112 protein-coding genes, 2 tRNA genes and 2 riboswitches (1 of these 116 only partly in view) are annotated in these 114,330 nt (G+C 59.2%); of the genes, 44 read left to right on the forward strand and 70 right to left on the reverse strand.

Features of this window, described 5'->3' with window-relative positions; translation table 11 throughout:
• The coding region (locus NH195_RS03515; RefSeq protein ID WP_155846031.1) for a transposase at positions 1-616 on the forward strand (616 nt) is incomplete at its 5' end.
• A 307-nt stretch (positions 617-923) separates the two neighbouring features.
• Here the strand turns inward: NH195_RS03515 and NH195_RS03520 are convergent.
• From NH195_RS03520 to NH195_RS03530, 3 genes are all read right to left on the reverse strand, one after another.
• Positions 924-2,750, reverse strand: a complete 1,827-nt coding sequence (locus tag NH195_RS03520) for a DUF4365 domain-containing protein (RefSeq protein ID WP_081423773.1) — start codon at positions 2,748-2,750, stop codon at positions 924-926.
• A gap of 258 nt (positions 2,751-3,008) precedes the next feature.
• Positions 3,009-3,512, reverse strand: coding sequence for a hypothetical protein (locus NH195_RS21070; protein WP_155846067.1), 504 nt, complete (start codon positions 3,510-3,512; stop codon positions 3,009-3,011).
• Between the two features lie 358 nt (positions 3,513-3,870).
• Complete coding sequence (locus NH195_RS03530; RefSeq protein WP_066703580.1) at positions 3,871-4,293, reverse strand: helix-turn-helix domain-containing protein; 423 nt, start codon at positions 4,291-4,293, stop codon at positions 3,871-3,873.
• A 142-nt stretch (positions 4,294-4,435) separates the two neighbouring features.
• On the opposite strand from NH195_RS03530, the gene NH195_RS03535 reads away from it, so the two are divergent.
• From NH195_RS03535 to NH195_RS03540, 3 genes are read left to right on the forward strand one after another with little or no spacing between them, the layout of a single operon-like run.
• On the forward strand, positions 4,436-4,675 hold the full coding sequence (locus NH195_RS03535) for a hypothetical protein (RefSeq protein WP_066703202.1): 240 nt from the start codon (positions 4,436-4,438) through the stop codon (positions 4,673-4,675).
• A gap of 16 nt (positions 4,676-4,691) precedes the next feature.
• On the forward strand, positions 4,692-4,865 hold the full coding sequence (locus NH195_RS21075; protein ID WP_155846068.1) for a hypothetical protein: 174 nt from the start codon (positions 4,692-4,694) through the stop codon (positions 4,863-4,865).
• A complete protein-coding gene (locus tag NH195_RS03540; protein ID WP_155846069.1) occupies positions 4,850-5,980 on the forward strand; it encodes a site-specific integrase in 1,131 nt (376 codons plus the stop codon). The genes NH195_RS21075 and NH195_RS03540 overlap by 16 nt, the downstream gene beginning before the upstream one ends.
• Positions 5,981-5,984: 4 nt before the next feature.
• Here NH195_RS03540 and NH195_RS03545 read toward each other — a convergent pair.
• Positions 5,985-6,060, reverse strand: a tRNA-Lys gene (locus tag NH195_RS03545).
• A gap of 114 nt (positions 6,061-6,174) precedes the next feature.
• Between NH195_RS03545 and dapF the strand changes: the two genes are divergently transcribed.
• The 6 genes from dapF (at position 6,175) to NH195_RS03575 (ending at position 11,977) form a co-directional block, all read left to right on the forward strand.
• Positions 6,175-7,011 (forward strand): diaminopimelate epimerase, encoded by an 837-nt coding sequence (dapF, locus tag NH195_RS03550; RefSeq protein ID WP_066703208.1) that lies wholly within the window; start codon positions 6,175-6,177, stop codon positions 7,009-7,011.
• Complete coding sequence (gene mtaB, locus NH195_RS03555; protein WP_066703211.1) at positions 7,011-8,270, forward strand: tRNA (N(6)-L-threonylcarbamoyladenosine(37)-C(2))-methylthiotransferase MtaB; 1,260 nt, start codon at positions 7,011-7,013, stop codon at positions 8,268-8,270. The genes dapF and mtaB overlap by 1 nt, the downstream gene beginning before the upstream one ends.
• Positions 8,267-8,971 carry a glutathione S-transferase gene (locus tag NH195_RS03560; RefSeq protein WP_081423774.1) on the forward strand — a complete coding sequence of 235 codons (705 nt, stop codon included), beginning with the start codon at positions 8,267-8,269 and terminating at the stop codon, positions 8,969-8,971. Before mtaB ends, NH195_RS03560 begins: the two co-directional genes overlap by 4 nt.
• 188 nt (positions 8,972-9,159) lie before the next feature.
• The gene (petA, locus tag NH195_RS03565; RefSeq protein ID WP_066703584.1) at positions 9,160-9,723 is read left to right on the forward strand and encodes a ubiquinol-cytochrome c reductase iron-sulfur subunit; all 564 of its coding nucleotides are present in this window, start codon (positions 9,160-9,162) and stop codon (positions 9,721-9,723) included.
• Between the two features lie 11 nt (positions 9,724-9,734).
• Positions 9,735-11,141: a cytochrome b gene (locus tag NH195_RS03570; protein ID WP_066703214.1), complete on the forward strand. Its 1,407-nt coding sequence runs from the start codon at positions 9,735-9,737 to the stop codon at positions 11,139-11,141.
• Positions 11,142-11,158: 17 nt separating this feature from the next.
• The gene (locus NH195_RS03575) at positions 11,159-11,977 is read left to right on the forward strand and encodes a cytochrome c1 (RefSeq protein ID WP_066703217.1); all 819 of its coding nucleotides are present in this window, start codon (positions 11,159-11,161) and stop codon (positions 11,975-11,977) included.
• Positions 11,978-12,024: 47 nt separating this feature from the next.
• On the opposite strand, the gene NH195_RS03580 is transcribed toward NH195_RS03575, so the two are convergent.
• Genes NH195_RS03580 through thiB form a run of 3 tightly spaced genes read right to left on the reverse strand, consistent with a single transcriptional unit; the run spans position 12,025 to position 15,207 of the window.
• Positions 12,025-12,720, reverse strand: a complete 696-nt coding sequence (locus NH195_RS03580) for a thiamine ABC transporter ATP-binding protein (protein ID WP_066703220.1) — start codon at positions 12,718-12,720, stop codon at positions 12,025-12,027.
• A complete protein-coding gene (locus NH195_RS03585) occupies positions 12,713-14,257 on the reverse strand; it encodes a thiamine/thiamine pyrophosphate ABC transporter permease ThiP (protein ID WP_066703223.1) in 1,545 nt (514 codons plus the stop codon). Before NH195_RS03585 ends, NH195_RS03580 begins: the two co-directional genes overlap by 8 nt.
• Positions 14,233-15,207, reverse strand: a complete 975-nt coding sequence (gene thiB / locus NH195_RS03590) for a thiamine ABC transporter substrate binding subunit (RefSeq protein WP_066703226.1) — start codon at positions 15,205-15,207, stop codon at positions 14,233-14,235. The genes NH195_RS03585 and thiB overlap by 25 nt, the downstream gene beginning before the upstream one ends.
• A gap of 48 nt (positions 15,208-15,255) precedes the next feature.
• A riboswitch (TPP riboswitch) is annotated at positions 15,256-15,361 on the reverse strand.
• A gap of 90 nt (positions 15,362-15,451) precedes the next feature.
• Here thiB and aroC point away from each other — a divergent pair.
• Positions 15,452-16,552 carry a chorismate synthase gene (gene aroC, locus NH195_RS03595; protein WP_066703229.1) on the forward strand — a complete coding sequence of 367 codons (1,101 nt, stop codon included), beginning with the start codon at positions 15,452-15,454 and terminating at the stop codon, positions 16,550-16,552.
• Entirely contained in the window at positions 16,545-17,498 is a 954-nt protein-coding gene (locus NH195_RS03600) for an AEC family transporter (RefSeq protein ID WP_066703232.1), read from the forward strand. The genes aroC and NH195_RS03600 overlap by 8 nt, the downstream gene beginning before the upstream one ends.
• A 78-nt stretch (positions 17,499-17,576) precedes the next feature.
• Here NH195_RS03600 and NH195_RS03605 read toward each other — a convergent pair whose 3' ends face one another.
• On the reverse strand, positions 17,577-17,864 hold the full coding sequence (locus NH195_RS03605) for an HU family DNA-binding protein (RefSeq protein ID WP_066703235.1): 288 nt from the start codon (positions 17,862-17,864) through the stop codon (positions 17,577-17,579).
• Between the two features lie 135 nt (positions 17,865-17,999).
• Positions 18,000-19,460: an AMP nucleosidase gene (locus NH195_RS03610; RefSeq protein ID WP_155846070.1), complete on the reverse strand. Its 1,461-nt coding sequence runs from the start codon at positions 19,458-19,460 to the stop codon at positions 18,000-18,002.
• 111 nt (positions 19,461-19,571) lie between these two features.
• Between NH195_RS03610 and NH195_RS03615 the strand changes: the two genes are divergently transcribed.
• The gene (locus tag NH195_RS03615; protein ID WP_066703241.1) at positions 19,572-20,438 is read left to right on the forward strand and encodes an SDR family oxidoreductase; all 867 of its coding nucleotides are present in this window, start codon (positions 19,572-19,574) and stop codon (positions 20,436-20,438) included.
• On the opposite strand, the gene NH195_RS03620 is transcribed toward NH195_RS03615, so the two are convergent.
• The 6 genes from NH195_RS03620 to NH195_RS03645 form a co-directional block, all read right to left on the reverse strand.
• Positions 20,432-21,619 (reverse strand): MFS transporter, encoded by a 1,188-nt coding sequence (locus tag NH195_RS03620; protein WP_066703243.1) that lies wholly within the window; start codon positions 21,617-21,619, stop codon positions 20,432-20,434. The two genes, NH195_RS03615 and NH195_RS03620, sit on opposite strands and share 7 nt — an antisense overlap.
• Positions 21,620-21,731: 112 nt before the next feature.
• Positions 21,732-23,660: a 1-deoxy-D-xylulose-5-phosphate synthase gene (dxs, locus tag NH195_RS03625; RefSeq protein ID WP_066703246.1), complete on the reverse strand. Its 1,929-nt coding sequence runs from the start codon at positions 23,658-23,660 to the stop codon at positions 21,732-21,734.
• Positions 23,661-23,674: 14 nt separating this feature from the next.
• A complete protein-coding gene (locus tag NH195_RS03630) occupies positions 23,675-24,541 on the reverse strand; it encodes a polyprenyl synthetase family protein (RefSeq protein ID WP_081423775.1) in 867 nt (288 codons plus the stop codon).
• Positions 24,541-24,783, reverse strand: coding sequence for an exodeoxyribonuclease VII small subunit (locus NH195_RS03635; protein ID WP_066703249.1), 243 nt, complete (start codon positions 24,781-24,783; stop codon positions 24,541-24,543). The genes NH195_RS03630 and NH195_RS03635 overlap by 1 nt, the downstream gene beginning before the upstream one ends.
• Positions 24,784-24,854: 71 nt before the next feature.
• Positions 24,855-25,553 carry a response regulator gene (locus tag NH195_RS03640; RefSeq protein WP_066703252.1) on the reverse strand — a complete coding sequence of 233 codons (699 nt, stop codon included), beginning with the start codon at positions 25,551-25,553 and terminating at the stop codon, positions 24,855-24,857.
• A 1-nt stretch (position 25,554) separates the two neighbouring features.
• A complete protein-coding gene (locus tag NH195_RS03645; RefSeq protein ID WP_066703255.1) occupies positions 25,555-26,067 on the reverse strand; it encodes a MarR family winged helix-turn-helix transcriptional regulator in 513 nt (170 codons plus the stop codon).
• A 167-nt stretch (positions 26,068-26,234) separates the two neighbouring features.
• On the opposite strand from NH195_RS03645, the gene NH195_RS03650 reads away from it, so the two are divergent.
• Positions 26,235-27,104: a branched-chain amino acid aminotransferase gene (locus NH195_RS03650; RefSeq protein ID WP_066703257.1), complete on the forward strand. Its 870-nt coding sequence runs from the start codon at positions 26,235-26,237 to the stop codon at positions 27,102-27,104.
• A 93-nt stretch (positions 27,105-27,197) separates the two neighbouring features.
• Positions 27,198-27,698, forward strand: a complete 501-nt coding sequence (locus NH195_RS03655) for a hypothetical protein (protein ID WP_066703259.1) — start codon at positions 27,198-27,200, stop codon at positions 27,696-27,698.
• 10 nt (positions 27,699-27,708) lie between these two features.
• Here NH195_RS03655 and NH195_RS03660 read toward each other — a convergent pair whose 3' ends face one another.
• The 6 genes from NH195_RS03660 to NH195_RS03685 all read right to left on the reverse strand — a co-directional run bounded on the left by NH195_RS03660 (position 27,709) and on the right by NH195_RS03685 (position 37,356).
• A complete protein-coding gene (locus NH195_RS03660) occupies positions 27,709-28,626 on the reverse strand; it encodes a DMT family transporter (RefSeq protein ID WP_066703262.1) in 918 nt (305 codons plus the stop codon).
• 36 nt (positions 28,627-28,662) lie between these two features.
• A complete protein-coding gene (queG, locus tag NH195_RS03665; RefSeq protein ID WP_066703265.1) occupies positions 28,663-29,703 on the reverse strand; it encodes a tRNA epoxyqueuosine(34) reductase QueG in 1,041 nt (346 codons plus the stop codon).
• An 87-nt stretch (positions 29,704-29,790) separates the two neighbouring features.
• Positions 29,791-30,456, reverse strand: a complete 666-nt coding sequence (fzlA, locus tag NH195_RS03670; protein WP_066703267.1) for an FtsZ-binding protein FzlA — start codon at positions 30,454-30,456, stop codon at positions 29,791-29,793.
• Positions 30,457-30,505: 49 nt separating this feature from the next.
• On the reverse strand, positions 30,506-31,177 hold the full coding sequence (gene mtgA / locus NH195_RS03675; protein WP_420795651.1) for a monofunctional biosynthetic peptidoglycan transglycosylase: 672 nt from the start codon (positions 31,175-31,177) through the stop codon (positions 30,506-30,508).
• Between the two features lie 151 nt (positions 31,178-31,328).
• A complete protein-coding gene (gene gltB / locus NH195_RS03680; RefSeq protein WP_066703272.1) occupies positions 31,329-35,864 on the reverse strand; it encodes a glutamate synthase large subunit in 4,536 nt (1,511 codons plus the stop codon).
• A 58-nt stretch (positions 35,865-35,922) separates the two neighbouring features.
• On the reverse strand, positions 35,923-37,356 hold the full coding sequence (locus NH195_RS03685; protein WP_066703274.1) for an NAD(P)-dependent oxidoreductase: 1,434 nt from the start codon (positions 37,354-37,356) through the stop codon (positions 35,923-35,925).
• 229 nt (positions 37,357-37,585) lie between these two features.
• Between NH195_RS03685 and NH195_RS03690 the strand changes: the two genes are divergently transcribed.
• Positions 37,586-38,389: an undecaprenyl-diphosphate phosphatase gene (locus NH195_RS03690; protein WP_066703277.1), complete on the forward strand. Its 804-nt coding sequence runs from the start codon at positions 37,586-37,588 to the stop codon at positions 38,387-38,389.
• Positions 38,390-38,440: 51 nt separating this feature from the next.
• On the opposite strand, the gene NH195_RS03695 is transcribed toward NH195_RS03690, so the two are convergent.
• Positions 38,441-39,427 (reverse strand): complex I NDUFA9 subunit family protein, encoded by a 987-nt coding sequence (locus tag NH195_RS03695; RefSeq protein ID WP_066703591.1) that lies wholly within the window; start codon positions 39,425-39,427, stop codon positions 38,441-38,443.
• A gap of 147 nt (positions 39,428-39,574) precedes the next feature.
• On the opposite strand from NH195_RS03695, the gene NH195_RS03700 reads away from it, so the two are divergent.
• Positions 39,575-39,661, forward strand: a tRNA-Leu gene (locus NH195_RS03700).
• Positions 39,662-39,819: 158 nt separating this feature from the next.
• On the opposite strand, the gene rfbA is transcribed toward NH195_RS03700, so the two are convergent.
• The 8 genes from rfbA to nrdH form a co-directional block, all read right to left on the reverse strand.
• Positions 39,820-40,695 (reverse strand): glucose-1-phosphate thymidylyltransferase RfbA, encoded by an 876-nt coding sequence (gene rfbA / locus NH195_RS03705; RefSeq protein WP_066703284.1) that lies wholly within the window; start codon positions 40,693-40,695, stop codon positions 39,820-39,822.
• Positions 40,692-41,543, reverse strand: a complete 852-nt coding sequence (gene rfbD, locus NH195_RS03710) for a dTDP-4-dehydrorhamnose reductase (protein WP_066703287.1) — start codon at positions 41,541-41,543, stop codon at positions 40,692-40,694. Before rfbD ends, rfbA begins: the two co-directional genes overlap by 4 nt.
• Positions 41,540-42,589: a dTDP-glucose 4,6-dehydratase gene (gene rfbB / locus NH195_RS03715; RefSeq protein ID WP_066703290.1), complete on the reverse strand. Its 1,050-nt coding sequence runs from the start codon at positions 42,587-42,589 to the stop codon at positions 41,540-41,542. Before rfbB ends, rfbD begins: the two co-directional genes overlap by 4 nt.
• A complete protein-coding gene (rfbC, locus tag NH195_RS03720) occupies positions 42,586-43,146 on the reverse strand; it encodes a dTDP-4-dehydrorhamnose 3,5-epimerase (protein WP_066703293.1) in 561 nt (186 codons plus the stop codon). Before rfbC ends, rfbB begins: the two co-directional genes overlap by 4 nt.
• Positions 43,147-43,315: 169 nt before the next feature.
• Positions 43,316-44,287 (reverse strand): class 1b ribonucleoside-diphosphate reductase subunit beta, encoded by a 972-nt coding sequence (gene nrdF / locus NH195_RS03725; protein ID WP_066703296.1) that lies wholly within the window; start codon positions 44,285-44,287, stop codon positions 43,316-43,318.
• 10 nt (positions 44,288-44,297) lie between these two features.
• Positions 44,298-46,421, reverse strand: coding sequence for a class 1b ribonucleoside-diphosphate reductase subunit alpha (gene nrdE, locus NH195_RS03730; RefSeq protein ID WP_066703303.1), 2,124 nt, complete (start codon positions 46,419-46,421; stop codon positions 44,298-44,300).
• Positions 46,403-46,858 (reverse strand): class Ib ribonucleoside-diphosphate reductase assembly flavoprotein NrdI, encoded by a 456-nt coding sequence (nrdI, locus tag NH195_RS03735; RefSeq protein WP_066703306.1) that lies wholly within the window; start codon positions 46,856-46,858, stop codon positions 46,403-46,405. Before nrdI ends, nrdE begins: the two co-directional genes overlap by 19 nt.
• Before the next feature lie 4 nt (positions 46,859-46,862).
• Complete coding sequence (gene nrdH, locus NH195_RS03740; RefSeq protein WP_066703309.1) at positions 46,863-47,084, reverse strand: glutaredoxin-like protein NrdH; 222 nt, start codon at positions 47,082-47,084, stop codon at positions 46,863-46,865.
• Positions 47,085-47,161: 77 nt separating this feature from the next.
• Positions 47,162-47,352, reverse strand: a riboswitch (cobalamin riboswitch).
• Positions 47,353-47,501: 149 nt separating this feature from the next.
• Here nrdH and NH195_RS03745 point away from each other — a divergent pair.
• The 7 genes from NH195_RS03745 (at position 47,502) to NH195_RS03775 (ending at position 52,300) form a co-directional block, all read left to right on the forward strand.
• A complete protein-coding gene (locus NH195_RS03745) occupies positions 47,502-48,113 on the forward strand; it encodes a ribonuclease D (protein WP_066703314.1) in 612 nt (203 codons plus the stop codon).
• A 22-nt stretch (positions 48,114-48,135) separates the two neighbouring features.
• On the forward strand, positions 48,136-49,098 hold the full coding sequence (locus NH195_RS03750) for a KpsF/GutQ family sugar-phosphate isomerase (protein WP_066703316.1): 963 nt from the start codon (positions 48,136-48,138) through the stop codon (positions 49,096-49,098).
• A gap of 9 nt (positions 49,099-49,107) precedes the next feature.
• A complete protein-coding gene (locus tag NH195_RS03755; RefSeq protein WP_066703319.1) occupies positions 49,108-49,707 on the forward strand; it encodes an LPS export ABC transporter periplasmic protein LptC in 600 nt (199 codons plus the stop codon).
• A 17-nt stretch (positions 49,708-49,724) separates the two neighbouring features.
• Positions 49,725-50,243, forward strand: coding sequence for a lipopolysaccharide transport periplasmic protein LptA (gene lptA / locus NH195_RS03760; RefSeq protein WP_238379685.1), 519 nt, complete (start codon positions 49,725-49,727; stop codon positions 50,241-50,243).
• Positions 50,240-50,971 (forward strand): LPS export ABC transporter ATP-binding protein, encoded by a 732-nt coding sequence (lptB, locus tag NH195_RS03765; protein ID WP_066703323.1) that lies wholly within the window; start codon positions 50,240-50,242, stop codon positions 50,969-50,971. The genes lptA and lptB overlap by 4 nt, the downstream gene beginning before the upstream one ends.
• A gap of 246 nt (positions 50,972-51,217) precedes the next feature.
• Positions 51,218-51,793, forward strand: a complete 576-nt coding sequence (gene hpf / locus NH195_RS03770; protein ID WP_066703326.1) for a ribosome hibernation-promoting factor, HPF/YfiA family — start codon at positions 51,218-51,220, stop codon at positions 51,791-51,793.
• A 42-nt stretch (positions 51,794-51,835) separates the two neighbouring features.
• Entirely contained in the window at positions 51,836-52,300 is a 465-nt protein-coding gene (locus NH195_RS03775; RefSeq protein ID WP_066703328.1) for a PTS sugar transporter subunit IIA, read from the forward strand.
• Positions 52,301-52,314: 14 nt separating this feature from the next.
• Here NH195_RS03775 and NH195_RS03780 read toward each other — a convergent pair whose 3' ends face one another.
• The 8 genes from NH195_RS03780 to cysQ all read right to left on the reverse strand — a co-directional run bounded on the left by NH195_RS03780 (position 52,315) and on the right by cysQ (position 61,411).
• Positions 52,315-53,739, reverse strand: coding sequence for a sulfotransferase family protein (locus tag NH195_RS03780; protein WP_066703331.1), 1,425 nt, complete (start codon positions 53,737-53,739; stop codon positions 52,315-52,317).
• Between the two features lie 18 nt (positions 53,740-53,757).
• Positions 53,758-55,455 (reverse strand): DUF5927 domain-containing protein, encoded by a 1,698-nt coding sequence (locus NH195_RS03785; RefSeq protein WP_066703334.1) that lies wholly within the window; start codon positions 55,453-55,455, stop codon positions 53,758-53,760.
• Positions 55,452-56,438 (reverse strand): glycosyltransferase family 2 protein, encoded by a 987-nt coding sequence (locus tag NH195_RS03790; RefSeq protein WP_066703336.1) that lies wholly within the window; start codon positions 56,436-56,438, stop codon positions 55,452-55,454. The genes NH195_RS03785 and NH195_RS03790 overlap by 4 nt, the downstream gene beginning before the upstream one ends.
• 165 nt (positions 56,439-56,603) lie before the next feature.
• Complete coding sequence (locus NH195_RS03795) at positions 56,604-57,530, reverse strand: glycosyltransferase family 2 protein (RefSeq protein WP_238379686.1); 927 nt, start codon at positions 57,528-57,530, stop codon at positions 56,604-56,606.
• A gap of 186 nt (positions 57,531-57,716) precedes the next feature.
• Positions 57,717-58,703, reverse strand: coding sequence for a UDP-glucose 4-epimerase GalE (gene galE, locus NH195_RS03800; RefSeq protein WP_066703342.1), 987 nt, complete (start codon positions 58,701-58,703; stop codon positions 57,717-57,719).
• 9 nt (positions 58,704-58,712) lie between these two features.
• Positions 58,713-59,609 (reverse strand): UTP--glucose-1-phosphate uridylyltransferase, encoded by an 897-nt coding sequence (locus NH195_RS03805; protein ID WP_066703344.1) that lies wholly within the window; start codon positions 59,607-59,609, stop codon positions 58,713-58,715.
• Between the two features lie 203 nt (positions 59,610-59,812).
• The gene (locus NH195_RS03810; RefSeq protein ID WP_066703346.1) at positions 59,813-60,613 is read right to left on the reverse strand and encodes a 3-deoxy-manno-octulosonate cytidylyltransferase; all 801 of its coding nucleotides are present in this window, start codon (positions 60,611-60,613) and stop codon (positions 59,813-59,815) included.
• Positions 60,614-61,411 carry a 3'(2'),5'-bisphosphate nucleotidase CysQ gene (cysQ, locus tag NH195_RS03815; protein ID WP_066703348.1) on the reverse strand — a complete coding sequence of 266 codons (798 nt, stop codon included), beginning with the start codon at positions 61,409-61,411 and terminating at the stop codon, positions 60,614-60,616.
• A 129-nt stretch (positions 61,412-61,540) separates the two neighbouring features.
• Here cysQ and NH195_RS03820 point away from each other — a divergent pair, with 129 nt between their 5' ends.
• Complete coding sequence (locus NH195_RS03820) at positions 61,541-62,356, forward strand: ABC transporter permease (protein ID WP_066703597.1); 816 nt, start codon at positions 61,541-61,543, stop codon at positions 62,354-62,356.
• A 6-nt stretch (positions 62,357-62,362) separates the two neighbouring features.
• Here the strand turns inward: NH195_RS03820 and NH195_RS03825 are convergent, their stop codons facing one another.
• A complete protein-coding gene (locus tag NH195_RS03825) occupies positions 62,363-62,941 on the reverse strand; it encodes an alpha-ketoglutarate-dependent dioxygenase AlkB family protein (RefSeq protein ID WP_238379687.1) in 579 nt (192 codons plus the stop codon).
• Positions 62,942-63,197: 256 nt separating this feature from the next.
• Here NH195_RS03825 and dnaK point away from each other — a divergent pair, with 256 nt between their 5' ends.
• The 3 genes from dnaK (at position 63,198) to radC (ending at position 67,200) form a co-directional block, all read left to right on the forward strand.
• The gene (gene dnaK, locus NH195_RS03830) at positions 63,198-65,123 is read left to right on the forward strand and encodes a molecular chaperone DnaK (RefSeq protein ID WP_066703352.1); all 1,926 of its coding nucleotides are present in this window, start codon (positions 63,198-63,200) and stop codon (positions 65,121-65,123) included.
• 73 nt (positions 65,124-65,196) lie between these two features.
• On the forward strand, positions 65,197-66,351 hold the full coding sequence (gene dnaJ, locus NH195_RS03835) for a molecular chaperone DnaJ (RefSeq protein ID WP_066703354.1): 1,155 nt from the start codon (positions 65,197-65,199) through the stop codon (positions 66,349-66,351).
• 117 nt (positions 66,352-66,468) lie between these two features.
• Positions 66,469-67,200 carry a RadC family protein gene (radC, locus tag NH195_RS03840; RefSeq protein ID WP_238379688.1) on the forward strand — a complete coding sequence of 244 codons (732 nt, stop codon included), beginning with the start codon at positions 66,469-66,471 and terminating at the stop codon, positions 67,198-67,200.
• On the opposite strand, the gene NH195_RS03845 is transcribed toward radC, so the two are convergent.
• Both NH195_RS03845 and secA read right to left on the reverse strand, forming a co-directional pair.
• The gene (locus NH195_RS03845; RefSeq protein WP_066703358.1) at positions 67,191-68,756 is read right to left on the reverse strand and encodes a phosphate ABC transporter substrate-binding/OmpA family protein; all 1,566 of its coding nucleotides are present in this window, start codon (positions 68,754-68,756) and stop codon (positions 67,191-67,193) included. The two genes, radC and NH195_RS03845, sit on opposite strands and share 10 nt — an antisense overlap.
• Before the next feature lie 116 nt (positions 68,757-68,872).
• A complete protein-coding gene (gene secA / locus NH195_RS03850) occupies positions 68,873-71,575 on the reverse strand; it encodes a preprotein translocase subunit SecA (protein ID WP_066703360.1) in 2,703 nt (900 codons plus the stop codon).
• A 180-nt stretch (positions 71,576-71,755) separates the two neighbouring features.
• Here secA and NH195_RS03855 point away from each other — a divergent pair, with 180 nt between their 5' ends.
• From NH195_RS03855 to NH195_RS21515, 4 genes are all read left to right on the forward strand, one after another.
• Entirely contained in the window at positions 71,756-72,598 is an 843-nt protein-coding gene (locus tag NH195_RS03855; RefSeq protein WP_096806135.1) for a peptidylprolyl isomerase, read from the forward strand.
• A 24-nt stretch (positions 72,599-72,622) separates the two neighbouring features.
• Complete coding sequence (argJ, locus tag NH195_RS03860; RefSeq protein WP_066703364.1) at positions 72,623-73,870, forward strand: bifunctional glutamate N-acetyltransferase/amino-acid acetyltransferase ArgJ; 1,248 nt, start codon at positions 72,623-72,625, stop codon at positions 73,868-73,870.
• A complete protein-coding gene (mutT, locus tag NH195_RS03865; RefSeq protein ID WP_066703367.1) occupies positions 73,867-74,265 on the forward strand; it encodes an 8-oxo-dGTP diphosphatase MutT in 399 nt (132 codons plus the stop codon). The genes argJ and mutT overlap by 4 nt, the downstream gene beginning before the upstream one ends.
• Before the next feature lie 154 nt (positions 74,266-74,419).
• On the forward strand, positions 74,420-74,560 hold the full coding sequence (locus NH195_RS21515) for a hypothetical protein (protein ID WP_096806137.1): 141 nt from the start codon (positions 74,420-74,422) through the stop codon (positions 74,558-74,560).
• Between the two features lie 84 nt (positions 74,561-74,644).
• Here NH195_RS21515 and infB read toward each other — a convergent pair whose 3' ends face one another.
• From infB to pip, 5 genes are all read right to left on the reverse strand, one after another.
• Positions 74,645-77,173, reverse strand: coding sequence for a translation initiation factor IF-2 (infB, locus tag NH195_RS03870; protein WP_066703370.1), 2,529 nt, complete (start codon positions 77,171-77,173; stop codon positions 74,645-74,647).
• A complete protein-coding gene (locus tag NH195_RS03875; protein ID WP_066703373.1) occupies positions 77,170-77,802 on the reverse strand; it encodes an RNA-binding protein in 633 nt (210 codons plus the stop codon). The genes infB and NH195_RS03875 overlap by 4 nt, the downstream gene beginning before the upstream one ends.
• Before the next feature lie 28 nt (positions 77,803-77,830).
• Positions 77,831-79,441, reverse strand: coding sequence for a transcription termination factor NusA (gene nusA, locus NH195_RS03880; RefSeq protein WP_066703376.1), 1,611 nt, complete (start codon positions 79,439-79,441; stop codon positions 77,831-77,833).
• Positions 79,442-79,454: 13 nt separating this feature from the next.
• Positions 79,455-80,042, reverse strand: coding sequence for a ribosome maturation factor RimP (gene rimP, locus NH195_RS03885; protein WP_066703379.1), 588 nt, complete (start codon positions 80,040-80,042; stop codon positions 79,455-79,457).
• Between the two features lie 179 nt (positions 80,043-80,221).
• Positions 80,222-81,190 carry a prolyl aminopeptidase gene (gene pip / locus NH195_RS03890; RefSeq protein WP_066703382.1) on the reverse strand — a complete coding sequence of 323 codons (969 nt, stop codon included), beginning with the start codon at positions 81,188-81,190 and terminating at the stop codon, positions 80,222-80,224.
• 69 nt (positions 81,191-81,259) lie between these two features.
• Here pip and ubiG point away from each other — a divergent pair, with 69 nt between their 5' ends.
• On the forward strand, positions 81,260-81,994 hold the full coding sequence (gene ubiG, locus NH195_RS03895; RefSeq protein ID WP_066703602.1) for a bifunctional 2-polyprenyl-6-hydroxyphenol methylase/3-demethylubiquinol 3-O-methyltransferase UbiG: 735 nt from the start codon (positions 81,260-81,262) through the stop codon (positions 81,992-81,994).
• A 3-nt stretch (positions 81,995-81,997) separates the two neighbouring features.
• On the opposite strand, the gene NH195_RS03900 is transcribed toward ubiG, so the two are convergent.
• Genes NH195_RS03900 through NH195_RS03920 form a run of 5 tightly spaced genes read right to left on the reverse strand, consistent with a single transcriptional unit; the run spans position 81,998 to position 85,080 of the window.
• The gene (locus NH195_RS03900; RefSeq protein ID WP_066703385.1) at positions 81,998-82,795 is read right to left on the reverse strand and encodes a GNAT family N-acetyltransferase; all 798 of its coding nucleotides are present in this window, start codon (positions 82,793-82,795) and stop codon (positions 81,998-82,000) included.
• A complete protein-coding gene (locus tag NH195_RS03905) occupies positions 82,782-83,234 on the reverse strand; it encodes a MarR family winged helix-turn-helix transcriptional regulator (RefSeq protein ID WP_066703388.1) in 453 nt (150 codons plus the stop codon). The genes NH195_RS03900 and NH195_RS03905 overlap by 14 nt, the downstream gene beginning before the upstream one ends.
• Complete coding sequence (locus tag NH195_RS03910) at positions 83,231-84,067, reverse strand: carbon-nitrogen hydrolase family protein (protein ID WP_420795652.1); 837 nt, start codon at positions 84,065-84,067, stop codon at positions 83,231-83,233. The genes NH195_RS03905 and NH195_RS03910 overlap by 4 nt, the downstream gene beginning before the upstream one ends.
• A 3-nt stretch (positions 84,068-84,070) precedes the next feature.
• The gene (grxC, locus tag NH195_RS03915) at positions 84,071-84,328 is read right to left on the reverse strand and encodes a glutaredoxin 3 (RefSeq protein ID WP_066703391.1); all 258 of its coding nucleotides are present in this window, start codon (positions 84,326-84,328) and stop codon (positions 84,071-84,073) included.
• A gap of 38 nt (positions 84,329-84,366) precedes the next feature.
• Positions 84,367-85,080: a ComF family protein gene (locus NH195_RS03920; RefSeq protein ID WP_066703394.1), complete on the reverse strand. Its 714-nt coding sequence runs from the start codon at positions 85,078-85,080 to the stop codon at positions 84,367-84,369.
• 54 nt (positions 85,081-85,134) lie between these two features.
• Here NH195_RS03920 and NH195_RS03925 point away from each other — a divergent pair, with 54 nt between their 5' ends.
• Positions 85,135-85,959, forward strand: a complete 825-nt coding sequence (locus tag NH195_RS03925; RefSeq protein ID WP_066703397.1) for a methyltransferase domain-containing protein — start codon at positions 85,135-85,137, stop codon at positions 85,957-85,959.
• A gap of 58 nt (positions 85,960-86,017) precedes the next feature.
• On the forward strand, positions 86,018-87,103 hold the full coding sequence (gene hemH / locus NH195_RS03930) for a ferrochelatase (protein ID WP_238379689.1): 1,086 nt from the start codon (positions 86,018-86,020) through the stop codon (positions 87,101-87,103).
• A gap of 81 nt (positions 87,104-87,184) precedes the next feature.
• Here the strand turns inward: hemH and NH195_RS03935 are convergent, their stop codons facing one another.
• On the reverse strand, positions 87,185-87,370 hold the full coding sequence (locus NH195_RS03935) for a hypothetical protein (protein ID WP_066703401.1): 186 nt from the start codon (positions 87,368-87,370) through the stop codon (positions 87,185-87,187).
• Positions 87,371-87,493: 123 nt separating this feature from the next.
• Positions 87,494-88,087 (reverse strand): L,D-transpeptidase, encoded by a 594-nt coding sequence (locus NH195_RS03940; RefSeq protein ID WP_066703404.1) that lies wholly within the window; start codon positions 88,085-88,087, stop codon positions 87,494-87,496.
• A gap of 205 nt (positions 88,088-88,292) precedes the next feature.
• Between NH195_RS03940 and dalA the strand changes: the two genes are divergently transcribed.
• Positions 88,293-88,829 carry a divisome-associated lipoprotein DalA gene (gene dalA / locus NH195_RS03945; RefSeq protein ID WP_066703407.1) on the forward strand — a complete coding sequence of 179 codons (537 nt, stop codon included), beginning with the start codon at positions 88,293-88,295 and terminating at the stop codon, positions 88,827-88,829.
• A 17-nt stretch (positions 88,830-88,846) separates the two neighbouring features.
• Here the strand turns inward: dalA and NH195_RS03950 are convergent, their stop codons facing one another.
• The 5 genes from NH195_RS03950 to hslO all read right to left on the reverse strand — a co-directional run bounded on the left by NH195_RS03950 (position 88,847) and on the right by hslO (position 93,373).
• A complete protein-coding gene (locus NH195_RS03950) occupies positions 88,847-89,347 on the reverse strand; it encodes a L,D-transpeptidase family protein (protein WP_066703610.1) in 501 nt (166 codons plus the stop codon).
• Between the two features lie 73 nt (positions 89,348-89,420).
• Entirely contained in the window at positions 89,421-90,635 is a 1,215-nt protein-coding gene (locus NH195_RS03955) for a class I SAM-dependent RNA methyltransferase (RefSeq protein ID WP_066703410.1), read from the reverse strand.
• Positions 90,635-91,786 (reverse strand): CCA tRNA nucleotidyltransferase, encoded by a 1,152-nt coding sequence (locus NH195_RS03960; RefSeq protein WP_066703413.1) that lies wholly within the window; start codon positions 91,784-91,786, stop codon positions 90,635-90,637. Before NH195_RS03960 ends, NH195_RS03955 begins: the two co-directional genes overlap by 1 nt.
• Positions 91,783-92,388 (reverse strand): CoA pyrophosphatase, encoded by a 606-nt coding sequence (locus tag NH195_RS03965; RefSeq protein ID WP_066703416.1) that lies wholly within the window; start codon positions 92,386-92,388, stop codon positions 91,783-91,785. The genes NH195_RS03960 and NH195_RS03965 overlap by 4 nt, the downstream gene beginning before the upstream one ends.
• Positions 92,372-93,373, reverse strand: coding sequence for an Hsp33 family molecular chaperone HslO (gene hslO / locus NH195_RS03970; protein ID WP_066703419.1), 1,002 nt, complete (start codon positions 93,371-93,373; stop codon positions 92,372-92,374). Before hslO ends, NH195_RS03965 begins: the two co-directional genes overlap by 17 nt.
• 79 nt (positions 93,374-93,452) lie before the next feature.
• Between hslO and NH195_RS03975 the strand changes: the two genes are divergently transcribed.
• Positions 93,453-93,884 (forward strand): NUDIX hydrolase, encoded by a 432-nt coding sequence (locus NH195_RS03975; protein ID WP_066703422.1) that lies wholly within the window; start codon positions 93,453-93,455, stop codon positions 93,882-93,884.
• On the opposite strand, the gene NH195_RS03980 is transcribed toward NH195_RS03975, so the two are convergent.
• Positions 93,869-95,092: a PP2C family protein-serine/threonine phosphatase gene (locus tag NH195_RS03980; protein WP_066703430.1), complete on the reverse strand. Its 1,224-nt coding sequence runs from the start codon at positions 95,090-95,092 to the stop codon at positions 93,869-93,871. The genes NH195_RS03975 and NH195_RS03980 overlap by 16 nt on opposite strands.
• A gap of 208 nt (positions 95,093-95,300) precedes the next feature.
• Between NH195_RS03980 and NH195_RS03985 the strand changes: the two genes are divergently transcribed.
• A complete protein-coding gene (locus tag NH195_RS03985) occupies positions 95,301-95,621 on the forward strand; it encodes an Hpt domain-containing protein (RefSeq protein WP_066703432.1) in 321 nt (106 codons plus the stop codon).
• 8 nt (positions 95,622-95,629) lie between these two features.
• On the opposite strand, the gene ilvA is transcribed toward NH195_RS03985, so the two are convergent.
• Positions 95,630-96,880, reverse strand: coding sequence for a threonine ammonia-lyase IlvA (ilvA, locus tag NH195_RS03990; RefSeq protein WP_066703434.1), 1,251 nt, complete (start codon positions 96,878-96,880; stop codon positions 95,630-95,632).
• Complete coding sequence (locus NH195_RS03995) at positions 96,873-97,625, reverse strand: hypothetical protein (RefSeq protein ID WP_066703436.1); 753 nt, start codon at positions 97,623-97,625, stop codon at positions 96,873-96,875. The genes ilvA and NH195_RS03995 overlap by 8 nt, the downstream gene beginning before the upstream one ends.
• Before the next feature lie 136 nt (positions 97,626-97,761).
• On the opposite strand from NH195_RS03995, the gene NH195_RS04000 reads away from it, so the two are divergent.
• Entirely contained in the window at positions 97,762-98,985 is a 1,224-nt protein-coding gene (locus NH195_RS04000) for an argininosuccinate synthase (RefSeq protein WP_066703439.1), read from the forward strand.
• A 113-nt stretch (positions 98,986-99,098) separates the two neighbouring features.
• Here NH195_RS04000 and NH195_RS04005 read toward each other — a convergent pair whose 3' ends face one another.
• Together NH195_RS04005 and NH195_RS04010 are read right to left on the reverse strand one after the other, a co-directional pair.
• A complete protein-coding gene (locus NH195_RS04005) occupies positions 99,099-99,971 on the reverse strand; it encodes a ribokinase (RefSeq protein ID WP_066703442.1) in 873 nt (290 codons plus the stop codon).
• Between the two features lie 27 nt (positions 99,972-99,998).
• A complete protein-coding gene (locus NH195_RS04010; RefSeq protein ID WP_066703445.1) occupies positions 99,999-102,263 on the reverse strand; it encodes an NADP-dependent malic enzyme in 2,265 nt (754 codons plus the stop codon).
• A 165-nt stretch (positions 102,264-102,428) separates the two neighbouring features.
• On the opposite strand from NH195_RS04010, the gene mutS reads away from it, so the two are divergent.
• Positions 102,429-105,050 carry a DNA mismatch repair protein MutS gene (gene mutS / locus NH195_RS04015; protein ID WP_066703448.1) on the forward strand — a complete coding sequence of 874 codons (2,622 nt, stop codon included), beginning with the start codon at positions 102,429-102,431 and terminating at the stop codon, positions 105,048-105,050.
• Positions 105,051-105,120: 70 nt separating this feature from the next.
• On the opposite strand, the gene NH195_RS04020 is transcribed toward mutS, so the two are convergent.
• Both NH195_RS04020 and hrcA read right to left on the reverse strand, forming a co-directional pair.
• Positions 105,121-105,675, reverse strand: coding sequence for a nucleotide exchange factor GrpE (locus tag NH195_RS04020; protein WP_420795654.1), 555 nt, complete (start codon positions 105,673-105,675; stop codon positions 105,121-105,123).
• Positions 105,676-105,707: 32 nt separating this feature from the next.
• Positions 105,708-106,772, reverse strand: a complete 1,065-nt coding sequence (gene hrcA, locus NH195_RS04025; protein ID WP_066703452.1) for a heat-inducible transcriptional repressor HrcA — start codon at positions 106,770-106,772, stop codon at positions 105,708-105,710.
• A 121-nt stretch (positions 106,773-106,893) separates the two neighbouring features.
• Here hrcA and rph point away from each other — a divergent pair, with 121 nt between their 5' ends.
• Genes rph through hemW form a run of 4 tightly spaced genes read left to right on the forward strand, consistent with a single transcriptional unit; the run spans position 106,894 to position 109,767 of the window.
• The gene (gene rph / locus NH195_RS04030) at positions 106,894-107,607 is read left to right on the forward strand and encodes a ribonuclease PH (protein ID WP_066703455.1); all 714 of its coding nucleotides are present in this window, start codon (positions 106,894-106,896) and stop codon (positions 107,605-107,607) included.
• Entirely contained in the window at positions 107,607-108,227 is a 621-nt protein-coding gene (rdgB, locus tag NH195_RS04035; protein ID WP_081423777.1) for an RdgB/HAM1 family non-canonical purine NTP pyrophosphatase, read from the forward strand. The genes rph and rdgB overlap by 1 nt, the downstream gene beginning before the upstream one ends.
• Positions 108,224-108,607, forward strand: a complete 384-nt coding sequence (locus tag NH195_RS04040; protein ID WP_066703461.1) for a RidA family protein — start codon at positions 108,224-108,226, stop codon at positions 108,605-108,607. The genes rdgB and NH195_RS04040 overlap by 4 nt, the downstream gene beginning before the upstream one ends.
• A gap of 2 nt (positions 108,608-108,609) precedes the next feature.
• Positions 108,610-109,767, forward strand: a complete 1,158-nt coding sequence (gene hemW, locus NH195_RS04045; RefSeq protein ID WP_066703463.1) for a radical SAM family heme chaperone HemW — start codon at positions 108,610-108,612, stop codon at positions 109,765-109,767.
• Here the strand turns inward: hemW and NH195_RS04050 are convergent.
• The 5 genes in view from NH195_RS04050 to mnmE are tightly spaced (at most 16 nt apart) and all read right to left on the reverse strand, a layout consistent with a single transcriptional unit that may run on beyond the window.
• Positions 109,764-110,672, reverse strand: a complete 909-nt coding sequence (locus tag NH195_RS04050) for a ParB/RepB/Spo0J family partition protein (RefSeq protein WP_066703465.1) — start codon at positions 110,670-110,672, stop codon at positions 109,764-109,766. The genes hemW and NH195_RS04050 overlap by 4 nt on opposite strands.
• A 3-nt stretch (positions 110,673-110,675) precedes the next feature.
• Complete coding sequence (locus NH195_RS04055; RefSeq protein WP_066703467.1) at positions 110,676-111,476, reverse strand: ParA family protein; 801 nt, start codon at positions 111,474-111,476, stop codon at positions 110,676-110,678.
• A complete protein-coding gene (rsmG, locus tag NH195_RS04060; RefSeq protein WP_066703471.1) occupies positions 111,469-112,086 on the reverse strand; it encodes a 16S rRNA (guanine(527)-N(7))-methyltransferase RsmG in 618 nt (205 codons plus the stop codon). Before rsmG ends, NH195_RS04055 begins: the two co-directional genes overlap by 8 nt.
• The gene (mnmG, locus tag NH195_RS04065; protein ID WP_081423781.1) at positions 112,086-113,954 is read right to left on the reverse strand and encodes a tRNA uridine-5-carboxymethylaminomethyl(34) synthesis enzyme MnmG; all 1,869 of its coding nucleotides are present in this window, start codon (positions 113,952-113,954) and stop codon (positions 112,086-112,088) included. The genes rsmG and mnmG overlap by 1 nt, the downstream gene beginning before the upstream one ends.
• A 16-nt stretch (positions 113,955-113,970) precedes the next feature.
• Positions 113,971-114,330: the end of a tRNA uridine-5-carboxymethylaminomethyl(34) synthesis GTPase MnmE gene (mnmE, locus tag NH195_RS04070; RefSeq protein ID WP_066703477.1), read on the reverse strand. It continues 936 nt past the right edge of the window; the window shows 360 of its 1,296 coding nt (coding positions 937-1,296); its start codon lies beyond the right edge, outside the window — the gene reads right to left on this strand; it ends in the stop codon at positions 113,971-113,973.

Below are 114,330 nucleotides of genomic sequence, written 5' to 3' on the forward strand. Positions count from 1 at the left end.
TACCCGTGTCAAAGACCGGTTCGATCTGCACCCCGAGCGTTTGATCGCAGACACAGCTTATGGATCAGGCCCAATGCTGGGTTGGCTGGTTGAGCGTGAGATTGCGCCGCATATTCCCGTCATCGACAAGGCGGGGCGCAGCGACGGCACTTGGTCACGCGCGGAGTTCGAATGGGACGCGGAGAATGATCAGTATATCTGCCCCGAAGGTCACGAACTGAAGCAGTTCCGGCGAAACTACTCCGACCCGAACCGAGGTCCGACCGGCAAAGGCACAGCCCGCTATCGAGCTTTGAAGGAGGTTTGCCAAACCTGTCCATCGAAACCAACTTGCTGCCCGAATGCAGAAGCCCGCAAAATCACCCGCGAAGAACACGAAGACGCCCGCCAAGTTGCCCGTGATATCGCCAAAACCCACCAATACGATATCTCGATGAAGCTCCGAAAGAAGGTCGAGATGCTCTTCGCGCATCTCAAACGAATTCTTGGCCTGAACCGGCTCAGGTTACGTGGACCCTGCGGCGCAAATGACGAATTCCTCCTCGCCGCAACCGCCCAAAACCTCCGTAAACTGGCCAAGATCTTTCCTGCGCCGCAGCAACCGCGAAAAGCCTGAAAAGAAAGGCGCTCACGCCCATTCGGGAACCGCAAATTCTGCGCTCGCAAACATCAGTTTTTCAACAGAATCGGCGGGAAGCGGAAGTTCGCTGCGGGTGCACAATCCTTGGCTAGGATTATGAAAAGCTGCCATTCACAGCCAATGTGAACAGAATATCAATGCTGCGCCCGTAATTGGGGGCGGCAATGTGCAAGAAGCGAACTTTGTAGAGCCGGTGGACGGCCCGAAGCCAAATGTAGTCGCTGCGCGCACTAAATAGAAATTCAACGCGGTTTCTGCCATAGTATAGGTGGAATTCGTCCCATTACTCGCCTGGAACGTCATGCACCGAGTCGTAGTTATTTTCGCCAACGAGCCTCTTGGTAACGCTTTGTAGCTTATTGGAAGGCCTCATTTCATATAGCATGTTTGCCAACTGATCGAAGTGATCCAACCCATCCTGAGGGAGGTTAGCGTTTTCAATATTCTTTCGGAACAAGGCATAAACCTCATACCCATTTCGCCATATTGCGCTTGAAAATGTTCCAAGAATAAGTTGGGAATCATTGGTCTTAAGCGCAAAGCTCATTGCGTCCGCCCAAAGGTTAGTGTCGTCATCGCACAAGAATGCTTCCAGCAGCGCAGCGCCCAAGGCGTGTGCGTACTCTTCAGCTTCCAGTGCTTGATCTATGACGCTAAACCAAGTCGCCCGATCATTAAGGATTGCGGTGCCCGCCATATCGTTTCGTTGGTAAAATTCACGCAACCAAGAACTCAACCAAGCCTTGGTAAGGGCTTCCGCCGCGTTCATTTCGTCAGGTGCCTGTGCGCCAACGTTCTCGAACATTCTCTCAGCAGCTATGAAGTCGCCGGAGTACAGCAAAGCGTCTCCAGCGCAGATGCCAACCTGAGGGTTAGGTAATAAATCGTAAGATGCACTGTAGATCACTGCCGCCGACTTGAAGTGCCGACGCCAGAAGCAACAAGAACCCAGTTCATTTAAGAAATAAGGTCTTTGAAGGTAGGTCTCGTTAAGTTTTCTGGCTTTGTTATAGTTGCTCACGGCCTTCCCGAAGTCACCATTGTTCATTTGAAAATTTGCAAAAGAATAGAAAATTGTGGACAGACGTTGATCGTCGGTTGGGTCGTGATCGGAGATTGCGTCGGTATAGAAGGTCTCGATAGCGGCTTCACGTTTTTCCATCGGAAGTTCGCTGGACAGCAAGGCATCAATGTACTCCAGATACGCTTGATCCTGAATCGCATGAATCCTATTCCACTTAGCAATGTCCGCTGCGATTTTCGGATCATCAATTGCCAGCTGAGCTATTCGACTAGAAAATAACCGACTATTCGTCGTGAATTTTTTTTCGTGAATTATCCTTGTCAGCTCCGAAGCCTGACGATGGAACTCATATCTACCGGTCATATAGGCCAGCGCATAAGACAGCCTTGGAAGGACATCATCGCTTGAAAAGCTATCAGTCATCCAAGTGATACTTGTCACAACATCTATTGATGCAGTGATTGCATCATCTTGAAGGCGTATCACGATTGGCAAACACCGCTCTGGGTCGCGATTAGAGTTGATCATTTTGCTCATACCTTGAAGCTTATATACCGCGAGCTTCAATTCAAATACATCCGAGCCCGCTTTACCCTCATCATCAACGGTCAATCCAAGCGGCAGCCTTCTTGTTTCAGATCTGATTGTCTTCAGTACTTTGACGGTTTGCAGCACTTTTGATGGTGTCTCGTCATCCCACGCATCTGTTTCCGAAAAGTTAATCGTTGCCGAAGCCGCCGAGGTAGTGCCTATCTGCGCAAAAATGTTGCTAATCCACATAAAATGAGTGGCACGCGTGGCATCACAGTAGCGCACAAGAATCGACGGCGCGTCTAAAGAGGCAAGATACTCAAGACGGTCTATCTTCATGCTCACAGAGCGTTCTGCCTCTTTTCTATCTGTCGCTTTCAGCTGAACATAGAAAAGCAACCCGGTGGATTTTCCATCTTCGTCAAAAATCTCCACTTCTAAATCTACGCCATAGTCTTTGTCTTTTGACCGGCACACCCACTCGTCGGGCAAAAGCCTTTGAAATTCGACAACGGAAATGTCTTCTAGGCGGTGGCTTCGCGTTCTTTTTGGCAAGGTTGCTCCGGAATTGTTATTAGAATCGTATCAGCCAATGACTTCGGCCTATTTTGTTCATGAAAAAGCTGTAGGATTGATGGTCAAGCGCCACCAGCGAGCAGATGGATACTATCCAGATACCTTGGAAAGAAGCCACCTTAGATTTCAGATTTCCTCATGGTCTATCAATGTCAGCTTCGGGCAAGCTGCGCTACGGCGTCTCCTGCTGCAACGAACGGCAGCTCCGGGCCGTATATGCACGCCAAGAGTGGCATCTTACCACCGTCGCCAGCTTAGTCCCATTGTTGCCGCGATAGGTTCAGGGCAGCCAGCTTGAACACGACTTCGGTATGCACGTACAGATAGCCCGTTTTCCAGCGCAATTACCTCCCACTCATCATTCGGATTATGCGCTATGTCCCGAACACCTTCAGTTGCAGCCCTTTCACCCGACCAACCTCGTTTGAGGCGCTGTCTGAAGGTTTGAAATGCTATCCCATTTTCTTCAGCAACCGGCCAAGCTGGGAGACCGCTCTCAAATTCAGCCAAACCATCACGGCGCCGGTTTTCAAAGGCAGCACGATCATATGGGAATTGGGTATGCTCACAGGGAACAGTCCACACCTTCGATCCATTCTCGGCGTCCTCAAGGCTCACCGCTGAGGCGTCATCCAATGGAAATGGCTTCAGTCCATAGCGCTTACAAAGCCACCAGGCATCTTCGCGGCTTGCGGCTTTGCCAATTACCTCACCACCCAATGGAGCAACATCGTTGATCATCAATACATTCCGTTTCAGAAATGGTGTGAATCCGCGTGGTCGAGTCAGATTATATCGTTTCTACTCATTGAACGCAGGCGCCGAGAGAAATAGCTCTCAATCCCAACGGCTAGCATAAAGGCCGGAAGGGCCGCCACCACGACAAAACCCGCAACTGTGGCAGTCAGGAGTGGCGCCCATGGCATGCCATCTCCGTTCCAGAGGACACATAGCGCACCCCACGCCATCAAGTAAGTCAATGAAAAAACACACATAACGTCGATCACAGGGCGCGTGAAACGGCCAATGTCGCATTGCATCCGTTCGGTTGCCGCTAATTGGTGACGCCTCCAAGTATCGGGTTGTCTCAGGTCCATTTTTATTCTCTCAACAATTCTATCCAGGTGTGGACATCGTCCATGGCTATTTCCTTTCCTTCCAGGAAGGATCGGTACCAGCGCGCGGCAATCGCCCCGCGCTTTTCGCTTTTCAGCTTGGTCCCGCTGTCAGACAAATACTTGTCCAGAGCGACCTCGAAGTCTTCCAGCGCAGTCAGATCATGCTCCAACCGGACGGCCTCGACTCCTAACAGAATCCAGTTCAGGTCTACCCGAAATTGACGGTGCAACTCGACCAATGCTTCGACAGGGATCGAGCGCTTGCCCAGCTCATAGCTCTGATAAGCGCGGAGAGAGATTCCGAGAGCTTCGGCCATTTTCACCTGCGACATACCAAGCTCATTGCGTGCGATCGCGATGCGCGCGCCAAGGGCGCTCAAGTAGTCATACGGACGATCAGCCATTATCGTGAGCAATCCACTTGCGGTTGCGCTCATATGAGTGTTATACGCACAAATGAACGTTATTCGTTGTGTTTCGTTGTCGGACCATGACGCTTGAGCGCATTCAACCCGATTCGCGCTACGTTACTAAAAGGAGAGGGTTTTGGCACAGGAAAAGTTGCTTTCCCCGAAAGAACTGGGCGAGCTTGTCGGGCTGAGCGCCGCGCAAGTTCGCGCGTTGATGAACGACGGACGGCTAGAGTTCGTGGAGATTTCCGCGAAGACAAAGATGCTGACCATGAGTGGTTGGGAGCGGTTCCAGCGCAACGCGACCAGGTTCAAACGCCCTGAAGGCGAGCAACCGAGCCTGCCCTTGGGCGAGCCGCAGCACTCTAGCCTTTGACGTGGGAGGAACCCCTATGGCCATGCCCCGCGCAACGCTGACGCAGAGCGAATTGACCCGATACCTCAAGGCGTACCGGGATGCAGGTATTCCGGTCGTACGGTCCGAGATCAGCCGGGACGGCAAGGTCGTGATCTACAGCACCGAGAAACAGACCGACGAGGTCAACAACCCGTGGGATCGCCCGTGAAACGCCGAAAGCAGTTTCCCGGCGCGACGGCCTATTTCGACCGGCACGGGAAACGGCGGTGGCGGTTTCGGAAGGGTGGGTTTTCGGCGGAGTTGGGAAGTGACTACGGGTCGGAGGATTTCGTTCGCCGTTATGAGGACGCGGTGAACGGGCACAAGACGCGCGGCCTGATTGGGGCGAACCGGACCAAGCCCTACAGCGTCAGCCAGCTCGTGGCGCTCTGGTATCGCTCGCCCGAGTTCCTCGACCTCGCGCCCAGTACGCAGAAGGTGTATCGCGGGGTCGTCGAAAAATTCCGGGGAGAGCATGGCGACAAGCCGGTGCGGCTGATGCAGCGGCGGCATGTGCAGACGATCCTGGCCGAGAAAGCCGAGACCCCGACAGCGGCGAACAACCTGCGCAAGCGGCTGATCCAGTTGATGGATTTCGCGATTACGCTGGACTGGCGCGGTGATAATCCGGCACGGGCGACAAAGCCTTTCCGCGTGGGCGGTGATGGTTTTCATACCTGGGACGAAGAGGAACTGGCGCAGTTCTTCAAGGTCCACAAGCCCGGCACACTTGCGCATACGGCGGTGACGCTGATGCTCTATACCGGCGCGGCGCGTGTCGATGCGGTGACGCTGGGGCCTAAGAACGTCCGCAGCGGCAAGATCGAGTATCGGCGGCAGAAGACGCAACGCTCAGGCGGTGTGCTGGTTTCCGTCCCGATCCACCCGGACTTGGCGGAGGTGCTGGACAAATTGCCGAAGGACAGGCCCTTTCTGGCCACCCAGAAAGGCACTATGCGGTCCGCCGGCGGCCTGGGCAATCTCATGCAACGTTGGACCGAAGAGGCCAAACTGCCCCAGTGTTCCGCCCACGGGCTGCGCAAGGCTTGCGCACGTCGTTTGGCCGAGGCCGGGGCTACTGCGCACGAGATTGGCGCGGTCACAGGCCACAAAACGCTGGCCCTCGTGCAGCGCTACACCGAGGCCGCTGGCCGCGAAGGCATGGCCGATTCCGCGATTGAGAAACTGATCGCCCGCCCCAATGGCGAGCGCAATTTGGCGAACCTTCCCAAGAGGTTCGTCAAATACGACACCAAACCCAAACAGGGAAAGGATAATTTATGAGAAGTGGTGAGCCGTGCAGGATTCGAACCTGCGACCCACTGATTAAAAGTCAGTTGCTCTACCAACTGAGCTAACGGCCCACTCTCTCAGTCTCATCGACTGTGCGGCGGGGTTTAATGTCGTGGGTCAGGACCGTCAAGCGCAAAACTGAGATTTTCTTGGAAAAGGTTTCGACAAGGTTTATATGCCCGCCCATGCAACAGGATTTTGACACCTCCCGCCGCCTTCCGTTTCTGAAAATGCATGGGCTGGGCAATGACTTCGTGATCCTCGATTCACGAGGGCGGGACGCGATTGTCACCGCTGAACTAGCGCGCGCCGTGGGGGATCGCCATCGCGGCGTGGGGTTCGATCAGCTGGCCGAGATCCGTAGCTCGGATACCGCCGATATTGATCTCGACTTTTGGAACTCTGACGGATCGCGGGCGGGCGCTTGTGGCAACGCCACGCGCTGTGTCGGGCGGTTGATGTTGGATGAGACGGGAAAGGACGAGATCACGATTCGCACCGAGCGGGGGATTCTGATTGCTCGGCGTGCGGGCGATGAGGTCTCGGTCAATATGGGCCACCCGCAGCGCATGTGGGACGAGGTGCCTTTGTCGCATCCGGTCGACACCGATTTCTTGCCGCTCGACGGCGAACCTGTCGCGGTGGGCATGGGCAATCCTCATGCGGTGTTCTTTGTGCCTGACATTAACGAGGTTGATGTTGCAGGTTGGGGCAAGCGCGTCGAATACGATCCGCTTTTCCCGCAGCGCACCAATGTCGAGTTCGCCGAAGTGCGGGCGCGCGACGAGATCAGAATGCGGGTCTGGGAGCGTGGCACGGGGATCACGCTGGCCTGTGGTTCGGGGGCCTGTGCGACGGCTGTGGCGGCCTCTGTGCGCGGCCTGACGGACAAGACAGTGCGGATGGAGGTCGATGGTGGCTGGCTGACGCTCGATTGGCGTGAGGACGGCGTCTGGATGACCGGTCCGACGCAGTTGGTGTTCCAGGCGGAATTTGACACGTCTTTCTTGGAGTGTGTCTGATGTCCGCTAATCCCCCGATTTTTGCGACGCTCGGCTGTCGCCTCAACGCCTATGAAACCGAGGCGATGAAAGAGCTGGCCGAGGCCAATGGCGTCGAGAACGCTGTTGTGGTCAACACCTGTGCCGTGACCGCCGAAGCGGTGCGCAAAGCCCGCCAGGAGATTCGCAAGCTGCGGCGCGAAAACCCGGAGGCGAAGATCATCGTCACCGGATGCGCGGCGCAGACGGAGCCGGAGACCTTTGCCACGATGAGCGAGGTCGATCTGGTGATCGGCAACACGGAAAAGATGCAGCCCGAGACCTGGCAGAGCATGGGTCCGAATTTCATAGGCGACACCGAACGCGTGCAGGTCAATGACATCATGTCCGTGACGGAGACCGCCGGGCATCTCATCGACGGTTTCGGACGGCATCGGGCCTATGTGCAGGTCCAAAATGGCTGTGATCACCGCTGTACGTTCTGCATCATTCCTTATGGCCGGGGCAATTCGCGCTCCGTGCCCGCGGGTGTTGTGGTCGATCAGATCAAGCGGCTGGTGGATAAGGGCTTCAACGAGGTGGTGCTCACCGGGGTCGATCTGACCTCTTGGGGGGCGGATTTGCCCGCGACCCCGCGTCTGGGCGATCTGGTGATGCGGATTTTGAAACTGGTGCCGGATCTGCCGCGGCTTCGGATTTCGTCGATCGACTCGATCGAGGCCGACGAGATGCTGATGCAGGCGATCGCGACAGAGCCACGTTTGATGCCGCATTTGCACCTGTCCTTACAGCATGGCGATGATTTGATCCTCAAACGTATGGCGCGGCGGCACCTGCGCGACGACGCGATCCGGTTCTGTGAAGAGGCGCGCAAGCTGCGGCCTGAGATGACCTTTGGCGCGGACATCATCGCGGGGTTTCCGACGGAGACCGAGGCACAGTTCGAGAATTCGATGAAGCTGGTGACGGATTGCGACCTGACTTGGCTGCATGTCTTCCCCTATTCGAAACGCGAAGGCACGCCCGCCGCGAAAATTCCGCGTCAGGTGAATGGCAAGGTGATCCGTGACCGAGCTGCGCGGCTGCGGGCGGTGGGGGATGAACAGGTGCAAAAGCATCTTCAGGCCCAAATTGGCCGTGAGCATGTGATCCTGATGGAAAACCCGCATATGGGTCGGACGGAACAGTTCACGGAGGTGAGCTTCGAGACAGCGCAGGATGAGGGCGCGATCCTCAAGGCGGCGATCACCGGTATCAAAGGCACGCAGCTCACCGCATGAGACCTATTCTCTATTCCTGCCGCCGTTGTCCCTATGCGATGCGGGCGCGGCTTGCGATTGCCTCGGCAGGCGTCGAGGTGGAACTGCGCGAAGTGGTGCTTCGCGACAAGCCGCAAGAGATGCTTGCGGCCTCGCCGAAAGGCACCGTGCCGGTGCTGATCACTGGGACGGGCGTGATTGAGGAAAGCCGCGACATCATGGATTGGGCGCTGACGCAGAACGACCCGGAGGGGTTGCGCGACATGCCCACCGAAGGGGCGGGCTGGATTGCCCGGATCGAAGGTCCGTTCAAGACCGCGCTGGACCGCTACAAATACGACACACGCTATCGCGACGCCGATCCCGCTGCAGAACGCACGAAAGCCGCCGCGATCCTCTGGCAAGTTGATGCGGCCTTGCGTCGCAGCCTCTGGCTGCACGGCGACCGCCCGACATTGGCCGACCTCGCCACGATCACCTTCGTGCGGCAGTTCGCCATGGTGGATAAGGCGTGGTTCGACACTCAGGACTGGTCCGGTGTTCGGGGCTGGCTTTACCGCTTTCTGGCCTCGGAACGCTTTGCAGCGATCATGCAAAAGCACGCGAAATGGCACATTGCAGATGCGCCGGTGCTTTTCCCATTGCCGGAACTTGCCGAACTGACAAAATGCCAAGGCATCCTGCAAACGGGTTTCGAGAAGCCCTCTGACGGATATAGATAAATCCCTGATATATCTTATATAGGACACAGTTTCCAGTCCCGACAACACATCACGCTGTTCACAATTCATTGAATGCTAGACTGAGCGGCCTCCTGCCGCTACAAGCGGCGGCGAAGGGCCAGGGTAAAACCATGGCCTCTCATCGTATGGGCCGGGGAGGACCGGCTGGAGAAAATGGAGATTTGCTCGTGTCCCACGTAGAAGAACACGAAGGCACCCGCCGCGATTTCCTGTACTACGCCACAGGTGGCGCAGGTGCAGTGGCCGCCGGTGCTGCCGTCTGGCCCCTGGTCAACCAGATGAACCCGTCCGCAGACGTTCAGGCGCTCTCCTCGATCCGCGTGGACATCAGCGGCGTCGAGGTCGGCACCCAGCTCACCGTCAAATGGCGCGGTAAACCGGTGTTCATCCGTCGCCGGACCCAGGACGAAATCGACGCGGGCCGTGCCGTGACCATGGACGAACTCGTGGACCCGATCGCGCGCAACAACAACATCGACTCAGGTGCCGATGCCGAAGACAAGAACCGCACGCTGGACGAAGCGGGCGAATGGCTTGTCATGATGGGGGTTTGCACCCACCTCGGCTGTGTGCCGCTGGGCGATGGCGCCGGTGACTTCGGCGGCTGGTTCTGCCCTTGCCACGGCTCGCATTACGACACCGCCGGTCGCATTCGCAAAGGCCCGGCTCCCGAAAACCTTCCGGTTCCGATCGCCGCCTTCGAGGGCGAAACCGAGATCATTCTGGGCTAAGGGAGAAATTCATGTCTGGTATTCCGCACGACCACTATGAACCGAAGACCGGCTTCACCAAAGCGGTGAACTCCCGTCTTCCGATCATCGGCCTGATCTACGACACGCTGATGATCCCGACCCCCAAAAACCTGAACTGGATGTGGATCTGGGGCATCGTCCTCGCGTTCTGCCTCGCACTTCAGATCGTCACCGGTATTGTTCTGGTGATGCACTATACGCCGCATGTCGATCTGGCCTTCCGCTCCGTCGAGCACATCATGCGTGACGTGAACGGCGGCCATATGCTGCGCTACCTGCACGCCAACGGCGCGTCGCTGTTCTTCTTCGCCGTGTATCTGCACATTTTCCGCGGTCTCTACTACGGCTCCTACAAGGCGCCGCGCGAGATCACCTGGATCATCGGCATGATCATCTACCTCCTGATGATGGCAACCGGCTTCATGGGCTATGTTCTGCCCTGGGGTCAGATGTCCTTCTGGGGCGCGACCGTGATCACCGGCCTGTTCGGCGCGATCCCGTTCATCGGCGAGCCGATCCAGACCTGGCTTCTGGGCGGACCGGCCGTGGACAATGCCACGCTGAACCGCTTCTTCTCGCTGCACTACCTCTTGCCTTTCGTGATCGCAGGTCTGGTGATCGTGCACATCTGGGCCTTCCACAACACCGGCAACAACAACCCCACCGGTGTTGAAGTGCGCCGCACCTCGAAAGCCGAAGCCGAGAAAGACACGCTGCCGTTCTGGCCGTATTTCGTGATCAAAGACCTCTTCGCTCTCGGCGTGGTCCTGATCGCCTTCTTCGCGGTTGTCGGTTTCATGCCGAACTACCTCGGCCACCCGGACAACTACATCGAAGCCAACCCGCTTTCGACGCCGGCTCACATCGTTCCTGAATGGTACTTCCTGCCGTTCTACGCGATCCTACGCGCTTTCACCGCCGATGTCTGGCTCGTCCAGATCATCAGCTTCCTGACGGGCGGCATCGTCGATGCGAAATTCTTCGGCGTGCTCGCCATGTTCGGCGCGATCATCGCCATGGCTCTGGTGCCCTGGACCGACACCTCGTCTGTGCGTTCCGGCAAATACCGCCCGATGTTCAAGGTCGCCTACTGGCTGCTCGTGTTCTTCTTCCTCGGCCTGACCTGGGCCGGTGCACAGGGCACAGACCTGATCATGGTCGGCATCCTCGACGGTCATCCGGTGTTCATGCAGGCCCTCTCCGGCGCCGATTTCGACAACACCATCGGCATGTCCGCCCCGGGCTTCGCCCTGATCGGCTCCGCCTACTGGTTCGGCTATTTCTTCGTGATCCTCCCGCTTCTGGGCATCATCGAGAAACCCCTGCCGATGCCGGCGACGATCGAAGAAGACTTCATCGCTCACTACCCGTCCGCCGCCAAAGAGCCGGCCGAGTGAGAAAGGACTTGAGGAACATGATCAAGAAACTCACCCTCTCCGCCCTCACCGCTCTGGGTCTCTCCGCCTCGGCCGCCATGGCCGCAGGCAGCGGTGGGCATATCCACGATGTGGACTTCTCCTTCGAGGGTCCCTTCGGCAAATACGACCAGATGCAGCTTCAGCGCGGTCTGCAGATCTTCACCGAAGTCTGCACCGCCTGCCACGGCATGAAATTCGTGCCGATCCGCACCCTTGCGGATGAAGGCGGCCCGGAGCTTCCCGAGGATCAGGTCCGCGCCTATGCGGCCCAGTATCCGGTGAACGACGAAGCCGCGAACATGCATCTCTTCGACTACGAAGAAGGCGCGGCGCGTCCGCTGACCGAGAACGACCACTTCCCGGCCAACGCCTCGCAGAACGCACCTGACCTGTCACTGATGGCGAAGGCCCGGGCTGGCTTCCACGGTCCGGCGGGCACCGGTATCAACCAGTTCCTGAAAGGGATCGGCGGGCCGGAATACATCGTCGCCATTCTCACCGGCTACACCGGCGAGGAGAAAGTCGAAGCTGGCACCACCTATTACGAGAACACCGCCTTCTCGACCGGTTGGATCGCCATGGCCCCGCCGCTCTATGGGGAAGACGTCGAATTTGCCGACGGTCACTCCAACGAGCTGCACCATGAGGCCGAAGACGTCGCAGCCTTCCTGATGTGGGCCGCCGAGCCCAAGATGATGGCGCGCAAGAAAGCCGGTTTTGTCGCCGTGACCTTCCTTGTGATCCTGACCTCGCTTCTGTTCCTGACGAACAAGAAGCTCTGGGCACCGCATAAGGGCAAAAAGACCACGCTCTGATCAGAGTTGGCTCGAAACAGAAAGCGCCCCGATTTGGGGCGCTTTTTTCATGTTCCGATGTAGGCTTTGAGTCCTTCTGGCGGATCGGCTTTCATCTCCGCCCAGTCTCTGGGCGGCAGGCAACGCCCGTCTTCGATCCAGATCACCAGATCGGCAAACCGGTCCACATCGGCAATGTCATGAGTGACCATCAACATGGTGGCTCCGAGTTTCGCACTGACCTCTTTCGCCAGCCCGATCATCTCACCCCGCATCGCCGGGCCCAGCGCCGAAAACGGCTCATCCAGCAGGATCAGCGGCTTTTCCTGCACCAGCACCCGCGCCAGCGCCACCCGGCTCTGCTGCCCGCCTGACAGTTCCGCAGGGCGCCGCGCCTCCATGCCCGCAAGGCCCACCGCGCTCAGGGCCTCCGACACACGAGTCTGCTCCGCTTTCGAGAGGCGCAAGTTGGGCCGAATGCCAAGTCCGACATTCTGTGCGGCAGTCATATGGGCAAAAAGATTGTTGTCCTGAAACAGGTGCGAGATCGGACGCTCATGCGGCAAAGTCTCGGTCAAATCCTGCTCATTCCACAGAAGTCGCCCCGTGTCCGGCTCCTCGAACCCACCGATCAGTGAAAGGAGCGTGGACTTTCCGGCCCCCGAGGGCCCTATGACAGCAACACGAGACCCGAGCGGGATCACGCAATCGGCGGACAGGGTGAACTCCCCTTGAGTGAGACGGATGGATTGAAGCTCAAGCACTGCGCTTCCCCCAGAGATCGAAGATGTAAAACAGGGTCAAACTCAGCCCAAGAAGCAGTAAAGCCGCCCCCATGGCCTGATCCATACGGTAAGACCCCATGAGGCGGTAAATCTGCAAGGGAAGCGTGGCCGCCTCAGGACGGGCAAAGAGTGTGATCACCCCCAGATCGCCCATCGACAAAGCCGCAGCGAGACCGGCGGAAAATCCCATAGGAACGCGCAGACGTGGCAGAAACACGAGCCGAACCCGGCTCAAACCGGTCAGTCCGAGACTGTCAGAGAGACGCCCGTAATCGCGTTCTGCCCCCGTCAAAGCCGGGCCAAGCGCACGCAAGATGAACGGCATCGACATCACCGCATTGACCAAGGCCGTGATGGGCAAGGCCCAATCGGCAGGGTCGGTAATGGCGAAAAGCACGATATAAAGCCCTGTCCCCATCACCAGAGGCGAAGCCGCGATGGAGGACATGCCGATGACCTCCAGCCCCCGCCAGCGCAGCGCGGAGAGCGCCAGTGCGAGAGACATGAGGATCGCAAAAAATGCGGAGCCAAGCGCCGTGATGAGGGAGCGCAAAGCGGCCTGCCAGACCGAAGCGGGCAGATCGGTGATCCCCGCAGCCCCGCGCAGGGCGATGGCCAGAAGCGGGGCTAGGAGAAACAAGCTCACGACAACGATCCAAAAGAGATCAAGGATGCGGGTTGGAACTGTCCGCGCGTCAAAACGCTGAACGACACGATTGAGGCCTCCCCAGCCCATTTGCGGCACGCGGAATTTGAGCGACAGGACAACGGCCAAGGCACAGATCAGCACCTGAATCAGCGCGAGCAGCGAGGCTTTGCCCAAATTAAAATCGTACCGAAAGGCCTCATAAATCGCGAGTTCGACCGTGGTGGCCTTCGGTCCGCCGCCAAAGGTCAAAGCCACCGCAAAAGAGGTGGTGCAAATCAGGAGGATCACGGTAAAGGCGCCGGGGACAATGTCGCGCAACATCGGCAGTTCAATGTGGCGAAACACGTCCTTTGGCCCGAAATGCAGAGAGGATGCCAAGCGGAATCGCTCCGCCGGGATCGCGCCCCAGCCCTGCAACAAAAGCCGCGTCGCCAGAGGCAAATTGAAAAACACATGCGCCAGCACGACGCCATGGAAACCGTAGATCGAAATCGGCTCTAATCCGGCCCAACTCAGCACAACAGATACGAATCCCGACTTGCCGAACACGGCGGTCAGACCGAGGATCGCCACAATCGTCGGCAGGATGAACGGCGCGCCCAGAAGCGTGATCAGAAGCCCGCGTCCGGGAAAGCTTCGGCGTGCCAAGGCCCGGGCAGCAGGAATGGCAAAGAGGACGGAGAGAAGTGCCGACAAAAACGCCTGCACCACGGTGAACCGCACCGCGAGCCAGTCGAAATGGGAGAGGGCGGAGAAGGTCTCCGCCCGAAGCGCCACGGCACCCAGAGTGCCCAGGGTCAAAGCGACGACCAGAGCCGCCGCGATGAGTCCGGGCCAGAGCGTTATTGCGAAAACGCGGCGCGCCATTCGGCGATGGCCTCATTCCGAAGCGCGTCTGCCTCGTCTTCGCTCAGAAAAATCGCCTTTTCCGGGTAATTGAGTTGCGAGAATTCTTCCGGCCATTGATCCTTGGGCAAAGCCGCCGGGTAGGACCAGTTGGCCGTGGGAATGATGTTCTGGAAGGTCGGCGACAGGATGAAAGCCATGAATTCATCCGCCAGCTCCGGCTGATCTGTTCCGGCCAGCTTAGCGGCTGTTTCGACGATGAAATAGTGGCCCTCATCGAACAAAGCCGCCGATTTCGTCTCATCCTCTTCCGCCATGATGTGATAGGCGGGGGAAGTCGTGTAGGACAGAACCATGTCCACCTCACCATCGGTAAAGAGGCCATAAGCCTCCGACCAGCCCTTGGTCACAGTGGTCACTTTCGGCGCGAGTTTGGCCCAGGCTTCCGGCGCGTCATCGCCGAAAACCTCCTTACCCCAGAGCACCAGAGCGAGACCCGAGATCGAGGTCCGCGGATCCTGAATTGCGATGCTCCAGTCCTCATCCGAATTCACCAGTTCGTAGAACGACGTCGGCGGATTGGTGATTTTGGTGTTGTCGTAAATGAAAGCCGTGTAGGACCAGTTGAACGGCAGGAAGATGTCATCTTGCCAGTCGATCGGCAGGGTCAGAGGAGACAGGTCCAGCCCATGCGGCGCAAACAGCCCGGTCTCGCGCGCTTTCTTGGTCACGTCGGAATTGAACCCGATGGCGACATCCGCCTTGGTGCGCTCGCCCTCAAGCATCAGACGGGGCAAGACATCCCCTGTGACATACTCGATCTCGCACGCGCACTGCGCCTCGAAGGCCTCCCTGATCGCCGGACCCGGCCCCCATTCGGAGGCGAAATAATCGGGCGCATAGATGGTGAGAGGCTCTGCCGAGGCAGCGGACGCGGCCATCACGGCCGCAAGGGTAAGACCATATTTCATGGCTCGCTCCATAGAATATGGGCGAAGAAAAAGGGCAGCTTGTCCGGGTAGATCAGCCGAAACCTTCCCTCCGCCGGTGTTAGCCGGTTCAGGTTCAACGGGTTCGCATTCGCATCTCAGCCGTGATCTCTCACGGGCACCCCGAGGTGGGGATCAACTTAGCGCGAAATCCACCGGACACAAGACCCGCTCTTTTCGAACCGCGTCGAAGCGGTTAAACGTCAATGCGACCAAGGAGCCGCCCATGAGCATGAATACATTCGGACATCTTTTCCGCTTCACCACCTGGGGTGAAAGCCATGGCCCCGCCTTGGGCGCTACCGTTGATGGCTGTCCTCCGGGGATCCAGATCAATGAAGAGATGCTTCAGGTCTGGCTCGACAAACGCAAACCCGGCACGTCGAAATTTACCACCCAACGGCGCGAACCGGATCAGGTGGAAATCCTCTCGGGCGTATTCGAAGGCAAGACCACCGGCACGCCGATTCAGTTGATGATCCGCAACACGGATCAACGTTCGAAAGACTACGGCGGAATCGCGCAGGCGTTCCGCCCCGGTCACGCCGACATCACCTATTACCAGAAATACGGCATCCGTGATTATCGTGGCGGCGGGCGTTCCTCCGCGCGGGAAACCGCCGCGCGCGTGGCCGCCGGTGGCGTGGCGCGGGCGGTTTTGGCTGAATTGGTGCCTGATTTGCAGATCACCGGCTACATGACCCAGATCGGTCCGCATGGCATCGAAGGTCCACGCGATATGGCGGAGATCGAAAATAACCCGTTCTGGGTGCCCTCTGCGCAAACCGCCGACAAATGGGCCGATTATCTGGGCGAGATTCGCAAAAACGGCTCGTCCGTTGGCGCCATCGTCGAGGTCGTCGCGAAGGGCGTCCCTGCGGGCCTCGGCGCGCCGATTTACGCCAAGCTGGATACCGATCTCGCCGCCGCGATGATGTCGATCAACGCCGTCAAAGGGGTCGAGATCGGCGAAGGCATGAATGCCGCCTGTCTGACCGGAGAAGAAAACGCCGACGAGATGCGGATGGGGCCGAATGGGCCTCAATTCGGGTCTAATCATGCGGGCGGCATCCTTGGCGGGATTGCCACCGGGCAGGATGTCGTCGTGCGCTTTGCGGTGAAACCGACCTCCTCGATCCTCACCCCGCGCAAGACGGTGACGAAATCCGGCGAAGACACAGATTTGATCACCAAGGGCCGCCACGACCCCTGTGTCGGCATTCGCGCCGTGCCGGTGGGCGAGGCGATGATGGCCTGTGTGATCCTCGATCACTTGCTCTTACATCGCGGCCAGATCGGCGAGGGGCTTCGCGGCAAAATTGGCTGAGATTCTCACCATTTTCGGGATCACATTCCCGATCTTCGCCATGGTCGCCATCGGGTATGCGACGGTCACAAAGGGCGTGTTTCGCCCACAGGACATGAGCATCCTCGGCGGTTGGGTGATGAATTTCGCCCTGCCCGCCTTGGTTTTCGGCGCGATTTCCTCCCGTCCGATTTCCGAGGTGATCCACCCGGATTACATCGTGGTCTACGCACTCTCCGGCCTCCTGACGGCTGGGCTCACCTTTCTCTGGTTCTCCATCGTCGCCGACCCAGGTCGTCGCGGCGTGGTGACGATGATTTCTTATTGCCCGAACTCGGGTTTCATCGGCTACCCGATGTTCCTCATCCTCGTCCCCGATCACGCCGGAATCATCCTTGCAATGAATTTTCTCGTGGAGAACATCGTCTTCATCCCCCTCGCGCTCATGGCCATCGAGGCGGGAAAACCGCGTGAAGACCGCCGGGGGAATGCACTTCAACAATTCGGCCAAGTCCTCAAAAGCCTGCTCAAGCGACCTCTGATCATCGCCATCATCCTTGGCTTTCTCATTTCCGCCTCGGGTCTGTCCCTGCCCGGCCCGGTTCACAAACTGATTGATCTGGTCGCAGCCTCCGCCTCTGCCGTCGCGCTTTTCGTCATTGGCGGCTCGCTTGTAGGACTGTCCTTTGAGGGTAATCTACGCTTGGCAGGCCAGGCCGCGGTGGGCAAACTGATCGTCATGCCCGTTTGTACAGCGCTTGTGATCTTCTTCATCGGCCACTTTGGTGTCACCATGGATTCGAACCTGCGCACCGCTGCACTTATTTCCGCAGCCCTTCCGACCATGGCGATTGCGGCGCTCTTTGCCCAGGAAGTCGGACGCGGTGCGCTGGCCTCCCTCTCCATCCTAGTCAACACACTGGGGGCCTTCGTCACCCTCAACATCGTGCTATTTCTGGTGGTTTAGAGACTGTTTTCACCGAACACACCGCCAAAGAAAAAGGGCCGCGAACCGCGACCCTTTCCCTTAAACCTGAAAACCGGTTCAGCCGTTCACGCTGTCTTTCAGCGCTTTGGCGATGGTCATTTTCACGACCTTGTCGGCTTCTTTTTTCATCTGGTCGCCGGTCTGCGGGTTGCGAACCATGCGCTCCGGGCGCTCGCGGCAGTAGATCTTGCCAACACCCGGCAGGGTCACGGCGCCACCGGCGGACACTTCTTTGGTGATGATCGCAGTGATCGCTTCGAGCGCAACACCAGCGGATTTCTTGTCGGTGCCCATTTCTTCGGCCAGAGCAGCCACGAGCTGGGTCTTGGTCATCGGTTTCGACATTGTCTGTATACTCCTCGTACGCCCCCCTTGGATTAGGGGATTATCGCGCATTTCTAAGCCAATATTGCGGGGGCATACAACGCCTAGTGTACATATACTGGGGTTTTCCGCGCATTTTGGACGAAAAAGACTCACTTACAGGAAGGCCGTCTCCTCGAAGGAGCGCAATTTCCGGCTATGGATTCGCTCGATCGGCATCGCCCGCAAAAGCTCCATGGCGCGAATGCCGATCAGCAAGTGCCGGGAGACCTGCGATTTGTAGAACTCGGACGCCATCCCCGGCAATTTCAATTCGCCATGAAGCGGCTTATCCGACACGCACAAAAGCGTCCCGTAAGGCACACGGAACCGGAATCCGTTGGCGGCAATCGTCGCGCTTTCCATGTCGAGACCGATGGCACGCGACTGGCTCAACCGCTGCACCGGACCGGATTGGTCCCGAAGCTCCCAGTTCCGGTTGTCGATCGTCGCAACCGTCCCGGTTCGCATGATCCGCTTAAGCTCATAGCCCTCAAGTTCGGTGATCTGCTCCACCGCATCTTCAAGCGAGGTTTGAATCTCCGCCAGCGCCGGGATCGGCACCCAAACCGGCAGATCGTCGTCCAGCACGTGATCCTCACGCAGATAGGCATGTGCCAGAACGAAATCGCCAAGCCGTTGAGAATTCCGCAAGCCGGCGCAATGCCCGACCATGATCCAAGCATGCGGCCGCAGCACCGCAATGTGATCCGTCGCCGTTTTCGCATTCGACGGCCCGACCCCGATATTCACCAAAGTGATCCCGCCGCCATCGGCACGTTTCAGGTGATAGGTCGGCATTTGCGGCATCTTCGACGTGGGCGGTATCAACGTATCGGGATCGGTGATTTCGACATTCCCGGTCGAAACGAAGCTGGTGTAGCCGCTCTCCGGATCGGCCAGAACCTTGCGCGCATAGGCCTCGAATTCCGAGACGTAGAACTGATAGTTGGTGAACAACACATGGTTCTGGAAATGGCTCGCATCGGTCGCGGTGTAATGCGACAGACGGGCCAGAGAATAATCGATCCGCTGTGCCGTGAAGGGCGCGAGCGCGGAAGACCCATCCTCGTGCAGATAGCCGAACCCGTTCACAATATCATCATGAGTGGTGCTCAGATCCGGCACATCGAAGACATCGCGCAACGGAAACGCCATCGCACCTTCCTGCGGCACAGTGATGTTCTCGTCATTGGCAACGGCGAAATGCACCGGCATCGGGGTCTGCGACGCCCCGATCTGAACCTGCACCCCGTGATTGCGCACGATCTGGGTGATCTGTTGCTTGAGGTAATTGCGGAACAGATCCGGCCGCGTGATCGTCGTCGAATATTCGCCGGGCCCTGCCACATGACCAAAGGACAGCCGGCTGTCCATCGTCGCATGCGAGGTCGTCACCACGCGAATCTCCGGATAATAAGCCCGATAGCGCGCCCTGGGCTTTTCGCCGCGTGCGATCATCGAGAATTTTTCGGCAAGAAAGGAACAGGCTTCCGTGTAGAGTTCTTCGAGCTGGCTGACCGCCGCCTCCGCATCGGAATAACTCCGGGGATCACGCTCCGGCGGGGTTTCAAGCATCAGGCTCGTCAAACGGCTGTCCATTCTTATATTCCTTTTATCAGCACGGTATCTCCACAGTTGAGACCATGTGCGGCGCGGACGCAAGAGTCCCGAAATCAGGAGAGACCCATGACCACACAGAAACTGTTTTCCTTCGGTCACGGCTATAGCGCGCAGGCTTTGGCCCGTCGTCTCCTGCCGCAGGGCTGGGAGATCATCGGCACCACCCGTAACCCCGAAAAGGCACGGGAATTTGACAATGCAGGTGTGGAGCCGATTTTACTCGGACAAGAGCCGATTCCAGCGCAATTAGGCGGCGCAACACATCTTTTGATCTCTGCTGGCCCGAATGCAGAGGGGGATCCGTTTCTGCGCGATTACCGGCAGCCTCTCATCAACGCCGCCCCAAATCTGCAATGGATCGGCTATCTTTCAACCACCGGGGTGTATGGCGATCATGGCGGCGCGTGGGTCGATGAGGAAACCCCTCTGACCCCCGCCACGAAACGCGGCATCGCACGGGTTCAGGCCGAAATGGATTGGCAGGAGACTGCGCAGGATTTGGCTCTAAACCTGTCGATCTTTCGCCTCGCGGGCATCTACGGGCCGGGTCGAGGACCCTTCGCCAAGGTCCGAAATGGTACGGCCCGGCGCATCGTGAAAAAGGATCAGATCTTTTCCCGCATCCATGTCGAAGACATCGCTCAGGTTCTGGAAGCCTCGATCCACAGACCCGACTCCAGCGGAATCTATAATATCTGCGACGACCTTCCGGTCCCGCCGCAGGAGGTGATCGGCTATGCCGCCGAACTTCTCGGCTTGCCGCTCCCGCCCGAAGAAGATTTCGAAACAGCGGAGATGACTCCCATGGCGCGGAGTTTCTATGCAGAAAGCAAGAAGGTGCGAAACGACCGGATGAAGCGGGATCTGGGCATCCGGCTCATCTACCCGGATTACAAAACCGGCCTGCAAGCCTTGCTGCAAGAAGATCAGTAACGCCAGTTCCGCCGATAATCCCAAAGCGTAATGCCGTACAGAACCACCCCGGCAAAGGTCAGCACCGCACCGACATAGCCCGACGAGGTGAACCCGTAGCCCTTCGCGAGGTAGATCGAGGCGATAAACGGCCCCAGCGCATTAGCCACATTGAAGGCGGCATGGTGCAACGCCGCCGCCAGCGCCTGCGCATCGCGGGCGACATCCATGAGCCGGGTCTGCAACAGGATCGGAAAACCGTTCGCCAGCCCCATCGCCAGCACCAGCCCCGCCATGGCCCCACTTTGCCCCGCGATCAGCGGGTAAAGCAAAAGCAGACCGATATTCACGAACAGCATCAGAAACACCGACAGGTTCAGCGCCCGGTCCGCCGCCCAACCGGCAATCAGCGCGCCGAGCGTCATGCCAACCCCCATCAGCGCCAGAAACCACGGCACGGCGCCCTCTGCGACCTGCGTCACCTCCAGAAGCGTGGAGGTGAGATAGGTGTAGAAGGCAAAGAACCCGCCAAACCCGATCGCCCCGCTCAACAGGGTCAAAAGCACCTGCCGGTTCTTCAGCGCACCAAGCTCCTGCACCGCATTGGACCCATCGCCCGCCGCCGAGACCGGTGCGAAACTCAAAATCAACACTGCCGTCAGCGCCGCCAGAACGCCGACCAACGCGAAAGCCCAGCGCCACCCCACCGTCTGACCAAGCACATTCGCCATAGGCACACCGACCACCGTCGCAATGGTCAGCCCCAACATGAGACGCGCCACAGCCTTGCCCCTCTGTCCGGGGCCGGCAAGAGAGGCCGCAAGCAAGGCCGCCACGCCGAAATAGGCGCCATGCGGCATACCGCTCAGGAAACGCGCGATGAACATGGTCGTGTAATTCGGCGCTATCGCCGAGAGGACATGGGTCAGACAGAACATCGCCATCAAACCGACAAGCAACATCCGCCGCTCGATCCGCGCCGCCGCAATGGCGATCATCGGCGCACCGACGACAACCCCCAGCGCATAGGCCGAGACAAGGTGGCTCGCCTTCGCCTCATCTATGCCCAGCCCCCCGGCCATATAGGGCAAGAGGCTCATCGTCGCGAATTCCGTCGTCCCGATGGCGAACCCGCCCATCGCAAGTGCGAAAAGAACGATACCCGGACGAGTGCCGGGCGCGGCTGTGGAGGCAACGGCCATGGGAAATCCTGATTTGAGGCAGACTGCAAACGCCAGTCTTCGTCCATTCAGGTCAAAGGATCAACCGCACGGCCAAAGCGCTTGCGTCATACCCGTCTTGCGAAAACAGCGATCAGGCGCGCTTGCTCGCAATATCGGCAACCCCGAGCACGGAAAGCACCTTCGCCTCGATGTCCGGCGTGTTGAGACCGGCGGTCGCATACATGGCCTCGGGGCTTGCGTGGTCTATGAACGTATCGGGCAGGGTCATGGAGCGGAATTTCAGCCCGTGATCAAAGGCCCCTTCATTGGCCAGGAAATCCGCCACATGCGATCCGAAGCCACCGACAGAGCCCTCTTCGAGAGTGATCAGCGCCTCATGGTTCGCGGCCAGATCGCGGATCAGGTCATGGTCCAGCGGCTTCGCAAACCGCGCATCGGCCACGGTGCAAGAGATACCCTTGGCAGCGAGGTTCTCTGCGGCTTTCAGCGCGGGTTCGAGGCGTGTGCCAAAAGACAAAAGCGCCACGCGCGTGCCTTCGCGCACGATGCGCCCCTTGCCAATCTCCAACACTTCGCCGCGCTCGGGCATTTGGACGCCAACGCCCTCACCGCGCGGATAACGGAAGGCAATCGGCCCCTCGTTATGCGCCACGGCGGTGGCAACCATATGCTTCAACTCCGCCTCATCGGCAGCGGCCATAACGACCATGCCCGGCAAATTCGCCATAAAGGCAATGTCGAACGCCCCCGCATGGGTCGCCCCATCGGCGCCGACAAGACCCGCACGGTCGATTGCGAAGCGCACGGGAAGACGTTGAATCGCCACGTCATGCACGACCTGATCGTAGCCGCGCTGCAAAAACGTCGAATACATCGCGCAAAACGGCTTCATCCCGCCTGCGGCCAGACCGGCGGAGAAGGTCACGCCGTGTTGCTCGGCAATGCCAACGTCGAAACACCGGGTCGGAAACCGTTCGGCGAAAAGGTCGAGCCCCGTGCCATCCGGCATGGCGGCGGTCACGGCAACAATCTTGTCGTCCCGCTCCGCTTCCTGAATGAGCGCATCCGCGAAAACCCGTGTGTAGGACGGCGCATTGGATTTCGCTTTTTTCTGTTCGCCGGTGCGCACGTCGAATTTCGCCGTCGCATGCCCCTTGTCCGGACGGCTTTCGGCAGGCGCGTAACCCTTGCCCTTTTTCGTGATCGCATGGATCAGGATCGGCCCGGTGGCCCGCGCCTTCACGGTCCGAAGCACGCTCAGAAGCTGGTCCATGTCATGCCCGTCAACCGGACCGACATAGGAAAAGCCCAGCTCCTCGAACAGCGTCCCGCCCACGGTCATGCCCTTGAGCATCTCCTTGGCGCGCTTGGCCCCTTCCTGAAACGGATGCGGCAAAAGGGAAACCGCGCCTTTCGCAGCCGCTTTCAATTCCTGAAACGGCGCCCCGGCATAGAGACGGGTGAGATAAGAGGACAGCGCACCGGTCGGCGGCGCGATGGACATTTCGTTGTCGTTCAGGATGACGATCAGGCGTTTGCCCAGATGGCCCGCGTTGTTCATCGCCTCGAATGCCATGCCCGCAGACATCGATCCATCACCGATCACCGCAATCGCGTCGCCCAGCCCGTAATCCGGCGCGCCACCGAGATCGCGCGCCACGGCAAAGCCCAGCGCTGCGGAAATCGAGGTGGAACTGTGCCCGGCCCCAAAGGGGTCAAAGGGGCTTTCAGAGCGCTTGGTGAAACCGGAGAGGCCCTTTTCCTGTCGCAGCGTCCGCATCCGGTCGCGACGCCCTGTCAGGATCTTGTGCGGATAACATTGATGCGACACGTCCCAGATCAGCCGATCTTTCGGCGTATCGAACACCGCATGCAAAGCCACGGTCAGCTCCACCACGCCAAGCCCTGCCCCAAGATGCCCACCCGTCTCAGAGACGGCGGAGATCACCTCCTGGCGGAGCTCGGTCGCAAGACGCTTAAGCTCGACATCCGACAGCGCCTTGAGATCGGCGGGGACATTCACGCGGTCAAGTGTCGGTGTGGCTGGACGATCGGACATGGCGTCTCGCTTTCTCAGGTTTCCCGCGAAATAACGAAGCGGGCGACGTCTCGCAAGGGTTCGGCACGGGTTCCATAGGGGCTTAAGGCCGCACAGGCTTCATCGACCAAGGCCACGGCACGCGCTTTCGCCCCCTCAAGACCCAGAAGCGACACGAACGTCGCCTTCCCCGCATCTGCATCCTTGCCCACGGCCTTGCCGGTTTTTTCGACATCGCCCTCGACATCGAGAATGTCGTCCTGAATCTGGAAGGCGAGGCCCAGCGCCTTGGCATAGGCGCCCAGCGGTGTGGGATCGGCCCCAGCCAGAACCGCCCCCGCACGGGCGGACCATTCGATCAGCGCCCCGGTCTTGTTGCCCTGCAACACAGTGATCTCGTCGAGGCTCAGAGGCGTAGCGGAGGTTTCCGCCGCAATATCCTGCGCCTGCCCCAGAACCATGCCCCGTACACCGGAAGAACGCGCCAGAGAGGCGATCAATTCGACCCGAACCTGACTGGAAACACCCAGTTCTGGCCAGGTCAAAAGCTCGAAAGCAAGGGGCTGAAGCGCGTCGCCCACGAGCACGGCGGTCGCTTCGTCCCAGCGCTTATGCACGGTCGGCTGCCCCCGGCGCAAATCGTCGTCGTCCATACAGGGCAGATCGTCATGCACAAGGCTGTAGGCATGCAGCGCCTCAATCGCGGCGGCGGCCCAGACCGATTGCGCGGGCGCAATCCCATGCAGCGCCGCACCTTCCATCACGAGGAAAGCCCGCAAACATTTGCCGCCCTCAAGTGCATAGCGCATGCCCTCCTCGACCGGCATGGCACCAAGCGGGGACAAAACAGTCTCAAAACAGGCGGAAACCGCCGCTTTGCAACGCGCCAGACCGTCTTGCATCAGACACCTTCGGCCTTGGTCACGCCCTTGGCTTGGCCATCCGGGCCGATGGTGATCTTTTCGACCTTTTCCTCGGCGTCCTTGAGCTTGGCCTCGCAATGCGCCTTGAGCGCCGCGCCGCGTTCGTACAAAGCAATGCTGTCCTCAAGCGCCACGTCACCGCGTTCGAGCTTGCTCACAACCTCGTTCAACTCCGCCATAGCGGTTTCAAAGGACATTTCGCTGACCGGCGTATCGCTCATCTGACTCTCCAAAATGCTTTCTCACTGCATATAGGAAAACCGGCGGGAAAAGCCAGTTTGACTTTGCCGACTTACTCCGGCGTCAGCATATATCCCGCACCCCGCACGGTCTGAAGATAACGCGGCTGGCGCGGGTCGTCTTCGAGCTTGCGGCGCAGACGCGTGATCTGGACATCGACGGCCCGCTCCTGCGCCTGATCGCCATCGCGTCCCAGCCGTTCGACCAACTCGCTCCGCGTGACCGGCTCTCCCGCCGAGGTCACGAAAATCTTCATCAACTGCGCCTCGGTCCCGGTCAGCCGCACGATCTGGTCGCCTTCCCAAAGCTCGCCGCGCTCGACATCGTAACGGAACCGCCCGAGATGCAGGTATTTCGGCCCCGCCTCCGCCTGCTCCATCTGCGGCATCCGGCGCAGCACCGCGTTGATCCGCAACAAAAGCTCTTTCGGCTCGAACGGCTTCGGCAGGTAATCGTCCGCCCCCGCCTCAAGCCCGGCAATCCGATCCTCGGTCTCGCCCTTCGCGGTCAAAAGCATGATCGGCGTCGAAAGGGTCTTACGCAGATCGCGCGTCAGGCTGATCCCGTCCTCGCCCGGCATCATCACATCGAGCACAATGAGATCGAATTCCAGCCCCGCAAGCAAACGCCGCGCATGGGCCGCATCCCGCGCCGCCGTCACACAAAACCCGTGCCGGATGAGGAACTTCTGCAACAGCCCCCTGATCCGCTCGTCATCGTCCACAATCAGAAGGTGGATTTCCCCACTCAACCTAGTCCTCCTTCCCGGACAGCGCGTTGAAAAACGCCGTCTGATCCGGGTCCATCATCGCCTCGAGCACCTGCCGGAACCCCGAAACGGCCTCGTGTCCCGCCTCGCGATACGCCGCGCGCATCCGGGCGCGTTGCACCTCTGCAATCTCACCTTCCAGCACTTTGCCCGTCTCCGTCAAATAGAGATGACGTTCGCGCTTGTCCTGAACGCCCACTCGGCTTTCCACCAGACCGTCTTCGATCAACGTCCGCAGCACACGGTTGAGCGACTGTTTCGTCACGCCGAGAATGCCCAGAAGGTTGTTCACATTGGTGCCCGGAGCACGGGAAATGAAATGCAGTGCACGGTGATGCGCCCGGCCATAGCCGTGTTTTTCGAGAATACGATCCGGGTCCGCCGTAAAACCGCGATAAGCAAAGAACATCGCCTCGATGCCCTTACGAAGCTGTTCATCCGTCAGAAAAAGCAGTGCTTCCCCACTCTTGGTTCCGCCAGATTTACCATCCGCCATATCCTGCCTCGTTCTCGAACTGCGCAAATTACGTACAGTTTAAGTCAGTGTTGTTGACATTCCAAGACGGAATTGATAGCGAAACCGGGATTTCACGCAACAATCATCCCATTTGATGCCACCCGGCGCAACTTCATGAAAGAGGGATGTCGACAAAGGAGAGTCCCATGGCTGGCAGCTACGAAGATCGCGACGGCTACATCTGGATGGACGGCACGCTCGTCGATTGGCGCGACGCCAAGGTCCATATTCTTACCCATGCCATGCATTACGCCTCCTCCGTGTTCGAGGGTGAGCGTTGCTACAATGGCAAGATCTTCAAATCCGTCGCGCATTCCGAACGGCTGCTCGCCTCGGGCAAGGCGCTCGACATGCCGATCCCCTATTCGGTCGAAGAGATCGAAAAGGCGAAATACGACATGCTCAAGGCCAATGGCTGGACCGACGCCTATGTGCGCGTGGTCGCCTGGCGTGGCGCTGGCGAAGACATGGGTGTCTCTGCGCTGCGCAACCCGGTGCGCATGGCCGTCGCCGGTTGGGAATGGGGCGCCTATTATGGCGATGCCAAAATGAAGGGCGCCAAGCTCGACATCGCGAAATGGAAACGTCCCTCGCCGGAAACCATCCCGACCGCCGCCAAAGCCGCCGGTCTCTACATGATCTGCACCATGTCGAAACACGCGGCCGAAGCCAAAGGCTGCTCCGACGCGCTGTTCATGGACTATCGCGGTTATGTCGCCGAGGCGACGGGCGCGAACATCTTCTTCGTCAAGGACGGTGAAGTGCACACGCCGATCCCGGATGCGATCCTGAACGGCATCACCCGCCAAACCGTCATCGCCATGCTCAAGGACAAGGGCGTGACCGTGCACGAACGCCGTATCCTGCCCGAGGAGCTTGAAGGTTTCGAACAATGCTTCCTCACCGGCACCGCCGCTGAAGTGACCCCCGTGGGCCAGATCGGTGACTATATGTTCGAGGTCGGCGCACTCACCCGCGAGATCTCCGAAGATTACGAAAAACTGGTGCGCAGCTGAGATCAAACCCTTTTGCGCTCCCAGCAAAGGACATTAACCGGGAAATAAGGGCTTTCTGCCAATCTGCGCGCACATGATTGGCAGGAGGTTCCCGTGGTCTCGAAAAAAGACACCATCGTCATTACCCTCATCACGGTGTTCGTCGTAACACCGGCCATTCTGGCGCTGACCGCGTATTTCGTGACAAGAAACCCATCCCTGCGCCCGCTCGGCATCACGGTCGAACGATTAACCGAGGCCGGGCAGATCGAGAACAAGAGCCTGATCATCGCCGTGGTCGACATCGGCCAAGAGGCGAAGGCGACCAGCACCAGAGATCAGTACAAGACCGCCCTCGAAACCGCCTTTGCCCGCATGGAGGCGAAGGTTCAGGTCAAATTCCGCACCATCCCCGGCAGCCGTGAGGTGAACGTCACCTATCTCGTTGGAGAAAGCCGTATCGGCCCCTTTCCCATCGCCCGCGCCGCCGCCGGTGTCGCCGCCGCGACTCAGGCCGAGCGCATGGTCGTCGCCCAACGCAAAGCCGTCGAAAAGGAACAGGAACGCCGCGCCCAGATGAAACGCGACGGTTTCTGGCCTCATGTGCTGGAGTAATGGAAACGCTTTAAAGTGCGTCCGCCTTCTTGCGCTTGGCCGCACTGACCCCAAGCGCGCGCTCGCGCAGAATGATTACGATACCAGCAGCAATCACGATGGACGCGCCCAAAAGCATCGGCTTCGTCGGCACGTCGCCAAACACCGCGTAACCGATGCCCAGAGCGAAGATCATCGAGGCATAATCGAACGGCGCAAGAAGCGAGGCATCGGCATAGCGATAACAGGAGGTCAGGAACACCTGCGCCACTCCGCCGATGAGACCGCCGAGGATCAGAAATACCAGAACCTTACCGCTCGGCATCACCCATGGCGTGACGAACAGGGTCAAAAGCCCCGCAAACGTACAGGACATCGAAAACCAGAACACGATGGAGGTCGTGCTCTCCGTCCGCACCATATTGCGCACATGGAGCTGAACGATGGCCGCCAGACAGGCGCCGCCCAGCGCCATCATCGCCCCAAGCTGCTCCTTCGGGTCCGGTGTGCCATGCAGCACCGTCATCCGTGGCGCAAGCACGATGGTCACCCCGATCAAGCCGGCGAATACGGCTGTGAACCGAAACAGACGCACGTCCTCCCCCGCGAACATCGCTGCGAAAATCACCAGAAGCAGAGGCGAGGCATAGCCGATCACCGTCGCCTCGGGCAGCGGCAAAAGTGCCAGCGCCATGAAATTGAGAAACATCGCACTTGCGCCGATCAGACCGCGCCAAAGATGCCCCATCGGTGATTTAACCCTGAGCCCTGCACGAAACTCACCACGCCCGGCAAGCCAGATGAAGATGATCGGCAAGGCAAAGAACGACCGGAAAAACACCGCCTCGCCCGCAGGCACCTCGTCGCTTGCGGCTTTCACAAGTGCTGCCATGATGACAAAATAGATCACGGAAGCGAGCTTGAGACCGATACCGCGAAACGGCTGCATGATGCGTCTCCTGTCAGGTGGGAATACGCCTGTGTGTCATTCCTCCGTCAGCCGCGCAACGGCCCATCGCGCCGCGTCGCGCACGGTGGGGTCGGCATCCTCGCACAACCCTGCCGCTACGTCACGCAAACCGGGCGAACCCGAATTTCCGATGGCATAGAGCACATTGCGTACGAACCGATCCCGCCCAATCCGCGTGATCGGAGAGCCGGAAAACTTTTCCCGGAACGCCGCATCCTCCAGAAGCGCCAGTTCCGCCAGCGGGGGAGAAATCAAATCCGCCCGCGCCGCAAACCGCACCTCTTTCGCCTCCACCGCGAACTTGTTCCACGGGCATGCCGCCAGACAATCGTCACAACCGTAAATCCGGTTGCCCATTCGCGCGCGCAACTCTTCCTCCACCGGCCCGTGATGCTCAATCGTCAGGTACGAAATGCACCGCCGCGCGTCGATCTGATACGGCGCCGGAAACGCGCCCGTCGGACAAGCGTCGAGACAAGCACGACACGACCCGCAATGGGGCTTTTCCGCTGGATCAGGGTCGAAATCATGGGTCGTAAAAATCGCCCCGATAAAAAACCAATTACCCAGATCGCGAGACAGGAGATTGGTGTGCTTGCCCTGCCAACCAAGCCCGGCCTGCGCCGCCAAAGGTTTCTCCATCACCGGCGCCGTGTCGACGAAAACCTTGATCTCCGTCCCCTCACCGGCCTGCTCAATGAGCCAGCGCCCAAGCCGTTTGAGCCGCTTTTTGACGATGTCATGATAGTCCCGATTGCGGGCATAGACCGAAATTGTGCCAGATTCGGGTCTATTAATCGCCTCCATCGGATCGTCATCCGGCGTATAGGCCTCCGCCAGCATGATCACCGAACGCGCCTCCGGCCAAAGCGCACCGGGGTCCCCCCGCCACTGCATCCGCTCTTCCATCCAGCTCATCTGGCCATGCCGCCCCTCGGCGACAAAACGCTCCAAACGCTCCATCGCACCGGGAATCTCCGGACGCCCGAAAGAGACCTTGGAGAACCCTTCCTCCAAAGCCCGCGCGCGCACGATTTCCTTGTCCAACCCGGCCAAACGAAGCCCTTTCTTTTGTCCGGAAATATCCTCGGGGGAAATTGCCCGAAGGACAAGGGGGGGGGCAGACAGCCCCCGGCATCGCGTTCAGAAATCGAGATCCGTGTAATGTGCCGGTGGCGGAAAACCCGACACCTGATCCGCCAGAAGCGAGCGGAACGACGGGCGCGATTTGATCTTGGCGTACCAATCCTTCACCACATCGTGCCGGTTCCAGTCCACATCCGAGATATAATCGAGAGCAGACAGATGCGCGGCTGCCGCGAAATCGGCGAGCGTCATGGCATCGCCCGCCAGCCAGCGGCGCCGGTCCAGCAACCACGCCATGTAATCAAGGTGATACTTGATCGCCTTCGAGCCCGCCTTGACATTGGCCGCCACCGGATAGCCGGTCTTCATCAACTTGCGGTTCACCCGCTCGTACAGAAGTTTCGACGTCACCTCATGGTGGAACTTGTCATCGAACCACGCCACCAGACGGCGCACCTCATAGCGCCCTTCGATATCCTTCGGCATCAAAGGTGGATTCGGGTAACGCTCTTCAAGGTATTCGCAAATCGGCGCGCTTTCCGACAAATGCATGTCGTCGATCCGCAGCACCGGCACTTTGCCCGCCGGGTTACGCCGCAGGAAATCCGCATCCTGTTCCCAGTACCGCTCTTCGACCAGCTCCACCTCGAGCTTCTTTTCCGCCAAGCAAAGACGCACCTTGCGGCAAAAAGGGGACAGGGGAACGTGGTATAGGCGGATCATGATCTCTACTCGCGGTTTTCTCTCTACTTGCCGCAAGCCCCGCGGCAGTTCAATCCTCGAAACAGGACGCGCGCCCGTCTCGCGCAATTGTGGCCGCCCCATCCACGATCTGCGCAGCTCTTTGCCGAACGAAAGGACCCGGATTTCCGGCATCGCGTGTCTTCGGCGACGGCAGGATCGCGGCAAGTCGGGCAGCTTGCGTCGCGGTCAAATCTTCGGGACCCACCCCGAAGTAATGCCGCGCAGCGGCTTCGGCGCCGAACACGCCTTCGTCGAACTCGGCGATATTGAGATACACTTCAAGAATCCGCTTCTTGCTCCAGCTCAGCTCGACCACGGGAGTGAGCAACGCCTCAAGCGCCTTGCGCGGCCAGCTCCGCCCATGCCATAGAAAGGCGTTTTTCACCGTCTGCTGGGTGATCGTGGATGCGCCGCGATTGCCCCCCTCGGAGATGGCGGACCGAATCGCCCCGAGATCGAATCCCCAGTGCTTACAGAAATTTGCGTCCTCCGCGGCGACCACGGCGCGGGCGAGATGCGGCGACATCCGCTCGATCGGCGTCCATTGATAATCGACCATCTGCCCCTGACGCCCGCTTTCCGCCAACATGTAAAACGTCCCCGGCACCGGGATCACCGAATAGGACAGAATCCAAGCGAGCACGAGAATGAAAGCCAGAAGAATGCCGCGCAAGACACGGCGGCGCAGACGTTGAAACATGCCCACGGGCCTCGCGGAGTTCGTTTTGGATTTGCGCGTCTTAGCCATGGGGACGAGGAACCATGCGGGGCGCGGGGAGGTCAAGCCTCGGCTGCGTACACAAAAGAAAAAGCCCCCGAAACGGGGGCTTTTTGCTGGATCGGTGTCGATTTCACTCGGCCGGAATCGCGCCTTTTTCAAGCGTAAGCGGCACCGGCAAGTGAATGAGCATCTCTTTCGGGCAGATCTGGAGGAAGTTGCCTTTCTCCTCGTCCCAGTGATCGAGAATTTCCTTCGCCTTGATGGAATGCGTTTCCTTGGCGTGACGTTCGATGAGTTCCTTGAGCTGGGTCTCCCAATGATCCACTGTGACCGGGCACGTCACGAGGGTCTCGAGGTTCATCAGGTCGAGCGCCTTGCCCTCCGGGTCGTAGAGATAGGCCATACCGCCCGTCATCCCCGCCCCGAAGTTCGCGCCGATGGTGCCCAAGATCACCGCAATCCCGCCGGTCATGTATTCACAACCGTTGGAGCCGCAGCCCTCGATCACCACTTTCGCACCGGAATTGCGCACCGCGAACCGCTCGCCCGCACGACCAGCAGCAAAGAGATAGCCGTCGGTCGCGCCATAAAGCACGGTGTTGCCGATGATCGTGTTCTGATCGGCGATGAGCGGCGAATGCATCGGCGGACGCACCACTACGGTGCCGCCAGAGAGGCCCTTCGCCACATAGTCGTTGGCGTCACCCGATACTTCGATCTTGAGACCCGGCGCAGCGAAAGCGCCCAGCGACTGACCCGCAGAGCCCGTGAGTTTCACGGTCAGGTGGTCGGGCTGGAGGCTGTTGCGCATGCCGAATTTCGACACGATATGCGACGAGGTGCGCGTCCCGATGGTGCGAAGCGTGTTCTGCACCGCATAGGAGAGCTGCATCTTTTCGCCATCGTTGAGGAAGCGTGCGGCATCCGACACGATCTGCGCATCGAGCGTATCCGGCACCGCATTGCGCGGTTTGGAACGGTCATAGACGATCCGGTCCGAACCATCGACGGAGAGCAGAAGCGGGTTGAGGTCGAGATCGTCGAGATGTGCCGAGCCACGCGAAGTCTGGGTCAGAAGATCGGCACGACCGATGACTTCGTCCAGCGACCGCGCCCCGAGAGAGGCGAGCAGCTCACGCACTTCCTGCGCATAGAAGGTGATCAGGTTGACGACCTTGTCGGCATTGCCGGCAAACTTCGCACGCAGGCGCTCGTCCTGGGTACAGACGCCGACCGGGCAGGTGTTCGACTGGCACTGACGCACCATGATACAGCCCATCGCGATCAGAGCGGCGGTGCCGATGCCGTATTCCTCGGCGCCCATCATCGCCGCCATGACGATGTCGCGACCGGTGCGCAGACCGCCATCGGTACGAAGCGTCACACGATCCCGCAGGTTGTTCATCGCAAGCACCTGATGCGCCTCGGTGAGACCCATTTCCCACGGCAGACCGGCGAATTTGATCGAAGTCGCTGGCGAGGCGCCCGTGCCCCCGTTGTGACCGGAGATCAGGATGATGTCGGCTTTCGCTTTCGCCACACCGGCGGCAATCGTACCGACGCCGGAGGAGGCCACGAGTTTCACCGTCACCTTGGCTTTCGGGTTGATCTGTTTCAGGTCATAGATGAGCTGCGCCAGATCTTCGATGGAGTAGATGTCATGGTGCGGCGGCGGCGAGATCAGCGTCACGCCTTTGGTCGAGTGCCGCAGCTTGGCGATGAGGTCGGTGACCTTCATCCCCGGAAGCTGACCACCCTCGCCCGGTTTCGCACCTTGGGCAACCTTGATCTCCAGCTCTTCGCAATGGATCAGGTATTCGGCGGTCACACCGAAACGACCCGACGCCACCTGTTTGATCTTCGCGGACGCGTTGTCACCATTGGGTTCCGGCGTGAAATCGTCCGGAGACTCACCGCCCTCACCCGAGTCGGATTTCGCCCCGATCCGGTTCATCGCGATGGACAGCGTGCGGTGCGCCTCGGGCGACAGCGCGCCCAGCGACATCCCCGGCGTCACGAAGCGTTTGCGGATCGAGGTGATTGATTCCACCTCTTCGATCGGCACCGGTTTGCCGAGCGCTTTGAAGTCCAACAGATCGCGCAGATGGATCGGCGGCATCGACTGCATCTTAGCCGAATACTGCTTCCACATCTCATAGGATGCACGATCACAGGCCGATTGCAGCATGTGCATCGACTGCGCTTCCCATGCATGGGTCTCGCCCGATTTCCGCGCTTTGTAGAAGCCGCCGATCGGCAGCGTGTTGCCGCCAAGCCAGCCCTGTTTGTGCACGGCTTCGAGTTTGCGCTGAATGCCACCGACACCGATGCCGGAAATCCGCGAGTGCATCCCCGGGAAGAAATCCGCCACCATGGCGCGCGACAGGCCCACGGCCTCGAAGTTCAGACCACCGCGATAGGAGGAAATCACCGAAATCCCCATCTTCGCCATGATCTTCAACAGACCCGCATCCACCGCCGCACGATAGCGCGACACCGCTTCGGTCAGGGTGCAATCCAAGAGCCCGCGCTCGATACGATCCGCAATCGAATCCTCAGCCAGATAGGCGTTCACGATGGTCGCACCGCAGCCGATCAGCACCGCGAAGTAATGCGGGTCGATACATTCGGCAGAGCGCACACCCAGCGAACAGAAGGTCCGCAGCCCCTTGCGCGTCAGCCAGCTATGCACCGCAGAGGTCGCGAGAATCATCGGCATCGCGATTTTCTCTTCGCTTTGCTTCTTGTCGCTCAGAATAATGTGACCGCCACCGGAGCGCACAGCCTCTTCGGCCTCCGCACGGATGCGTTCCAGCCCGTCACGCAGCGCGTTCGGCCCGCCGTTCACCGGGAAGGTACAGTCGATCTCGGTCATCGGCGCATTGAAATGGCCTTTCAGCGCCTCGAACTGGGCATTGCCGACAAACGGGCTTTCCAGCACGAGAATCTCGGTCTGGGAGCTGTCCTCGTCGAGCACGTTCTTGAGGTTGCCGAACCGCGTTTTGAGCGACATCACGCGATATTCGCGCAAGCTGTCGATCGGCGGGTTGGTGACCTGAGAAAAGTTCTGGCGGAAGAAGTGGCTGAGCGGACGGTATTTCTCCGACAACACAGCCGCAGGCGTATCGTCGCCCATGGAAGCAAGCGCTTCCTTGCCGTCTTCGGCCATCGGAGCCAGCATCTGTTCCAGCTCTTCGATGGTGTAACCGGCCGCGATCTGACGCTTCTTAAGCTCGGCGCCGGTGAAAATCGCCGTCTCCTTCAGACCCGCAAGCTCTTCGTCCAGATCGACGATCTTGCCGACCCAATCGCCAAAGGGCTGGGAATTCGCCAGACGGTTCTTGATGTCCACGTCGTGGTAAAGCTTGCCCTCGGCCATATCGACGGCCAGCAACTGCCCCGGACCCAGCGCGCCTTTTTCCACCACGGTCGCCTCGTCGGTCGGCACCATGCCCACCTCGGAGCCCGCGATCACAAGACCGTCACCGGTGACGACATAGCGCATCGGACGCAACCCGTTCCGGTCGAGACCGGCACAGACCCAGCGACCGTCGGTCATCGCCAATGCGGCCGGACCGTCCCACGGCTCCATCACGGAGTTCACGTAGGAATACATGTCGCGCCACGCCTGCGGCAGTTCCTCGGCGTTTTTCGACCAGGCTTCGGGCACCAGCATGGTTTTCGCCATCGGTGCAGACCGCCCGGCACGCACCAGCACCTCGAAGACGGAATCGAGCGCGGCAGAGTCCGACGAGCCTTGCGGGATGATCGGCTTGATGTCCTCGGCCATGTCGCCGAAGGTCGACGAGGCCATGCGGATCTCGTGCGATTTCATCCAGTTGGTGTTGCCTTTGATCGTGTTGATCTCACCGTTATGCGCCAGCATGCGGAACGGCTGGGCCAGCCACCACTGCGGGAAGGTGTTGGTGGAATAGCGCTGGTGATAGATCGCGAAGGCGCTCTCGAACCGCTCGTCCATCAGGTCCGGGTAGAACACCGCGACCTGTTCGGCCAGCATCATGCCTTTGTAGATGATCGAACGGCAGGACAGCGAACAGATGTAAAGCTCGCGCACACCGGCGGCCTGGGCGGCCTTCTCGATCCGGCGGCGGATGACGTAAAGTTCGCGCTCGAACGTCTCTTCGTCCACGCCTTTGGAGTTGGAGATCAGGATTTGCTCGATCTCGGGACGCGTTGCATTGGCCTTCTCGCCCAGGCAGGACGTGTCCACCGGAACATGGCGCCAGCCGTAAATGTAATAGCCCATGCGGAGCACTTCGGTTTCCACGATGGTCCGGCAGGTCTCCTGCGCGGAGAAATCCGTGCGGGGCAGAAACACCTGACCCACGGCCAGCAATTCGCCGTGACGGGCTTCGTGCCCGGTACGGCGAATCTGGTCGCCAAAGAAATGGTGCGGGATCTGAACGTGGATGCCCGCGCCATCGCCGGTTTTGCCGTCGGCGTCCACGGCACCACGGTGCCAGATCGCTTTCAGCGCGGATATGCCGTTTTCCACGACCTTGCGGGATTTCGACCCGTCGATGGACACCACGAGACCCACCCCGCAGGAGGAGTGCTCGTCGTCTTCGCGGAACAGCGAGTGCTCCGCCATCCACTGGCGTTTCGCCTCTTCACGGGCGGCCCAGCTTTCATCAAATTTCGTCATGTCGGATACCTTTCAGATAAAGGCGGCAGGGACCTCTCCCTGCCCTTTTGAAGTCGAATTACTCAGCCGCCACAGCCGCGCTCTGATCGAGATACTCGACCATCGCATCGGCGGCTTCGCGACCGTCCCGGATCGCCCAGACCACAAGCGACGCGCCGCGCTGGATGTCGCCACAGACATAGACACCCTCGAGGTTGGTCGCATGGGTTTTGAAGTCGGCCATAACTGTGCCCCAACGGGTAGTCTCAAGCTCTTCGACACCCCAGAGGTTCGGCAGATCTTCCGGCTCAAAACCAAGCGCCTTGATCACAAGATCGGCCTCTTCGATATAGTCGGCGCCCTCGATGATCTCAGGCGACTGACGCCCGGAAGCATCCGGCGCACCAAGGCGCATCTTCTGCACCATGACGCCTGTGACCGGATCGCCCGCAAAGCCTTTCGGCGCGGAGAGCCAGACGAATTCGACGCCTTCTTCCTCGGCGTTCTGGGTCTCGCGCTGAGACCCCGGCATGTTGGCACGGTCGCGACGATAGAGACATTTGACCGAGGTCGCGCCCTGACGGATCGCGGTCCGCAAACAGTCCATCGCTGTGTCCCCGCCACCGATCACGACGACCTTCTTGCCAGCGGCGTTCAGCTCGCCACTCTCGTACTCTTCAACCTCATCGCCAAAGGACAGCTTGTTCGAGCAGGTGAGATAGTCGATCGCACGCACGATTCCGGCGGCACCGGCCCCCGGCCCCTTGAGATCGCGGGACTTGTAGACACCCGTGGCAATCAGCACGGCATCGTGTTTGCCGCGGATCGCATCGAAGGAAATGTCTTCGCCCACGTTGCAGTTCATCACGAACTCGACACCCGAATCCTCGAGCTGCTTGACGCGACGCAGGACGATGTCCTTCTCGAGCTTGAAACCCGGAATGCCATACATCATAAGTCCGCCGGCACGGTCCGAGCGTTCGTAGACCGTGACCTTGAGGCCCGCACGGCGCAGACGGTCTGCAGCGGCCAGCCCCCCCGGACCGGAGCCGATGATGCCAACGCTTTCCTCGCGCTCGACAGCGGGTTTGATCAGCTCGACCCAACCTTCTTCCCAAGCCGTGTCGGTGATGTATTTTTCGACGGAACCGATGGTCACAGTGCCGTGGCCGGACTGTTCAATGACGCAGTTGCCTTCGCAGAGACGGTCCTGCGGGCAGATGCGACCGCAGATTTCAGGGAAACTGTTGGTGGCCTGAGAAATCTCATAGGCCTCTTTCAGCCGTCCCGTTGCAGTCAGACGCAGCCAGTCGGGGATGTTGTTGTGCAGCGGGCAGTGGGTATGGCAGTAGGGCACACCGCATTGAGAACAGCGCGACGCCTGTTCCTTGGCTTTTTCATCCGCGAACTCGCCGTAGATTTCCAGAAAATCGTCCTTACGATCCTCCGCGTCCCGCTTGATCGGCATATCCCTGCCTACGGTCACGAATTTGAGCATCGGCTCTTTCGCCATGACACCACATCTCCGAAGGTTGGTAAAATTGTCGAGGCCTCATTATAGCGTCTCGAAAAAAAAGAAAAGTCAGAAGTACTGTCTTATTTTTCATTTCTGGGCCACCGCGCAGCGGAAATTCAGGCCGCAATGTCAAATAATACGTCATAATTATTGACTTATAATTTGCCTTCTTATTGATTCCAAATGAGTTTACCCTAACCGCCACCAAGGCCGCATCGGAGATCCCATGAGCCTCTTTTATCTTCTCATCGTCGCAATCGTGCAGGGTATCACGGAGTTTCTTCCGGTTTCGTCCTCCGGACACCTGATTCTATTGCCTCTTTTCCTTGGCACGCACGACCAGGGTCAGGCCATCGACGTGGCCGTCCATGTCGGCACGCTGGGGGCCGTGATCCTATATTTCTGGCGCGACGTGAAGGACGGCCTCGCCGGGCTGCCCCGGTTGATGACCGGGCGTATCGACACGCCCGGCTCCAAACTCGCCTTTCTTCTGGTCGTCGCCACCGTCCCGGTGATCGTGATCGGCCTCATCCTCAAGATCACCGGACTGTCCGACGCCATGCGCTCGCCGCTGGTCATCGGCTGGACCATGCTGATCTTTGGTCTCGTGCTCTATTGGTTCGACCAGAAGGGCACCGAAGTGAAGAGAGAGACAGACTGGACCCTCAAGGACGCGATCAAGCTCGGTCTCTGGCAGGCGGTGGCCCTGATCCCCGGCACCTCCCGCTCAGGCATCACCATCACCGGCGCGCGCGCCATGGGATACACCCGCGCGGATGCGGCGAAAATTTCCATGCTGATGTCGATCCCGACCATCATGGCCTCCGGCATCCTGCTTGGCGCGGAGGTGGTCGGAGACGCGGATTGGGCGATGCTGAAAGATGCGGCCATCGGAGCGGTGTTCGCCTTTGGCGCGGCGCTCCTTGCTCTGACCCTGATGATGCGGCTGCTGAAATCGGTGAGCTTCACACCCTATGTCATCTACCGTGTGATCCTAGGTGTGGTGCTTCTCGCCATGGCCTATAGCTAAAAGAAAACGCGCCCCGGGAGGGCGCGTTTGTCATTCGATCCATGGGCGCGATCAGATTTCGCGCAGGTTTTTCGCGCTTTCGCGAATGGCGTCATACTGACCACCGTCGCGGTACACCCACATGTAATCAGGCAGAACCGCCTGCATCGCCGTCGGCTTGATCCCCAGATCAGCAAAGCTCTTGGCGCTTCCGGACACGACATTGTCGACCTTCAGGTTGGCGATCTGATCGCGTGTCAGGATACCGTTGTGGAACAGGCCCAGCGACACTTTCTGCAACACGGTGAAACCGAAAGCCATCAGACTGCCGACCCAGAAGGGCAGACCGATCACCGGACGCTTGCGATGCACGACCTTGAGCATTTCCGCCATCAACTCGCGGAAGCTGCAGACATCGGGCCCGCCCAGCTCATAGATCCCCGGCTCCGCCTGCCCCAGAACGCCCTTGACGGCGGCCTGCGCCACATCATCGACATAGACCGGCTGGAATTTCGTATTGGCGCCCACAAGCGTGAGAACCGGATTTTTTTCCGCCATCTTGCCAAAACGGTTGAAGAACTGGTCCTCCGTCCCGAAAATCACCGACGGGCGCAGGATTACGGCCGACGGGAAGGCCGCAAGCACCTTGGCCTCGCCTTCCGCCTTGGTCCGCGCGTATCTGGACGCCGCCCCGGCATCCGCCCCCAGCGCCGAAAGGTGCACGAGCTGCGCCACGCCTTCTTCCGCTGCAATACGCGCGATGCGGCCAGCGCCGTCGGCCTGCACGGCATCAAAGGAATTCTTGCCACGCTCGGTCAGTACGCCCACGCAGTTCACGACCGCATCCGCGCCAAGCATGGCCGCACGCACGGAGGCGTCGTCACGAATGTTGCAGAACACCGGCTCGACCTGTCCAACCGCACCGTAAGGTTTGACGTGAAGCGATTCGTTGGGGCGACGCACTGCGACGCGGACACGCCAGCCCTCCTTTGCCATACGACGGGCGATATACCGCCCGACAAAGCCAGCGCCGCCATAGATGGTGACCAGTTTCGTCATCTGCATCTCCAATGCCAAATTGTCGCGTCTGGTTTAGCTTTTCAGGCGGAAATGAACAAGGGATCTTCGCTCTCGCAAAAAACATTGAAAATGGCCGTTGACACGCCCCGCGTCTGCCTTTAGATCACCGCCTCACGACGCATCTGTGCCCAGATGGCGGAATTGGTAGACGCGCCAGCTTCAGGTGCTGGTGTCTGTATGGACGTGGAGGTTCGAGTCCTCTTCTGGGCACCAAAATCCCCCCTTTTGAACATCGCAAAATGTCATTCAGGCGGGATTGCGTCGTGCCTCCTGCGTCATAAGTGGAAACGGCGTCCGATCTTGTGGCGAAATGCGCCCATGTTCGACTCCAACATCTGCCCGCGCGCTACGGAACCTGCATGCCATATGCGTCAGTCCCGAATGAGACCCGCAAGATATTTACCATATTCGGTTTTCTTGAACGTTTCGGCATGCTCCCGCATTTTCCCGGTGTCGATCCAGCCTCTTTGATAGGCAATCTCTTCCGGACAGCCCGATTGCATACCCTGACGCATCGAGAGCGTGCGCACGAAATTCCCGGCATCCAGAAGCGAGCCATGCGTGCCAGTGTCGAGCCAGGCGTAACCACGCCCCATCCGCTCCACCGACAGCGTGCCATCGGCAAGATAGCTTTCAAGCAGTGTCACGATTTCCAACTCGCCACGCGGCGAAGGCCGGACTTCTTTTGCCCTGCGCGGCGCATCGCCATCGAGGAAATAGAGCCCGGTGACCGCGTAATTCGACGGCGGGACCTCGGGTTTCTCGATGATTTCCTCGACCATGCCTTCGGCATCGAACCTGACCACGCCATAGCGCTCGGGATCGGCCACATGATAGCCGAACACGGTGCCGCCCAGTTCTTTGGCATCGGCCTCGGCCAGCATCTCCGGCAAGCCATGACCAAAGAAGATGTTATCGCCCAGCACCATGGCGGAGGGCGCACCATCGAGGAAATCTTCTGCGAGAATATAGGCCTGAGCCAGACCGTCGGGCGAGGGCTGGGTGATGTAGGTCAGGGACAGACCCCATTGCGATCCATCGCCCAGAAGGCGTTTGAACTGATCTTGATCCTGCGGCGTGGTGATCATCGCGATCTCGCGAATGCCCGAAAGCATCAGCACGGAGAGTGGATAGTAGATCATCGGCTTGTCGTAGATCGGCATAAGCTGTTTCGAGACAGCCATAGTCAGCGGATAAAGCCGCGTGCCGGAGCCGCCTGCGAGGATGATGCCTTTGCGGTCGGTCATGATGTCTTCCCCAACTCTTTAAGAACCTCGGCCAAACCGGCCTTCCAGTCCGGGCGTTTTATCCCGAATGTGGCCTCCGTCCTGCTGCAATCCATGCGGCTGTTGCCCGGACGTTTCGCGGGCGTCGGATAAGCCGACGTCGGGATGTCCTCGACCGCCATCGCCTTGCCGGCCTGCGCGAAAATCTCGCGGGCGAAATCCGCCCAGCTCACATCCGGCGCACCGGAGAAATGATAGGTTCCGGCTCTGTTCGGGTCTGTTTTGAGCCGCTCCACGATGGTCACACAAGCCTTCGCGATGTCGCGTGCGGGCGTTGGGCCGCCGATCTGATCGGCCACGACCGTAAGCTTGTCGCGGGTCTCGGAAAGCCGCAGCATGGTTTTGACGAAGTTCCCGCCATAAGCCGAGAACACCCAAGACGTGCGCAGGATCGCAAAAGCCCCGCCCGCCTCTCGAACGCCATTCTCGCCCTCGAGCTTGGTCTCGCCATAAACACCCAGCGGGGCGGTCGGATGATCGGGGGCGAAGGGCGCATCCCCTGCCCCGTCGAACACATAATCGGTCGAGATATGCACGAAAGGAATGCCCAGATCGGCGCAGGTCTCGGCCATCTCTGTGGGCGCCGCCGCATTGACCAGCGTGGCGGCCAATGGGTCGTCTTCGGCCTTGTCGACGGCGGTATAGGCCGCGGCATTGATCACAGCCTCGGGTTTGAGATCGCGGATGATCCGGCCACAGACCAACGGATCGGTCAGATCCGCCTCATCGCGCCCAAGGAACGTGGCCTCGGGCAGAAGCATTTGCAGCTCGCTCGCCACTTGACCGGTTTTGCCGAAAACGAGGATCATGCCTTAACCCCCAACCGTTCCCCGACCCCGTGGCGTTGCTGCAGGGCACGCCACCAATCCTCGTTGTCGAGATACCAAACGACCGTCTGCGCCAGCCCCTCTTCGACCGTCACCGAAGGCCGCCAGCCAAGTTCTTCGCGGATGCGCGACGGGTCAATCGCATAGCGCGCATCATGACCCGGACGATCCGTCACAAAAGTGATCTGATCGGCATAACTTCCGCTGGATTTGGGTCGCTTTTGATCGAGAATGGCACAGAGCGTTTTCACCAGCTCGAGGTTCGTCCGCTCGTTTTCGCCACCGATATTATAGCTTCGCCCGATCTCGCCCTTTTCGACCACCAGCAAGAGCGCGTCGGCATGATCCTCGACATAAAGCCAATCGCGAATGTTCGAGCCGTCGCCGTAAATCGGCAGAGGCTTGCCCGCCAGAGCATTCAGGATGATCACCGGAATGAGTTTCTCAGGGAAGTGGAACGGTCCGTAATTGTTCGAGCAATTGGTCAGAACCACCGGCAGCCCATAGGTCTCATGCCATGCGCGCACCAGATGATCCGAGCTGGCTTTCGAGGCCGAATAGGGCGAACGCGGGTCGTAGGGGGTGTCTTCGGTAAACTTGATCGCCGGATCGTTGGGCAGCGAGCCAAACACCTCATCCGTTGAAATGTGGTGAAAGCGGAAGCTCTCCGGCTTGCCCGTCTCGACCCAGTATTTGCGCGCCGCCTCCAGCATGTTGAACGTGCCGGTGATATTCGTCTCGATGAAATCGCCCGGCCCGTCGATAGAGCGGTCCACATGGCTTTCGGCGGCCAGATGCATCACCGCATCGGGCCTATGTTTGGTAAAAACAGTGTCCAATCCCGCCCGATCACGAATATCGACCTGCTCGAACGCATAGAGCGGGCTGTCGGACACAGAGGCCACATTGTCGAGGCAGGCCGCATAGGTCAGCGCATCGACATTCACCACCTCATACCCGCGAGACACCGCAAGCCGCACCACGGCGGAGCCGATGAACCCCGCGCCTCCTGTCACCAGAACTTTCATATGTTGTCCTTCGTGAAAGGCGTCTCGAACGCGGCGAAAACCTGCGCCTTCTCATCCTTTTCCGAGATCACCGGCGTGATCCCCTCAAGCGGCCAGTCGATGCCACAACTGTCCCATTTCACCGCACCGTCGCAGTCCGGCGCGTAGTGATCGGTGCATTTGTAGACGATCTCGCTATCCGGCTCGAGCGTCATGAAGCCATGCAGGAAACCCGCCGGTATCCAGAGTTGCTTGCCATTCTCGAACGACAGCTCCTCTCCAACCCATTGGCCGTAAGTCTCCGATCCTTTGCGCGCATCCACGGCCACATCGAAAATCCGGCCCCGCCCACAACGGACAAGCTTGCCCTGCGCATGCGGCGGGCTTTGGAAATGCAGGCCCCGCACCGTGCCGACTTCGCGCGAAAGCGAATGGTTGTCCTGCACGAATTCCGGCAAATCGAGTCCCGCTTCGATCAGTTTCTTCTTGTTCCAGCTTTCGGAAAAGAACCCGCGATGGTCGCCGAACCGGGGCGGCGTAATAAGATAAACGCCCGGAAGCGAAGTTGGAGAAATCATGACGACCTGTCTTTTCCTCTGGAAACACACTTGCGCCGAAGGTGCATAATTTCTGCCCCAGCCGCAATCTTTCGCATTTCATAAAACAAGACTATCGCCAATTTGCAGCACTGGCGCCAAGCTGCCCTCAAAAACGCGCAGGGGAACACCGCTCCCCCGCGCGGACATCTCAGAAGTCCCAGTCCTCATCTTCGGTCGCAACCGCCTTGCCAATCACATAGGACGAGCCGGAACCGGAGAAGAAATCGTGGTTTTCGCTGTCGGGGCTGAGAGCGGCCAGAATTGCCGGGTTCACCTCGGAGACTTCGGACGGGAACAGTGCCTCGAACCCGAGGTTTTGCAACGCCTTGTTGGCGTTGTAATGCAGGAAGGTTTTGACGTCCTCGGTCAGGCCGATCTCGTCATAAAGCTCCTCGGTGTATTGGTTTTCGATCTCGTACAGCTCGAACAAAAGGCTATAGGCATAGTCCTTGAGCGCCTGTTGTTCGGCCTCCGGCAGCTTTTCCATGCCGCGCTGGAATTTATAGCCGATGTAATAGCCATGCACCGCCTCGTCGCGAATGATCAGCCGGATGAGGTCCGCCGTGTTCGTCAGCTTCGCGCGCGACGACCAATACATCGGCAGGTAGAAGCCCGAGTAGAACAGGAAGCTTTCGAGGAACACCGAGGCAATCTTGCGTTTCAGAGGATCGTTTCCGGGCGCGTAGGTCTCCAAAATGGCCCGCGCCTTGGCTTGCAGATGCGGGTTCTCTTCGGACCAGCGGAAGGCCTCGTCGACCTCTTTCGTCGAGCAGAGCGTCGAGAAGATCGAGGAATAGGACCGCGCGTGGACGGCCTCCATGAAGGCGACATTGGTCAGAACGGCCTCTTCATGCGGCGTCACAGCATCGGGCATCAAGGACGGCGCGCCGACGGTGTTTTGGATCGTGTCCAAAAGCGTCAGGCCGGTAAACACCCGGATCGTCAGGGTTTTCTCAAAATCCTTGAGCGTCGCCCAGCTCGGGATGTCGTTCGACAGCGGCACTTTCTCCGGCAGCCAGAAGTTCACCGTCAGACGGTTCCAGACCTCGAGGTCTTTATCGTCCTCGAGGCGGTTCCAGTTGATGGCGCGCGGGATGCGGATATCGGTCATATCTTTCATAAGAGCCTCCTCAGAGCGTGCAGGACACGCAGCCTTGCACTTCGGTGCCCTCAAGGGCGGCCTGACGCAAGCGGATGTAATAGATGGTCTTGATGCCTTTTTTCCACGCGTAAATCTGCGCTTTGTTGATGTCGCGCGTGGTGGCCTCTGCCGGGAAAAACAGGGTCAGGGACAGGCCCTGATCGACGTGTTCGGTTGCCGCCGCATAGGTGTCGATCAGGGCTTCCGGCCCGATCTCATAGGCGTCGCGGTAATACTCGAGGTTCTCGTTCGACATGAAGGCGGCAGGGTAATAGACGCGACCGATTTTGCCCTCTTTGCGAATCTCAACTTTCGACACAATAGGATGGATCGAAGAGGTCGAATTGTTGATATAGGAGATAGAGCCCGTCGGCGGCACGGCCTGAAGGTTGCGGTTGTAAAGCCCGTCCTTCATCACCGCCTCTTTGAGGTTCGCCCAGTCTTCGCGGGTCGGCAGGTCCATGCCTTCGAAGAGCGATTGCACCTTCTCGCTTTCCGGCAACCAATCGCGGTCGGTGTATTTGTCGAAGAAGTTGCCATTGGCGTAGTCACTGTCGGCAAAGCCCTTGAAGCTCTCGCCATGTTCGCGTGCCAAAGCGTTACTCTCGCGGATCGCGTGATAGGCGACAGCGGCGAAATAGACGGAGGTGAATTCGACACCTTCGGGGCTGCCGTAATGGATGTGTTCGCGGGCGAGGAACCCATGCAGGTTCATTTGGCCCAAGCCGATGGCATGGCTTTCATCATTGCCGCGACGGATCGATGGCACGCTATCAATCGCGGACATTTCCGACACGGCGGTCAGCGCACGCACGGCGGTGCCGACGCTTTGGCCCAGATCCTTGCCGTCCATGGTCTTCGCGATATTCAAGGACCCGAGGTTGCAGGAAATATCGGTGCCGAGGTGGCTGTAGCTCAGGTCGTCGTTGAACTCGGAGGCCTCGTTGACCTGCAAAATCTCGGAGCAGAGGTTCGACATGTTGATCCGGCCCGCGATCGGGTTCATCCGGTTCACCGTGTCCTCGAACATGATGTAGGGATAGCCGCTTTCGAACTGAATTTCCGCGATGGTTTGGAAGAATTCGCGCGCGTTGATCTTTTTCTTGTGGATGCGTTTGTCGTCCACCATCTCTTCGTATTTCTCGGTGACCGAAATCTCAGAGAAGGGCACGCCGTAGACCTTTTCCACGTCATGCGGGGAGAAGAGATACATGTCGGCGTTTTTCTTGGCCAACTCAAAGGTCACGTCGGGGATCACCACGCCCAAAGACAGCGTCTTGATGCGGATTTTCTCGTCGGCGTTTTCGCGTTTGGTGTCCAAGAACCGCATAATATCAGGGTGGTGCGCGTTCAGGTACACGGCGCCGGCGCCCTGACGTGCGCCCAATTGGTTGGCGTAGGAAAAGCTATCTTCGAGGAGCTTCATCACCGGAATGACGCCCGAAGACTGGTTCTCGATGCCTTTGATCGGCGCGCCGTGTTCGCGGATGTTGGTCAGCAAAAGCGCTACACCGCCGCCGCGTTTCGACAGTTGCAGCGCGGAGTTGATGCCGCGGCCGATGCTTTCCATGTTGTCTTCGAGACGCAGAAGAAAGCACGAGATCAACTCGCCACGGGATTTCTTGCCGGCGTTCAAAAACGTCGGTGTTGCGGGCTGGAACCGGCCCGACAGCATTTCGTCCATGAAGGACAAAGCCAGCGCTTCGTCACCGCGCGCCAGAGCCAGAGCGGTCATCACCACACGGTCCTCGTAGCGCTCAAGATAGCGCTGCCCGTCGCGAGTCTTCAGCGTGTAGGAGGTGTAATATTTGAAGGCGCCGAGGAAGGTCGGGAAGCGGAATTTCTTGGCATAGGCCTCGTCCCAAATCTTGCGCATGAAGTTCTTGGAATATTGGTCCAGAACCTCCGCCTCGTAATAGCCTTCCTCGACGAGATAGCCGAGTTTCTCATCGAGCGAGTGAAAGAACACGGTGTTCTGGTTCACATGCTGCAAAAAATACTGCCGCGCGGCCATGCGGTCGGCCTCGAACCGGATATGACCATCGGCGTCATAGAGGTTCAGCATGGCGTTCAAAGCGTGGTAATCGAGACCGTTCAGGTCGCTGTCGAGCATGGCTCCATCCCCAATTTTTCCAATCCCGCACGCACGCGGGTCAAATCCCTGTCAAATCCCGCCAACTCGAATTTATAGAGCAGCGGGACATTGCATTTGCGGGCGATGACGTCGCCCGAACTGGCAAACAATGTGCCGAAATTCCGATTGCCCGTGCCGATCACGCCCACAAGATGCGCGCGGTTCGCCACATCGTTGAGAAACCGGATCACCTGTTTCGGCACTGCACCGCGCCCTTCGCCATCCGCATAGGTCGGACAGATCAAAACGAAAGACCGGGTCGCGGCAGGCATCGCCTCTTTCGGAGAGATCGGGATGCGTTTGGCGCCAAGTCCAAGCCGCTCCACGAAGCGCACCGTGTTGCCCGAGGCCGATGAGTAAAAGATGATCTCCGGGACGTTCTCTGGGACGCTGGGCGGTCGTACCTCTGCGCCCATCGGATCAGGACAGGCGGGCGATCATATCCGGGCGAAACCCGGACCAGTGATCCTCACCGGCCACCACAACCGGCGCCTGACGGTAGCCGAGACCGGTAACATGGCTCATCGCATCGTCATCCTGCGTCAGGTCGATGATGTCATAGGAGATGCCTTTCGCGTCGAGCGCACGGGTCGTCGCGGTACACTGCACACAGGCCGGTTTGGAATAGACGGTGATGCTCATTTTGTCCTCTCGCTTTTCATTCAGCCGAGGACGCGCACGGAAAACCCGTATCACACGCCCCCGAACCCTCCGTTCGTGGTCACTTCATGCTTCCGGCAGGTCTCCTGACTTGCGGGTCGCAGCATTGGCTGGCCTTCCCGGGCAAAGGCCCAGTGGCATGATCAGCCGTGCTCACCGCTTACAGTTACGGGGGTAGCGCCGGATTTTCACCGATCTTCCCTCTTAGCTATCGACTCATGTCGATAGAACCGAAGCAACATCATATAGCTTCTTGGGGCGGCATACTGTCAACATATAGATAGAGCTTGACAGGGATTTCCTGAGTCTCACCGAAGACTCGCTGGCTCCCTTGCCCCGGCACGGCGGAAGGCTTATGCACATCCGCACAGTGGGATTTCAGCGCGAAAGGCCAGAGCCATGGCGAATTTTCTGTATCAAAACGACCTCCCCGACGATCTCGATCTTGGCCCCGTGGTGGCGATTGATTGCGAAACCATGGGACTGAACCCGCATCGCGATCGCCTCTGCCTCGTGCAAATGTCCGGCGGTGACGGCAATGCCCATCTCGTACAGGTGTCACGCGGCCAGACTGAGGCCCCCAACCTGTGCAAGATGCTGGCCGACCCGAAGGTGCTTAAACTTTTCCACTTCGGGCGCTTCGACATCGCGGCGATGTATCACACCTTCGGCACGCTCGCGCAGCCGGTCTACTGCACCAAAATCGCCTCGAAACTGGTGCGCACCTTCACTGATCGGCACGGCCTCAAGAACCTGCTCGAACAATTGCTCAAGGTCGACATTTCGAAATACCAGCAGATGAGCGACTGGGGAGCCGAGGAGCTGACCGCCGCCCAGCTCGATTACGCCGCCTCCGACGTGCTCTATCTGCACCAGTTGCGCGACAAGCTGAACGCCATGCTCGAACGCGAAGGCCGGATGGAGATTGCGCAATCCTGCTTCGATTTCCTGCCGACCCGCGCCAAGCTCGATCTCGAAGGCTGGCCCGAGATCGACATTTTCTCTCACTGACATCCCCACGGAGCGTCACGACATGACACAGCCCGTCACTTTCCTCGACACCGCCCGCCGTGTGATCCGGCAGGAGGCCGATGCGCTCGGGCTTCTGGCCGACAGTCTCGGCGCGGAATTCACCGGAGCGGTCGAAACGATCCTCGCCGCAAAGGGTCGCACCATCGTCACCGGCATGGGCAAATCCGGCCATATCGCCCGCAAGATCGCGGCCACCTTGGCGTCGACCGGCACCCCCGCGCATTTCGTTCATCCGGCAGAAGCGAGCCATGGCGATCTGGGCATGATCGGCGACGGAGATGTGTGCCTCGTGCTGTCGAATTCCGGGGAAACACCGGAGCTGGCGGACGTGATCGCCTACACACGTCGGTTCAAGATTCCGATGATCGGGGTCGCCTCGAACCCCGACAGCTCGCTCATCCGGGCCTGCGATGTGGCTCTGATCCTGCCGAAGGCGGCTGAGGCCTGCGGTCATGGCATCGTACCGACCACCTCGACCACGATGACGCTGGCGCTTGGCGATGCCATTGCCGTTGCTCTCATGGAACATCGCGCCTTCACCGCCGACAATTTCCGCGTCTTGCATCCGGGCGGGAAACTTGGCGCGCGTCTCACCAAAGTTCGCGCGCTGATGCACACCAACATGCCGCTCGTGACCGCAGAAACCCCGATGCGCGACGCGCTTTCGGTGATTTCGGACAAAGGCTTTGGCGTGGTCGGCGTCGTCGATGCGCAAGGCCAGCTCACGGGGATCATCACCGACGGCGACCTGCGACGCCATATCGACGGGCTTCTGGAAAAAACTGCGGGCGAGATCATGACCAAGGGGCCGATGACTATCACCGCCGATGCGCTGGCCGAAAAGGCCGTGGCGCGCATGGATGAGCGTGCGATCACCTGTCTCTTTGTGCGGGAAACTGCCGATGACGGACGTCCCTGCGGAATTCTGAAGATTCAGGACTGTCTTCGCGCCGGGGTCGTGTAAGACGTCCTTATGGCGCGGTTCGATAACTCCTATTCCAAATTCGTGGCCTTTGCGAAGGTCGCCTTACCGTTGGCGAGCCTCGTGCTTTTGGCGACGCTCTTTCTCTTTGCCCGCGGCAAGGAAATCGGCATCTCGATCCCCTATGCCGATGTGGATCTCGAGACCCTCGCCCGTGAACAGCGTATCGAGGGGCCGTCCTTTGCGACCGTGACGCGCGATGGGGCCGAGCTTGAGATCTCCGCCGATGTCGTACGCCCGGACCTGTCGACCCCGGATGTGATCAATTCCACCATCGTGCGCGGCGCGCTCAGGATGCCGGATAACGGTTCCGTGACGCTCAAGGCCGATGACGGCGTGATCGACGGCCCCGCCCAGATCGCAGAACTGTCCGGTCATGTGGAGATCGAAACCTCCACCGGTTACACGATCACCTCCGAACGGATCGCCACGCTTCTCGACGTCTCGAAGATCGAAAGCCCCGGAACCGTCGAGGCGGCCGGTCCCGCAGGCGATCTGACAGCCGGTTCCATGGAAATTTCACAGGATCCGGAGACCGACGCCTACCTTCTGGTTTTCAAGAACGGCGTGAAGCTGATATATCAGCCCTGATTTTCGAGGATTTGCACGTGCCCACCATCCGGACTCTTTCGCTCAGTTGCGCCCTGGCCCTTGCGCTCACCCTTCCCGGCCTGCCGTCGATGGCACAGGGCACGCAGATCGCCTTCGGGGGGATCAGGCACGACAGCGCCCTGCCCGTCGAGATCACCTCCGACGAACTCAGCGTCGACCAGAACACCGGTCAGGCGATCTTCACCGGCAATGTCGTGATCGGCCAAGGCACGATGCGGCTCGCCGCCCGGACCGTCGAGGTGATCTATGCCAGCGACACCAGCCAGATCGCCCGGCTGCTGGCTTCCGGTGGCGTGACTATCACCAAAGAAGGCGAAGCCGCCGAGGCGCAAAACGCCGAATACAATCTCGAATCAGGTACCGTGACCCTGACCGGCAGCGTGCTTTTGACCCAAGGGAACAGCGTGATGTCCGGAGAACGCATGGTGATCGACCTGAACACCGGCACCGGTCGCATGGACGGGCGTGTCAGAACCATCCTGCAATCCGGCTCACAAACCGGGGCCGATCAATGAGCGACACCACCGGGCTGAAGGTCCGCAATCTGCGCAAGGGCTATCGCAAACGGACGGTGATCCGCGACGTGTCGCTCGATCTCGAACGCGGTGAGGTCGTCGCCCTTCTGGGGCCGAACGGCTCCGGGAAGACCACCTGTTTCTACACCATCGCGGGGCTTGTCATGCCGGAAGGTGGCGAAGTCAGCGTCGATGGGCGCAACATTACGCTCTTGCCGATGTATCGCCGTGCCAAGCTCGGCATCGGCTACCTGCCGCAGGAAGCCTCGGTGTTCCGCGGTCTTTGCGTCGAAGACAACATTCTCGCCATTCTCGAAGTCTCGGAGAGCGACCCGCTCCTGCGGCGTGAGAAGCTCGAGGATCTGCTGTCGGAATTCTCCATCGCCCATCTGCGGCGCGCACCGGCCTTGTCGCTGTCGGGCGGCGAACGGCGGCGAGTCGAAATCGCACGCTGCCTCGCCTCCGATCCGTCCTACGTGCTGCTCGACGAACCTTTCGCAGGCGTTGATCCAATCGCGGTGGCGGAAATTCGCGGACTGGTTTCCGATCTCAAGACACGCGGCATCGGCGTCCTGATAACGGACCATAACGTTCAGGAAACATTGGGAATTATAGACCGCGCCTACATCCTCCACGATGGTCACGTCCTGATGTCAGGGACCAAGGAAGACATTGTCGCCGACGAAACCGTGCGGCGCGTTTACCTTGGCGACAATTTCCGGATCTGAACGCGGGTTTCGATTGACATTCCCCCGCATTCTGGCGCCTTATAAGTGTCCAATGCGTGACGTAAGGATGAGAGTCTGCGCCATGGCACAAAAGAGCCACAGAGCGCCGGAAAAACGCCCCGACAGATTGTCCGGGTTCCCCCGCCTTCGCATGCATTGTAATCCCGCTTTCAACAAAAACCCAGGACCTCGCATCCACGCCGGAGGAGGCGTTCAGGCGTAGGTCAAACAAAGAAGGAGGTATCTATGCGGTACCAAATCAGCGGAAAACAAATCGACATCGGTGAATCGCTTCAAACGCATGTGAAAACCGAGCTTGGCGCCGTTCTGGACAAATACGGACAACGTCCGACCGACGCGAATGTCGTGTTTTCCAAATCTGGGGCGGAATATGTTTGCGAGGCCGTGGTGCACCTGTCCTCCGGCCTGAACGCACAAGCCAGTGCAAAGGCTCATGAAATCTATGCCGCCTTCGACGCTTGCGCCGAAAAAATGGACAAGCAGCTGCGTCGTTACAAACGCCGCCTGAAAGATCACCACAAGGAGCGCACCGAGCCTGTTGAACTTTTCGGCGCTTCTCAGTATATCCTCGCCGCATCGGAACACGATGAGGATCAGGAACCGGAAACCCTGCAGCCGATGATCATTGCGGAGATGGAAACCAAGATTCCGACTCTGACGGTGGGCGAAGCGGTGATGCAGATGGAGCTTGCCGGGGCCCCTGTTCTTGTGTTCCACAAAGAAGGTAAGAACGGTGTAAACGTGGTCTACCGCCGTGCCGATGGCAACATCGGTTGGGTCGACCCTGACAACGCGAAATAATGAAACCGGCCCGCCTCGACGGGTCGGGGCGGGTAGTTTCAAATGAATATCGCAAAGATCTTGGATCCGCAGGCCATCAAGGTCGTGGGTAAAATGACGAGCAAAAAGCGTCTGTTTCAGGATCTCGGTGAGATCGCCGCGAGCGCATACGGTCTGTCGGAAAACGGCACGGTCGATGCGCTTCAGGCCCGCGAAAGCCTTGGCCCAACCGGTGTGGGCCATGGCATCGCGCTTCCCCACGCCCGCATCGAAGGTCTGGAGCGCGTTGTCGGTGCCTTCATGCGCCTCGAGAGCCCGATGGATTTCGACGCGGTGGATCGCCAACCGGTCGATCTGGTCTTTGCCCTCTTCGCCCCGGCCGAATCCGGTGTCGATCATCTCAAGGCTCTGGCGCTCGTCTCCCGCACCATGCGAGACAACGACATCTGCGCCAAGCTGCGCGCCAACAACGATCCGGCAACGCTGCACGCCATTCTGACCGAAGGCCCGGCGATCAAGGCTGCCTAAGCGCCCCTCTCGGTTTATCTCCAGGGCTTGAACCCGAACATCATGTAATCGCGCTGATAGGCCGTCCGCACGGCCTCCTCGACCTCTTCGTCGTAAATCTCGGCGAGGGCAATCGGCACATCCTGCGGTTCCTCCCCGACCAGTGGCGGCAGCTTGCCCAGCGCACCGGCGAGATGGGTCAGATCCTCGGCAAGGCTCTCTTCACGCAGCACCATGTCGGGCAGGGAAAAGTCGGCGAAACCCTTGATCACCTCGGATTGCGACGCCCATGTGCCGTCGACACGGATCGACGTCTGACCGTTGAGGTTGCCGCGCACGAAATCTGCGAATTTGATGAAGGCCTCGCGATGCTGATCCCGGCTGTAGTCCGCATCCGGCCCGCTGATCGGCAAGGGCAATTTATAAGTTGCCCGCAGGGTTTCCCGGATATCGCCATAGGTCTGCCCGCTGAGGTTCAGAATATACTGACAAAACGTCCGGTGCAGCCGCTGCACCGGGTGTGAAATCACCGTGAAACTGCGGTGCCCCTTGTTCTGTCGCTTCCACTGCCTCAGGGATTTCTGCGTGAACCCCTGTGTCAACTCCTCAGGCGTCACCTTGTCGAGCGCGGCCATCCAGGCCTTCACCGCAGTCTCCGGCCCGCTGCGCACCGGCATGTAGAGCACGGACGCCGCCTGTCCCGCCACATAGGTCGGCACGGCCGGATGGCGCCGCGGTTCGAAATTCGGTGTATTCGACAGGTTGAAATGGTCGACGTTCGACAGGTCGGAGACCATTTCGGCGTAGTTCAGAACCTTGTCTTCGAGACGTGCAGGGTTCTGTACCTTGGTCTTCTGGTTGGTCTTCGCCCGCTCTTCCGTCACGCCAAGGAAATGCGCCAGACCGTTCAGCACCTCGATGTCCTGAATATCCTCGTAATTGATGTAGAATGCGGTCTGCCCGGTGGTTTGCAGAGTACGTTGCATAAAAAGCTGAAACTCTTTCAACGCATCGAGCATGTCCAGAAATTCACGCCGCTCAAACTGCACCTTGGCGGATTTGGCGTCCTTGAGGTCGCCGAGCCGCCATTGCCCGGTGGCACCCGCAATCTTGCGCGACACGTAGCTTTCGAGCGGGTTACGGGTCAGGATGATCTTGGCGCAACGCGGATCTTGCAACACATGAGACAGGATGCGCGGATCGTGGTCGTGGAAAAACCGAAACCCGGAAAGCCCCTCCGTCTCTTCCCGCATCCGCCCCAGCAACGCGGTGGGATCGGCCTCCCGCATTGCCATGGTGACGCCCAGCATTTCCTTCTGGTTCGATTTGCCGATGAAGGCCGGATTGAACACCTCGCCCCAGCATTTCAACCCCGGATAGGAATTGACGTTTTCCTCGAGAAAATTGGACCCGGTCCGCATCTCGGCGAAAATCACGAAATAATCGAAAGGCTTGACCATGTGTTCGTTTTACCAGCGTTACTTTACAAGATAGGGCCGCTTGTGTTCCCGCGTCCGCATGTCCGGCTCGGACCCCATCGGGAAATCCCCCATGAGATGCGGCTTCATCCCCTGGTTCTTCAGATTTTGCAGGAATTGCCCGAAACCCGTCAAATCCCGCATCCGCGGCGCCTCGGTCAGACGGCGGACATTGCGCGGGCCAATCTCGTCGATGATCGCCTGCAAAGGCTCCATCTGGCTCTCGATGAAATCCGCCATGGTCCAGATCCGCACCCGCGCCTTGATATGTTGCGAACGCAGGATCTCGATATGTTCCGCTTCGATCCGTTGCAGACGCGCAGCTTCGCGGCGGATTTCGGAAAAACTCTTGTTCGAGCGGAACAGGGTCACCGCCCAGGCTCCGGAAATCACCGAGATCTGCGCATTCGGGTCGGTGGCAATCAACCAGCTGATTGCCTGATTGTCGCGCGGGCCGTACATGAAACATTGCCGCTCGCCGCGGGTGTTCCAGATCAGCGACGTCAGGAAGCCGCAAGGATTGTAATCGCGCAGGGTGGCATGATTGGGCAGAGCGCCGGCAAACACCTTTTGCCCGCCGGAGAACTCCACGGCCTCCGGTGCGAACAGATGGCCATGCACCCGTGCGCCCACGGCCCGCGCGAGCCATTCCTCGAAATTCTCGAACAGGTCCGAGAAGCCTTCGAACACCGAATAAGGCGCGCTGGTCTTGCCATGCCCCCTGCCATGTCCGGGCATCCGGCTTTGCATGTAAAGCCCTTCGCGCCCCATGACGCGCCGCTCCACTGCCTTGGAAAAAATCCGGTCAATCTTGCCCGGGTTGGGCTCGGTCCCTTTCATCGGATTGCTGTCCGGGTTGAGGAAAGTCGCGTAGAGGCGTTCCGCCTTTAGCCAGATCTTGCGCGCCACGAAACAGTCGGAACGCCGCAGGAGCTGCAGGTGGTCATCGTAGAAAATATGCGGTTTGCCCTGATAGTCGAACTTCGACAAGGTCAGGGACCGGCTTTCGATATTGTTCGAATAGAGCCGCACGAGGGTCTGGTAATAGCTTTCGTCCGGAATCCAGACTTTCTTGAAATAGTCGTCGTAAAGCTGGCGATCCGGGTCTTCGAGAATGGCAGACAGGGTCTGACGCGTCAGACACCACCATTGCGAACCCAGATGCGGCACCAGCCCGTCGGGGATCTTGCGCTTGTATCCGATCCTGCGCTGCAGCGCGACATAGCGGTCGAACAACCGCCGCTGCTTTTTCCACGAAAACGGGAAACGCAGGGTGAAGCGCTCGGAATCGAGCCCGCCGACAGTCCAGGGCACATCCTCGGTCGTCACGCTTTCGATGAAATTCGTCATCGGCCGCGCCGCGAGGTAGCGCTTCAGATCCTCGACCGGGCGCAGCGGCAGGCAGGCACCGGAGGACAGATAGACATGCCGCGCCTCCGGAAAGCGCGACAGCATCAATTCGGACGCATCCTGCGACGCCGCCACCAGAGACCAGGTGCCCCAGTCACAGGCATGGCGTTTGGAGAACACCACATTGTCGAGATCGGAGAGGCTGTCGACAAAAGGCTGGTAGACCTCTTTCTTCACCCGCCGGTCGACATGGATCACCACCGGGCAACCATGCGTCGCCCAGTGGCGTGCCACCTGTTCGGCACGGTCGAGCGCGGTGTGGACCAACATCACGAAGCCGACGGTCATGCCCAGTTCCCCTTGGACATGAGACCCAGAATTTCGAGCTGGCGCCAGTTGATGTATTTCTCCGACCAGTTGCACCACAGCTCCGGGTCATCCTTGATCCGGTTGTGATAGGCGAGATATTCGCGCGAGCCGGCGTAATGCTGACGGCGCTGCAATTCTTCTTCGGTCTTCTGCACGAAGGTGTTGAGAAACTTCGCATGCAAGAGCGCGCCAGACGCCTTTTCCCCACCTTCCGTCTCATAGACGAAATTGAGACCGCGCGGCAAAAGCATGTGGGTCGAATGCATATAGGCATAGTCGCGATGCCATTTGACCAGCGGGATCTTGTTCAGAGACGGCGCATTGAACGGGTCGTCGTTGAAGAACAGACGCGCGCGCGGGCCGCCCTGTATCCAGAGATTGTAATATTCCGGATTGGTCGAGATCATGTAATTGCCGCTGTCGAACCATTCCGCGATCTCGAACGGATTCTGCCCCTCGCGATAGGGCTGCGCATCAATCGGCCCCTTCGGATACATGTCGATCAGCATCGCGGAGAAACTGCGAAGGCCTGAATTGTCGAGCCAGTCGGTGAGCGCCGGGATCGGACGAGTGTCGCAGAACGGAAAGACCAGAAACTCGTCCACGTCCACGGTCAGCGTCCAGTGACCGTGGCAATATTTCCGCGCCAGCCAGTTCATCCAATGCACACCGAAAAGCGATTTGCGATAGCTCGCCGTGGTGTGCCAGATTGAGACATCCTCCTGCCCGATCAGGAATTCGCGCGATCCGTCGTCACTGTCATTGTCGACGAACAGGAAATGGCTAACCCCCATATCCCTGTAATATTTGAGAAAATACGGAAGGCGGATACGTTCGTTGCGCAGAGTGCAGACGACGAGAATATCCTCCGGCCGAATGCGGGCGGTGTTGTCCTGAATCAGCATGAGGTCCCGGCGCGCCCGAAAGGCCCGCCAGAGCGCCTGTTTGCGCCTCAGCCGCATCCTATATTGCAACAGCCTGCTCACCGATCAGCCTTAATGTTCCCCGAGAGCGAATATGACACATTCCGCGCGCCGGACTGAGCCATATTCGTGTATTTTGCGGTTCAATTTACGGGTTTACGCCAAAAACGTAAACAATTCATATTAAATGGCAAAACTGTTCCATCAGCCCCGCCAATCCCCACGCGCCATTAAGCCCAGCTTTTCCAGTTGCCGCCAATCCTCGTAGGCCACGGACGACTCATGCCAAAGCGTCGGCCCGGCGATCAGCTCATCGTAATAGGCGCCGAACTGGTCGGGATCGGCGAAATGCTGACGCCTTTCCTTTTCTTCCGCGGATTTTTCCACCACGATCGACAGGAATTTCGTATGCAAAAGAACGCCCGACAAATGCACCTGCCCCGGGCCATCATAGGCCAGGTTCAGCGTCTGCGGCAGCATCGCATGGGTCGAATTGACATAGGCATAGCGCCAGTGCCACTTCACCAGCGGCAACTTGTTGAGCGTCGGGCCTCGCCGACGATTCCGGGCAAAGAACACCCGCTCCCGCACCCCCCCCTGAACCCAGAGATTGTCCTTCGGCTTCTGTCGCTCGCTGCGATACGGCCCCGCATCGAAGTAACGCAGGATCTCGAGGGGATTTTGCCCGGGGCGATAGGCAACCTCGTTGAGTCCCTCTTTCGGGTAAAGTTCGAGCATCAGGGCTCCCATGGCCCGAACATCTACGCCCTCCAGATACCCGGTCAAATCCCTCAGAGAGCGGGTCTCGTGATACGGGTAAATCAGCAATTCATCGGCATCAAGGGTCAGGCACCATTTGCCATGCGCGTATTTCATCTGGAGCCATGTCGTCCAATCGAGCCCGAAACGCGCCGCCTTGTAACTCGCGGTTGTGGACCAAAGCGACACGTCCGGCTGCTCGGACAGAAGCTCCGCCGTGCCGTCGGTGCTGTCATTGTCGACAAAGAGAAAATGAGTCACGCCAAGGCGCCGGTGATGATCCAGAAAATAGGGCAGGCGTTGCGACTCGTTGCGCACGACCGCGACACAGAGGATCGCATCGGGTCCGATGGCAGAGGTCCGATTCCGCACGACACGCAACCCATGCCGGGCCCGAAACGCCCGCCACAGCAAATGCCGCCGCAACACCCGCAACTTGTAGCTCTGCCAAACCCGGCCCAAAATCGTCCCTTCCCCGCGATTTCGGGCAGATTAAGCGCTTTGCCGGAAACCGGAACCCCGGATGTGCAAGAAGGGCCAAAAGGCCCTTCCTGTGTGTCATTTGTCATAATGGCCGCTTTGGTGCCATCGCCAGGCATCGCCGATCATCTGCACCAGGTTCGAGCGCTCCGGCCGCCAGCCCAGCTCCGTGACCGCACGTTCGGATCCGGACACCAGCTTGGTACAATCGCCCGCGCGGCGATCACCCTCGACATAGGGCACATCCCTGTTGGTCACCGACCGCGAATGGTCGATCACCTCACGCACGGAAAACCCCTTGCCGGTTCCCAGATTGAACATTCGGCTGCCCTTGCCGTCCTCGAGCCATTTCAACCCAAGCACATGCGCATCCACAAGATCGCAGACATGGACGTAATCGCGAATGCAAGTGCCGTCCGGCGTATCGTAATCCGTGCCGAAGATGGTCAGAGCGTCCCGCTTGCCTGCAATCGCATCAAGCATCAGCGGGATGAGATGGGTCTCCGGCTGATGGAACTCACCGACCTCAGCCTCGGGATCTCCCCCCGCGACGTTGAAGTAGCGGAAGATCACCGAATTGAGACCGTAGGCCTGTTCGAAATTCTCGAGAATGTCCTCGATCGCGCGCTTCGACGCCCCGTAGGAATTGATCGGCATTTGCACGGACTCTTCGTCCAGAACCACATTGTCCTGATCGCCAAAGGTGGCACAGGTCGAAGAAAAGACGAAATTCATGCAACCTGCCGCCACGGCCGCCTCGATCAGCGTCAGAGAGCCGATGACGTTGTTGCGCCAGTATCTGCCCGGATCCTTCATGCTTTCACCGACCTGCGAGAAGGCGGCGAAATGCATGACGGCAACCGGCCGATACGCGGCAAAGACCTCGTCGAGACGGACACGATCCAGAAGATCGCCCCGCTCGAAAGGACCGAATTTCACCGCGTCTTCCCATCCCGTCGACAGGTTGTCGAAAGTCACGGGAACATAACCCGCCTCGCGCAGCGCCTTACAGGCATGCGAACCGATATAACCGGCCCCGCCGGTCACGATCACGTTCCTGGTCATTTCGGACCCTTACTGAGCCGCGGCACGAACCGCAGAAAGTTCGTCGAGATATTCCTGAAGCTCATCGCGCAGATCGTCACGCGACAGACCAAAGGCAATCGTCGCCTGAAGGAAGCCGGCCTTGGAGCCGCAATCGAAGCGCTGGCCGGAGAAGCGATAGCCATAGACGCCACGCTCGGTCCCGATCTCGTCCGCGATCGCATCGGTGAGCTGAATCTCCCCCCCGGCACCGGACTTCATCTGGTTGAGGTTATTCATCACCGCCGGGTCGAGGATGTAACGTCCGATCACCGCCAGATTGGACGGCTCGGTGCCCGGCGCAGGTTTCTCGACCATGCCTTTGACCGACACCATATCGCCCATGTCCTCCTTGATATCGAGCACGCCATAAGAGGAGACCTTTTCCGCCGGAACCTCCATGGCCGCAACCATCGAGCCGCCATGTTCTTCATAGGCTTCGACCATCTGTTGCAGACAGGGTTTTTCCGCCGCGATCACATCGTCCGGCAGGATCACCGCGAAGGGTTCCTTCGGGTCGAGCAGGCGGCGCGCACACCACACGGCATGACCCAGACCGAGCGCCTTGTGCTGACGAATATAAGCGATCGCACCGCTGTCCATATTGGTCGATTTCAGCACTTCGAGCAGCTTGTCCTTGCCCTTGCGACGCAACTCCTGCTCGAGAATCGGGGAGTGGTCGAAATAATCCTCAAGCGCACCCTTGCCGCGCGAGGTGACGAAGATGAATTCCCTGATCCCGGCCGCGCGCGCCTCGTCGATCGCATATTGAATCAGGGGACGGTCGACCAAGGTCATGATTTCCTTCGGAATCGATTTGGTCGCGGGCAGAAACCGCGTCCCAAGACCGGCCACTGGGAAAATCGCTTTGGTCACTTTGCGTGTCATCTTGTCTCCTTCGGCCCTTACTCACGAGCCAATCAAATTTCTTTCACCCGCCTCGACCCTACGCTTTGAAAGGCCGCAGGTCAGTACCATGCGCCGGTATTCACACAGGAATGCTACGGATTTGCAACCCCGCCCACTTGAGGCGGGAGAGGTGACGTTTTTTTGGGCAAATTATTGCTCGCACTGCATGACTCAGAGAATCATTACGCGCATTTCATCTCCACCAGCATGGCCTCGATCCGGGGCACATCCTCGGGGTTGTTCAGTTCCCAGAACTGCCGCCCACGCGCGTCCACCTCGACACAGAGCACCGGGCGCTCCTGTTCGAGAAAGCGCAGCTGCTCGAGCCCTTCGAGACGCTCGAGCGGCCCCATCGGCCATTTCGGATAGGCGCCCAGCGCGGAAGGACGATAGGCGTAGACACCGACATGGTGAAACACCGGGGTCGCATCCGCATCCGCATAGGTCTCGGAGGTATAGGGAATCACTTCCTTGGAGAAATAGAGTGCCTTGTGATCCGAACCAAACACGGCAGTTGTGCCACCGACCCGACCCGCACGGCGATCTTCGAGAAACCCGTTCAGCGCCCGTCCGTCGCAGCGCAGGACAGGTGTCGCAACTTCGGCGGTCGGATGCGCCCGCAAACCTGCCACGAGGTCTTCGACAAACCATGCGGGCGTCAGCGGCGCATCACCTTGCAGGTTGACGACGATGTCATACCCGCCCCCAAGATTTTCCAGAGCCTCGGCACAGCGCTCGGTCCCGTTGGCGCAGGCCTCCGAGGTCATCACCACCTCAGCGCCGAAGGCCTCCGACGCCACGCGAATGCGATCGTCATCGGTGGCCACCACGACCCGATCCACACCTCTGGCTGCGACAGCAGCCTCCCAGCTCCGCCGGATCAGGGACTTTTTCTCCCCGGTGGCCCCGGTCAGTTCGACAAGCGGCTTGCCCGGGTAGCGGGTTGAGGCGAAACGGGCGGGGATAACGATCAGGACGGACATTCAGGCGTCTTTCAGTTCGACGCCCGGCGCGTAGGCGATGAAGAAGGGGTTGGCATAAGCCGGCTTGCCATAGGTCAGAGGCGTATGGTCGTCGAACCGCACGACATCCCCCCCCGCGCCCAGCAAAACGGCATGGCCGGCAGCGGTGTCCCATTCCATGGTGCGCCCGACACGCGGGTAAAGATCGGCCTCACCGGTGGCGACGAGACAGAACTTGAGCGAAGAGCCAGCGGATTTGCTGTCCTTCGCCTTGTATTTGGCGAGGTAATCCTCGGTCGCCTGATCGCGGTGCGATTTCGACGCCACGATCATCAGCGCCTCATTGTCCGGCGTGGAGACGGAGATTTTCTTCATCTCGCCCGGTGTCCCGGCAACAAAGGGCCCGCTTTCCTCATAGGACTGACCAGACGCGTCGGTGATGAACAAACGTCCCCGCGCCGGGGCATAGACCACACCGCGCAGCGGCACGCCCTTTTCAACATAGGCGATGTTCACCGTGAAATCGCCGCGTCGCTTGATGAATTCCTTGGTGCCGTCGAGCGGATCGACGATCAGGAAGGTCTCGGCCTTCACCTCATGGGAGGCGGCCTGTTCCTCGGTGATCAGGGTCACATCCGGAAAGACGGCGCGCAGCCCCGCCGAGATCAGCGCATCGGCGGCTTCGTCGGCCTCCGTCACAGGGCTTTCGTCGGATTTGGTTTTGACCTCGAAATCGTCCGCATTGTAGATGTCCATGATCTTCTCACCGGCCTCAATGGCCAGTCGGCGCATCACCGGGACGAGTGTGTCGAAATCCATATCCTGCTCCTGTCTGTCACCACATTCGTTTTCGTTGAAAGAAAACGGCAAGAACCTTATGCTATGCGCTTATGGGAACAGCAAGAATTCCCTGCCGGGCAGGCAAGTTTCCAACATGGGACCAAACAGATGTTTCACTACTCCAGAAGCCAAAGCGGATTTTCCGCCGCTCTGACGGTCCTGCGTCTGATCTTCGTCAACACGGTGCGCCATGTCCGCAAGACCAATGGCAACCCGCTGATCGGTCTCTTGCTGAACGTGTCGCAAGCGATGGTTCTCGTCCTCGTATTCACCTTCATGTATTCGATCCTCGGAGTCCGCAGCTCCGCGATCCGGGGGGATTTCATTCTCTACATCATGTCCGGGATCTTCCTGTTCCTGACCCACAACAAGGCATTGGGCGCCGTCGCAGGTTCCGAAACCGCGACCTCTCCGATGATGCAACACGCCCCGATGAACACCGCCATTGCGATTTTCTCCTCGGCGCTGAGCACGCTTTACATTCAGGTGCTCTCGGTCTCGGTCATCCTTTTCGGTTATTCGCTCGGCTGGGGCACCGTGACCTTTGAAAACATCACCGGTGCCTTCGGCATGCTGCTTTTGGCATGGGCCTCCGGCGCTTCGATCGGCATGGTTTTTCTGGCCGCCAAACCCTGGGCGCCGGGCCTCATCCAGATCGTTCAACAGATTTACACCCGCGCCAACATGTTCACCTCGGGCAAGATGTTCGTCGCCAACCAGACGCCGAACTACATGCTTGCGATGTTCTCATGGAACCCGCTGTTCCATACCATCGACCAGGCCCGGGGCTTTACCTTCGTCAATTACAATCCGCACAAAAGCTCGATCCTCTATCCGGTCGTCTTCACCCTCGTGTTCCTCACCATCGGCCTCCTGGCCGAATTCTTCACCCGCAAACGCGTCTCGCTGAGCTGGGGGCGTTAAACCGCCTCAGCTCACCACCCGGAGCGTCAGGTTGATCCGCCCACCGCGCGGCAAAAGCCTGCTGCTCCCGGCCTTGATCCGGTCGATACCGTGATACAAAAGCCGCGCCTGCTGCCCCATCACGAGCACATCGCCCGATTTGAGCCAGACGCTTTCCGTCTTGCCCCCGCGCGTGAGGTTTCCGACCCGGAACAGCGCCTCGTCCCCGAGCGAAATCGACACCACCGGCTGGCCGATATCCGCCTCGTCCCGGTCCTGATGCATCCCCATCTTCGCCTCCGCGTCGTAGAAATTAATCAGGCAGCATTCCGGTTCCCGCTCCGTCCCGGACACCTCATCCCAGACCTCAAGCGCGATCTGCGGGATCGCGGGCCATCGCATACCCATCGGATGCGTCTCGCTATACCGATACCCATGACGATCAGAGACCCAGCCAAACCGCCCCGCCGACGTCATCCGCACGGACATCTGTTTGCCGGACGGCGTGACCGGATGAAACAGCGGCGCTTCGCGCACCACGCCGCGAAGCGCCTCGACCAGTTGCTCCTGCGCCTCCGGCCCGATCAATCCGGGAAACAGCTTCATCCCTCGCAAATTCAACGGCTCCCGCCCCTGCATTTCAGCCCTCCCCTCCACTTCCTCAGGAAATGACTCGATTTTTCCACACCTCAACCCCTTCGCACAACTTGCAGGCACGAAAACCCGTCCTTATATACGCCCAGAAGCCTTGATCGGACTGGTCATCAGACCTGATTGTCAGCCCGGTCAAAATCACTGGGATCGACCGCGGGTGCCGCAACGGGCCCAACGTCACAACATCGCCTAAGAGAGGATTTTGAGCATGGCCAAAGTCATCGGTATCGACCTCGGGACTACCAACTCCTGCGTTGCCATCATGGATGGTTCGCAACCGCGTGTGATCGAGAACTCCGAAGGGGCGCGTACCACGCCCTCCATCGTCGGTTTCACCGACAGTGAACGCCTCGTCGGCCAAGCGGCCAAACGTCAGGCCGTCACCAACCCCGAAAACACCGTTTTCGCCGTCAAACGTCTGATCGGCCGCCGCATGGGCGACGAAGCCGTTGAAAAAGACAAGAAACTCGTCCCTTACGCCATCGTAGACGGCGGCAATGGCGACGCTTGGGTGGAAGTGCACGGCGAAAAATATTCGCCCTCGCAAATTTCCGCCTTCATTCTTGGCAAGATGAAAGAAACCGCCGAGTCCTATCTCGGTGAGGAAGTGACGCAGGCCGTCATCACCGTTCCGGCCTATTTCAACGACGCCCAGCGTCAGGCCACCAAGGACGCCGGCAAGATCGCGGGCCTCGAAGTGCTCCGCATCATCAACGAGCCGACCGCGGCCGCCTTGGCCTATGGCCTCGACAAGGAAGACACCAAAACCATCGCCGTTTATGACCTCGGCGGCGGCACCTTCGACGTGACCGTGCTCGAACTGGGCGACGGCGTGTTCGAAGTGCAGGCCACCAACGGCGACACCTTCCTCGGTGGCGAAGATTTCGACATGCGCATCGTGAACTACCTCGCCGAGGAGTTCAAAAAAGAGCATGGCGTCGATCTGACCAAAGACAAGATGGCGCTGCAACGCCTGAAAGAAGCCGCCGAGAAAGCGAAAATCGAGCTGTCGTCTTCGTCCCAGACCGAGATCAACCAGCCGTTCATCTCGATGGACCCATCCTCTGGCACGCCGCTTCACCTCGTGGTCAAACTGACCCGGGCGAAACTGGAAAGCCTTGTGTCCGACCTGATCAAACGCTCCATGGATCCGTGCAAAGCGGCTCTGAAAGACGCGGGCCTCACCACCTCCGACATCGACGAAGTCGTGCTCGTCGGGGGCATGACCCGTATGCCGAAAGTCATCGAAGAGGTGACCAAGTTCTTCGGCAAAGAGCCGCATAAAGGTGTGAACCCGGATGAAGTCGTGGCCATGGGCGCCGCCATTCAGGCCGGTGTTCTGCAAGGCGACGTGAAAGACGTTCTGCTTCTGGACGTGACCCCGCTGTCTCTCGGCATCGAAACGCTGGGTGGCGTGTTCACCCGCCTGATCGACCGCAACACGACCATCCCGACCAAGAAGTCGCAGATCTTCTCCACGGCCGAAGACAACCAGTCCGCCGTGACGCTCCGCGTCTTCCAGGGTGAGCGCGAGATGGCTGCCGACAACAAGATGCTCGGTCAGTTCAACCTCGAAGGTATCCCGCCGGCACCGCGCGGCATGCCGCAGATCGAAGTGACCTTCGACATCAACGCCGACGGTATCGTCGAAGTGGGTGCGAAAGACAAAGGCACCGGCAAAGAGCAAAAGATCACGATCCAGGCTTCCGGTGGTCTCTCCGACGAGGACATCGAAAAGATGGTCAAGGACGCCGAGGCCAATGCCGAAGCCGACAAGGCCCGCAAGGAACTGGTCGAAGCGAAAAACCAGGCCGAAAGCCTCATCCATTCGACCGAAAAGTCGATCGAGGAGCATGGCGACAAGGTCGATCCGACCACCATCGAAGCCATCGAACTGGCCATCGCTGCGCTCAAGGACCAACTGGAAACCGAGAACCCGGACAAAATCCGTTCCGGCATCCAGAACGTGACCGACGCGGCCATGAAACTCGGCGAGGCCATCTACAAGGCCGAGCAGGAGAAATCCGGCGGTGCCGAGCCTGACATGGACGATGTCGATATGGGTCCGTCTTCTGTCGATGACGACATTGTCGACGCCGACTTCGAAGACCTCGACAGCGACAAACGTTCGTAAACCGTAATCGCGGACACGATCGACCGGTCCGGAGATCCGGGCCGGTCATCGCGTTCCAGAAGGAGTAAAATCCATGGCAAAACGCGATTATTACGAGGTGCTTGGTGTCAACAAGGGCGCCGATGCCGCGGAATTGAAGAAAGCCTATCGCAAGAAAGCGATGGAATTTCACCCCGACCGTAACAAGGACAACCCCGATGCGGAATCCAAGTTCAAGGAAGTGAACGAGGCCTACGACACGCTCAAGGATCCCGACAAGAAAGCCGCCTATGACCGGTTCGGTCATGCCGCTTTCGAGCAGGGTGGCATGGGCGGCGGACGTCCCGGCGGCGGGTTTGGCGGCGGTCAGGGCGATTTCGCCTCGGCCTTCTCCGATGTGTTCGACGACCTGTTCGGCGATTTCATGGGGGGACCGCGCGGTGGCGGGGCCCGGTCGCGGGCTCAGCGCGGCTCGGACCTGCGTTACGACATGCGCGTCACGCTCGAAGAAGCCTATAAGGGTGCGCAAAAGACCATCAACGTTCCCACCTCCGTGGCTTGTAACAGCTGTCACGGCACGGGTGCCGCGAACGGGGCGGAGCCGCAAACCTGCCCGTCTTGTTCCGGCATGGGCAAGGTCCGCGCGCAGCAAGGCTTCTTCACGGTCGAACGCACCTGTCCGGCTTGTGGCGGTCTGGGTCAGATCATCAAGGATCCCTGCCCCGATTGTCATGGCGCCGGTCGTGTGGAAAAAGAGCGCTCTCTGTCGGTGAACATCCCGGCAGGCGTTGAAACCGGCACGCGCATCCGTCTTGCCGGCGAAGGCGAAGCGGGGCTGCGGGGCGGTCCGACGGGCGATCTCTACATCTTCATCGAGGTGCGCCCGCATCCGATCTTCGAACGCGAAGGCGTCAACCTGCATTGCACCGTCCCGGTCTCCATGGCCACAGCGGCGCTGGGTGGCGACATAGAGGTTCCAACCATCGACGGCGGACGCTCGCGAGTGAAAATCCCGGCCGGCAGCCAATCTGGTCGCCAAATGCGCCTGCGTGGCAAAGGCATGCCTGCGCTGCGCGGTGGCGGGCAAGGTGACATGTTCATCGAGCTTGCGGTCGAAACGCCTGTCAATCTCACCTCGAAGCAGAAAGAACTGCTTCAGGAGTTTGAAAAACTCGCCGAGGACAACAATCCCGAAAGCTCGTCCTTCTTCAAGAAGGTCAAGAATTTCTGGGATGACATGACCAGCTAAGATCATGAGACAGGGCGCTTCGGCGCCCTTTCTTAATGCCCGTTAACTCCTTTTTTAGCGAATCGGGGCACGGTTTCTGTCATGACAACGCCCTTGACCCCTTCCGCATTTCGGGAAATGCCCGACTGGCTCTTCGATCTCGAAGAGGCCCGACCGGTTGCCCTTCCCTCGCGCCCGCCCAGCTATTTGCGCAACCACCGCAAGCATTTGCAGGAGCGGTTCTTTGAGGGCGGCGCACAGGCGATGCCGGATTACGAGCTTCTCGAGCTCATCCTCTATCGCGCCCTGCCCCGCGCCGATGTCAAGCCGATCGCCTGTGCACTCATCGACCATTTCGGCGATTACAACCGTGTCATCTCCGCCCCGATCCCGCGTCTTCTTGAGGTCGGGGGCGTCGACCTCTCGGTCGCGCAGGAACTCAAAATCGTCGAAGCGGCCGCTCATCGTCTGGCCCGCGCCCGCGTCATGCAGCGGCCAGTGATTTCAAGTTGGGATGCGGTCATCGACTATTGTCACACCACTATGGCGCATCGGGAAACCGAACAGTTTCGCGTGCTCTATCTCGACCGGAAAAACATCCTCATCGCCGATGAGGAACAGGCCCGCGGCACGGTCGATCACGTCCCGGTCTATCCCCGTGAGGTTGTCAAACGGGCATTGGAACTGAATGCCTCCGCCCTAATCCTTGTCCACAATCACCCTTCGGGCGATCCGACGCCTTCGGATGCGGACATCAGCATGACGAACCAGATCCGCGATGCGGCGGAGGCGCTGGATATCCAACTCCACGACCATCTGATCATCGGAAAATCCGTCGAGCTGAGTTTTCGCGGGTCCGGTTATCTTTGATCCCGGACCCAGACCTCGACACGCCGGTTGAGCGAACGCCCCCAACCGATGTCGTCACAGGCCAGAGGCATCGCCTCGCCATACCCCTCCGCCACCATCTGCATGCGCTCCGGCTCATAGGCCTCGCCCAGCGTCTGTCGTACGGCGCGCAACACGGTTTCCGCGCGACGTTTCGACAGCGTCCGGTTCACGCCCGCCGCCCCCTGCCCGTCGGAAAACCCGGCGAAAGTCAGGGATTGCCCCTCATAGACACCGGCTTCCAGAAGTTCCGCCAAAAGATGCACGTTGGAGCGAGACTGGGCATCCAAAGTTGTCGATCCCCCCTCGAAACGGAACCCGAGCGTCAGGCGCTTCGCGCCCTGCAAGGCACCGGTGACGTCCTGCAAATCCTTGAGAGAGACCTCTTCGCCTGCATGGGTGATCGCATTGGCAAAACGGCGTCCCTGATCGCGAAAAGACAGCTCATCGACGCCCTGATCGACGAATTCCGTGCGCGCCACCACGATCTGTGCCGCAGGCGAGCGCGCGAAAGCCAGGAATTCCCGCGCCAGAACCGGTAAGCGGCGTGCAGGTGTGTAAAGAAACACCGGGCGGGTCAGCGGGTAATCCTCGGTCTTGATGTCGGCCGGCGCCGCCTCCGCCTCGAAGCCGCAGGCCCCGCTGAGCCCAAGAGGTTTTACCGCGCCGCCCTCGGACATGCGCCCAAGCCCGATGGCATAAGGGTCCTGCTCCACCGCCGCAACAAGTCCGTCGTAGCGGTCATGCAACTGCACCACCCCGACCGGCACTTCGACACCCCGCCCGAGAATCATCCGGCGAAACTCACTGCCTTCGCGCAGATCGTCCCGCATCAGATGCGGCACCACCGGTGCGTCGCCGCCGCCGAGCTCCTTCCAATTGGTAATCTTGCCGGAGAAAACCCCCGCCAGATCGGCAAGCGACAGGCGCTCGACCCGATTGGAGCGCGACACCACGGGGATCAGCGCATCCAAGGCCACGACCCGCGCCCGCAACGGATCGGAGAGATCCCCGACAGCGGCGTCAAAGGCCAGAACCATTTCGCTCGGTGCAACCTTGCGCAGGGAGAGCACAATGTCGGTGTTCTCCGCCACCAGATCGGCGAACCCCTCGGAGCTTGAGGTGTCGGAGAGGAGGAACTCCCCGACCGTAAGATCGTTTTCCGTGTCGGTCAGGACGATGGAGGTCAGACCGACGTCGGGCGTGCTGGTGGCCACGGCATAGCCATTGCGCATGGCAAAAGCGGTCACCAAAGCAGGCAGGAGTGTCCGCGTGCCCTGGGCATCGCCGGACATCCGGACCTGTGCATAATATCCATCGAGATCGGGGCACCCCGGTCCTTCGCAGCGCACGCCGGACCCGTCGACGGTGAGCACCCCGAGATCGGTGTCCACCCGGTAGAATTCACCATCGAAGCTCAGAAACGTGCCGCTGATCGCAATCGAACCGTCACGAGACATGAGATTGACGTCCTGCGCTGCGGCAGGCTGTGACACGGCCAGACAGGCGAAGAGGCCGAACACGGAAAATTTCAACATGAGCGAGCCTCTGCGCTTTGAAACCATTGACGAAAACTACCGTGCCGCCGGGAAATCAACAAGCAATGAAAAAGGCCCGCGCTTTCGCACGGGCCCGTTTTCGGTATGGCTCCGGATCACACGGCGCCATGGCAATGTTTGAATTTCTTGCCGGACCCACAGGGACAGAGATCGTTGCGCCCCGGATTGCCCCAGGTCGAGGGATCGTTTTCGTCGAACCCCGGCACGGCATTCGGATGCCCCTCTTCTGGTTCGTCCACCCGCTGCGGCGTTGCCCCGGCAGCGAGAGCCGCCTGTTGCTCCATGAGCTGTTGCAACATGGCATTGCGCTCTTCCTCGGTCATCGGACGCACACGGGAAAGCTTTTGCGTCACTTCGCTGCGCAGGCTGTCGAGCATGCTCTCGAACAACTGGAAGCTTTCGTTCTTGTATTCGTTGAGCGGATCACGCTGGGCATAGCCACGGAAACCGACAACGGAGCGCAGGTGCTCGAGCGTCAGAAGATGTTCACGCCATTTGCTGTCGATCGTGTTCAGCAGGAACTGTTTCTCGATCTGGCGCATCTGATCGGCGCCGAAAGCCGCTTCCTTCTCCGCCATCATCTTGTCGGAGGTTTCTGAAATCCGTTCGCTGATCGCCTCGTCGTCGACACCTTCTTCCTCGGCCCAGTCCTTGATCGGCAGATCCATGTTGAGCATCTCGGCAACGCTTTTGTGCAGCCGCTCGATGTCCCACTGATCCGGGTAGGATTTCGGCGGGATCGCCTCCTCCACCAGATCCTCGATCACCTCGTGACGCATGTCCTCGACGATCTCGTTGACGTTCTCCGATTCCATGATGTCGCGACGCTGGGAGAACACCACCTTGCGTTGGTCGTTCATCACGTCGTCGAATTTCAGAAGCTGTTTACGGATGTCGAAGTTGCGGCCCTCGACCTTCGCCTGCGCCTTTTCGAGCGATTTGTTGACCCAGGGGTGGACGATGGCCTCCCCCTCTTTCATCCCAAGCGACGACAACATCTTGTCGAGACGCTCGGAACCGAAAATCCGCATCAGATCGTCATCGAGCGACAGGAAGAACAAGGAACGCCCCGGGTCGCCCTGACGCCCGGACCGACCGCGCAACTGATTGTCGATGCGGCGGGATTCGTGGCGTTCGGTGGCCAGAACATAAAGCCCGCCTGCCTCCAACACACGTTTCTCTTCTTCGGCATGTTCCGCCTCGATCCGCGCACGGATTTCATCCGGTTCGGCCTCGGGGTTGGCGGCAATCGCCTCCATCACCTTCATCTCGACATTGCCGCCGAGTTTAATGTCGGTGCCGCGCCCGGCCATGTTGGTGGCGATGGTCACCGCACCGAATTTACCGGCATCGGCAACGATCTGCGCCTCCTGTTCGTGGTGACGGGCATTGAGCACGTTATGCGTGACGCCTTCACGGGTCAGAAGCTGCGACAGCTCTTCGGATTTCTCGATGGAGGTGGTGCCGACCAGAACCGGCTGGCCTTTCTCATGCGCCTCCTTGATCGATTCAACCACGGCGGCGAGTTTTTCACCCTCCGTACGGTAGACCCGGTCGTGCTCGTCGATCCGCTGGATCGGACGGTTGGTCGGCACTTCGACCACCCCCAGCTTGTAGATCTCCATGAATTCCTCGGCCTCGGTCGCGGCCGTCCCGGTCATACCGGAAAGTTTGTCATAGAGACGGAAATAGTTCTGGAAGGTCACCGAAGCCATGGTGATGTTCTCAGGCTTGATCTCCAGCCCTTCTTTGGCCTCAATCGCCTGATGCAGACCTTCGGAGAGACGACGCCCGGACATCATCCGCCCGGTGAATTCGTCGATCAGCATCGCCTCACCATTGCGCACGATGTAATGCACGCCGTTCTGGAACAGCTTATGCGCACGCAGGCCCTGGTTCACGTGGTGCACGATGGTGGTGCTTTCCGGATCGTAAAGCGTTTGCCCTTCGGGCAGGAACCCGGCCTCGTGCAGGCGTTTTTCGAGATACTCATTGCCCTCTTCGGTGAAGGTCACCTGACGGGTTTTCTCGTCGATCTCGTAATGCTCTTCGGTCAGTTCCGGGATCAGCGAGTCGATGGCCTTATACAGCTCGGACCGGTCGTCCGATGGCCCCGAGATGATCAGTGGCGTGCGCGCCTCGTCGATCAGAATGGAGTCCACCTCATCGACGATGGCGAAATGATGCCCGCGCTGAACCATGTCCTTCAGCTCGGATTTCATGTTGTCGCGCAGGTAATCGAAGCCCAGCTCGTTGTTCGTCGCATAGGTCACGTCGCAGGCATAGGCCGCGCGCTTTTCCGCTTCGGGCTGGTTCGAATAGATCGAGGAACAGGTCATGCCGAGCGCTTCGAACACATTTGTCATCCATTCGGCGTCGCGCTTGGCAAGGTATTCGTTGACCGTCACCACATGAACGCCCTTCCCCGTCAGGGCGTTCAGATAGGACGGGAAGGTGGCAACCAGCGTCTTACCCTCACCGGTCTTCATCTCGGCGATATTGCCCTGATGCAGGAAGATGCCGCCCATAAGCTGGGTGTCGAAAGCACGCAGGCCAAGCGCACGGCGCGCCGCCTCGCGACAGTTGGCGAAGGCTTCCGCGAGAAGCGCATCGAGGCTCTCGCCTTCGGCCACCCGTTTCCTGAATTCTTCCGTCTTGGCGATCAGACCCGCATCGTCGAGTTTCTCGAACTCCGGCTCCAGCGCGTTGATCTTGGCCACGAGAGGTCGGGTCGCCTTGATCTTGCGATCGTTGGGGGTCCCGAAAACCTTTTTCGCGAGTGTACCGATGCCCAGCATATTTTCTCCGCTCGATGCGTCCTGACAGGATCGTGTGAGAGGAGGGATTGCCCCGTTGCCTCACAACCCATAGAAACAGGCGCAAAGGCTCCTCTTCAGTGACCTATCGCGATGTAAGGGGCCATATCATGAGTGTCAACGTCGCGCCCCGGAATGGCGCCGACAGGAAGGATTTTCTCGATGAAATACCGCATTTCCGCCACCGCAGCCCTGTTTTCGCTGGCCATCACCGCCGCGGCGCCCTCTTTTGCCGAAGATATGACCGCAAACACCGTGGTTGCGCGTGTCAACGGGGTCGAAATCACCCTCGGCAACATCATTGCGGCGCGTCAATCCCTTCCGGATCAGTACCAGAGCCTGCCCGATGCACAGCTTTTTGATGGCATCGTGAACCAGATCGTGCAGCAGGAACTGCTGAAACAGTCCGCCGGCGACATCACCGACGCGCTGAAATACCAGCTCGCCAACGAGGAACGGGTACTGATCGCGGGTCACGCTCTTGAAACCATCGCCGATGCCGCTGTGACCGACGACGCGCTCAAGGCCGCCTATGACGCCAAATTCGCCGAATTCGAACCGGGCCGCGAATATCACGCCGCGCATATCCTCGTGGACAGCGAGGAGGAGGCGAAAGCGATCATCGAAGAGCTGAACAACGGTGCCGATTTCGCCGATCTCGCCCGCGAGAAATCCACCGGCCCGTCGGGTCCGAACGGTGGCGATCTCGGTTGGTTCGGCAAGGGTATGATGGTCGCGCCCTTCGAAGACGCTGTAGTGAAAATGGAAGAGGGTGCGATTTCCGAACCGGTTCAGACCCAGTTCGGCTGGCATGTCATCAAGCTGATGGAAACCCGTCTGGCCGAAGTGCCGCCGCTCGAGGACGTTCAGGACGAACTGACCGCCGACATTCAGGAACAGGCCATCCGGGCGAAACTCGACTCGCTCGAAACCGAGGGCGATGTGGAGATGGTCGAAGGCATCGAACCCTCCGCCCTGCGGATGGACGATCTGATCGCGAACTGACATCACCTTTGAGGATCGCCGACCATGGCCAAGATTGATCACGTCTCTCCCCTCGCCCCGAAAGCGGGCTTTCCTGACCTGCCTGTGATCGAGGGGGTGCGTTTTGCCGCCCTCGAGGCCGGGGTGCGTTACGCCGGTCGGACCGATGTCATGCTGGCCGAACTGTGCGAGGGCACGGCCGTGGCCGGTGTCTTCACCCGCTCGACCACCCGCTCCGCTGCGGTGATCGACTGTCAGGACAAGATCGGGCTCGATCTTCCGGGCAAGGCGGCGATCCTCGTGAATTCCGGCAACTCCAATGCCTTCACCGGCAAGAGCGGCTTTGACTCGGTGGCAAAAATCACCGCCGCCGTTGCCGAAGAAATGAGGATCGAACAGAACCGCGTCTTTACCTCCTCGACCGGCGTGATCGGCGAGCCGATCAAATGGGAGCGGATCACCGCCAAGATCGGCGACCTCAACGCCGCCCTCGCTGAAGATGCCATGGAAATGGCCGCCCGTGCGATCATGACCACCGACACCTTCCCGAAGGGTGCGACACAGAGCGTCACGCTCGACGGTGTCGAGGTTAAGATCGCCGGGTTCGCCAAAGGCTCCGGCATGATTGCCCCCGATATGGCCACCATGCTCTGCTACATCTTCACCGATGCCGCGATCACCCGTGACGTGTTGCAACAATGTCTCTGGCTCGACAATGCCAAGACCTTCAACTGCGTCACCGTCGATGGCGACACCTCGACCTCCGACACTGTTCTTGTTGCAGCGACGGGCAAATCCGGGATGGGCACGATCACCGATTTCGCCGATCCGCGCGTGCATGACTTCCGCGAAGCTCTGCATGCGGTGATGAAGGATCTCGCAATCCAGATCGCCCGCGACGGCGAGGGCGCCACCAAACTGATCGAGGTTCAGGTCACCGGCGCCAATGCTAGCGGTCCGGCGCATCGTGTCGCCATGGCCATCGCCAATTCGCCGCTCGTGAAAACCGCCGTGGCCGGAGAAGATCCGAACTGGGGTCGTATCGTCATGGCCGTCGGCAAATCCGGTGAGCGTGCGGAGCGGGATCGTCTGACGATCTGGTTTGGTGACATTTTGGTTGCCGAAAACGGCTGGGTTGCGCCGTCCTATTCCGAAGAAGCCGGTGCCGCTTATATGAAGAATGACGAAATCGTCATTCGCGTCGATCTTGGCCTCGACAATGGTACCGCAACCGTCTGGACCTGCGATCTCACCCATGGCTACATCACGATCAACGCGGATTATCGCTCGTGAAGCTGGTTCTCGTTTCTGCCGTGGCCCTCATAGACGTTGAGGGCCGCGTGCTTCTTGCCCAGCGCCCGGAAGGAAAATCCATGGCGGGTCTCTGGGAATTTCCCGGCGGCAAGGTCGAACCCGGGGAAACTCCCGAAGCCGCACTGGTACGTGAATTGCACGAAGAACTCGGCATCGAGACCTGGAATTCCTGCCTCGCACCGCTGACCTTTGCCTCCCATGGCTATGACGATTTTCACCTGATGATGCCGCTCTTTGCCTGTCGCAAATGGAAGGGTATTCCGACACCCCGCGAAGGTCAGGTGTTGAAATGGGCAAAGGCCTCGGAGTTGCGCGACTACCCGATGCCGCCCGCAGATATTCCGCTGATCCCGATTCTCCGCGATCTTCTTTGAAATGCCGCAAAGCAGAAAAGCCGTTTTATTTCAAAACCCCCTACATATGCACAACATTTGTGCTTAAAAATGCCAATTGTCTTAAATTTGTAAATGATTTTTGACCGCATTTATGCAATTCTTTGGGTAAGTCATTCAAACTGGGGATAAAGCAATGATGCGTTCGATCACTCTTGGAAAATACATTTCCGTTCAGGGTCGCTATGTTGGCGAAACCGACAACGGAAAAATTCAGGTGCGCGTCGGCGACAAGACTTTCGTCGGCAAACCGGTGTCCTATACCAAGGCCGCCTGATTCCATCGTCGTCCGCTACAGTTTCACGAAAAAGGCGCGCCCAATGGCGCGCCTTTTGATTTGGTCCTGAAAGGGGGCGACAGCTCAGTCGAGCTGGCGTTCCACTTCCTCGCGTTCGAAAATCTCGATGACATCGTTCGGACGGATGTCGTCGTAATTCTCGAAAGCCATCCCGCATTCCTGACCGGAAATGACCTCTTTGACCTCGTCCTTGAAGCGTTTAAGCGTCTTCAGCGTGCCTTCGTGGATCACCACATCGTCGCGCAGAAGGCGCACGCCCGCGGAACGACGCGCCACACCTTCGGTGACGAGACAGCCAGCAACCTTGCCCACGCCGGAGACCTTGAAGACCTCTTTGATCTGCGCATAACCGATGAAGTTTTCGCGGATCTCGGCAGACAGAAGACCGGAGGCCGCCGCTTTTACGTCATCCACAAGATCGTAGATCACGGAATAATAGCGGATTTCCACGCCCTTCTGGTTCGCGGCATTGCGCGCGGGCGCATTGGCACGAACGTTGAAGCCGATGACCGGCGCGCCGGAGGCTTCGGCCAGGCCAATGTCGGTTTCGGTGATCGCGCCCACACCGTAGTGCAGCACGCGCACACGCACCTCGTCGTTACCGATTTTCTCCATCGCCTGAACGATGGCTTCGGCGGACCCCTGCACGTCGGCTTTCACCAGGATCGGCAGTTCCTTGACGTTCTCGTCGGCTTTGGCCTTCGCCAGAAGCTGATCGAGGGTTGTCGCGGCACCGGCGGCGGCACGTTTGTCCTTGGCGGCCTGTTCGCGATACTCGGCAATCTCGCGGGCTTGCGCTTCGGTCTCAACAACGTTGAGCACGTCACCGGCTTCCGGCGTCCCGTTCAGGCCCAAGACCTCGACCGGCACGGACGGGCCAGCCTCGTCGACGCGGTCGCCCTTGTCGTTGACCAGCGCACGGACCTTGCCCCATTGCTCACCCACAACGAAGATATCGCCGCGTTTGAGCGTACCTTTCTGGATCAGAACGGTGGCAACCGGACCGCGGCCCACATCGAGCTGAGCTTCGATGACGGCACCTTCAGCGGCACGATCCGGGTTGGCCTTGAGTTCGAGAATCTCGGCCTGAAGCGCGATGGCTTCGAGCAGATTGTCGAGCCCCATGCCCGTTTTGGCAGAGACTTCAACGTCCTGCACCTCACCGGACATTTCCTCCACGATCACCTCGTATTGGAGAAGTTCGGTGCGCACTTTCATCGGATCAGCGCCCGGTTTGTCGCATTTGTTGATCGCCACGATCATCGGAACACCCGCCGCCTTCGCGTGCGCGATGGCTTCGACCGTTTGCGGCATGACCGAGTCATCGGCAGCCACAACCAGAACCACGATATCCGTCACCTGCGCCCCGCGGGACCGCATGGAGGTAAAGGCCGCGTGGCCCGGCGTATCGAGGAAGGTCAAGACAGACCCGGATTCCGTCGTCACCTGATAGGCGCCGATGTGCTGGGTGATGCCGCCGGCTTCACCGGAGGTCACGTTGGCATGACGGATCGCATCGAGCAGGGAAGTTTTCCCGTGGTCGACGTGGCCCATGATGGTGATCACCGGTGGACGCGGTTTCAGATCTTCGGCCTTGTCGTCGACCGACTGGATCACGTCCTCGACGTCGGCGTCGGACACACGTTGGATGCGGTGGCCGAATTCCTCGACGATCAGCTCGGCGGTGTCGGCGTCGATCGACTGGTTCTGAGTGACCATCATGCCCATCTTCATGAGCGATTTCACGACATCGGCCACGCGCTCGGCCATGCGGTTCGCCAATTCGGAGACCACGATGGTTTCCGGAACCTGCACGTCACGCACGATTTTCTCGCGCGAATCCGCCCCGCCCATCGCCTTCTGGCGCATGCGTTCCTGTTTGCGCTTCATCGCGGCCATCGAGCGTTGACGTCCGCCTTCGCCACCGTTCAGCGCTTGGTTCACGGTCAGCTTGCCGGAACGACGGTTGTCACCGCCCTTATTGCGTCCGCTACGATCATCCGGCTCACGCGTTTCGCGACCGCGCACCGGCGTTGCGACACGACCACCACGTTCCTGTTTCTGCATCGCAGCCTGCGCCGCAGCCGGATCGTCAGTCTTCTCAGCAGCCGGGGCCGGCGCCGGTTTCTTGGCAGCGGATTTCGCCGCAGCTTCACGCTTCTTGGCCTCTTCGGCCTCACGCGCCGCACGGGCGTCCTCTTCTTCCTTGGCTTTCAGCGCCGCTTCGCGCTCCGCCTCTTCGCGGGCCTTTTCTTCGATCTCACGACGACGGCGCTCGCGCTCTTCCTCGCGGGCCTTCTCATCTTCTTCGCGCTTTTTCGCCTCTTCGGCCTCCGCAGCCTTCGCAGCGGCCAGCGCCTTCATCCGGCGCTCCATCTCCGCATCGGAAATGCCAGCCGGACGTTTCGACGGATCGCCCAAAGCCGGGTTGCCCGAGCCCGACGACTTGGAAGCACCCGGCTTCGGCACCACAACACGTTTGCGTTTGGTTTCCACAACCACGTTCTTCGTGCGCCCATGCGAGAAGCTTTGCTTCACCGAACCGGAACCACCACGAAGGCCGAGGGTTTTCTTGCCGTCTGTATCGCTCATTTCGTCGTCTTACCCTTCCCGGCGGAGCCCTCTCCACCGATTGTCTCGCGCACGCCCATAAGGCGGTTGGCATCCTCTACAACACGTTTTGAGAGTCCGCCACCTGCGAGCGCGCCATGTATCACACTTTCGCGGCCAAAAGCCAAACCCAATTCGGAACTCGTCAGATGACCGAACCAACGCCCGCCTTCGGGCGTCCAAAGCTTGCCTTTGCCACGTTCAGAACCGTCCGAGGCCTGGAGCAGCACCTTCGCATGCCCGTCGGCCAGCCAGCTTTTGACCTTTTCAAATCCGCACACTGCCTGACCGGCCTTGCGGGCCAGAGAAATCAGATGCACCACCCGATCCGCCAGCCCCGCCTCAAGCAGATCGACAAATCCGTCGGGTACCGTGACCGGTTGACGTGCTGCCTTAGCAAAGAGGTTTTTCTTTACAGCCTCTTCAAGAGCGGCACGATCCGCGCTGATCCAAAAGCCCCGGCCCGGCAGTTTCTCGGCCAGATCGGGAACGATGAGCCCGTCGGGCGCCACCACGAACCGGATGAGACCACGCCGCGGCTCTGCCTCGCGCGTGACGATGCAGCGCCGTTCCGCCTCATCCCTGACTTTCGTGTGTCCGCCTCTGCTCATCGCTCACCTTCTTGCAAACGAGGCCCGATCAGGCCTCGCTCTCCTCTGTGGTTTCGTCAACCTCTTCCTCGGCTTCGAGATCGGCCGGGTCCACCCAGCCAAGCTGAATGCGTGCGGTCATCACGAGGTTCTGGGCTTCTTCGAGGGAGACGTCGAACTTTTCGAGAACACCGTCGTCCTTCACACGTTCGCCGTTCACCGTGGTCCAGCCACCGGCAAGTTCCCAATCGGCGCAGGTCGCGAAATCTTCCAGCGACTTCACGCCGTCCTCGGCCAATGCCTCAATCATCTGGGGTGTCAGACCCTCGAAATCAACCAGGCTGTCTTCCACACCCAGCTCACGGGCATGTTCCATCGCCTTGCGATTGGCCTCTTCGAGCACGTCACGGGCCCGAGCCTGGAGCTCGGTGGCCGTATCTTCATCGACACCGTCGATCACCAGAAGCTCGTCAACGTCGACATAGGCGACCTCTTCCAAGTTCGTGAAACCCTCGGAGACCAGAAGCTGGGCAAAGAATTCGTCCAGATCGAGGCTGTCCATGAAGAGCTGCGTGCGGGCCGCGAATTCTTTCTGACGACGCTCCGATTCCTCAGCTTCGGTCAGGATGTCGATGTCCAGACCGGTGAGCTGCGATGCCAGACGCACGTTCTGACCGCGACGGCCGATGGCGAGCGACAGTTGCTCGTCCGGCACCACGACCTCGATCTTGCCAGCATCCTCGTCGAGCACAACTTTCGACACTTCGGCAGGTTGCAGCGCGTTCACGAGGAAGGTCGGCGCATCGTCATTCCACGGAATGATGTCGATTTTCTCGCCCTGAAGCTCGTTCACCACGGCCTGCACGCGCGAACCGCGCATACCGACACAGGCACCGACCGGGTCGATGGAACCGTCATAGGAGATCACGGCAATCTTCGCGCGCGAACCCGGATCGCGGGCCACGGCCTTGATCTCGATGATGCCGTCGTAGATTTCCGGCACTTCCATCTTGAACAGTTCGGCCATGAATTCCGGCGCGGTGCGGCTCAAAAACACTTGAGGCCCGCGCACTTCGCGGCGCACGTCCTTGATGTAGCAACGGATGCGGTCGTTCGGGCGATAGGTCTCGCGACCGATCTTCTCGTTGCGGCGCAGGATGCCTTCGCCGCGACCGATGTCGACGATCACGTTGCCGTATTCCTCGCGTTTCACAACACCGTTGATGATGGTGCCCACACGATCCTTGAACTCGTCGTACTGACGATCACGCTCGGCTTCGCGCACTTTTTGCAGGATGACCTGTTTCGCGGATTGCGCGGCAATCCGGCCCAGTTCCACCGGCGGAACCTCGTCCTTGATCTCGTCGCCGATCTGTGGGTCGGCCATGTATTGCTTGGCCTGTTCGACGGTCAGCTCGGCCTGGTAGTTCTCGAGCTCTTCGTCTTCCACCACCGTGCGCACACGGGTGAAGGTGGCGCGGCCGGTCTTGCGGTCGATGTGGACGCGGATGTCCATTTCCGAGCCGTAACGCGATTTCGCGGCACGGGCGAGGGACTCTTCCATCGCTTCGACCACGAGATTCGGGTCGATCATCTTCTCGCGGGCCACGGCCTCGGCGGTTTGCAACAGCTCAAGCTGGTTTGCAGAGGTGATTGCCATATTCAGTCCTCTCTCAATCCTCTGAAGACCCGTCGTCGGTCTCGATGTCGTCAAATTGGGTTTCGTCGATTGCGCCATTCGCTTTGCGTTGACGCAGCATTTCGCGGATCAGCTCATCGGTCAGCACGAGTTTCGCGTCCGACAGCCAATCGAAATTCAGACCGATGGTGACCTCTTCACCAGTCTCATCTAGGGTGAGCAGAACCTCGTCCCCTTCGACACCGGCAAGCACACCCTTGAAACGGCGGCGGCCGTCGATCATCTCGGTCGTTTCGATCTTGGCCTCATAGCCCTCGAAGGTTGCAAAATCCTTCAGACGGGTCAGCGGACGGTCGATCCCGGGGCTCGACACTTCGAGCGTATATTCATCTTCGATAGGGTCTTCGACGTCGAGAATAGCAGAAACCGCAGTGGAAATCTCGGCACATTCGTCAACTTCGATGCCGCCTTCGGGGCGCTCGGCCATGATTTGCAGCGTCTTCGATTTCGTCGAGGACATCAGACGCACGCGCACAAGCTCGAACCCCATCCCTTCGATGACGGGGCCGACGATTTCCGCCATCCGGCGGTCGATCGCGGTCTTGGCAATCAGTTCGGACATGTCTTGCCTTTCAGAACTGGCAACGCCCTCATGAGGAAACTCACGGTAAGGGCACAAAAAAACGGGCGCGCGGCCCGTCGATCTTTCCCGGTGGAGCCTCGGGAACTCCCGACAGCGCCGCTGTTGGAGGGGTCTATACGCGCCCTGCGGCGAATCTGCAAGCCCTATCGCGCCCGCCCTCAACGCCCCAGCCGATCCATGGTCATCACGAGCGCCTCGGTGATCCCTGGCTCCGACAGGGCATGCCCCGCCTGCCCGACCATGATGAGCCGCGATTTCGGCCAGGCTTTGTGCAGCTCATAAGCCGTCTCCGGCGGGCAGATCATATCGAACCGCCCCTGCACGATGGTGCCGGGCACCTCCGCGATCCGGTCGACATTGCGCAAAAGCTGGCCGTCGTGATCGAGAAAGGCCTTGTTGATAAAGTAATGGTTCTCGATCCGGGCAAAGGTTCGGGCATAGTCCGGCCCCGGATCGCCGACGACACCATCGGACCCCAGCGACGCCAGAGCGTTCTCCCAACGCGACCAGATCCGGCCATAGGTGACCTCCTGCCGGTGGTCGCCGCTAAAGAGGCGCCGGTGATAGGCGGTTATGAGATCGCCCCGCTCCTCCGGTGGGATCGCATCGCGGAACTCTGCCCAATGCATGGGCCAGAACCGCCCCGCCCCCCCGGCATAGAACCAGTCGAGTTCACTTTTGCGTGCAAGGAAGACCCCGCGCAGCACCAGATGGATCACGCGCTCCGGGTGAGTCTCCGCATAGGCCACACCCAGGGTTGCCCCCCAGCTTCCGCCGAACACCATCCAGCGCTCGATGCCCAGCGCCTCGCGAATACGCTCGATATCGGCGACAAGATGCCATGTCGTGTTGGCCTCAACCGAGGCAAAAGGCCGGGATTTCCCGCAGCCGCGCTGATCGAACAGAATGATGCGATAGAGCGATGGATCGAAATAGCGCCGCATATAGGGGCTGCACCCGCCACCGGGACCGCCATGCAAAACCACCACCGGAATCCCCGCAGGATTGCCGCTTTGCTCGACATAAAGCTTGTGCCCGTCGCCGACATCCAGCATGCGGTGGTCATAAACCGCGATTTGCGGATAGAGATAGCTGTATGCGCTGTTTTGGCCTGAGACCTTGTCCATGGGTGTCCTATATAGAGCGGGTCCAAGCGGATGTCCCGACGAAGCGAGTTGAACATGAAGGAGGCGATCATGCAAACCACCATTGACCCCGATGAGGTCGCGAAATTCGAGGCCATGGCCGCCGAATGGTGGGACCCGTCCGGCAAGTTCAAGCCTTTGCACATGATGAACCCGGTTCGGCTCGATTATATCACCACGCAAATTGCCGCAGAGTTCGGGCGCGATCTGTCCGCCGACAAACCGTTTGAGGGGTTGCGTCTTCTCGACATCGGCTGTGGTGGCGGGCTGTTGTCCGAACCGATGGCGCGATTGGGCGCGACCGTCGTGGGCGCGGATGCCGCGGAACGCAATATTCCGGTGGCACAGGTCCATGCCGAACAATCCGGGCTCGACATCGACTATCGTCACACCACCGCCGAAGCACTTGCCGAAGCCGGAGAGCAGTTCGACGTTGTGCTGAACATGGAAGTGGTCGAGCACGTCGCCGACCCGCTTGCCTATCTCACCGCCTGCCAGACACTCTTGAAACCGGGCGGTTTGATGCTGTGTTCGACACTCAATCGTAATCCGAAAAGCTACGCCATGGCCATCTTTGGCGCCGAGGTCGTCATGCGCTGGCTGCCGAAAGGCACCCATGAGTGGAAGAAATTCATCACGCCCGATGAGCTGGTCGACCTGATTTCGAAAGCGGGTCTTGAACCGGTGGACCGCAAAGGCTTCGTGTTCAATCCGATCCTGTGGAAATGGTCGATCTCGGCGCGCGATCTTTCGGTCAATTACGTGACGGCTTCAATCAAGAAATAGACCCTATTTCGGTGTCCGTGACGCGGACACCACCCGCTCGACCGGAACGAACCCCGCGCGCTGATACAGTCGCGCAGCGGTGGTGCCGTCTTCCGCCACGATCACCTGACGCGCATCGGGATAACGCGCCACCGCGCATGCACTGACCTCCCCCAGAAATGCCGCGCAGAGGCCGCGACGACGATGGCTTGCGCGGGTTTCGACAGATTGGTAGCGCACCAGAGCCGGGGACCAGACCAGCCCCATATCGGCCACAAGCAGTTGCCCCTCGAACAATCCGTACCAGACGCCTCGTCCAGCCTCACTCACCTGACGCCTGCGCAAAAAGCTCTTTTCGATATAGCTTTGGGCTGTGTTCGGCTCGAATCCGTCGCGCAACATCCCCTCGAGCTGCAATGCAATCACAGCCTCCCAGTCGGCATCCGATATTATCTGCCGAAACGCGATGCCGTCCGGCAAGCCCGGTCGCGCCGCCCGATCGCCCGCAAGCGTGATCCCGGTTTCGATCTCGTAGCCTGCCGTCTCGAATGCCGCTGCGAAAGGTGTCGTATCCGCATCGGGCACATCCCAGAAGATCACGGGAAAATATGCCTCGGGATGATCCCCCTGCGCGATGGCGATCTGTGTCTCCGCTTCCGCCGCATTTTTCGGCAGTGACTTGAAAATCGTGCGATTGCCGAACCAGAAATCGGGTTGAGCGGGCGTGTGCTGGACAAACCGGTCCGCATGGCACGTCAACTCGGACTGATCCCCCATGACGAGGAGGTCCGTTGCAAGTTCGAGCGTCTCAAGATCCGTCATCTTCAAGCCGTATCCTCATTTCGCGCAGCACAGGCAGAGCCGCCTTTACCCGTTCCGTTCCGATGGCCTCGACAATATCAGACAGGATCGGCGCAATCGCCGCCAGGGCCGCATCCCGGGCTGCGCGTCCGGCGGGCGAAATCGACACGAATTTGCGGCGCGCATCGTCCCAATCGGGCCGGACGTGGATATACCCCGCCCATTCCAGCTTGTTGATCGTGTTGGTCATCGCGCCGCGGGTGACGTGAAAGGCACGGGCCAATTGGGCCGGAGAGCGCTCATCCCCCAGCCGCGCAAGGTGATTGAGCAAGGAAAAATGGCTGATCTCCATACCTTTCGGCAGGGCTTTGGTCAGCCGGTTGCGCGCCAACTGATCGGCCATGAAAATCTCGGAAAACAGCGCGACCGAGAGGGCATCGTTGTTGGAAGACCCGCTCATGTCTCGACCCTGAACTCCCGATCGTGCGACAGGGCCGGAATGCGTTTGCGCGCCTTGTCGACTTCGGCCAGATCAAGCTCGACAAGACCCCAACCCGGCTCGACGCCCCCATCGAAGAGCACTTCGCCCCAAGGCGACACCGCCAGAGAATGCCCGTAGGTGCAGCGGTTTACATCGACCTTTTCGCGGTGATGTCCGGTCTGCGCCGGCGCCAGAACGAAACATCCGGTTTCGATGGCCCGCGCGCGCAACAGACTATGCCAATGCGCCTCGCCGGTGATCGCCGTGAAAGCCGCAGGCTGGGTGATGATCTGTGCGCCCGCCTTCGCCAGCGTCCGGTGCAGATGCGGGAAACGCAGGTCGTAACAGATGGTCATGCCGATCCTGGCAAAAGGTGTGGTGGCAACCACCGCCTTTTCACCGGGACGATAGCCATCGGATTCGCGGTAACGCTCGGTGTCGCTCACATCCACATCGAACATGTGAATTTTATCGTAACGCGCAGCGATCTCTCCCTCCGGCGAGATCAGGAAAGACCGGTTGGCAAAACGCCCGTCCGGGTCATCTGTTTTCAGGCCTAGAGAGCCGATCAAGAGCCAAATCTGGCGCAAACGGGCAGTTTCACGCAGAGCGGCCAGCGTCGGATCGTCGGCCTCGTGACACAGGACCTCTTTCTGATGGGCCCGCGACGAAGACACGCAATTGGTCACCTCCGGCGTCATCACGATTTCGGCCCCCGCATCGGCAGCGGCGTTCACAAAGCCCTGCGTGATCGGCAGGTTGAAAAGCGGATCGTCGCTCGAATTCAGGGTGATGAGACCGACGCGCAACATGGATCAGCCCGCCAGGAGCGGATCGAGTTTGCCCGCGCGCTCGAGCGCATGGAGATCGTCACAACCGCCGACATGGGTGTCGCCGATGAAAATCTGCGGCACGGTATAACTGCCGGGCGCACGTTGCATCATTTCCTGACGCAGTGCGGGATTGGCCATGACGTCGATGTCGGTGTATTCAACGCCCTTGCTGTCGAGAAGACGCTTGGCGGCAATGCAATAAGGGCAGATGGGCGTTGTGTAGAGCGTGACGGGTTGCATGAGAGGAAATCCTTTTGTCTTGCGGCGACTATAAGGATTTAGGCCTCCCTGTCCACGCGCGCCAGAACCGCAACATGGACCGACGTCGCGCCAGCCTTGCGACAGGCCTGTGCACATTCGCCCAAGGTCGCACCCGTTGTCAGCACATCGTCGATCAGCAACACGGGCCGCCCCTCGATCCGCCCAGCCTGTGCGCGGTTGATTCGGATGGCGCCAGCCACGGTATCGCGCCGCTGTTCCGCCGTCATGCCATCGAGCTTGCGCGTCGCCGACGGGCGCCTCAACAGGTCCGGAATGTAGTTCACCCCATGGAGTTTCGCGACTCTCTGCCCCAAAAGTGCCGATTGATTGTAACGCCGCCGGAGCAGGCGCAACCAATGCAGCGGCACCGGCGCCACCACCGTCTCCGGCGCGATCAAGGGCGCTGCCGCCTCCGCGAGCCAGGTTCCCATCGGATGCGCCAGATCGGTACGGTCGCCATGTTTGAAGCGCAACACCATGGAGCGCGCATTGCCTCCGTAAAGCATGACCGCCCGACCACGGTCCCAGTCCTTCGGTCGGCTGCGGCAATCGTCACACAGATCGCCCTCCTCGGCATCGCCGACCAGAGGCCGTCCGCAACAATCGCAGGGATGATCCACGATATACGGCGTTTCGGACCAGCATTTCGGGCACAGACCACGCTCAACCTCGATCATTTCGTCGCAGGTCAGGCATTGCGCCGGATAGATCAGTTTGGCCAGTCTTTGCATTTCCCGTCCGACTACCTAGATTGACGCCCGCAGACCATCATCAGGACGAACCCCATGTCACAGCCCCCTCTCCTCGTCGATCGGGAACAAATTGCCCGAAACCGGCAACGTGCGATGCGGATGGGAGGGGATTTCTTCCTGCATGAGGAGGCCCGTTTCGAAATCGAGGATCGGGTGGATATGGTTAACAAATCGTTTACATCTCCCGCCGTGGTCACGGGTTTTCCCGAAATGTGGGCAGGATACTTTCCCGAGGCCAAGATCGTCCCCGACGATGACATCCTCGCCCTCGAAGAGGGCGCGCATGATCTGGTGATCCACGCCATGAGCCTGCATTGGGCAAACGATCCGGTCGGACAGCTCATCCAATGCAATCGCGCGCTTAAGCCGGACGGGCTCATGATCGCCGCGTTTTTCGGGGATCAGACCCTCAATGAGCTGCGCGCCTGTCTCGGTCAGGCGGAGACGATGGTCAGCGGCGGGCTGTCACCGCGCGTCCTGCCGATGGGGGAACTGCGCGATCTCGGTGCTTTGCTGCAACGTGCCTCCTTCGCCCTTCCGGTCGCGGACAAGACCGTGCGCAAGGTGACCTACCCGTCCCTTTCGCGCATGGTCGAAGACCTGCGCGCCATGGGAGAAAGCAATGCTCTGACGGCCCGGCTCAGAATACCGAGCCCGGCCCGACTCTTCGTGACAGCCGAACAACTCTACAAAGATCACTTTTCCGAAGACGGGCGACTGATCGCCACGTTCGACATGGTATTTCTCACCGGTTGGGCACCGGATGAGAGCCAGCCGAAACCACTGATGCCCGGCTCCGCGAGGATGCGTCTGGCCGATGCGCTTCACACCGAAGAATTCAAGCTACCGGAAGGCTGAGCTTGACCCGCCCCCGAACCGACCTAAGCCTAGAACAAACAAAAATCAGGAAGATCACATGGGACTCATGAAGCCTTCGCGGCTGAACACCAACGCACCGGACGCCACCTGTCCGCTGCATGCGCCGAAAGACCATCCGAAAGTGCCCAGGGAAAAGATCGGCGTGTTGCTCGCCAATCTCGGAACCCCGGACGCCACGGATTACTGGTCGATGCGGCGGTATCTGGGTGAGTTCCTGTCCGACAAGCGGGTGATCGACTACCCTTGGTGGAAATGGCAACCGATTCTGCAAGGCATCGTTCTGACCTTCCGCCCCTCTAAATCCGGGGCGGCCTACAAGTCGATCTGGAACACCGAGGCGGATGAAAGCCCGTTGATGACGATCACCAAGGAGCAGGTGAGTGCAATCAAGATTGCGCTCGAAGCGGAATATGGCGATCGGGTCATGGTCGATTTCTGTATGCGTTACGGCAACCCCTCAACCAAATCCAAGGTTGAAGAACTGGTTGCCGAAGGCTGCTCGAAAATCCTGTTTTTCCCGCTCTACCCGCAATATGCCGGGGCCACGACAGCGACCGCAAATGATCAGTTCTTCCGCGCACTGATGGAAGAAAACTGGCAACCCGCGTCCCGCACCGTGCCACCCTATTTCGACGATCCCGCCTATATCGACGCCCTCGCGCAATCCGTCGAGCGCGCCTATGCGGCGGCGAAGCGCAAACCGGACATCCTGATCTGTTCCTATCACGGCCTGCCGGAACGCTACCTGAAAGAGGGCGGCGACCCCTATCATTGCCAATGCCAGAAAACGACTCGGCTTTTGAAAGAGCGTCTGGGCTGGAACGAAACCCGGATCATGACCACCTTCCAGTCCAAATTTGGCCCCGAAGAGTGGCTTCAGCCCTATACGGTCGAAGAGGTCGCGCGTCAGGCCGGGAAAGGCAACAAGAGCATTGCTGTCTGCGCCCCGGCCTTTTCCGCCGATTGCATCGAGACGCTCGAAGAGATCAACGAAGAGATCAGGGAAAGCTTTGAGCACGCAGGCGGTGAGGATTTTCTCTATATCCCCTGTCTCAACGCGGACCCGCTGCACATCAGCGCGCTGGTCGGTCAGGTCAGGAAAAACCTTGCCGGATGGGTGTAACCCCTCCGGCCCATCCTCTGGACAAATGAAAAGGGCGGTTCAAAAGAACCGCCCTTTCAATTCTGTTGTGTCTGGCGACGATTAGTCGGCAGCAACAGCAGCAGCCACCAGAGCCAGGATCAGAAGCGGCACAACGTAGCCACCAGCGGACGAAGAAGAGGTTTCTTCGACAACAACCGGAGCTTCGATGACCGGCTCAGAGTAGCCGCCAGCAAAAGAAGCGGTGCCAGCCAGAGCGAAAACGGCAGCAACAGCGAGTTTTTTCATAGTCAATCCTCCTTGAACCCCACGACAGAGGGCAGGTTTGTTTCACACAATCAGCTATATGAACCAATCGTGAGCAAAATCAATTGCTCCTTTGATCCTGCCATATTTTCCGACCTCTTGTCGTCAAATTAGCAACACTTGCGTGCCGACCTTGGCGAGCTGAAACAGCTCCGCGATGTGTTCGTTGTACAAACCTATGCACCCGTTCGAGGACCGACGCCCGATCTTGCGCGTGTCGTGGGTGCCGTGGATACGGTAATACTGCCAGCTCAGATAAAGCGCATGAGTGCCCAGCGGATTGTTCGGACCGGGACCAACAAAGTCGGGCCATTCGGGATTGCGTTGCTTCATCGACGGCGTCGGCGCCCAACTCGGCCCCTCGACCTTGCGGATTACCTCGGTCCGTCCGCGACGGGTCAGATCCTCGCTCAACGGCACGGAGGTCGGGTAGAGTTTATAGATGCTCTGGTCTTCGCTCCAGAAATGCAGTGCCCGAGAGGTCGTGTCCACAAGGATCGCCCCGTTGCGCAGATTGCTGAAATAGGGTCGCCAATCCAGCGAGCGAAAGCTCGAAATGTTGCGGCGCACCACGGTCGAGAGATCGTTCTCCATCTCCGTCGTCCCTTCCGACTGCGCAAGCGCAGGCGTGCTCAACAGCGCGACACTCCCGGCCACGAAACTGCGCCGGGAAAACTTGAAAACGGGGGCTTTACTCATGAGACTTCGCCATTTCGTGATGTGAGCTTGATCGCCATGCGTTATATGGCGCGTTTGTTGCAGTCGCAAATCAAACAATCGTTCATGGGCGCCCCTCATGGCGAAAAGCCGCGAACAGGATTTGATCCCGGCCCGCAAAGCGATTAACTCATGCCAATCATCTTGGCCAAAAATCCCGGCCGCTAAAGTTCATGGAGTATCCGGAATGTCGCGCATCGTCGCCATCCTCATGTTGGCCCTGGTCGGTCTGACCGCTTGTGAAACACCGACCGAACGTCTTGGCCCCGATGGCAAGCCCCTGCCCCGCGTCTATCGCGTCCACGCCAAGGACGAAGCGACGATCCAGTATCGCATGCTCGATTCGATCAACGCCCTGCGGTCCGCCGCCGGCGAACGTCCGGTACAGCTCAACGCCAACCTAAACGCCGCCGCCGCAACCCATTCGCGCGACATGCACGTCCAGAACCGCCCTTGGCATTTCGGCTCCGACGGCTCTTCGCCGCTCGATCGGGTGACACGCTCGGGCTACAGCGGACTGATGCTGGGCGAGAATATTTCCGAGACCTACGAGACCGAGCTCGAGACTCTTTCAGCTTGGATGGAGCAGCCCGACACGCGTGACGTCATCCTCGACAGCCGCGCCACCGATATCGGCTTTGCCTGGTATCAGGAGGACAGCGGCAAGCTCTGGTGGACCCTGCTGATCGGGGCGCAGACCGCACAGGCCTACGCCGCCAACTAAGGCGTAGCATCCAGATATTACGGGAAAATATCGACTTGGGTGCCGTTCTGCACCATCATGTAGATTTTCTCGATATGGCGATCCTTGACGGCGATGCACCCCGCAGTCCAGTCCTTGCCCTTGCCACGGTTCTCACCGGCCCGGCCATGGATGAAAATATCACCTCCGGGACGCCGCCCCATTGCCTGAGCATAGGCGGCATCTTCGGCGTTCGGATAGGAAATCCCAAGCGACAGGTGATAGGCGGAATTCGGATTGCGGCGGTCGATGATATAGCTGCCTTCCGGCGTCTTGCCATCGCCCTCGAATTGCTTCGGACCGACCGGATTGCCACCCAGACCGATCTTGTACTCCTGAACGATCTCATCTCCATGCAGGAGATAAAGTCTGCGCCGCTCCTTGTAGATCACCACCCGGGTAATCTCCGGCCCCGAATAGGGCTTCAGTTCGCGTGCAAACGCAGCTTTGGAAAAGGCCAGCGCAGAGGCTGCCGAGACAAGGAAAACCCGCCGTTTCATGATCACTACCCGATCTTTGTTTTTTCCACTCCATACACCGGATCGGCAAATCCCGCCAAATCATTTTCGCAGATCAGGCGCGTCGAAAACAGGCGGCAATTTCAACATGGGTCGACCAGCGGAACTGATCCACTGGCACGATCCACTCAAACTCAAAGCCCGAATCGATAAGCTGTTTGGCATCACGGGCAAAGGTGATTGCGTTACAGGACACGAATCCCACACGCGTCAGATTGCTTTTGGAGATTTCCGCGCATTGCGCCTGCGCCCCTGCCCGCGGCGGGTCTATCACAGCGGCATCGAATCGGTTGAGTTCATCGCTGCGCGCAGGCTGCCGGAACAGATCCCGCGTCTCGACAGACATACGTTTCAGCCCCGGTGCCTGGCGCCAGCCTTTCATCAACGCATCGAGCATATCGGAGACACCTTCGACCGCATGCACCTCGGCACTTTCCGCCAGAGGCAGAGAAAACGTACCGCAACCAGCAAAGAGGTCGATAATTCGCTCCGCATCGCCAACCGCCCGCTGCATCAGCGCCACCAGAGCGGCCTGCCCTGCGGCGGTCGCCTGCAAAAATGCACCCGGGGGCGGAACGACGAGAGCTTTACCGAAACTCAGGAAGGGCAGCGCCTCCCCAGCAAGATCTTCGCCATTCCACGACAAGCGAGACAGACCCAAATCCCGCACGAATTGGCCCAATTCGACCCGCATCCCGAGATCGAGCGGCTTGCCATTCCGAACCGAAATATCCAGCCCACTGTCGGAGGCGATCACGGTGATGTCCATCTCTCCGCGCCGCGATCCCCCCAGTTCGACCAGCCGTTCCAGATCGGCGTAATGTGCCATGATTTCAGGCACCATCAGGATGCAATCCGGCACCGGCACCAGACTGTCGGAGGCGCGGGCATGAAGTCCGAGCATCACACCCTTTTTCGTCCGCCTTCCATGAAACACTGCACGTCGTCGACTTTGCGTTGGAGAGGTCAAAATAGGCTCTAACCCGGTGGAAATCCCCTGATGACGCAATGCGGTGGCGACAAAATCGGTTTTCCACTGCGCCACGAAATCATCCGAGGCATGTTGCAGGGCACAGCCTCCACAAGCCCTGGCATGTCGGCACGCAGGCTTCACCCGGTCGGGCGACGGCGTGACAATACGGACGTCTGCGATCCGCCCCTCGGCAGGCGTACCTTCGACCACCTCCCCCGGCAAAGCGTTCGGCACGAAGAGGCCTTCCGCCGTAATGCCATCGCCCTTATGGCCCAACCGCTGAATGACGTACTCCATCAGCCTCTCTCCACACCTCGCAACAGCTCTTCTTTCGTGAGACGAAAGCTGCTGTCGATCCAATCCTGCTCAAGCCGCTTTAAAGCCGCGCCCAACTCTTTCCCGAAAAGAGAGGCCATCAGATCACACGCCGCAATCGGAAACTGCGCCGCCAGGCCTTCGCGTATATCTTTTGCAAGCGTCTCCGGCAAAGGCTGTTCCAGAAAGGCCGCGCGCAGGGTCATGGCCCCTATCGCAATCGTTTCACCCTCCCGATAGGCAATTTCCTGAGCGCTTTGCATTCCGAGAGCGGCTTCTCGCAAGGCCCGATAATACCGGATTTGAGGCTTCGACAGACGCAAAAGCTCCGCCACATCGAAATCCCCCAGAGCCGCAAGACGCAGGATCGGATCGGGCGCCCGCTCCAGAGAGGTCAGAATGAAAAGCGCCTTGGTCGACGCGCCCGGCAAAAGCGCATTCAACACCCCGCTCTGATCCATTGCGCCCAGCGCACGATCAGGTGAGGTGGCGGACAAGAGTTTGATCATCTCATGCCCGATCCGTTCCCGAGACAGGCGCGCGAGGCCATCGATATGCGCAGCACAGGCCGAGAGTCCATCGGGGTCGAGCCCCGCCTCGTCATCCCCATACCAAGCGTGAAACCGAAAAAACCGCAGAATTCGTAAGTAATCCTCACGAATCCGCTGTACTGGATCGTCAATGAACCGCACCCGTCTCGCCTCAAGATCCGAAAGCCCGCCAAGCGGATCGACGATGCGGCCATCGGCCTTCGCATAAAGTGCATTCATCGTAAAATCGCGCCGATGTGCATCCTCCTCGAGCGTCTCGGCAAAGGCCACGACGGCACGACGCCCGTCGGTTTCCACGTCCTTGCGAAAAGTCGTGATCTCGAAAGGCTCCCCCTCGACAACCACCGTGATCGTCCCGTGATCAATGCCGGTCGGAATCGCCTTGAACCCCGCGGCTTTGGCCAGTTCCACGGTGCGCTCCGGGCGCACCCGCGTGGCAATGTCGAGATCGCTGACCGGCACACCCAACAGGCTGTTGCGAACACAGCCGCCCACGAAATAAGCCTCCTCCCCCGCCTCGGAAAACATCGACATGATGCATTGCGCGGGAGAGCTTTCGATCCAGTCCGCCGTAAGTTTCATAACCCGCTCACCCGATCCGCAAGCACACGCAAGATCCGCGCTGTCGCTCCCCAGATGTAATAGGGCCCATATGGCACGGTGTAGAAGGAACGCATCTGACCGCGCCAGCGTCGGGACTGGATGGAGAAGTTCTTGGCATCAAGCACATGGGACAGAGGAACTTCGAAAACTTCAGAAACTTCCCCCTCTTCGGCAATTGGCGTGAAATCACCTCTGATCCAGCCCAAAACCGGGAACATTTCAAATTGCGTCACAGTTTCATGGGTCGGAAGCTCCCCCAAAACCTCGACAAGAGAGCGCGGCAGGCCGATCTCTTCGGTCGCTTCGCGCAGGGCGGCATCAATGGGGTCGCGGTCCGTGGGATCGACACGCCCGCCCGGAAACGCGATCTGACCGGGGTGATGTTTCAACGCCGAGGAGCGTTTGGTAAGGATCAGCCGCAGCCCCTGAGGCGTGTCTCGGATCGGCACGAGAACACCCGCAGGGCGCAGTTTCGCCGTCGCAGCCGGACGCAGGTCTCGGTTCAGGTCAAAATCCGAAGAAGATGCCCCCGGATCACTCAGCAGAGCCTTGAGGGTATCCCGATCAATCGGCGTCACCATCTGGGCTTTCCTCCGCTTCGAACCCGACGGTTTTCGGGTCGAGCACATAATGCGCGCCGCAGAACTGGCAATCTGCCGTCACGACACCCTCGTCGGTGGTCATGCGCGAAATATCCTTGGCCGAATAGATCGACAGGCTCTGACGCACCTTTTCCTCCGAACAGTTACAGCCAAAATGCACAGGTTGCGGGTCGAACACGCGGGGACGTTCCTCGTGGAACAGGCGCACGAGCAATTCCGTCGGCTGCACATGCGGACCGATCAGTTCCATATCCTCGACCGTATCGAGCAGAATATTGGCCCGGTTCCAGTCCTCGAAATCGTCATCGTTCAGGATGTCGGCCGCCTGCAAAAGACCGTCACCGTCCTCGTTGTCCTGTTGTGCGGCGAAAGGCGAAGCTTTCGGCATTTTCTGGAGCATGATGCCACCAGCACGCCAATGCTCCTCCCCTCCCGCCAGACGGGTGGTGCCGAAAGTTGTGGAAAATCGCGTCGGCAATTGCTCCGATTGCGCGAAATAGGTCTCGGCACAGGACGACAGAGAACCGCCCGAAATCGGGGTGATGCCCTGATAGGGCACCATCCCCTTGCCCTGGTCGATCAGGATCGCAAAATAGCCTTTGCCGATCTGGGAAAACGCATCGACACGCGGCAAAAGCCGATTGGCATCGAAGGATGCATAGGCGCGGATACGCGCCGGTTCGCCCTCGGCAGTGGGCGCATAGTAATCGGTCGCGATCAGACGTGCCGGACCATCGCCGCGCACCTGAAGGGAAAGTTTCCAGCGCAGCTTCATCGTCTGGCCGATCATTGCCGTCAAAAGCGCCATTTCCGCGACCAGGGCCTCGATTTCCGGCGGGTAGGCATGCTGTGCGAGGATGCGATTGAGCACCCCGTCGAGACGCGCCACGCGCCCGCGGATGTCCGAGGCATCCAGTTGGAAAGGCAGGACGGTATCGTCCCAGGCAATTTTCGATCCGAGCATTTGTGCTTCCCCTCAGCTTCGGCGCTGGAATATCCTGTTCATATAGGCGGAACAACCACCGAAGAAAGGCAGGGCAGACATGCGGCGATACGGAGAACCCAGACTTGAGGGACAATCTTACCGTGCCCGCCCCGGGGCCTATGCCATCCTGCCGAAGAACGGACGGCTGCTGTTGACTTATCAGGCAGGCATCCACAATGAATTCCAACTCCCCGGGGGCGGGATCGACCCGGGCGAAAGTCCGGTGACGACCCTGCATCGCGAAGTCTTCGAAGAAACCGGCTGGCGGATCGCACAGCCGCGCTTTCTCGGAGCCTTTCGACGGTTTGTGTTCATGCCCGAATACGATCTCTGGGCCGAAAAGATTTGTCACATCTATCGGGCGCATCCGGTCCGCAAACTGGCCGAGCCGCCAGAAGAAGATCACTCCGTCCATTGGGCAAGCCCCGAACAAGCCATAGTCAGCCTTGGAAATCCCGGTGACCGGGCCTTTCTTCAGCGCGTGTTCTGACCGGAATATTCCAGCAAAATAGCCGAGATATCGTCGGGGAAATCCCTGTCCTTGTTGTAATCGTTGAGATCCCACAGGAAGGTGTCGAAAAACGCGTTTCCGGTCTCACGGCTCACCTTGCGACACATCTCGGCAAGCCCCTCCTCACCGAGCATTCCGTCGCCGCCATCGGGACATTCCGTCACGCCGTCGGAGAAAATCAGGATACGCTCACCTGGCGAAAGGGTCAGACGCACATCTTCATACGGCGCATTCGGGATAAGCCCGACCGGCATGCCACCGTCACCGAAGAAGGTCACACTCCCGTCGGTCGATTGGAATATCGGGGTCGGATGACCGCATTGCGCCATCACAAAATCGCCGCTGAACCGATCGAAATGCCCAAGAATCATGGTAAAATAGAGATCCGTTTCCATCTCCTCGAGCATCAGCCGATTGAGGGCCGCCGCGACCTCGGAGGGATCTGCGGGGTAAAACCCACCCTGTTCATTGCTGCGGATCGCAAGGTTCTGTTCCGGTGTCGACCCTGTCAGATAGGCCGCAAGCCGCGCCGTCATCAATGCGGAGGCAATGCCATGCCCCGACACGTCGAGCGCGAAAATGCCGAACTGTCGCTCGTTGATCGGGAAAAAGCCGACAAGATCGCCTCCGACATGCCCACTCGGCCGCAGCAGCAATGACACCTGCGCCGTCTGGAAATCCCGGAACCGCTCTCGCACCAGCGACTGCTGCATCTTCCGTGCCTCGACCAGATCGCGATCGAGCGAATCGTAGAGCGCCGAGATCTCGGCCAGGGTCGAGCTGACCAGGCGGTTCTTTTCCGTCAGTTCCCGCTCCATTCGCAAAATGCGTTCCCCGGCACGGATGCGGGCCAAAAGCTCATCGCCCGCCACAGGTTTGGTCAGAAAGTCATCCGCACCGACATCGAGCCCCTGAGCCACCTCCGCCTTGTCGGATTTCGACGTCAAAAGGATGAAATAACCATAATGCGCACGGTCGAGTTGCCGAAAGGCCTGACAAAACTCCAGCCCGTTCATTCCCGGCATCATCCAGTCGGAAACTACGAGATCAATCGGCTCACGCTGACAGATTTCTATCGCCTCCCCCCCCGAAGCCGCCTCGAAAACCACATATCCCCAACGGCCGAGATAAGAGGACAAAATACGGCGTTGTGCCCGCGAATCGTCCACGACCAGAACGGTGTTCACGACGCCACGTTCAGGTACGGCTTGTAAATACGTGTGATTTTTCTGAGCGATGAGCAAAACGAAGCACCCTGACCTGTGACGTGTTCCGCTCATCCTGAGCCAGACGATTTAATGTCGCCTTAAATCTAAAATTTTCCGGAAAATCGGGACCGCGCTTACATTTGCGTAACCTTATTGCACTCTTATCGCTCACAGACAGGAGGCTGCCATGATTGACTGGGACCGGGTTGCGGAATTGCGAGACGAAGTTGGCGCGGAAGATTTTCGCGAAGTTGTGGACCTGTTTCTCGAGGAGGTCGACGAAGTGATCAAGCGCATGAAAGCCATGTCGGACTCATCGTCTCTCGAACAAGATCTTCACTTTCTCAAGGGCAGTTCGCTGAACCTCGGTTTTGCTGCCTTCTCCGCCTTGTGCCGTGACGGAGAAAAAGCAGCGCGAGAGGGGCGCTCCGAAGTGATCAACATGGCCAAAATCTTTGACAGTTACGCTCAATCACGCTCTGAATTTATCAGCAGGACCGTTGCCTGAACAGCCATCTATAGAACGAATTCCGCCAGATCCCGATCATTTGTGATATCACGATAGACCAGCCCGGCCTTGTTCATGTTCTCGAACAAATGCGCAAAATTCGCCGGATCGTCGGTTTCGATTCCAATCAGGACCGATCCGAAATTGCGAGCGGATTTTTTCAGATATTCGAAGCGAGCGATGTCATCGTTCGGCCCCAGCATGTCAAGGAAATCGCGCAAGGCACCGGGACGCTGCGGCATACGCAGGATGAAATACTTTTTAAGCTCCCGGAAACGCTGTGCCCGTTCCTTGACTTCCGGCAGGCGTTCGAAATCGAAATTGCCACCAGACGTCACACACAGAACGCGTTTACCCTGAATCGCGTCACGAATGTCCTGAAGCGCGTCTATCGACAAGGCCCCAGCGGGTTCCAGAACGATGCCCTCGACATTCAGCATGTCGAGCATGGTCGAACAGATGCGATCCTCGGGGCAGGCGAGAATGTGATCGGTGGGAATGTCCTGCAGAATCCCGAAAGGCAGCGCTCCGATCCGCGCGACGGCCGCCCCGTCGACAAAACTGTCGACATCGCTCAGCGTCACGGGTTCTCCGGCCGCAACCGCAGCCGCCAGAGAGCGCCCACCCATCGGCTCCACCAAATAGACCTCGGTCGCAGGCGCCGTTTCGCGCAGGTAGGACAGCACGCCCGCCGAAAGCCCGCCGCCGCCCACGGGCAGGACAACTACGTCCGGTACCATCTGGGACATGAATTCGACGGCCACGGTCGCCTGCCCCTCGATCACATCCATGTCGTCGAAAGGTGCAAGAAAATGCCCGCCCTGCTCCGCGCAATAGCTCTGTGCTGCCTCCAGTGTGTTGTCGAAATAGTCGCCAACCAAACGGATCTCGATGTTGTCACCGCCAAAGACCTTGGTCTTGTCGATCTTCTGCTGCGGCGTCGTGACCGGCATGAAGATCACCCCTTTCACCCCGAATTGCCGACAGGCAAAAGCCACGCCCTGTGCATGGTTCCCCGCAGAGGCGCAGACGAAAAGACCGATGCTCGGGTCTTTTTCCCGCGCTTTTATCATCGCATTCCATGCGCCGCGCAGCTTGTAGGATCGCACCGGCGTCAGATCCTCGCGCTTCAGCCAGACATCGCAATCATAGGCTTTCGACAGGTGATCGTTGCGCAGGCAGGGCGTAGGCGCGAACAGACGCCGGACCAGCGTTTCCGCAGCGCGCGCACGTTCGGTGAAAGGACCCGTCTCAGTCATGAAGCTCCCCCCGCATGGCCAGTTCGTAAATCGACGACAACAGGCTCACGTTGACCATCAGCAAAAACCACCCGGCCAGCAATTCATAAAGCAAGCCCAGCAAACCGCTTCCGAACACCGATCCGATGAGCTGAATCACGATGAACAAAGCGATAGACAGGATCACGGCCTGAAAGATCACGGCGGAATGCGGCTTCGTGGCCTGCCAGGCTTGAACGAATGAGATTTTCTGCCCCAGCGCAACTGCGGGCAGGGTCGGAGAGAGCCGGAAAAACACGAACACGGCAGGCAATGCGATCAGTACCATGACAAACAGCCCGCCCAGGGCCTGCGCCAGAACATTTCCAAAGAGCCCAAGCAGAAGACCACCCAAGAGCCCAACGGAAAGACCGATCAGCAAGCCAATGATGATCGACAGGATCAGATAGCCCCAGATGCGGGACCCGCTCCAGGACGGGAAGGCCGAGGTCGGGCGTTTGCCCTCCAATGCGTAACGGTGCCACTCGACAGCGATCCAGCAGGAGCCCACCGCCATCACCACATTCGACAGGAGAATGAGCCAGATGCCACTGCCTGCAACAGCCTCCGGATTCCCCGAAGCCAAAGCCTCCATATCGACGGCATTAAAAGTGAGAATCTGCACGATCAGAATGCCGATCCAGATCAGACCGGAAACGGCGAGCGCCTCGTCCAGATGCCGGATGACCCGCAGAACCGCGTTTTGGAATAGAATGAAACCCGTCATGACGACCTTTCTCAGAACTTATGCCCGCAGGTTTAGTGCTTTTGCCCGGGGAGCTAAAGCAATCTTGGGCGTAAACCTTGCTCTTGCCCCAAAAAACCGATAATCGCGCCTGCGAACTCCGAAAAAGGAATGTCCCATGTCTGCGCCTAAAAAAGTGGTTCTCGCCTATTCCGGCGGCCTCGATACTTCGATCATCCTTAAATGGCTTCAGACCGAATACGGTTGTGAGGTCGTGACCTTCACCGCCGATCTCGGTCAGGGCGAGGAGTTGGAGCCAGCGCGCCAGAAGGCGGAACTCCTTGGTATCAAACCAGAAAACATCTACATCGAAGATGTGCGCGAAGAGTTCGTGCGTGATTTCGTCTTCCCGATGTTCCGCGCCAACGCGCTTTATGAAGGCGAATACCTGCTGGGCACCTCGATTGCGCGTCCGCTGATCTCCAAACGTCTTGTCGAGATTGCCGAAGCGACCGGGGCCGATGCCGTGGCGCATGGCGCGACCGGCAAGGGCAACGATCAGGTGCGTTTCGAGCTTTCCGCCTACGCGCTCAACCCCGACATCAAGGTGATCGCGCCCTGGCGGATCTGGGACCTGTCATCCCGTACAAAACTCATTGATTTTGCTGAGAAAAACCAGATCCCGATCGCCAAAAACAAACGTGGCGAAGCGCCGTTCTCGGTCGATGCCAACCTGCTGCACACCTCGTCCGAGGGTCGCGTTCTCGAGAACCCGGCAGAGCAAGCGCCGGACTACGTTCTCCAACGGACCGTGCCGGTGGAACAGGCGCCGAACGAGCCGGAATATGTCGAAATCACCTTTGAAAAAGGCGATGCGGTTGCGGTCAACGGCGAGGCGATGTCTCCGGCTACCCTGTTGACAAAGCTCAATGAATTGGGCGGCAAACATGGCATCGGCGTGCTCGATCTGGTGGAAAACCGCTTCGTCGGCATGAAATCCCGCGGCATCTATGAGACCCCGGGCGGTACCATTCTTCTGCAAGCGCACCGCGGCATCGAACAGATCACGCTCGACAGCGGCGCAGGCCACCTGAAAGACAGCCTGATGCCGCGCTATGCCGAGCTGATCTACAACGGCTTCTGGTTCTCCCCGGAACGCGAGATGTTGCAGGCTGCCATCGACAAATCACAAGAACATGTGTCGGGCACCGTGCGCCTGAAACTTTACAAAGGCGCCGCGCATACCGTTGGCCGCTGGTCCGAGGCTTCGCTCTATTCCGAGAAACACGTGACCTTCGAGGACGATGCCGGTGCCTACGACCAAAAAGACGCCGCAGGCTTTATTCAGCTCAACGCTCTGCGCCTGAAACTTCTGGCGGCCCGGAATCGCCGCCTGAAATAACTGTCGGCAAAACGTCGGACTATTGTCGGACTTCCGTCGGGCACAGGTCCGACAAACGTATAAGAAAAGGGCGCCCGAAGGCGCCCTTTTTCATGAGAGGATCCGCCCCGGTCTTAGCCACGAAAGGCTTTGACATCCGCCGCGGTTGGAATGGCATCCGCGGTACCCGGACGGGTGACCTTGAGCGCCGCCGCCTGTACCGCCCACTCCATCGCCGTGCGGATCGGCATACCGAAATCGAGACCTGCCGCCACATAGCCCACAAAAGTGTCACCGGCGCCTGTGCTGTCGACGGCAGTGACTTTCGGTGAGGTCACTTCGATCACCTCGCCAGTTTCGTTCGAGCGCCACATCGCCCCTCTGGCCCCGAGTGTCACGAGAACCTGCGGCACCGGAATCTGATCGAGGGTCATGCCCATCTCGGAACAGAGCTGTGAGGCCTCCACCGCGTTCATCACCACCATGGAGACATCGGGGATCACACCGCGCACCGCCTCGACGGAGAACGGAGCAGCGGAGTAGATCACCCGCATGCCCTTCACCAGCGCAAAGGTCGCGGCATGGGCCTGAAGATTGGTTTCGTTCTGGAGCAAAAGCGTATCGCCAGATTTGGCCTGATCAATGGCCTGAATGACGAATTCGCTGTCCTGTTTCACATTCGCACCCGGGTCGATGACGATCATGTTCTCACCATCGGGCCCGACATAGATCACCGCATGACCGGTGGGCTCGTCGACCTCCCGCAGGAATTTACAATTGGCACCGTAGGTTTCGATCCGCTGCCGCACCCAGGGATCGGTCTTGCCGATGGCACCGATGTGATAGACCTCCGCCCCGGCTTTCGCGGCGGCGACGGATTGGTTGGCCCCTTTGCCACCCAATCCGATCTTGTGCCCGGTGGCGCTTAGCGTTTCGCCGGGGCCGGGAAAGCGAGGCAGGGTGTAAAAGCGGTCGATATTGACCGAACCGAGATTGAAAATCGCCATTTATACACCTCCTCAACAGAGTTCTTCTTACTTGGTCTGGCCCACCTTGCAGGCGGCCAGGATCGCCATGTTCAGAATGTCGTTTACCGTCGAAACGGTTGAACAAATCTGAATAGGCTTGTCGACACCGGTCAGGATCGGCCCAATCACCGTCGCACCGGCCATTTCCTGCATCAGCTTGACGGAAATAGAGGCGGAGTGACGTGCGGGCACGACGAGAATATTGGCCGGACCGGAGAGACGACAGAACGGGTAAGAGGCCATCGCATCAGGGTTCAGCGCCACATCGACGGTCATCTCGCCATCGTATTCGAAATCGGCGCCACGGGCGTCGAGCACCTCGGAAGCGACATGCATTTTATGCGCGCGCTCCGACACCGGATAGCCGAAGGTCGAGAAGGAAGCGAAGGCCACGCGCGGCTCGATCCCCATGGACCGCGCAACACGGGCGGCAGCGATGGCGATGTCGGCGAGATCCTCTTCGACCGGCCATTCATGGACGAGCGTGTCGGCGATGAAGATGATCCGGCCCTTGTGCAGAAGCGCCGTGACACCGACCGCGCCATCCTGTGCCGTTGCATCGAACACAGAATTGATCCGGTCGAGCACATGGGCGGATTTGCGGGTCGCTCCGGTCACCAAGCCGTCGGCATGGCCATGGGCCAGCATCAGCGCGGAGAAGGCATGACGGTCGCGGGCGGCGAGACGGTGGATGTCCTTCTGGTCGAAACCACGACGTTGCAGGCGTTTGTAGAGGAAATCCTTGTAATCCTGCAGGTGGCGCGTGTTGGCCGCGTTGACGATCTCAAGCTCGGAAATAGCTTCGCCGAGACCTTCTTCCTGCAGCTTGCGGCTGATCTCATCGGTACGCCCCACGACGAGCGCGCGACCGAACCCGCCCCGGTGGTAGGCCACAGCGGCGCGCAACACACGGGGATCGTCGCCCTCGGCGAAGATCATCGTCGCCTGTTCCTGACGCGCGCGGGCATAGAGCCGTTGCAGAAGGTGCGCGGTCGGATCCATGCGGGCCTGAAGGTCCTGCGCATAGCCTTCCATGTCGATGATCGGACGACGGGCCACGCCGGTGTCCATCCCGGCCTGCGCCACGGCGGGCGGAATGGTGTAGATCAGACGCGGATCGAAGGGGGTCGGGATGATGTAATCGCGACCGAAGGACAGTTTCTGACCGTAGGCCAGAGCCACCTCATCCGGCACATCTTCGCGGGCCAGTGCCGCAAGGGCCTGAGCACAGGCGATTTTCATGTCGTCGTTGATCGCACGGGCATGGATGTCGAGCGCACCGCGGAACAGGTAGGGGAAACCCAGAACGTTGTTGACCTGGTTCGGATAATCGGAGCGCCCGGTGGCAACGATGACGTCGTCGCGCACGGCATGGGCGTCTTCGGGCGTGATCTCAGGGTCGGGGTTCGCCATGGCAAAGATCACCGCATCGGGCGCCATGGATTTCACCATGTCCTGGGTGACGGCGCCTTTGGCAGACACGCCGAGGAAGACATCCGCGCCTTCCATCGCCTCGGCCAGCGTGCGGGCATCGGTGACGGCGGCATGGGCCGATTTCCACTGGTTCATGCCCTCGGTGCGACCTTGGTAAATCACGCCCTTGGTGTCGCACATGATGCAGTTGTCGTGCTGAGCGCCCATCGCCTTGATGAGTTCGAGACAGGCGATCCCGGCAGCACCGGCGCCGTTCAGGACGATTTTACAATCCTCGATCTTTTTCCCGGAGAGGTACAGCGCGTTGATCAGACCTGCGGCACAGATCACGGCGGTGCCGTGTTGGTCATCGTGGAACACCGGGATATCCATCTGTTCCTTGAGCGTCTGCTCGATGATGAAACACTCGGGCGCCTTGATGTCCTCAAGGTTGATGCCGCCAAAGGTCGGCCCCATGAGACGCACGGCGCGGATGATTTCTTCCGGATCGGTGGTGTCCAGTTCGATGTCGATGGAGTTCACGTCGGCAAAGCGTTTGAACAGAACCGCCTTGCCTTCCATAACCGGTTTGGACGCCAGCGCGCCAAGATTACCGAGCCCCAGGACGGCCGTACCGTTGGAGATCACCGCGACGAGGTTGCCCTTGTTCGTATAGTCGTAGGCGGTTTCCGGCGTTTGCGCGATTTCCTCGCAGGGCACGGCCACACCCGGAGAATAGGCCAGCGACAGATCGCGTTGGGTCGACATGGGCACGCTGGGCGTGATGTCGAATTTGCCAGGGCGCGGTTCCATGTGGAACGTCAACGCCTCTTCGCGGGTCTGTTTGGTCTTTGACATGCGCGCGTGCCTCCTCGTCGTCAGTCGGTCCTACTTACCCACAGCCCGTGGGATGCTCAACAAAAAGAACGCGATCAGGGCCTTTACCTCACCCATCGGGGCGATAAGTTGGTCCGAAATCAAAACCGGAAGCCGACAGTGTCCTCAGAACCTCCCGCCACGCCCATGATGGCGCAATATCTCGAAATCAAATCGCGACATCGCGACGCGCTCCTGTTCTATCGCATGGGCGATTTCTACGAGATGTTCTTTGACGATGCGATTGCCGCCTCCGAGGCGCTCGACATTGCCCTGACGAAACGCGGCAAACATGCCGGTGACGACATCCCGATGTGCGGCGTGCCGGTGCATGCGGCGGAAACCTATCTTTTGAACCTCATTCGCAAAGGCTTCAAAGTCGCGGTCTGCGAGCAGCTCGAAGACCCGGCGGAGGCGAAAAAGCGTGGCTCCAAATCTGTGGTCAAACGCGATGTGGTGCGATTGGTGACGCCGGGCACCCTGACCGAGGACAGCCTTCTCGATGCGCGACGGCACAACTACCTCGCGGCCTATGCGGAAATCCGTGAAGAAGGCGCGCTCGCCTGGGTCGATATTTCCACGGGTGCGTTTCACGTCATGCCCTGCCCGCTGGTCGGTCTTGGCCCGGAACTGGCGCGGCTGAACCCGTCGGAAATCGTGGTTTCCGAGGCGCATGAGGCGAATTGGGCCGAATTTGTGCCTGATTTTCATGATCGCATGACCGATCTGTCGCGCGCATCCTTTGACAGCACTTCGGCGCAGACACGACTGACGGAGCTTTTCAAAGTGTCTTCGATGGACGCGTTCGGGCAGTTCACCCTACCAGAGATTTCCGCCATGGGGGCGATCGTCGACTATCTCGACATCACCCAGAAAGGCAAGCTGCCGCTGGTGCGGCGACCGGTGCGGGAGAGCTTGCGCGGTGCGATGCAGATCGACGCCTCGACACGGCGCAACCTTGAGATCTCGCATTCCCTGTCCGGCTCGCGCGAAGGCGCGTTGATTGCCACCATGGACCGCACCGTGACCGCAGCGGGTGGTCGTCTTTTGGAACGTCGCCTTGCCAGCCCCTCGCGCGATGTCGCGGTGATCACCGACCGTCTCGATGCGATCACCTTTGCGATTGAAAACAGCCGTACAGCTCAGGCGCTGCGTGAAGCGCTGCGCAAAGTGCCGGATATGGAACGGTCCTTGTCCCGGCTTGGGCTCGACCGGGGAGGCCCCCGCGATCTGGCCGCCATTCGCAACGGTCTTGCTCAGGCGGAAAGCATTCGTGACATCCTTGTGGATGCGCCGATTTCGACACTAATCCAGCAGAAAATGACATTTTTGACGGATCATGCCGAGCTGATCGACCTGCTCGATGCAGCGCTTGTGGCAGAGCCGCCATTGTTGGCTCGCGATGGCGGTTTCATCGCGCCGGGTTACGACGAGGAGCTCGACGAATGCCGGACCCTGCGTGACGAAGGACGCGGGGTGATTGCCTCCTTGCAGAGGAAATATGCCGAGACGACTGGCGTGCAGTCCTTGAAGGTCAAGCACAACAACGTCCTGGGCTATTTCATCGAAACCACCTCGACCCATGCGGAGAAAATGTTGTCGGCACCGCTGTCGGAGACCTTTATCCACCGTCAGACCACGGCCAATCAGGTGCGGTTCACGACGCTGGAACTGTCCGAGCTTGAGACCAAGATTCACAATGCCGGGGGACGAGCACTCGAGATCGAGAAACGGCTGTTCGAAGTGCTGCGCATGGCCATTCTGGAGCGTGCGCCAGCGATCAACGATGCCTCCGGGGCGCTTGCGGAACTGGATCTGATCACATCTCTGGCCGATCTGGCGCAAAGCGAGGGGTGGACCCGTCCTGAGGTGGATTTGGGTCGAAAATTCGAGATCAAAGGCGGGCGTCACCCGGTGGTGGAACGCGCGCTTCGAAAACAGGGCGGCGAGAAATTCGTCGCCAATGACTGCGCCCTGTCGGACGGGCGTGACGGCGCGGCGATCTGGCTTTTGACCGGGCCGAACATGGCCGGTAAATCGACTTTCCTGCGACAGAACGCATTGATCGCACTGATTGCTCAGGCCGGGTCGTATGTCCCGGCGGAGCGAGCGCATATCGGCATCGTCTCCCAGCTCTTCTCCCGCGTGGGCGCATCGGACGATCTGGCGCGCGGGCGCTCGACCTTTATGGTCGAAATGGTCGAAACCGCCGCAATCCTCAATCAGGCGGATGACCGGGCCTTGGTGATCCTCGATGAGATCGGGCGCGGCACGGCGACCTATGACGGACTGTCGATTGCCTGGGCAACCTTGGAGCATCTGCATGATGTAAACAAATGCCGGGCGCTTTTTGCGACGCATTATCATGAGATGACGTCGCTTTCCGACAAGTTGCCGGGGGCGGACAATGCCACCGTGGCGGTGAAGGAATGGGAGGGAGAGGTGATTTTCCTCCATGAGGTGATCAAGGGCAAAGCGGACCGGTCCTATGGGGTTCAGGTGGCGCGGCTTGCGGGCCTGCCCGATGCTGTCGTGGAACGGGCCAAATCTGTTTTGGAGGCTCTGGAAAAGGGTCAGGCGGAAAATGCCGCCAATCCGAAGGCGATCATCGACGATCTTCCGCTTTTCGCCGCCATACCCGCCGCGCCACCTCCGACCAAGGTCAAGGAAAGCGCCGTTGAAAAGGCATTGGCGGAGATTTTGCCGGATGATTTGACCCCGAGAGAGGCGTTGCAGGTGCTTTACGATCTGAAATCGAAACTGGGCTGAGGACAAAAAAAGCCCCCGGATTTCGGGGGCTTTTCTATTGCTGGTCTCTGAGTTTTCAGGGCGGAATCTCTTATGCGGGCGTCGAGGATACACCGACCTGCGCCGGGCGCAGAAGACGGTCGTGGATCATGAAACCGACGTTCATCACCTGAATGATGTCACCCGCCTTGGTGCCCGGAACCGGCGCCTCGAACATGGCTTCGTGCTGGTTCGGATCGAATTTCTCGCCGACGTCCGGGGAAATGATCTGAATCCCGTGCTTGCCGAAGACGTTCAGCAATTCGCGCATGGTCAGTTCGATGCCTTCGATCAGCGCCGCCTGTTGTGCGCGCTGTTCCTCGGTGATCGCATCGACCGCGCGTTTCATGTTGTCGAACACCGGCAACATGTCGCGCGCCAGTTTCGAACCGCCGTAATTCTCAGCCTCCTTGCGGTCACGATCCGCGCGCTTGCGGGAGTTTTCCGCATCGGCCACCGCCCGCATGAAGCGGTCCCTGAATTCGTCGCGCTCGGCACGCAGCGCGTCAAGCTCCGCCATAAAATCTTCGTCCCCCGGACCTTCAAGGGCCTCTTCAGAGGTGATGTCGATGATTTCTTCGACCCCGGTTTCGATTTCTTCAGACATGTCTTTTTTCGGATCCGTCATGTTCCACCTTTTCACGCCTTGCCGGACAAAATCCGCCCCACAAGCTGGGCCGTGTAATCGACGATCGGGACGATCCGCCCATAGTTCAGGCGAGTCGGTCCGATGACACCCACGGCACCGATAATTTTTCGTTCAGCGTTCATATATGGAGAAACCACCAAAGAGGAACCCGAAAGAGAGAAAAGTTTGTTTTCAGAGCCAATGAAAATACGCACGCCCTCGCCGTCTTCGGTCAATTCGAGGAATTCGGCGATGTCGCGCTTTTTCTCCAAATCGTCGAACAGGGTTCTGATCCGGTCGAGCTCCTCCGCCTCCGCACTGTCGCCCAAAAGATTCGCGCGGCCACGCACGATCAGACGTTCGTAAGACGAGCCCTCGCCTTCCCAGAACGCCGCGCCGTTTTCGATCAGATCGGCCGCGAGGCTGTCGAGCTCCTGTCGGCGCAGTTTGATTTCGCGTTCGACCACGGAACGTAGTTCTGACAGGGTTTTACCCTCCGCCAGCGCATTGAGGAAATTCGCAGCCTCTCGGAGCGACGAGGGTGTTTGCCCCACGGGCGGCGTGAAAACGCGGTTCTCCACCTGCCCGTCGGCGAAAACCAGAATGACAAGAGCTCTATCCGGCGCAAGACTGACAAATTCCACATGTTTCACCGGGGCTTCATGTTTCGGGGCCAGCACAAGGCTTGCCCCATGTGTCAGCCCCGAAAGCGCGGACCCGACGCGGTCGAGCATTCCGCCCACATCGCTGGCCTCGCTCCGCACCGTATGCTCCATCCTGGCACGCACATCGTCGGTGACCGTGCCGACCTCCAGAAGCCCGTCGACGAAAAGCCGCAAGCCAAGCTGGGTCGGCACGCGACCGGCGGAGACATGCGGGCTGTCCAAAAGGCCGAGATATTCGAGATCCTGCATCACGTTGCGGATCGTCGCGGCGGAAACCTTTTCGCTCATGCTCCGCGTGAGCGTGCGCGAACCGACGGGACCGCCACTGTCGAGATAGCCCTCGACCACACGCCGAAACACCTCCCGCGAGCGGTCGTTCATTTCGGCAATCAGATTGGCACGTTTGGTCATTTTTCCTGCGTCTTGCGAGGCCTTCTGCAATTAAAAGACATCCGGGCGGAGGGTCAATGAGGCTTGCGCCTCCGAGCCCCTCTTCGCTATGTCTGCCGCAACAGATGCGGAAGGAACGATCATGCGACCCTCGGGTAGAAATTTAGACGAGATGCGACCGATTTCAATCGAGACCGGTGTGACAAAACATGCCGAAGGATCGTGCCTGATCCGCTGCGGCGACACCCATGTGCTTTGTACCGCAACGATCGAGGAGCGCGTGCCGCCGTTCATGCGCAATTCCGGTCAGGGTTGGGTCACCGCCGAATACGGCATGTTGCCGCGCTCGACCTCGTCGCGGATGCGTCGCGAGGCCACTCAGGGCAAACAAGGCGGGCGGACCGTTGAGATTCAGCGTCTGATCGGGCGCGCCCTTCGTGCGGGTGTGGATCGCGTGGCCTTGGGTGAGCGTCAGATCACCATCGACTGCGACGTCATTCAGGCCGATGGCGGCACGCGTTGTGCCTCGATCACCGGCGGTTGGGTGGCCCTGCGACTTGCCATCAACAAGCTGATCAAGGCGGGCGACATCGTCACCGATCCGTTGATTTCCAATGTGGCCGCCGTGTCCTGTGGCATCTACGCCGGTCAGCCGGTTCTGGACCTCGATTATCCCGAGGATTCCGAGGCGGGCGTCGATGGCAATTTCATCATGATGGCCAACGGTCAGTTGATCGAAACCCAGATGAGCGCCGAGGGTGCCACCTATTCCCGCGCGCAGATGAACGAGTTGCTCGATCTCGCCGAAAAAGGCGTGGCGGAACTCGTGGCCGCGCAGAACGCGGCGGTGGCGTGATGCGCGCGTTCGATGGCGACAAGCTCGTCCTTGCTTCGCACAACAAAGGCAAGCTTCGCGAGATCGCGGAGCTTATGGAGCCGTTCGGGATCGAGGTAATTTCCGCCGGTGAGTTGGGCTTTGAAGAGCCGGAAGAGACCGAGGACACATTTGCCGGAAACGCACGGATCAAGGCGCATTTTGCCGCCAAATCCAGCGGCCTCCCTGCCCTGTCCGATGACAGCGGCCTTGCGGTCGACGGTCTCGATGGCGCGCCCGGCGTGTATTCTGCGGACTGGGCCGAAACCCCCAATGGCCGCGATTTCGCGATGGCGATGCAAAAGGTCTGGGACCGTCTCGAAGAGACGAATGCAGCCGAACCCCGCACCGCGAGGTTTTGTTGCACTCTCTGTCTCGCCTGGCCCGATGGCCATGACGAGATTTTCGAGGGCACCGTCGAAGGCCGGATTGTCTGGCCCGCCCGCGGACCGCATGGCTTTGGCTACGACCCGATGTTTCTCCCCGATGGGGAAACGGAAACTTTCGGGGAAATGGATCATGCGCGGAAACAGGCGATGAGCCACCGCGCCGACGCGTTTCACAAACTGGTCTCCGGACCCTTCAAGGATCTCAACACATGAGCACCCGCAAACTGATCTCCTCCGGCTCTGATTTCGAGAAAGTCATGGGCTATTCCCGCGCCGTCGTGCAAGGCGACTGGTGTTTCGTCTCCGGCACCACCGGCTACGATTACGCCACGATGACCATGCCGGAAAGCATCGCCGATCAGGCGCGCAACTGTTTCAAAACCATTTCCGGCGTTCTGGAAGGCGAAGGCTTTTCGCTCAAGGATGCCGTGCGTGTGCAATACACGATCACCGATGCCGCACTTGTGGACGAGGTTGTCCCGGCGCTTGGTGAGTTTCTCGCCGATATTCGCCCCGCAGCCACCATGGTCGTTGCCGATCTCATCAAACCCGAGATGAAGATCGAAATCGAAATCACGGCGTTCAAGGGCTGATCGTGGAAGACTGGCAAAATGGTGGCTTCGGCCTCTACATTCATTGGCCGTTTTGCCAGTCGAAATGCCCCTATTGCGATTTCAATTCCCATGTTGCCGCGACAATCGATCAGACGGCATGGGAACGCGCTTACCTCTCCGAAATCGAACGTGTTTCACGGGAAACATCCGGCCGGGTTCTGAACACCGTGTTTTTTGGCGGTGGAACGCCATCCCTGATGGACCCAGAGCTTGTAAATGCCATTTTGAGCAAGGTTCGAGACTGTTGGACGCTTGCCAACGATGTGGAAATCACACTCGAAGCCAATCCGACATCGGTCGAGGCCGGACGGTTTCAGGGCTATCGCGACGCGGGCGTCAATCGCGTGTCGATGGGGATTCAATCTCTGCATGACGAGGATCTGAGGCGGCTGGGGCGATTGCATTCGGTCTCCGAGGCGCAGAAAGCCTTTGATATTGCGCGACACACCTTTGATCGCGTGAGTTTCGACCTGATTTATGCCCGTCAGGGCCAGACGAAGGAGGCCTGGCGCAAGGAATTGCGCGAAGCCCTGTCCATGGCGGTCGATCATATGTCGCTTTACCAACTGACGATCGAACAAGGCACGGCCTTCGGAGATCGTTACAATCGCGGGCAGCTTCGGGATTTACCCACGGACGATGACGCAGCAGACATGTATTTCATCACTCAGGAAGAGTGTGAAAAGGCGGGAATGCCCGCCTATGAAGTATCTAACCATGCCCAAAAGGGCTCTGAAAGTCGCCATAACCTGATCTACTGGCGCTATGGCGATTATGCCGGGATCGGCCCGGGTGCCCATGCGCGGTTAACACTTGGCGGCCAAAAATACGCCATCGACACCCCCCTATCGCCGCAGCTCTGGCTCGCGTCGGTCGAGCAAAAAGGCCATGGGGAAAATCCTCGCGAAACGCTCAGCGGTTACGATCAGGCCGTTGAGTACCTCATGATGGGACTAAGAATTACCGAAGGCGTCGAGATTGAGCGGCTCTCCATCCTTTTGGGTCAAGAATTTTCAATTGAAAACAATTACTTGATCGAAGATGGCTTTGTGAAAAAGGAAAAGGGCCGCCTTTTCGTGTCGGAAAAAGGCAAGCCCCTGTTGAATGCAATCATCCGGGATTTGATCCCCGAAGCTTAAGCGCCCCGGGAAAGAATCGCGCAAAGCGTGTCCAGATCGTCCAGACTATCGTAAGAAATCGTCACGGAACCCTGCTCCGTACCCCCCTTATGCTCGATGGTCACTTTCATGCGGATAGCCGCAGAAAGATCGCCCTCAAGCGCGCGCGTATCCGCGTCTTTTTCGACGAAATTCTGCGTTTTCGGTGTTTTGGGCTGCGTTGGGGCCTTTTCTCCCTTCACCAGCTTTTCCGTCTCGCGGACGGAAAGCCCTTTGTGAATGATCTCACGCGCCAACTCGGACGGGTTTTCGGCGGTCACCAAAGCCCGTGCGTGCCCGGCGGAAAGCTGCCCCTCGATCACATAGGTCTGAACTTCGGAAGGGAGCTGCAAAAGACGCATCAGGTTCGCGATATGGCTTCGACTTTTGCCCAATGCTTCGGACAGTTTTTCCTGTGTATGACCAAAGCGCTCCATCAACTGCTTGTAGCCAGCGGCCTCCTCAATCGCGTTGAGATCGGAGCGTTGAATGTTTTCGATGATCGCAACTTCGAGCACTTCCGTGTCGGAATAATCGCGCACCAACACCGGAAGCTCATGCAAACGCGCAAGCTGCGACGCACGCCAGCGGCGTTCACCCGCGACGATTTCGTATTCCCCGGCCTTGCGCGGGTTTTCACGCACGATCAGGGGCTGAATCACCCCTTTTTCACGAATCGACTCGGCTAATTCCTCCAAGGCAGGCTGATCGAAGGTCCGTCGCGGCTGATCCGGGTTGGCCGCAATTCTTTCGATTGGTACCATCATATCGGCACGGCGCGGTTCAGATGTGGTTTCCGAGGACACGTTCTCCTGCGTGACATCCGCCATCAAGGCGGACAATCCGCGGCCAAGACCTCTGTTTTTGGGTTTGCCCGATTGCGACATGTTTTATCGTCCTTTTTTTGCCAGAACTTCGAGAGCGAGCGCCTGATAGGCTTGGCTGCCTTTCGAAGTCGGATCGTAATCCAGAACCGGAAGCGCGAAAGACGGCGCTTCGCTGATCCGGACATTGCGCGGGATGACCGTCTGGAACACCAGTTCTCCGAGATTGTCACGCGCGTCCTGCTCCACCTGTCGGGACAAGTTGTTGCGTTGATCATACATAGTCAACACAACACCTTCGATCCGCAACTTGGAATTGGCGGTTTGCCGGACTTCGCGAACCGTCAACATCAACTGCGACAGACCTTCCAGCGCAAAGAATTCACTTTGCAGCGGCACCAAAACGGAATCCGCCGCGACCATGGCATTGACCGTCAGCAGGCTCAGCGATGGCGGGCAGTCGATCAGAATGAAATCGAAGTGAAAATCGTCGATCGCCGGTTGTCGCAAAGCATCGTGCAACAGGTAGCTGCGCTTTTCATTGGACACCATTTCGATGTCGGCGGAACTCAGATCCACCGTGGCCGGTGAAATCCAGAGACCTTCGAAATCGGTGGTCTGAATGACGTCATGCAGATCGACATCTCCAAGAACGAGATCATAGGTCGTGTAATTACGGTTTTCCGGATCAATCCCAAGACCTGTCGAGGCGTTGCCCTGGGGATCGAGATCGACGACCAGCACCCGGCAACCGTTTTTGACCAAAGCTGCAGCAAGGTTGATCGAGGTTGTCGTTTTTCCAACCCCACCCTTCTGGTTCGCAATCGCAATGATTTTCGGGCTGCTGGACGAAGAAAAATCAGACACGATCAATATCTCCAATGAGAAGGATGACGGATTCGGGATCCGTGACGCTCGGGTATTCTTCGTGGCTGAAGCGCCAGCTTTCAAGGGATTCGGAGATTTCCTCGCCGAAAGACATCCCTTTCATGAAAATCGCATGACCTCCAGGCACCAGATGCCTTTCGGTAAACTCCAGCAGTTTCGGCAGGCTTGCCAAAGCGCGGGCAGAAATGAGATCGGCTTCAAGAGGCATGACCTGTTCGATACGTTGAGACAAGACCTCGACATCGAGGTCCAGCTCACGCGCAACAGTCCTCAGGAAGGTTGCCTTGCGTTGGTCCGATTCGACGAGGGTAAAACGGATTTTTGACGAGAGCTCTCTGGCAAGCGTGGCGCAGACCAGGCCCGGGAACCCGCCACCACTACCGAAATCAGCCCAATGCCGAATATGTTCCGGCACAAGAGAAAACACCTGCGCCGAATCGACAAAATGCCGTTGCCAAGCCTGATCCAGCGTCGATTTAGAGACCAGATTGATCGCCGGGTTCCATTTTTTCAAAAGCGCCAGATAGATTTCAAGGCGCTCCAATGTTTCACGTGAAACATCGAGACCCGCTATAGTCTGGGTATTCATCAGGAGGCTTTCTGCCGCTGGCTCTGGCGCAAGCGTGCAAGAATAAGAGTGACGGCAGCCGGTGTCATTCCCTCCACACGCCCGGCCTGAGCGATGGTTTGCGGTCGTGCCTTGGTAAGTTTCATCCGCAATTCGTTCGACAGACCACTGAGCGCCGCATAATCGAAATCGTCCGGGATATTCTGTTGTTCGTCGCGCTTCAAGGCTTCGACATCACGTTTCTGACGTTCGATGTAATTGGCATAGAGAGCGTCCCGCGCAATCTGTTCCTGGATTTCCGGGGAAATCTCGGCAAAAGACGAATCGAGAGCGATCACGTTCTTAAAGGTGACATCTGGAAATGCGAGGACCTGATACGCATTGCGGCGCGCACCATCGGAACTCACAGACACCCCGGCCTCGCCCAGTTCGCGTGGTGTGTAGCTTGAGCGCTCAAGCTGTTCACGACCTTTTTCCAGAGCCTCCATCTTGCCAGAAAACGCAGCCTTGCGGTTCTCACCGACAAGACCAAGTTCGATACCCTGTGGCGTCAGGCGTTGGTCGGCATTATCCGCACGAAGCGACAGCCGGAACTCGGCCCGGGATGTAAACATCCGGTAAGGTTCGCTAACACCGCGGGTGACAAGATCGTCGATCATCACCCCGATGTAGCTATCGGAGCGCGTGAAGGTGACACCCTCCTGCCCCATAGATTTACGCGCCGCATTGAGACCGGCCACCAAACCTTGTGCCGCCGCCTCTTCATAGCCAGTCGTCCCATTGATCTGACCGGCAAGGAAAAGCCCCGGCACATTGCGCAGTTCAAGCGTCAGACGCAGCGCGCGCGGATCGACGTAATCGTATTCGATGGCATAAGCGGGCTGACGGATTTCGACCTTTTCCAGACCGCGGATCGAACGGACATAGGCCTCCTGCACATCGACGGGCAGAGAAGAGGAAATGCCGTTCGGATAAACCGTGTCATCCTCCAAACCTTCCGGTTCGAGGAAGATCTGATGCGAAGTTTTATCGGCAAATCGGACGATCTTGTCTTCGATCGACGGACAATAGCGTGGGCCGACCCCCTCGATATGACCGCCATACATCGCAGACCGGGAAAGATTCTCGCGAATGATGTCATGGGTCCGCTCGTTGGTGTGGGTGATGCCGCAGGACACCTGACGCGCGAAAGGTTTGCGATTCAGGAAGGAAAACACCACGGGATCGTCATCACCCGGCTGTTCTTCGAGAATCTCCCAGTTGATGGTTTTGCCGTTCAGCCGCGGCGGCGTCCCAGTTTTCAGGCGTCCAATGGGAAGATCGAAACCGTAGAGACGTTCCGCCAGGGCGATAGACGGCTTATCACCAATCCGCCCTCCTGGGTATTTGACGTCGCCAATATGGATCAAGCCTTTCAGGAAGGTGCCCGTAGTCAAGACAACAGCACCGGATTTGATCTGCGAACCGTCGCCCAACACAACACCCGCCACGGATTCGCCGGACATCACAAGATCGGTGACTTCCGCTTCGACGATGGTCATGTTGTCTGTGGATTCAAGTTCCGCGAGCATCTCGGTGCGGTAAATCTTTCGATCCGCCTGAGCACGTGGCCCCTGGACCGCAGGGCCTTTGCGCCGGTTCAAAAGGCGGAATTGAATCCCGGCCTTGTCGGCAATCCGGCCCATCACACCGTCAAGCGCATCGACTTCGCGCACGAGATGGCCTTTACCAAGCCCGCCGATGGCCGGGTTACAGGACATCACCCCGATGTTTTCGCGCTTCAGTGTGACAAGGGCCGTGCGCGCACCTGCCCGCGCCGCTGCCGCCGCCGCGTCACACCCTGCATGGCCGCCCCCTACGACGACGACATCGAAGTCGGTATGTTTCACGTGAAACACTCCTTGCTCATTTCCCGATGCAGAAACTGGAGAAAATTTCTCCAAGAACAGTTTCCACATCAATACGACCGACCAAACAATCCAACGCATAGATCGCGCGCCGCAACTCTTCGGCGGCAAGCTCGGTCCGGTCAGGCCCGTTAAATACCTCATTTCGCGCCGATTCCATAGAGGCCAGCGCAGCCTTCATCGCCACACGGTGACGTTCCCGGATTGCGGTAGACGCAGAGCTCGCGCGCGCACTCAGGGTTTCGGCAATGCCGGCCACCATAACATCGACGCCCTGCCCGGTTTTCCCGGAAATGGAAAGCCCCTGCCCGGTAAACTCCCCGGCATCGTCTTTGCCGATCACGACGAGATCACCCTC

The organism is Celeribacter ethanolicus (assembly GCF_001550095.1).
GTDB classification, from domain to species: domain Bacteria; phylum Pseudomonadota; class Alphaproteobacteria; order Rhodobacterales; family Rhodobacteraceae; genus Celeribacter; species Celeribacter ethanolicus.

Bases quoted from the DNA above. Each gene is read 5' to 3' on its own strand.
- thiB (WP_066703226.1), bottom strand. From the start codon at position 15,207: ATGAAATATGGTCTTACCCTTGCGGCCGTGATGGCCGCGTCCGCTGCC.
- NH195_RS03900 (WP_066703385.1), bottom strand. From the start codon at position 82,795: ATGACGGATCTTGAGACGCTCGAACTTGCAACGGACCTCCTCGTCATG.
- dnaK (WP_066703352.1), top strand. From the start codon at position 63,198: ATGGCCAAAGTCATCGGTATCGACCTCGGGACTACCAACTCCTGCGTT.
- NH195_RS03690 (WP_066703277.1), top strand. From the start codon at position 37,586: ATGAGCCTCTTTTATCTTCTCATCGTCGCAATCGTGCAGGGTATCACG.
- NH195_RS03750 (WP_066703316.1), top strand. From the start codon at position 48,136: ATGACACAGCCCGTCACTTTCCTCGACACCGCCCGCCGTGTGATCCGG.
- nrdI (WP_066703306.1), bottom strand. From the start codon at position 46,858: ATGGGCGCAGAGGTACGACCGCCCAGCGTCCCAGAGAACGTCCCGGAG.
- rfbA (WP_066703284.1), bottom strand. From the start codon at position 40,695: ATGACCGACCGCAAAGGCATCATCCTCGCAGGCGGCTCCGGCACGCGG.
- NH195_RS03950 (WP_066703610.1), bottom strand. From the start codon at position 89,347: ATGAAACGGCGGGTTTTCCTTGTCTCGGCAGCCTCTGCGCTGGCCTTT.
- NH195_RS03660 (WP_066703262.1), bottom strand. From the start codon at position 28,626: ATGCAGCCGTTTCGCGGTATCGGTCTCAAGCTCGCTTCCGTGATCTAT.
- NH195_RS21070 (WP_155846067.1), bottom strand. From the start codon at position 3,512: ATGATCAACGATGTTGCTCCATTGGGTGGTGAGGTAATTGGCAAAGCC.
- rfbC (WP_066703293.1), bottom strand. From the start codon at position 43,146: ATGATTTCTCCAACTTCGCTTCCGGGCGTTTATCTTATTACGCCGCCC.
- ubiG (WP_066703602.1), top strand. From the start codon at position 81,260: ATGCAAACCACCATTGACCCCGATGAGGTCGCGAAATTCGAGGCCATG.
- fzlA (WP_066703267.1), bottom strand. From the start codon at position 30,456: ATGATCCGCCTATACCACGTTCCCCTGTCCCCTTTTTGCCGCAAGGTG.
- NH195_RS03560 (WP_081423774.1), top strand. From the start codon at position 8,267: ATGAGACCTATTCTCTATTCCTGCCGCCGTTGTCCCTATGCGATGCGG.
- NH195_RS03940 (WP_066703404.1), bottom strand. From the start codon at position 88,087: ATGAGTAAAGCCCCCGTTTTCAAGTTTTCCCGGCGCAGTTTCGTGGCC.
- NH195_RS03825 (WP_238379687.1), bottom strand. From the start codon at position 62,941: ATGAAGCTGTTTCCCGGATTGATCGGGCCGGAGGCGCAGGAGCAACTG.
- dapF (WP_066703208.1), top strand. From the start codon at position 6,175: ATGCAACAGGATTTTGACACCTCCCGCCGCCTTCCGTTTCTGAAAATG.
- NH195_RS03575 (WP_066703217.1), top strand. From the start codon at position 11,159: ATGATCAAGAAACTCACCCTCTCCGCCCTCACCGCTCTGGGTCTCTCC.
- gltB (WP_066703272.1), bottom strand. From the start codon at position 35,864: ATGACGAAATTTGATGAAAGCTGGGCCGCCCGTGAAGAGGCGAAACGC.
- NH195_RS04040 (WP_066703461.1), top strand. From the start codon at position 108,224: ATGAGCACCCGCAAACTGATCTCCTCCGGCTCTGATTTCGAGAAAGTC.
- NH195_RS03985 (WP_066703432.1), top strand. From the start codon at position 95,301: ATGATTGACTGGGACCGGGTTGCGGAATTGCGAGACGAAGTTGGCGCG.
- NH195_RS03635 (WP_066703249.1), bottom strand. From the start codon at position 24,783: ATGAGCGATACGCCGGTCAGCGAAATGTCCTTTGAAACCGCTATGGCG.
- NH195_RS03775 (WP_066703328.1), top strand. From the start codon at position 51,836: ATGAATATCGCAAAGATCTTGGATCCGCAGGCCATCAAGGTCGTGGGT.
- NH195_RS03920 (WP_066703394.1), bottom strand. From the start codon at position 85,080: ATGCAAAGACTGGCCAAACTGATCTATCCGGCGCAATGCCTGACCTGC.
- NH195_RS04010 (WP_066703445.1), bottom strand. From the start codon at position 102,263: ATGTCAAAGACCAAACAGACCCGCGAAGAGGCGTTGACGTTCCACATG.
- pip (WP_066703382.1), bottom strand. From the start codon at position 81,190: ATGGACAAGGTCTCAGGCCAAAACAGCGCATACAGCTATCTCTATCCG.
- NH195_RS03965 (WP_066703416.1), bottom strand. From the start codon at position 92,388: ATGGTGACGCCGATTGATCGGGATACCCTCAAGGCTCTGCTGAGTGAT.
- rfbB (WP_066703290.1), bottom strand. From the start codon at position 42,589: ATGAAAGTTCTGGTGACAGGAGGCGCGGGGTTCATCGGCTCCGCCGTG.
- rimP (WP_066703379.1), bottom strand. From the start codon at position 80,042: ATGTCCGAACTGATTGCCAAGACCGCGATCGACCGCCGGATGGCGGAA.
- NH195_RS03630 (WP_081423775.1), bottom strand. From the start codon at position 24,541: ATGCAAGACGGTCTGGCGCGTTGCAAAGCGGCGGTTTCCGCCTGTTTT.
- nusA (WP_066703376.1), bottom strand. From the start codon at position 79,441: ATGGCAATCACCTCTGCAAACCAGCTTGAGCTGTTGCAAACCGCCGAG.
- galE (WP_066703342.1), bottom strand. From the start codon at position 58,703: ATGACCAGGAACGTGATCGTGACCGGCGGGGCCGGTTATATCGGTTCG.
- NH195_RS03975 (WP_066703422.1), top strand. From the start codon at position 93,453: ATGCGGCGATACGGAGAACCCAGACTTGAGGGACAATCTTACCGTGCC.
- NH195_RS03925 (WP_066703397.1), top strand. From the start codon at position 85,135: ATGTCACAGCCCCCTCTCCTCGTCGATCGGGAACAAATTGCCCGAAAC.
- NH195_RS03910 (WP_420795652.1), bottom strand. From the start codon at position 84,067: ATGTTGCGCGTCGGTCTCATCACCCTGAATTCGAGCGACGATCCGCTT.
- NH195_RS03645 (WP_066703255.1), bottom strand. From the start codon at position 26,067: ATGGCGGATGGTAAATCTGGCGGAACCAAGAGTGGGGAAGCACTGCTT.
- NH195_RS04050 (WP_066703465.1), bottom strand. From the start codon at position 110,672: ATGTCGCAATCGGGCAAACCCAAAAACAGAGGTCTTGGCCGCGGATTG.
- NH195_RS03790 (WP_066703336.1), bottom strand. From the start codon at position 56,438: ATGCGGCTGAGGCGCAAACAGGCGCTCTGGCGGGCCTTTCGGGCGCGC.
- NH195_RS03780 (WP_066703331.1), bottom strand. From the start codon at position 53,739: ATGGTCAAGCCTTTCGATTATTTCGTGATTTTCGCCGAGATGCGGACC.
- NH195_RS03960 (WP_066703413.1), bottom strand. From the start codon at position 91,786: ATGAAACTTACGGCGGACTGGATCGAAAGCTCTCCCGCGCAATGCATC.
- NH195_RS03785 (WP_066703334.1), bottom strand. From the start codon at position 55,455: ATGACCGTCGGCTTCGTGATGTTGGTCCACACCGCGCTCGACCGTGCC.
- NH195_RS03620 (WP_066703243.1), bottom strand. From the start codon at position 21,619: ATGGCCGTTGCCTCCACAGCCGCGCCCGGCACTCGTCCGGGTATCGTT.
- NH195_RS04005 (WP_066703442.1), bottom strand. From the start codon at position 99,971: ATGGCGATTTTCAATCTCGGTTCGGTCAATATCGACCGCTTTTACACC.
- NH195_RS03650 (WP_066703257.1), top strand. From the start codon at position 26,235: ATGGCTGGCAGCTACGAAGATCGCGACGGCTACATCTGGATGGACGGC.
- mtgA (WP_420795651.1), bottom strand. From the start codon at position 31,177: ATGTTTCAACGTCTGCGCCGCCGTGTCTTGCGCGGCATTCTTCTGGCT.
- NH195_RS03845 (WP_066703358.1), bottom strand. From the start codon at position 68,756: ATGTTGAAATTTTCCGTGTTCGGCCTCTTCGCCTGTCTGGCCGTGTCA.
- rdgB (WP_081423777.1), top strand. From the start codon at position 107,607: ATGCGCGCGTTCGATGGCGACAAGCTCGTCCTTGCTTCGCACAACAAA.
- dnaJ (WP_066703354.1), top strand. From the start codon at position 65,197: ATGGCAAAACGCGATTATTACGAGGTGCTTGGTGTCAACAAGGGCGCC.
- NH195_RS03685 (WP_066703274.1), bottom strand. From the start codon at position 37,356: ATGGCGAAAGAGCCGATGCTCAAATTCGTGACCGTAGGCAGGGATATG.
- NH195_RS03530 (WP_066703580.1), bottom strand. From the start codon at position 4,293: ATGGCTGATCGTCCGTATGACTACTTGAGCGCCCTTGGCGCGCGCATC.
- NH195_RS04000 (WP_066703439.1), top strand. From the start codon at position 97,762: ATGTCTGCGCCTAAAAAAGTGGTTCTCGCCTATTCCGGCGGCCTCGAT.
- nrdF (WP_066703296.1), bottom strand. From the start codon at position 44,287: ATGAAAGATATGACCGATATCCGCATCCCGCGCGCCATCAACTGGAAC.
- NH195_RS03805 (WP_066703344.1), bottom strand. From the start codon at position 59,609: ATGACACGCAAAGTGACCAAAGCGATTTTCCCAGTGGCCGGTCTTGGG.
- infB (WP_066703370.1), bottom strand. From the start codon at position 77,173: ATGAGCGATACAGACGGCAAGAAAACCCTCGGCCTTCGTGGTGGTTCC.
- NH195_RS03855 (WP_096806135.1), top strand. From the start codon at position 71,756: ATGAAATACCGCATTTCCGCCACCGCAGCCCTGTTTTCGCTGGCCATC.
- rsmG (WP_066703471.1), bottom strand. From the start codon at position 112,086: ATGAATACCCAGACTATAGCGGGTCTCGATGTTTCACGTGAAACATTG.
- cysQ (WP_066703348.1), bottom strand. From the start codon at position 61,411: ATGGATTTCGACACACTCGTCCCGGTGATGCGCCGACTGGCCATTGAG.
- NH195_RS03585 (WP_066703223.1), bottom strand. From the start codon at position 14,257: ATGGCGCGCCGCGTTTTCGCAATAACGCTCTGGCCCGGACTCATCGCG.
- NH195_RS03820 (WP_066703597.1), top strand. From the start codon at position 61,541: ATGTTTCACTACTCCAGAAGCCAAAGCGGATTTTCCGCCGCTCTGACG.
- ilvA (WP_066703434.1), bottom strand. From the start codon at position 96,880: ATGACTGAGACGGGTCCTTTCACCGAACGTGCGCGCGCTGCGGAAACG.
- argJ (WP_066703364.1), top strand. From the start codon at position 72,623: ATGGCCAAGATTGATCACGTCTCTCCCCTCGCCCCGAAAGCGGGCTTT.
- lptB (WP_066703323.1), top strand. From the start codon at position 50,240: ATGAGCGACACCACCGGGCTGAAGGTCCGCAATCTGCGCAAGGGCTAT.
- NH195_RS03810 (WP_066703346.1), bottom strand. From the start codon at position 60,613: ATGTCCGTCCTGATCGTTATCCCCGCCCGTTTCGCCTCAACCCGCTAC.
- radC (WP_238379688.1), top strand. From the start codon at position 66,469: ATGCCCGACTGGCTCTTCGATCTCGAAGAGGCCCGACCGGTTGCCCTT.
- grxC (WP_066703391.1), bottom strand. From the start codon at position 84,328: ATGCAACCCGTCACGCTCTACACAACGCCCATCTGCCCTTATTGCATT.
- nrdH (WP_066703309.1), bottom strand. From the start codon at position 47,084: ATGAGCATCACCGTCTATTCCAAACCGGCCTGTGTGCAGTGTACCGCG.
- NH195_RS21075 (WP_155846068.1), top strand. From the start codon at position 4,692: ATGGCCATGCCCCGCGCAACGCTGACGCAGAGCGAATTGACCCGATAC.
- secA (WP_066703360.1), bottom strand. From the start codon at position 71,575: ATGCTGGGCATCGGTACACTCGCGAAAAAGGTTTTCGGGACCCCCAAC.
- NH195_RS03605 (WP_066703235.1), bottom strand. From the start codon at position 17,864: ATGTCGAAACCGATGACCAAGACCCAGCTCGTGGCTGCTCTGGCCGAA.
- nrdE (WP_066703303.1), bottom strand. From the start codon at position 46,421: ATGCTCGACAGCGACCTGAACGGTCTCGATTACCACGCTTTGAACGCC.
- dxs (WP_066703246.1), bottom strand. From the start codon at position 23,660: ATGTCCGATCGTCCAGCCACACCGACACTTGACCGCGTGAATGTCCCC.
- mtaB (WP_066703211.1), top strand. From the start codon at position 7,011: ATGTCCGCTAATCCCCCGATTTTTGCGACGCTCGGCTGTCGCCTCAAC.
- NH195_RS03995 (WP_066703436.1), bottom strand. From the start codon at position 97,625: ATGACGGGTTTCATTCTATTCCAAAACGCGGTTCTGCGGGTCATCCGG.
- NH195_RS03695 (WP_066703591.1), bottom strand. From the start codon at position 39,427: ATGACGAAACTGGTCACCATCTATGGCGGCGCTGGCTTTGTCGGGCGG.
- hrcA (WP_066703452.1), bottom strand. From the start codon at position 106,772: ATGACCAAACGTGCCAATCTGATTGCCGAAATGAACGACCGCTCGCGG.
- aroC (WP_066703229.1), top strand. From the start codon at position 15,452: ATGAGCATGAATACATTCGGACATCTTTTCCGCTTCACCACCTGGGGT.
- NH195_RS03955 (WP_066703410.1), bottom strand. From the start codon at position 90,635: ATGGAGTACGTCATTCAGCGGTTGGGCCATAAGGGCGATGGCATTACG.
- NH195_RS03935 (WP_066703401.1), bottom strand. From the start codon at position 87,370: ATGAAAAAACTCGCTGTTGCTGCCGTTTTCGCTCTGGCTGGCACCGCT.
- NH195_RS03755 (WP_066703319.1), top strand. From the start codon at position 49,108: ATGGCGCGGTTCGATAACTCCTATTCCAAATTCGTGGCCTTTGCGAAG.
- mutS (WP_066703448.1), top strand. From the start codon at position 102,429: ATGATGGCGCAATATCTCGAAATCAAATCGCGACATCGCGACGCGCTC.
- rph (WP_066703455.1), top strand. From the start codon at position 106,894: ATGCGACCCTCGGGTAGAAATTTAGACGAGATGCGACCGATTTCAATC.
- hpf (WP_066703326.1), top strand. From the start codon at position 51,218: ATGCGGTACCAAATCAGCGGAAAACAAATCGACATCGGTGAATCGCTT.
- rfbD (WP_066703287.1), bottom strand. From the start codon at position 41,543: ATGATCCTCGTTTTCGGCAAAACCGGTCAAGTGGCGAGCGAGCTGCAA.
- NH195_RS03570 (WP_066703214.1), top strand. From the start codon at position 9,735: ATGTCTGGTATTCCGCACGACCACTATGAACCGAAGACCGGCTTCACC.
- hemH (WP_238379689.1), top strand. From the start codon at position 86,018: ATGGGACTCATGAAGCCTTCGCGGCTGAACACCAACGCACCGGACGCC.
- hslO (WP_066703419.1), bottom strand. From the start codon at position 93,373: ATGCTCGGATCGAAAATTGCCTGGGACGATACCGTCCTGCCTTTCCAA.
- NH195_RS03610 (WP_155846070.1), bottom strand. From the start codon at position 19,460: ATGCTTGAAACCCCGCCGGAGCGTGATCCCCGGAGTTATTCCGATGCG.
- NH195_RS03745 (WP_066703314.1), top strand. From the start codon at position 47,502: ATGGCGAATTTTCTGTATCAAAACGACCTCCCCGACGATCTCGATCTT.
- NH195_RS03905 (WP_066703388.1), bottom strand. From the start codon at position 83,234: ATGAGCGGGTCTTCCAACAACGATGCCCTCTCGGTCGCGCTGTTTTCC.
- NH195_RS03615 (WP_066703241.1), top strand. From the start codon at position 19,572: ATGACCACACAGAAACTGTTTTCCTTCGGTCACGGCTATAGCGCGCAG.
- dalA (WP_066703407.1), top strand. From the start codon at position 88,293: ATGTCGCGCATCGTCGCCATCCTCATGTTGGCCCTGGTCGGTCTGACC.
- NH195_RS04020 (WP_420795654.1), bottom strand. From the start codon at position 105,675: ATGTCTGAAGAAATCGAAACCGGGGTCGAAGAAATCATCGACATCACC.
- NH195_RS21515 (WP_096806137.1), top strand. From the start codon at position 74,420: ATGATGCGTTCGATCACTCTTGGAAAATACATTTCCGTTCAGGGTCGC.
- NH195_RS03875 (WP_066703373.1), bottom strand. From the start codon at position 77,802: ATGAGCAGAGGCGGACACACGAAAGTCAGGGATGAGGCGGAACGGCGC.